At 43.1% G+C, this 115,343-nt stretch carries 107 protein-coding genes and 1 pseudogene (1 of these 108 running past the window's edge); 54 read left to right on the forward strand and 54 right to left on the reverse strand.

The features are described 5' to 3' along the window. Positions 1 to 57: 57 nt before the first annotated feature. On the forward strand, positions 58 to 324 hold the full coding sequence (locus ABTQ23_RS02440) for a YfhL family 4Fe-4S dicluster ferredoxin (RefSeq protein ID WP_408614051.1): 267 nt from the start codon (positions 58 to 60) through the stop codon (positions 322 to 324). Between the two features lie 25 nt (positions 325 to 349). Beyond that, positions 350 to 1,495, forward strand: a complete 1,146-nt coding sequence (locus ABTQ23_RS02445; RefSeq protein WP_408614052.1) for a DUF945 family protein — start codon at positions 350 to 352, stop codon at positions 1,493 to 1,495. Here the strand turns inward: ABTQ23_RS02445 and ubiT are convergent. Next, positions 1,492 to 2,004: a ubiquinone anaerobic biosynthesis accessory factor UbiT gene (gene ubiT / locus ABTQ23_RS02450; protein ID WP_408614053.1), complete on the reverse strand. Its 513-nt coding sequence runs from the start codon at positions 2,002 to 2,004 to the stop codon at positions 1,492 to 1,494. The genes ABTQ23_RS02445 and ubiT overlap by 4 nt on opposite strands. Before the next feature lie 130 nt (positions 2,005 to 2,134). On the opposite strand from ubiT, the gene ubiU reads away from it, so the two are divergent. After that, a complete protein-coding gene (gene ubiU, locus ABTQ23_RS02455) occupies positions 2,135 to 3,127 on the forward strand; it encodes a ubiquinone anaerobic biosynthesis protein UbiU (RefSeq protein ID WP_408614054.1) in 993 nt (330 codons plus the stop codon). 9 nt (positions 3,128 to 3,136) lie between these two features. Continuing rightward, on the forward strand, positions 3,137 to 4,003 hold the full coding sequence (locus tag ABTQ23_RS02460) for a U32 family peptidase (RefSeq protein WP_408614055.1): 867 nt from the start codon (positions 3,137 to 3,139) through the stop codon (positions 4,001 to 4,003). A 52-nt stretch (positions 4,004 to 4,055) separates the two neighbouring features. On the opposite strand, the gene nlpI is transcribed toward ABTQ23_RS02460, so the two are convergent. The 7 genes from nlpI to hemA are packed head-to-tail and all read right to left on the reverse strand — an operon-like array spanning position 4,056 to position 10,278. After that, positions 4,056 to 4,943 (reverse strand): lipoprotein NlpI, encoded by an 888-nt coding sequence (gene nlpI / locus ABTQ23_RS02465; protein ID WP_408614056.1) that lies wholly within the window; start codon positions 4,941 to 4,943, stop codon positions 4,056 to 4,058. 51 nt (positions 4,944 to 4,994) lie between these two features. Next, the gene (gene kdsA / locus ABTQ23_RS02470) at positions 4,995 to 5,852 is read right to left on the reverse strand and encodes a 3-deoxy-8-phosphooctulonate synthase (RefSeq protein ID WP_408614057.1); all 858 of its coding nucleotides are present in this window, start codon (positions 5,850 to 5,852) and stop codon (positions 4,995 to 4,997) included. A gap of 55 nt (positions 5,853 to 5,907) precedes the next feature. Continuing rightward, the gene (locus tag ABTQ23_RS02475) at positions 5,908 to 6,669 is read right to left on the reverse strand and encodes a SirB1 family protein (RefSeq protein ID WP_408614058.1); all 762 of its coding nucleotides are present in this window, start codon (positions 6,667 to 6,669) and stop codon (positions 5,908 to 5,910) included. A 16-nt stretch (positions 6,670 to 6,685) separates the two neighbouring features. Next, positions 6,686 to 7,051, reverse strand: a complete 366-nt coding sequence (locus tag ABTQ23_RS02480) for a hypothetical protein (RefSeq protein WP_408614059.1) — start codon at positions 7,049 to 7,051, stop codon at positions 6,686 to 6,688. Beyond that, complete coding sequence (gene prmC, locus ABTQ23_RS02485; RefSeq protein WP_408614060.1) at positions 7,039 to 7,893, reverse strand: peptide chain release factor N(5)-glutamine methyltransferase; 855 nt, start codon at positions 7,891 to 7,893, stop codon at positions 7,039 to 7,041. Before prmC ends, ABTQ23_RS02480 begins: the two co-directional genes overlap by 13 nt. Beyond that, complete coding sequence (prfA, locus tag ABTQ23_RS02490; RefSeq protein ID WP_408614061.1) at positions 7,886 to 8,974, reverse strand: peptide chain release factor 1; 1,089 nt, start codon at positions 8,972 to 8,974, stop codon at positions 7,886 to 7,888. The genes prmC and prfA overlap by 8 nt, the downstream gene beginning before the upstream one ends. 41 nt (positions 8,975 to 9,015) lie before the next feature. Next, positions 9,016 to 10,278: a glutamyl-tRNA reductase gene (hemA, locus tag ABTQ23_RS02495; protein WP_408614062.1), complete on the reverse strand. Its 1,263-nt coding sequence runs from the start codon at positions 10,276 to 10,278 to the stop codon at positions 9,016 to 9,018. A 131-nt stretch (positions 10,279 to 10,409) separates the two neighbouring features. Between hemA and lolB the strand changes: the two genes are divergently transcribed. The 7 genes from lolB to ABTQ23_RS02530 all read left to right on the forward strand — a co-directional run bounded on the left by lolB (position 10,410) and on the right by ABTQ23_RS02530 (position 16,108). Beyond that, complete coding sequence (gene lolB, locus ABTQ23_RS02500) at positions 10,410 to 11,000, forward strand: lipoprotein insertase outer membrane protein LolB (RefSeq protein ID WP_408614063.1); 591 nt, start codon at positions 10,410 to 10,412, stop codon at positions 10,998 to 11,000. Next, a complete protein-coding gene (ispE, locus tag ABTQ23_RS02505; protein ID WP_408614491.1) occupies positions 10,987 to 11,844 on the forward strand; it encodes a 4-(cytidine 5'-diphospho)-2-C-methyl-D-erythritol kinase in 858 nt (285 codons plus the stop codon). Before lolB ends, ispE begins: the two co-directional genes overlap by 14 nt. A 70-nt stretch (positions 11,845 to 11,914) precedes the next feature. Further along, the gene (locus ABTQ23_RS02510; protein WP_408614064.1) at positions 11,915 to 12,856 is read left to right on the forward strand and encodes a ribose-phosphate pyrophosphokinase; all 942 of its coding nucleotides are present in this window, start codon (positions 11,915 to 11,917) and stop codon (positions 12,854 to 12,856) included. A 161-nt stretch (positions 12,857 to 13,017) separates the two neighbouring features. Next, the gene (locus ABTQ23_RS02515) at positions 13,018 to 13,668 is read left to right on the forward strand and encodes a 50S ribosomal protein L25/general stress protein Ctc (protein WP_408614065.1); all 651 of its coding nucleotides are present in this window, start codon (positions 13,018 to 13,020) and stop codon (positions 13,666 to 13,668) included. A gap of 2 nt (positions 13,669 to 13,670) precedes the next feature. Beyond that, complete coding sequence (gene pth, locus ABTQ23_RS02520) at positions 13,671 to 14,261, forward strand: aminoacyl-tRNA hydrolase (protein ID WP_408614066.1); 591 nt, start codon at positions 13,671 to 13,673, stop codon at positions 14,259 to 14,261. 15 nt (positions 14,262 to 14,276) lie between these two features. Continuing rightward, entirely contained in the window at positions 14,277 to 15,368 is a 1,092-nt protein-coding gene (gene ychF / locus ABTQ23_RS02525) for a redox-regulated ATPase YchF (protein WP_408614067.1), read from the forward strand. A 326-nt stretch (positions 15,369 to 15,694) separates the two neighbouring features. Continuing rightward, positions 15,695 to 16,108, forward strand: a complete 414-nt coding sequence (locus ABTQ23_RS02530; RefSeq protein ID WP_408614068.1) for a hypothetical protein — start codon at positions 15,695 to 15,697, stop codon at positions 16,106 to 16,108. Between the two features lie 106 nt (positions 16,109 to 16,214). Here the strand turns inward: ABTQ23_RS02530 and ABTQ23_RS02535 are convergent, their stop codons facing one another. Then, positions 16,215 to 17,810, reverse strand: coding sequence for an ABC-F family ATPase (locus tag ABTQ23_RS02535; RefSeq protein ID WP_408614069.1), 1,596 nt, complete (start codon positions 17,808 to 17,810; stop codon positions 16,215 to 16,217). Between the two features lie 216 nt (positions 17,811 to 18,026). After that, positions 18,027 to 18,464, reverse strand: a complete 438-nt coding sequence (locus ABTQ23_RS02540) for a GNAT family N-acetyltransferase (protein ID WP_408614070.1) — start codon at positions 18,462 to 18,464, stop codon at positions 18,027 to 18,029. Positions 18,465 to 18,652: 188 nt separating this feature from the next. On the opposite strand from ABTQ23_RS02540, the gene ABTQ23_RS02545 reads away from it, so the two are divergent. Continuing rightward, entirely contained in the window at positions 18,653 to 21,991 is a 3,339-nt protein-coding gene (locus ABTQ23_RS02545; RefSeq protein WP_408614071.1) for a hybrid sensor histidine kinase/response regulator, read from the forward strand. Continuing rightward, positions 21,991 to 22,890 (forward strand): response regulator, encoded by a 900-nt coding sequence (locus ABTQ23_RS02550; RefSeq protein ID WP_408614492.1) that lies wholly within the window; start codon positions 21,991 to 21,993, stop codon positions 22,888 to 22,890. Before ABTQ23_RS02545 ends, ABTQ23_RS02550 begins: the two co-directional genes overlap by 1 nt. A gap of 107 nt (positions 22,891 to 22,997) precedes the next feature. Here the strand turns inward: ABTQ23_RS02550 and ABTQ23_RS02555 are convergent, their stop codons facing one another. Next, positions 22,998 to 23,213 (reverse strand): hypothetical protein, encoded by a 216-nt coding sequence (locus tag ABTQ23_RS02555; protein WP_408614072.1) that lies wholly within the window; start codon positions 23,211 to 23,213, stop codon positions 22,998 to 23,000. A 496-nt stretch (positions 23,214 to 23,709) separates the two neighbouring features. Here ABTQ23_RS02555 and urtA point away from each other — a divergent pair, with 496 nt between their 5' ends. The 5 genes from urtA (at position 23,710) to urtE (ending at position 29,274) form a co-directional block, all read left to right on the forward strand. Continuing rightward, a complete protein-coding gene (urtA, locus tag ABTQ23_RS02560; RefSeq protein ID WP_408614493.1) occupies positions 23,710 to 24,987 on the forward strand; it encodes an urea ABC transporter substrate-binding protein in 1,278 nt (425 codons plus the stop codon). A 69-nt stretch (positions 24,988 to 25,056) separates the two neighbouring features. Next, on the forward strand, positions 25,057 to 26,682 hold the full coding sequence (gene urtB / locus ABTQ23_RS02565; protein ID WP_408614073.1) for an urea ABC transporter permease subunit UrtB: 1,626 nt from the start codon (positions 25,057 to 25,059) through the stop codon (positions 26,680 to 26,682). Next, entirely contained in the window at positions 26,682 to 27,779 is a 1,098-nt protein-coding gene (gene urtC, locus ABTQ23_RS02570) for an urea ABC transporter permease subunit UrtC (RefSeq protein ID WP_408614074.1), read from the forward strand. The genes urtB and urtC overlap by 1 nt, the downstream gene beginning before the upstream one ends. Further along, the gene (gene urtD / locus ABTQ23_RS02575; protein WP_408614075.1) at positions 27,779 to 28,588 is read left to right on the forward strand and encodes an urea ABC transporter ATP-binding protein UrtD; all 810 of its coding nucleotides are present in this window, start codon (positions 27,779 to 27,781) and stop codon (positions 28,586 to 28,588) included. Before urtC ends, urtD begins: the two co-directional genes overlap by 1 nt. Next, entirely contained in the window at positions 28,585 to 29,274 is a 690-nt protein-coding gene (gene urtE, locus ABTQ23_RS02580; RefSeq protein WP_408614076.1) for an urea ABC transporter ATP-binding subunit UrtE, read from the forward strand. The genes urtD and urtE overlap by 4 nt, the downstream gene beginning before the upstream one ends. 39 nt (positions 29,275 to 29,313) lie before the next feature. Here the strand turns inward: urtE and ABTQ23_RS02585 are convergent, their stop codons facing one another. Next, the gene (locus tag ABTQ23_RS02585; RefSeq protein ID WP_408614077.1) at positions 29,314 to 30,195 is read right to left on the reverse strand and encodes a LysR family transcriptional regulator; all 882 of its coding nucleotides are present in this window, start codon (positions 30,193 to 30,195) and stop codon (positions 29,314 to 29,316) included. A gap of 103 nt (positions 30,196 to 30,298) precedes the next feature. Between ABTQ23_RS02585 and ABTQ23_RS02590 the strand changes: the two genes are divergently transcribed. From ABTQ23_RS02590 to ureG, 12 genes are all read left to right on the forward strand, one after another. Next, positions 30,299 to 31,267 carry an agmatinase gene (locus ABTQ23_RS02590; RefSeq protein ID WP_408614078.1) on the forward strand — a complete coding sequence of 323 codons (969 nt, stop codon included), beginning with the start codon at positions 30,299 to 30,301 and terminating at the stop codon, positions 31,265 to 31,267. Between the two features lie 34 nt (positions 31,268 to 31,301). After that, complete coding sequence (locus ABTQ23_RS02595) at positions 31,302 to 32,027, forward strand: transporter substrate-binding domain-containing protein (RefSeq protein ID WP_408614079.1); 726 nt, start codon at positions 31,302 to 31,304, stop codon at positions 32,025 to 32,027. An 11-nt stretch (positions 32,028 to 32,038) separates the two neighbouring features. Then, positions 32,039 to 32,710 carry an amino acid ABC transporter permease gene (locus tag ABTQ23_RS02600; protein ID WP_408614080.1) on the forward strand — a complete coding sequence of 224 codons (672 nt, stop codon included), beginning with the start codon at positions 32,039 to 32,041 and terminating at the stop codon, positions 32,708 to 32,710. Further along, positions 32,707 to 33,453 carry an amino acid ABC transporter ATP-binding protein gene (locus ABTQ23_RS02605; protein WP_408614081.1) on the forward strand — a complete coding sequence of 249 codons (747 nt, stop codon included), beginning with the start codon at positions 32,707 to 32,709 and terminating at the stop codon, positions 33,451 to 33,453. The genes ABTQ23_RS02600 and ABTQ23_RS02605 overlap by 4 nt, the downstream gene beginning before the upstream one ends. A gap of 17 nt (positions 33,454 to 33,470) precedes the next feature. Next, positions 33,471 to 34,424 carry an arginase family protein gene (locus ABTQ23_RS02610; RefSeq protein ID WP_408614082.1) on the forward strand — a complete coding sequence of 318 codons (954 nt, stop codon included), beginning with the start codon at positions 33,471 to 33,473 and terminating at the stop codon, positions 34,422 to 34,424. 327 nt (positions 34,425 to 34,751) lie between these two features. Then, positions 34,752 to 35,627 (forward strand): urease accessory protein UreD, encoded by an 876-nt coding sequence (locus tag ABTQ23_RS02615; protein WP_408614083.1) that lies wholly within the window; start codon positions 34,752 to 34,754, stop codon positions 35,625 to 35,627. 18 nt (positions 35,628 to 35,645) lie between these two features. Beyond that, positions 35,646 to 35,948: an urease subunit gamma gene (locus tag ABTQ23_RS02620; protein WP_408614084.1), complete on the forward strand. Its 303-nt coding sequence runs from the start codon at positions 35,646 to 35,648 to the stop codon at positions 35,946 to 35,948. 11 nt (positions 35,949 to 35,959) lie between these two features. After that, on the forward strand, positions 35,960 to 36,280 hold the full coding sequence (locus ABTQ23_RS02625) for an urease subunit beta (protein ID WP_408614085.1): 321 nt from the start codon (positions 35,960 to 35,962) through the stop codon (positions 36,278 to 36,280). Continuing rightward, a complete protein-coding gene (gene ureC, locus ABTQ23_RS02630) occupies positions 36,277 to 37,983 on the forward strand; it encodes an urease subunit alpha (protein ID WP_408614086.1) in 1,707 nt (568 codons plus the stop codon). Before ABTQ23_RS02625 ends, ureC begins: the two co-directional genes overlap by 4 nt. Before the next feature lie 11 nt (positions 37,984 to 37,994). After that, positions 37,995 to 38,441 carry an urease accessory protein UreE gene (gene ureE / locus ABTQ23_RS02635; protein WP_408614087.1) on the forward strand — a complete coding sequence of 149 codons (447 nt, stop codon included), beginning with the start codon at positions 37,995 to 37,997 and terminating at the stop codon, positions 38,439 to 38,441. Further along, entirely contained in the window at positions 38,422 to 39,099 is a 678-nt protein-coding gene (locus ABTQ23_RS02640; protein ID WP_408614088.1) for an urease accessory protein UreF, read from the forward strand. The genes ureE and ABTQ23_RS02640 overlap by 20 nt, the downstream gene beginning before the upstream one ends. Before the next feature lie 18 nt (positions 39,100 to 39,117). Then, positions 39,118 to 39,759 carry an urease accessory protein UreG gene (gene ureG / locus ABTQ23_RS02645; RefSeq protein WP_408614089.1) on the forward strand — a complete coding sequence of 214 codons (642 nt, stop codon included), beginning with the start codon at positions 39,118 to 39,120 and terminating at the stop codon, positions 39,757 to 39,759. A 20-nt stretch (positions 39,760 to 39,779) separates the two neighbouring features. Here ureG and ABTQ23_RS02650 read toward each other — a convergent pair whose 3' ends face one another. The 4 genes from ABTQ23_RS02650 to ABTQ23_RS02665 form a co-directional block, all read right to left on the reverse strand. Beyond that, positions 39,780 to 40,517 (reverse strand): copper homeostasis protein CutC, encoded by a 738-nt coding sequence (locus ABTQ23_RS02650; protein WP_408614090.1) that lies wholly within the window; start codon positions 40,515 to 40,517, stop codon positions 39,780 to 39,782. Positions 40,518 to 40,520: 3 nt separating this feature from the next. Beyond that, positions 40,521 to 41,447 carry an ROK family protein gene (locus ABTQ23_RS02655; protein WP_408614091.1) on the reverse strand — a complete coding sequence of 309 codons (927 nt, stop codon included), beginning with the start codon at positions 41,445 to 41,447 and terminating at the stop codon, positions 40,521 to 40,523. 148 nt (positions 41,448 to 41,595) lie between these two features. Then, positions 41,596 to 44,931, reverse strand: coding sequence for an ankyrin repeat domain-containing protein (locus tag ABTQ23_RS02660; protein WP_408614092.1), 3,336 nt, complete (start codon positions 44,929 to 44,931; stop codon positions 41,596 to 41,598). Positions 44,932 to 45,286: 355 nt separating this feature from the next. After that, positions 45,287 to 46,183 (reverse strand): LysR family transcriptional regulator, encoded by an 897-nt coding sequence (locus tag ABTQ23_RS02665; RefSeq protein WP_408614093.1) that lies wholly within the window; start codon positions 46,181 to 46,183, stop codon positions 45,287 to 45,289. Between the two features lie 136 nt (positions 46,184 to 46,319). Here ABTQ23_RS02665 and ABTQ23_RS02670 point away from each other — a divergent pair, with 136 nt between their 5' ends. Both ABTQ23_RS02670 and ABTQ23_RS02675 read left to right on the forward strand, forming a co-directional pair. Beyond that, positions 46,320 to 46,742 (forward strand): CidA/LrgA family protein, encoded by a 423-nt coding sequence (locus tag ABTQ23_RS02670; protein ID WP_408614094.1) that lies wholly within the window; start codon positions 46,320 to 46,322, stop codon positions 46,740 to 46,742. Continuing rightward, on the forward strand, positions 46,742 to 47,431 hold the full coding sequence (locus tag ABTQ23_RS02675; RefSeq protein ID WP_408614095.1) for an LrgB family protein: 690 nt from the start codon (positions 46,742 to 46,744) through the stop codon (positions 47,429 to 47,431). The genes ABTQ23_RS02670 and ABTQ23_RS02675 overlap by 1 nt, the downstream gene beginning before the upstream one ends. A gap of 98 nt (positions 47,432 to 47,529) precedes the next feature. On the opposite strand, the gene ABTQ23_RS02680 is transcribed toward ABTQ23_RS02675, so the two are convergent. The 8 genes from ABTQ23_RS02680 to ABTQ23_RS02715 all read right to left on the reverse strand — a co-directional run bounded on the left by ABTQ23_RS02680 (position 47,530) and on the right by ABTQ23_RS02715 (position 60,386). Further along, positions 47,530 to 48,624: a mechanosensitive ion channel family protein gene (locus ABTQ23_RS02680; protein WP_408614096.1), complete on the reverse strand. Its 1,095-nt coding sequence runs from the start codon at positions 48,622 to 48,624 to the stop codon at positions 47,530 to 47,532. 83 nt (positions 48,625 to 48,707) lie between these two features. Continuing rightward, positions 48,708 to 50,075 carry an exopolysaccharide Pel transporter PelG gene (gene pelG, locus ABTQ23_RS02685; RefSeq protein ID WP_408614097.1) on the reverse strand — a complete coding sequence of 456 codons (1,368 nt, stop codon included), beginning with the start codon at positions 50,073 to 50,075 and terminating at the stop codon, positions 48,708 to 48,710. Beyond that, positions 50,075 to 51,574 (reverse strand): GT4 family glycosyltransferase PelF, encoded by a 1,500-nt coding sequence (gene pelF / locus ABTQ23_RS02690; protein ID WP_408614098.1) that lies wholly within the window; start codon positions 51,572 to 51,574, stop codon positions 50,075 to 50,077. The genes pelG and pelF overlap by 1 nt, the downstream gene beginning before the upstream one ends. Further along, a complete protein-coding gene (locus tag ABTQ23_RS02695) occupies positions 51,555 to 52,547 on the reverse strand; it encodes a protein PelE (protein ID WP_408614099.1) in 993 nt (330 codons plus the stop codon). The genes pelF and ABTQ23_RS02695 overlap by 20 nt, the downstream gene beginning before the upstream one ends. Continuing rightward, positions 52,547 to 53,797: a PelD GGDEF domain-containing protein gene (locus ABTQ23_RS02700; protein ID WP_408614100.1), complete on the reverse strand. Its 1,251-nt coding sequence runs from the start codon at positions 53,795 to 53,797 to the stop codon at positions 52,547 to 52,549. Before ABTQ23_RS02700 ends, ABTQ23_RS02695 begins: the two co-directional genes overlap by 1 nt. A 77-nt stretch (positions 53,798 to 53,874) precedes the next feature. Beyond that, on the reverse strand, positions 53,875 to 54,384 hold the full coding sequence (locus tag ABTQ23_RS02705; RefSeq protein WP_408614101.1) for an LpoB-related protein: 510 nt from the start codon (positions 54,382 to 54,384) through the stop codon (positions 53,875 to 53,877). Positions 54,385 to 54,403: 19 nt separating this feature from the next. Beyond that, complete coding sequence (locus ABTQ23_RS02710) at positions 54,404 to 57,670, reverse strand: tetratricopeptide repeat protein (RefSeq protein WP_408614102.1); 3,267 nt, start codon at positions 57,668 to 57,670, stop codon at positions 54,404 to 54,406. Further along, on the reverse strand, positions 57,663 to 60,386 hold the full coding sequence (locus ABTQ23_RS02715; protein WP_408614494.1) for an endo alpha-1,4 polygalactosaminidase: 2,724 nt from the start codon (positions 60,384 to 60,386) through the stop codon (positions 57,663 to 57,665). The genes ABTQ23_RS02710 and ABTQ23_RS02715 overlap by 8 nt, the downstream gene beginning before the upstream one ends. 463 nt (positions 60,387 to 60,849) lie before the next feature. Here ABTQ23_RS02715 and ABTQ23_RS02720 point away from each other — a divergent pair, with 463 nt between their 5' ends. Then, positions 60,850 to 61,770, forward strand: a complete 921-nt coding sequence (locus ABTQ23_RS02720; protein ID WP_408614103.1) for an alpha/beta hydrolase fold domain-containing protein — start codon at positions 60,850 to 60,852, stop codon at positions 61,768 to 61,770. Between the two features lie 31 nt (positions 61,771 to 61,801). Here the strand turns inward: ABTQ23_RS02720 and ABTQ23_RS02725 are convergent, their stop codons facing one another. The 9 genes from ABTQ23_RS02725 to ABTQ23_RS02765 form a co-directional block, all read right to left on the reverse strand. Continuing rightward, positions 61,802 to 64,255, reverse strand: coding sequence for a putative bifunctional diguanylate cyclase/phosphodiesterase (locus tag ABTQ23_RS02725; protein ID WP_408614104.1), 2,454 nt, complete (start codon positions 64,253 to 64,255; stop codon positions 61,802 to 61,804). Positions 64,256 to 64,576: 321 nt separating this feature from the next. Then, entirely contained in the window at positions 64,577 to 65,449 is an 873-nt protein-coding gene (gene htpX / locus ABTQ23_RS02730; RefSeq protein ID WP_408614105.1) for a protease HtpX, read from the reverse strand. Between the two features lie 191 nt (positions 65,450 to 65,640). Beyond that, a complete protein-coding gene (bioB, locus tag ABTQ23_RS02735) occupies positions 65,641 to 66,690 on the reverse strand; it encodes a biotin synthase BioB (protein ID WP_408614106.1) in 1,050 nt (349 codons plus the stop codon). Positions 66,691 to 66,952: 262 nt separating this feature from the next. Beyond that, positions 66,953 to 67,621, reverse strand: coding sequence for a Yip1 family protein (locus tag ABTQ23_RS02740; protein WP_408614107.1), 669 nt, complete (start codon positions 67,619 to 67,621; stop codon positions 66,953 to 66,955). A gap of 312 nt (positions 67,622 to 67,933) precedes the next feature. Then, positions 67,934 to 68,581 carry a YIP1 family protein gene (locus ABTQ23_RS02745; protein WP_408614108.1) on the reverse strand — a complete coding sequence of 216 codons (648 nt, stop codon included), beginning with the start codon at positions 68,579 to 68,581 and terminating at the stop codon, positions 67,934 to 67,936. Between the two features lie 357 nt (positions 68,582 to 68,938). Beyond that, positions 68,939 to 69,682, reverse strand: a complete 744-nt coding sequence (locus ABTQ23_RS02750) for an SDR family NAD(P)-dependent oxidoreductase (protein WP_408614109.1) — start codon at positions 69,680 to 69,682, stop codon at positions 68,939 to 68,941. An 87-nt stretch (positions 69,683 to 69,769) separates the two neighbouring features. Then, positions 69,770 to 70,504, reverse strand: a complete 735-nt coding sequence (locus tag ABTQ23_RS02755; RefSeq protein ID WP_408614110.1) for a 3'-5' exonuclease — start codon at positions 70,502 to 70,504, stop codon at positions 69,770 to 69,772. Positions 70,505 to 70,531: 27 nt separating this feature from the next. Continuing rightward, a complete protein-coding gene (locus ABTQ23_RS02760) occupies positions 70,532 to 72,433 on the reverse strand; it encodes a DUF294 nucleotidyltransferase-like domain-containing protein (RefSeq protein ID WP_408614111.1) in 1,902 nt (633 codons plus the stop codon). 59 nt (positions 72,434 to 72,492) lie between these two features. Further along, complete coding sequence (locus ABTQ23_RS02765) at positions 72,493 to 74,151, reverse strand: BCCT family transporter (RefSeq protein ID WP_408614112.1); 1,659 nt, start codon at positions 74,149 to 74,151, stop codon at positions 72,493 to 72,495. A gap of 954 nt (positions 74,152 to 75,105) precedes the next feature. Between ABTQ23_RS02765 and ABTQ23_RS02770 the strand changes: the two genes are divergently transcribed. Continuing rightward, entirely contained in the window at positions 75,106 to 75,264 is a 159-nt protein-coding gene (locus ABTQ23_RS02770) for a hypothetical protein (protein ID WP_408614113.1), read from the forward strand. A gap of 224 nt (positions 75,265 to 75,488) precedes the next feature. Here the strand turns inward: ABTQ23_RS02770 and ABTQ23_RS02775 are convergent, their stop codons facing one another. Beyond that, entirely contained in the window at positions 75,489 to 75,854 is a 366-nt protein-coding gene (locus ABTQ23_RS02775) for a hypothetical protein (protein ID WP_408614114.1), read from the reverse strand. 195 nt (positions 75,855 to 76,049) lie between these two features. Between ABTQ23_RS02775 and asnS the strand changes: the two genes are divergently transcribed. Further along, positions 76,050 to 77,450, forward strand: a complete 1,401-nt coding sequence (gene asnS, locus ABTQ23_RS02780; protein WP_408614115.1) for an asparagine--tRNA ligase — start codon at positions 76,050 to 76,052, stop codon at positions 77,448 to 77,450. A gap of 30 nt (positions 77,451 to 77,480) precedes the next feature. On the opposite strand, the gene ABTQ23_RS02785 is transcribed toward asnS, so the two are convergent. Both ABTQ23_RS02785 and ABTQ23_RS02790 read right to left on the reverse strand, forming a co-directional pair. Then, complete coding sequence (locus tag ABTQ23_RS02785) at positions 77,481 to 77,951, reverse strand: hypothetical protein (protein ID WP_408614116.1); 471 nt, start codon at positions 77,949 to 77,951, stop codon at positions 77,481 to 77,483. A gap of 126 nt (positions 77,952 to 78,077) precedes the next feature. Further along, positions 78,078 to 78,620, reverse strand: coding sequence for an NAD(P)H nitroreductase (locus ABTQ23_RS02790; protein WP_408614117.1), 543 nt, complete (start codon positions 78,618 to 78,620; stop codon positions 78,078 to 78,080). Between the two features lie 102 nt (positions 78,621 to 78,722). Between ABTQ23_RS02790 and ABTQ23_RS02795 the strand changes: the two genes are divergently transcribed. The 4 genes from ABTQ23_RS02795 (at position 78,723) to ansA (ending at position 82,537) form a co-directional block, all read left to right on the forward strand. Continuing rightward, positions 78,723 to 78,869: a hypothetical protein gene (locus ABTQ23_RS02795; protein ID WP_408614118.1), complete on the forward strand. Its 147-nt coding sequence runs from the start codon at positions 78,723 to 78,725 to the stop codon at positions 78,867 to 78,869. Between the two features lie 35 nt (positions 78,870 to 78,904). Beyond that, positions 78,905 to 79,459 (forward strand): phosphodiesterase, encoded by a 555-nt coding sequence (gene yfcE / locus ABTQ23_RS02800; protein ID WP_408614119.1) that lies wholly within the window; start codon positions 78,905 to 78,907, stop codon positions 79,457 to 79,459. 104 nt (positions 79,460 to 79,563) lie between these two features. After that, positions 79,564 to 81,417, forward strand: coding sequence for a signal peptide peptidase SppA (sppA, locus tag ABTQ23_RS02805; RefSeq protein ID WP_408614120.1), 1,854 nt, complete (start codon positions 79,564 to 79,566; stop codon positions 81,415 to 81,417). A 106-nt stretch (positions 81,418 to 81,523) separates the two neighbouring features. Next, positions 81,524 to 82,537, forward strand: coding sequence for an asparaginase (ansA, locus tag ABTQ23_RS02810; RefSeq protein WP_408614121.1), 1,014 nt, complete (start codon positions 81,524 to 81,526; stop codon positions 82,535 to 82,537). Positions 82,538 to 82,582: 45 nt separating this feature from the next. On the opposite strand, the gene ABTQ23_RS02815 is transcribed toward ansA, so the two are convergent. Beyond that, on the reverse strand, positions 82,583 to 83,290 hold the full coding sequence (locus tag ABTQ23_RS02815) for a DUF3581 family protein (RefSeq protein ID WP_408614122.1): 708 nt from the start codon (positions 83,288 to 83,290) through the stop codon (positions 82,583 to 82,585). 51 nt (positions 83,291 to 83,341) lie between these two features. Beyond that, positions 83,342 to 83,638, reverse strand: a complete 297-nt coding sequence (locus ABTQ23_RS02820) for a YeaC family protein (protein ID WP_408614123.1) — start codon at positions 83,636 to 83,638, stop codon at positions 83,342 to 83,344. 211 nt (positions 83,639 to 83,849) lie between these two features. On the opposite strand from ABTQ23_RS02820, the gene ABTQ23_RS02825 reads away from it, so the two are divergent. Continuing rightward, positions 83,850 to 84,671 carry a DUF2989 domain-containing protein gene (locus ABTQ23_RS02825; protein WP_408614124.1) on the forward strand — a complete coding sequence of 274 codons (822 nt, stop codon included), beginning with the start codon at positions 83,850 to 83,852 and terminating at the stop codon, positions 84,669 to 84,671. 2 nt (positions 84,672 to 84,673) lie between these two features. Here the strand turns inward: ABTQ23_RS02825 and msrB are convergent, their stop codons facing one another. From msrB to malQ, 4 genes are all read right to left on the reverse strand, one after another. Continuing rightward, a complete protein-coding gene (msrB, locus tag ABTQ23_RS02830) occupies positions 84,674 to 85,075 on the reverse strand; it encodes a peptide-methionine (R)-S-oxide reductase MsrB (RefSeq protein ID WP_408614125.1) in 402 nt (133 codons plus the stop codon). A gap of 83 nt (positions 85,076 to 85,158) precedes the next feature. Beyond that, positions 85,159 to 87,291 carry a glycogen debranching protein GlgX gene (glgX, locus tag ABTQ23_RS02835; protein ID WP_408614126.1) on the reverse strand — a complete coding sequence of 711 codons (2,133 nt, stop codon included), beginning with the start codon at positions 87,289 to 87,291 and terminating at the stop codon, positions 85,159 to 85,161. A 4-nt stretch (positions 87,292 to 87,295) separates the two neighbouring features. Next, positions 87,296 to 89,503 carry a 1,4-alpha-glucan branching protein GlgB gene (gene glgB, locus ABTQ23_RS02840; RefSeq protein WP_408614127.1) on the reverse strand — a complete coding sequence of 736 codons (2,208 nt, stop codon included), beginning with the start codon at positions 89,501 to 89,503 and terminating at the stop codon, positions 87,296 to 87,298. A 56-nt stretch (positions 89,504 to 89,559) separates the two neighbouring features. Continuing rightward, complete coding sequence (gene malQ / locus ABTQ23_RS02845) at positions 89,560 to 91,758, reverse strand: 4-alpha-glucanotransferase (RefSeq protein WP_408614128.1); 2,199 nt, start codon at positions 91,756 to 91,758, stop codon at positions 89,560 to 89,562. Positions 91,759 to 92,104: 346 nt separating this feature from the next. On the opposite strand from malQ, the gene gapA reads away from it, so the two are divergent. The 3 genes from gapA to ABTQ23_RS02860 all read left to right on the forward strand — a co-directional run bounded on the left by gapA (position 92,105) and on the right by ABTQ23_RS02860 (position 94,752). After that, positions 92,105 to 93,100, forward strand: a complete 996-nt coding sequence (gene gapA, locus ABTQ23_RS02850; protein ID WP_408614129.1) for a glyceraldehyde-3-phosphate dehydrogenase — start codon at positions 92,105 to 92,107, stop codon at positions 93,098 to 93,100. Positions 93,101 to 93,167: 67 nt separating this feature from the next. After that, entirely contained in the window at positions 93,168 to 94,043 is an 876-nt protein-coding gene (locus ABTQ23_RS02855; protein WP_408614130.1) for a D-hexose-6-phosphate mutarotase, read from the forward strand. Between the two features lie 145 nt (positions 94,044 to 94,188). After that, complete coding sequence (locus tag ABTQ23_RS02860; protein ID WP_408614131.1) at positions 94,189 to 94,752, forward strand: LOG family protein; 564 nt, start codon at positions 94,189 to 94,191, stop codon at positions 94,750 to 94,752. A gap of 38 nt (positions 94,753 to 94,790) precedes the next feature. On the opposite strand, the gene ABTQ23_RS02865 is transcribed toward ABTQ23_RS02860, so the two are convergent. From ABTQ23_RS02865 to ABTQ23_RS02880, 4 genes are read right to left on the reverse strand one after another with little or no spacing between them, the layout of a single operon-like run. Further along, positions 94,791 to 95,645 (reverse strand): ABC transporter permease, encoded by an 855-nt coding sequence (locus tag ABTQ23_RS02865; RefSeq protein WP_408614495.1) that lies wholly within the window; start codon positions 95,643 to 95,645, stop codon positions 94,791 to 94,793. A 1-nt stretch (position 95,646) separates the two neighbouring features. Further along, the gene (locus ABTQ23_RS02870; RefSeq protein ID WP_408614497.1) at positions 95,647 to 96,483 is read right to left on the reverse strand and encodes an ABC transporter permease; all 837 of its coding nucleotides are present in this window, start codon (positions 96,481 to 96,483) and stop codon (positions 95,647 to 95,649) included. Between the two features lie 41 nt (positions 96,484 to 96,524). Next, positions 96,525 to 97,670: an ABC transporter substrate-binding protein gene (locus ABTQ23_RS02875; protein WP_408614132.1), complete on the reverse strand. Its 1,146-nt coding sequence runs from the start codon at positions 97,668 to 97,670 to the stop codon at positions 96,525 to 96,527. Between the two features lie 18 nt (positions 97,671 to 97,688). Next, complete coding sequence (locus ABTQ23_RS02880) at positions 97,689 to 98,732, reverse strand: ABC transporter ATP-binding protein (RefSeq protein WP_408614133.1); 1,044 nt, start codon at positions 98,730 to 98,732, stop codon at positions 97,689 to 97,691. 262 nt (positions 98,733 to 98,994) lie between these two features. On the opposite strand from ABTQ23_RS02880, the gene ABTQ23_RS02885 reads away from it, so the two are divergent. The 3 genes from ABTQ23_RS02885 (at position 98,995) to ABTQ23_RS02895 (ending at position 101,338) form a co-directional block, all read left to right on the forward strand. Next, positions 98,995 to 99,741 carry an MBL fold metallo-hydrolase gene (locus tag ABTQ23_RS02885; RefSeq protein WP_408614134.1) on the forward strand — a complete coding sequence of 249 codons (747 nt, stop codon included), beginning with the start codon at positions 98,995 to 98,997 and terminating at the stop codon, positions 99,739 to 99,741. Next, positions 99,734 to 100,711 carry a LacI family DNA-binding transcriptional regulator gene (locus ABTQ23_RS02890; protein WP_408614135.1) on the forward strand — a complete coding sequence of 326 codons (978 nt, stop codon included), beginning with the start codon at positions 99,734 to 99,736 and terminating at the stop codon, positions 100,709 to 100,711. The genes ABTQ23_RS02885 and ABTQ23_RS02890 overlap by 8 nt, the downstream gene beginning before the upstream one ends. A gap of 99 nt (positions 100,712 to 100,810) precedes the next feature. Continuing rightward, the gene (locus ABTQ23_RS02895; protein ID WP_408614136.1) at positions 100,811 to 101,338 is read left to right on the forward strand and encodes an SMI1/KNR4 family protein; all 528 of its coding nucleotides are present in this window, start codon (positions 100,811 to 100,813) and stop codon (positions 101,336 to 101,338) included. Between the two features lie 123 nt (positions 101,339 to 101,461). On the opposite strand, the gene ABTQ23_RS02900 is transcribed toward ABTQ23_RS02895, so the two are convergent. From ABTQ23_RS02900 to ABTQ23_RS02910, 3 genes are all read right to left on the reverse strand, one after another. Beyond that, positions 101,462 to 102,379 (reverse strand): DMT family transporter, encoded by a 918-nt coding sequence (locus tag ABTQ23_RS02900; protein WP_408614137.1) that lies wholly within the window; start codon positions 102,377 to 102,379, stop codon positions 101,462 to 101,464. Positions 102,380 to 102,499: 120 nt separating this feature from the next. Beyond that, positions 102,500 to 103,213, reverse strand: coding sequence for an AraC family transcriptional regulator (locus ABTQ23_RS02905; RefSeq protein ID WP_408614138.1), 714 nt, complete (start codon positions 103,211 to 103,213; stop codon positions 102,500 to 102,502). A gap of 138 nt (positions 103,214 to 103,351) precedes the next feature. After that, entirely contained in the window at positions 103,352 to 104,131 is a 780-nt protein-coding gene (locus tag ABTQ23_RS02910) for an acetoin reductase (protein ID WP_408614498.1), read from the reverse strand. A gap of 65 nt (positions 104,132 to 104,196) precedes the next feature. Between ABTQ23_RS02910 and ABTQ23_RS02915 the strand changes: the two genes are divergently transcribed. Beyond that, entirely contained in the window at positions 104,197 to 104,373 is a 177-nt protein-coding gene (locus tag ABTQ23_RS02915) for a hypothetical protein (RefSeq protein ID WP_408614139.1), read from the forward strand. Between the two features lie 233 nt (positions 104,374 to 104,606). On the opposite strand, the gene map is transcribed toward ABTQ23_RS02915, so the two are convergent. Both map and ABTQ23_RS02925 read right to left on the reverse strand, forming a co-directional pair. Further along, positions 104,607 to 105,380 carry a type I methionyl aminopeptidase gene (gene map / locus ABTQ23_RS02920; RefSeq protein WP_408614140.1) on the reverse strand — a complete coding sequence of 258 codons (774 nt, stop codon included), beginning with the start codon at positions 105,378 to 105,380 and terminating at the stop codon, positions 104,607 to 104,609. 333 nt (positions 105,381 to 105,713) lie between these two features. After that, positions 105,714 to 106,145: a VOC family protein gene (locus ABTQ23_RS02925; RefSeq protein ID WP_408614141.1), complete on the reverse strand. Its 432-nt coding sequence runs from the start codon at positions 106,143 to 106,145 to the stop codon at positions 105,714 to 105,716. 116 nt (positions 106,146 to 106,261) lie between these two features. On the opposite strand from ABTQ23_RS02925, the gene ABTQ23_RS02930 reads away from it, so the two are divergent. Further along, entirely contained in the window at positions 106,262 to 107,140 is an 879-nt protein-coding gene (locus ABTQ23_RS02930; protein ID WP_408614142.1) for a LysR family transcriptional regulator, read from the forward strand. A gap of 49 nt (positions 107,141 to 107,189) precedes the next feature. Here ABTQ23_RS02930 and ykgO read toward each other — a convergent pair. From ykgO to ABTQ23_RS02945, 3 genes and pseudogenes are all read right to left on the reverse strand, one after another. After that, a pseudogene (ykgO, locus tag ABTQ23_RS02935) lies at positions 107,190 to 107,327 on the reverse strand (type B 50S ribosomal protein L36). 7 nt (positions 107,328 to 107,334) lie between these two features. Then, complete coding sequence (locus ABTQ23_RS02940) at positions 107,335 to 107,598, reverse strand: type B 50S ribosomal protein L31 (RefSeq protein WP_408614143.1); 264 nt, start codon at positions 107,596 to 107,598, stop codon at positions 107,335 to 107,337. Between the two features lie 300 nt (positions 107,599 to 107,898). Further along, complete coding sequence (locus ABTQ23_RS02945; protein WP_408614144.1) at positions 107,899 to 108,924, reverse strand: Gfo/Idh/MocA family oxidoreductase; 1,026 nt, start codon at positions 108,922 to 108,924, stop codon at positions 107,899 to 107,901. Positions 108,925 to 109,546: 622 nt separating this feature from the next. Here ABTQ23_RS02945 and ABTQ23_RS02950 point away from each other — a divergent pair. The 6 genes from ABTQ23_RS02950 to ABTQ23_RS02975 all read left to right on the forward strand — a co-directional run. Further along, on the forward strand, positions 109,547 to 111,043 hold the full coding sequence (locus ABTQ23_RS02950) for a sugar porter family MFS transporter (protein ID WP_408614145.1): 1,497 nt from the start codon (positions 109,547 to 109,549) through the stop codon (positions 111,041 to 111,043). Next, positions 111,040 to 111,252 carry a hypothetical protein gene (locus ABTQ23_RS02955; protein ID WP_408614146.1) on the forward strand — a complete coding sequence of 71 codons (213 nt, stop codon included), beginning with the start codon at positions 111,040 to 111,042 and terminating at the stop codon, positions 111,250 to 111,252. The genes ABTQ23_RS02950 and ABTQ23_RS02955 overlap by 4 nt, the downstream gene beginning before the upstream one ends. A 162-nt stretch (positions 111,253 to 111,414) precedes the next feature. Continuing rightward, positions 111,415 to 112,512 (forward strand): hypothetical protein, encoded by a 1,098-nt coding sequence (locus tag ABTQ23_RS02960; protein WP_408614147.1) that lies wholly within the window; start codon positions 111,415 to 111,417, stop codon positions 112,510 to 112,512. A 225-nt stretch (positions 112,513 to 112,737) separates the two neighbouring features. After that, the gene (locus ABTQ23_RS02965; RefSeq protein WP_408614148.1) at positions 112,738 to 113,100 is read left to right on the forward strand and encodes a diacylglycerol kinase; all 363 of its coding nucleotides are present in this window, start codon (positions 112,738 to 112,740) and stop codon (positions 113,098 to 113,100) included. Further along, positions 113,097 to 114,740, forward strand: a complete 1,644-nt coding sequence (locus ABTQ23_RS02970; RefSeq protein WP_408614149.1) for a phosphoethanolamine transferase — start codon at positions 113,097 to 113,099, stop codon at positions 114,738 to 114,740. Before ABTQ23_RS02965 ends, ABTQ23_RS02970 begins: the two co-directional genes overlap by 4 nt. Before the next feature lie 122 nt (positions 114,741 to 114,862). Next, positions 114,863 to 115,343 carry the 5' portion of an epoxyqueuosine reductase QueH gene (locus ABTQ23_RS02975; protein WP_408614150.1) on the forward strand. Its footprint extends 161 nt past the window's final position, so 481 of the gene's 642 nt are visible here — the first part of the coding sequence; it begins with the start codon at positions 114,863 to 114,865; the stop codon falls past the right edge of the window.

A 115,343-nucleotide genomic window follows, 5' to 3' on the forward strand; every position in this document is an offset into this window, starting at 1 on the left:
CAAAAGAAATTTGATAATTTATTGAATTTTATAGATTATTTGAGCTAAGTAATTGATATGGCACTACTTATTAAAAACAACTGCATTGACTGCGACATGTGTGAACCCGAATGTCCGAATCAAGCAATTTCATATGACGGGGATAAAACGAAAATTGATCCTAATCGTTGTACTGAATGCCAAGGACATTATCCTGAACCAACATGTATGAAAGTCTGCCCTATCGATTGTATTATCGTCGATCCTGAGCATCAGGAAACACAAGAACAGCTGCTTGATAAATTTGTTCAGCTACACGCTGAGACTCTTCTAAACAAAGAGTAAACGACCACGTAGGGAAACAAGGTCTATGTCACGACGTATTATTTTGCCATTGGTGATACTCATTTTGCTTATCGCAGGTGTTCCGCTGGTCAATGGTTGGGCTGCACATAAAATTTCCAACACATTGATGCAAAATTCAGGATTAAAAATCAACAAGCATCAGTACAATTGGGGATACTTCTCAGGACAGGAAGTATTCTGGATTGCAGCACAAGATAAACCAGCTAAAGTCACCATTGATAGCCATTATTTTGGTTTAGGTCCAACGGCAAAAATTTTCTTCAATGGCAAACCAACTTTGGCAAGTCGCTGGTCTTGGCATCCATTTAGCATATCAATGAGTGGCGAACATCATTATATCGGTGACACATCGCTATTTCGTCATCTCCAGTTGACGACGATAGTGTCAAGTCATCATCTGATCAACACGGCCAAACTGAGTTCATTTCAACAAAAAACAGCCAACTCCAGCATCTTGATTAAAGGCTTTGAACTGGTTTCCAAAGCACACTATTCGAGAGCCAAATCCAGTAATGAAGAACAGGCTAAATGGCAATTTAAATTGCACATTGACCAACTTAATCTGCAAAATCCTCACTACCAGTGGGCATTAAAGGCTCTAAATTGGCATACGGATATCACACCAAAGCAGCCGCTGAGTGATTATCAGACAGATTTTGAACTTGGCAAATTGCATTATCGCGGCAAAGCGTTAGCCACAAATTTAGACAGCATTAAGGCCCACATCAGCATGCAGGCCTCACGCCAAGCTATCCATCTATTAAGCTCAACGCCATCAGGGCATTGGAATAACTGGCAACAACAATTAACGCCATTAATTGCCAATGGCTTGCATATTCAAGTGCATCCGTTGCAAATGCATGATGGCAAACAACAATTGAGTCTTCACTCATCGCTAAGTATTACTCCAACCAGTTTGAGTGATTCATCACTTGATACCATGCTGTTGCTACAAAATACCAGCATGGAGTTACATGCAAGTGCCGATAGCCAGCTTCTTGATAAGCTGTTACCCGACCCGGTATTAGCTTGGATTGAACATGCAATCCACTCCGGGCTTATCATACAACAAGGAAAGATGCTCAAAACTGATCTTATTTACCAGCGGGGCGAACTTAAACCTGATACTAGCGATTCAGATAACGATTAAGCCGGATTGGACGACATCTGGGCATTTTGCTCAACTACCCAGCCAGAAAGCATTGCTAATAATTGATGCACTGGCTGTGGCAGTTCGTCGTAATCGATATTATCAAGCAAGTTTTTAACCTCTAGTCCTAGTTGCGTATCGCCTTCAATCATGAGACGGCGTTGGAAAAATAGCGTATCAGGATCTTCGCGACGCCCCATCATGATTAGAAAGTCGTTTAAATTACCGCTAAAGCTCACATCAGATTGAAGCGCACTAGGAAAAACTTTTAACTTGCCATCCGCAAAGGTTAGCATCCAGCAACCATTGATATCACGAACCTTCAGTGCCACCCACCGATTGGTCAGAAAATCCAACTCCCCTTCGCTCACCGACTCTTTAAGCAGCTGATTTAACGCAAGCTCCATAACTGAACGCTGAACAGGAAATGGAACCCATTTAACGGGTACACTCGCCAATTTTGGGCCTTTTTGGACAAGCTGATGCTTTAGGCTTTGAAAAAGTGACACAAATCTCTCCAATAGAATGTAATAGTCGAAAGTCTAGCTATAAACACCCAATAAAAAGCTGCGTAAGGTCAAAACTGGCAACATTATCCTTAAGTAAACTTTAGCTATTGGTTTGATAAACACATATATTATGGAATTACTTTGCCCAGCCGGTAGCTTGCCAGCTGTTAAAGCGGCCGTAAATGAAGGAGCTGATGCAGTTTATATTGGCTTTAAGGATGCAACGAATGCCCGACATTTTGCGGGCCTAAACTTTGCCGGGAAACGCCTCGATCAAGCAGTTCAATACATTAAGGATCACGGTAGAAAGTTAAACATTGCCATAAATACATTTGCCCATCCCGGGCAACAAAAGGTTTGGCAGCAATCGGTCGATAGAGCAGCAAGTCTCGGTGTCGATGCGCTGATCATGGCTGATATTGGTCTTTTGGAATATACCGCCAAAAAATATCCTGATATTGCCATACATCTATCTGTTCAGGCCTCGGCAACCAATACTGCAGCCATTCACTTTTATCGCAATTTATTTAACATTAAACGCGTCGTACTGCCTCGGGTTCTGTCTATCCACCAAGTCCGCCAATTAGCGCAGCTATGTCCTGAAGTTGAATTTGAAGTCTTTGCCTTTGGCAGTTTATGCATTATGGCTGAAGGTCGCTGCTATTTATCCTCTTATTTGACCGGGGAATCACCCAATACAGTTGGGGCCTGTTCTCCGGCAAATTATGTACGTTGGCAAGAAACAGCCAACGGGCTTGAATCTCGCCTCAATAACGTACTGATTGACCGTTACCAGAGCGATGAGTCAGCTGGCTATCCAACTTTATGTAAAGGGCGATTCAATGTCGATGGTAAATGCTTTCACGTGCTTGAAGAGCCTACCAGCCTCAACACATTGGATGTGCTTCCCCAGCTATTTGCCGCCAATGTTGCCTCGGTTAAAATTGAAGGTCGCCAGCGCAGCCCTGCATATGTTGAGAAAGTTACTCGCGTGTGGCGCCAAGCTATCGATAGTTATCTGGCAGATCCAGAGCACTACCAACCACAAGGCAGCGATGTTCTTGGGCAATTAAGCGAAGGGCGACAAACCACTTTGGGCGCTTATCACCGAGCTTGGCAATAAGGGGAAATTATGCAATACGCAATTGGACCGGTTTTATATTTTTGGCCCAAAGAGGAACTCGCCGATTTTTATGACACGATAAAACAAAGTGATGTGAATATCGTTTATATGGGTGAAACGGTCTGCAATAAACGCCGTGAAATGAAGGTCAATGATTGGCTGACACTCGCCAAGGAGTTGGCCAATGTGGGCAAACAGGTCATTCTCTCAACGCAAGCCTTACTGCAAGCTCCCTCCGAAATTAAAGAGCTGGAAAGATACTGTGATAACGGCGAGTTCATGGTAGAGGCTAACGACTTTGGCGCAGTCAGTCTATTGCATCAACACAATCTGCCATTCGTCTGCGGGAGCGCCATTAATATCTATAATAAAGATGCGCTGGCAATTATGCTTTCGCAAGGGATGAAGCGCTGGGTTATGCCCGTTGAACTCTCTCGCCAATGGCTAAGTGATTTGCTCTTTGAGCTGCCAGAGCAGATGCGAGCTCAGTTTGAAGTGGAAGTTTTTGCATATGGCCATCTGCCGCTTGCGTATTCAGCACGCTGCTTTACCGCTCGCTCGCTTAATCGCAGTAAAGATGATTGCCAACTGTGCTGCAAAGATTATCCCAACGGCCGCCAAGTGCTCAGTCAAGAAGGTCAGAGCGTGTTTGTGCTCAATGGGATCCAGACGCAGTCAGGCCAGTGCTACAACTTATGTAATGATCAATCAGGCATGGAAGGGCTGGTCGATATTCTGCGGATTAGCCCTGAATATCAGCGCACCGAGCAAGTACTCAGCCAATTTAAACAAGCCGCTTTAGGGCAAAAACAGCCTCTTCATCATGAAGTGAACGGCTATTGGCATCAGGTACCAGGGCTTGAATACGTTGAATAGTTCAACTGCCACCGCCTAAAGCTGTGATTAGGATGGCAATAAAAACGGGAGCTTATAGCTCCCGAGTAATCTGTGTATGCGCCTCTTCGTAGCGTTTTAGCTCTAACAACGCTAACGAATGCTCAATGTACTCATAAATATTACTGGATAAAGCTAACTTAAACTCTTGATGAGCTAAGAAGGCATCGCCATGTTGCTGAGTATACTTAGCCATATAAAAATAGGCTTCACATAACTGCTGAGCTCGCTGCGCCGGATCTTTGGTGAGCTTTGCTTCTTCCAACAGTTGCGTTGGCGTAATCTTATTGGCAAATAGTGCAATTAACTGCCAGCCCCAGTCGCGACTATCCTGATGCGCTTTATAAGCGGCACCTACACGAGCAGTAGCTGAAAGCTCATCAATTTTACTATCAATTAAATAACGCCAAAGTACTCGATATGGGTCGTTTGGGGTTTGCGCTTCATAGCGGCGAATATCTTGCTCGGCTAACTTATATTTTTGTCCATAATAAAGCGCAACCGAACGAGCAAAATAAGCGTAGCTAAAACGTGGATCGAGCTCGATAGATGAATCAAAAGCTTCATAGGCATTATCAAGTTCATCATCTTGCAGATAATAAAGCCCCAAGAAGTTATAAGGCTGAGCAAAATCTGGTGTGATATGAATCGCTCGGCTGAAATCAAGTCGAGCCATTGCTCCTAAGCCCATTTTACTCAATACCATGCCGCGCTGATAATAAAGGTGCGATAATTTATCGTCTTGAAAACGCCCAGACTGAATCAGTTGTCCCAGCCGAATAAAGCTCGCTTGGGACTCATAGTCCGTTTGTTGCGGGGTTGCCAGCACTAGCTGCTTAGGCGAGTAGTCAACTGGCTTATGCGTTGCACAGCCAGTTAACAAAAAGGCTACAGCAGTCACTGCCCACAATGTTTTAATCATACAAATCCTTTAAAAGTCTGCTTTAGCCATCAAATAAGCTAGCTATGGCCGTTAAGGATGAACAGTATCAACTGGCGCAAATGATTTAATTAAGTCATCAAGCGCTTTAATCTGGGCCAAGAATGGTTCAAGTTTAGACAAAGGCAAGGCACTTGGTCCATCACAACGGGCATTATCTGGATCAGGATGCGCTTCTAAAAATAATCCAGCAAGTCCAGTTGCCATACCAGCGCGAGCTAATTGCAGCACCTGTTCACGGCGACCACCAGATGCTTCGCCCAAAGCACTACGACATTGCAGCGAATGAGTCACATCAAAAATAACCGGGCGATCATCGCAACTTTGTTTCATCACGCCAAAGCCAAGCATATCAACCACTAAATTGTCATAGCCAAAATTAGTGCCTCGATCACAAAGAATCAACCTTTCATTGCCGCATTCAACAAATTTATCGACCACATTCTTCATTTGTGAAGGGCTTAAAAATTGTGGTTTTTTAATATTAATGGCAGCACCCGTCTCAGCCATAGCTTGAACCAAGTCAGTTTGGCGCGCTAAAAATGCTGGAAGCTGAATAATATCAACAACTTCAGAAACAGGTTTGGCTTGAGCAGGCTCATGCACATCGGTAATCAGCGGGATAGAGAAAGTCGTTTTAATTTCTTCAAATATTTTTAGCCCCTCATCTAAGCCAGGGCCGCGATATGAGTGAATCGATGAGCGGTTAGCTTTGTCAAAAGAGGCTTTAAAAACAAAAGGGATGCCTAATTTATCCGTCACTTTGACGTAATGTTCAGCGGTTTTAAGAGCCATATCCCGCGACTCTAATACGTTCATACCTGCCAACAAGGTAAACGGTCTGTCATTGGCAATCTCAATATTGGCAACGGTTACTTTAGGTGCTGTCATCTTTCTCTCTTTTTATAAATTAACGGCAAATCACCACTCTTAAACGATCACTAACTTAGTGAATTGTCGCTGAGTCTTGTTCTAGACTGCGGATCTGAATTTTCAAAAGATCTGCAACCGGGTCCTTGGGACATTTTTCAATAAAAAATTCGTAGTCATGAATCGCTACATTGGCGCAATCAAGCTGCTGGAATAAAAATCCACGGTCACGCATTTCATGAGGGTCATCAGGATTAAAACGCAACAAAGCTTCTGAAACGCGCAGAGCTGGCTCAAATTTATCTTCCCGGATCAAGGCACTTTTAAGTGCCGATAACCAGCGAATCATCACTTCGTTATTATCAAGCGCTCGCAAATGTTCTCCGGTTAAACGCGCTAAATCGCCTTTATAACCGCGCAGTTTTAACTCTACTTCATGCAATGAGAGGAGCTCGGCACTAAACGGGTCAAAATAGACATCCCGTTCTAAAATAAACCGAAGAACGAAACAGCCAGGCAAATTGATAAACTCATAATTGAGCTCAAACTTATCAGCAAAATAGCTCACCAGCAACGCAAGGGATGCCGATGTACCTAAGCGACGTTCAATAACTGTATCAAGGAAAACATTCTGGCTATTAAAAAAGTTTTTCCAGTTGCCAGAAAATCCCAGATCGCGATAAACCAGCTCGACTAGCTGTTCTAAACGCGCTTGTTCGCTAACAGCTAACGTATGGTTCTCAGTCCACTCGTTCCACCAACTAAATAATTGATGACGGCTACTCTGAGACTCACGACCCGATAACTCTTCATTTAACGCAAGGGCTTCAATTAACAACGTGATACTCTCCTAACTAAAACCAGATAGGTTGATGGTGAATACCGGCTTTGGCAGCCATCACTAACCAACCGCAGATTCCCAACCCAATAATGACTCGCATCAGCATCTTGCGGTAATAACGCAGGCAAATCCGCATTAAAAACGCGCCGATCATGACTGAAGCAATTTGCTCAGCATACCAGATTTCTAGCCAAGGGGATTGCTGTTTTAGCAATGCGCCCCAGGCGCTAAATACAATAATGCCGAGTAAAGCACCCGCTTCAAGCTTTTGCCAATTAGCAAAAGGCGCCTCCAGCGAAGGCTTAAATATTCGCCCCCACCACATGAGCATCAATATGCCCAAAAACAGAACTTGCAGGATATTGCTTAACGCAAACACGCAGCCCCCAGCAGCCATTGGCCTTTGGTCACTCGCGGCTGTCCAGCATAATCTCGAACTGTCTCAATTTGAGTAAACCCAGCATCAGCAAAAATCTGCTGCACACTCGGCAACTGATCGTAACCGTGCTCTATCAACAACCAACCTTGCTCAACAAGATGCTTCGTAGCACCAGCTACAATGAGCTCAATATCAGCCAAGCCATGGTGCTCTGCAACCAGCGCCGAACGGGGTTCAAAGCGCACATCACCTTGGGTCAGATGTGGGTCATCCGGGTCAATATAAGGCGGATTACTCACAATTAATGAGTATTGCTGCTCGCCTAAGTTGTCAAACCAGCTCGATTGTAACCAGTGAACGCGAACTTGATTGCGCTCACCGTTGCTTTTGGCCAATTCAACAGCTTCCTCAAGCAGGTCAACACCCGTTACATTAATATCTGGGCGCTCGTGAGCAATTGCAATAGCTATAGCGCCCGTACCAGTACCTAAATCCAGCACACTATCGCCTGATTTCAGATACATTAATGCTTGTTCGACTAACACTTCAGTATCAGGTCTGGGGATCAAGGTATGTTCACTTACCTTAAAAGGCAGCGACCAAAACTCTCGCTCACCGACTAGATATGCAACTGGCTCACCCAGTGCTCGGCGCTCAATCAGCGCGTCATAGGACTGCCACTGATTCTGTGTTAGCTCCCGCTCAGGCCAAGTCATCAAATAAGTTCGCGATTGACCTAACACGAAACTGAGTAACACTCTCGCATCCAACTTTGGCGATTCTGTGCCGTTTAGTCGTTGTTGAGCATGGTTAAGCGCAGTTGCTATCGATACGTTAGTCATTCTCAGCCAAAGCAGCCAACAGATCGGCTTGATATTCTTGCATGATAGGTTGCAGCAATGAGTCTAAATCGCCTTCCATCACATCATTTAATTTGTACAAAGTAAGATTGATACGATGGTCGCTAACACGCCCTTGCGGGTAGTTATAGGTGCGAATACGTTCACTGCGATCGCCACTGGCAACCAAATTACGACGCATACTGGTTTCTTCAGCGCGGCGTTTTTCATCTTCAGCCGCTTGCAAACGAGACGCCAAAACTGCCATCGCTTTAGCACGGTTTTTATGCTGTGAGCGTTCATCCTGACATTCGACCACTAAACCCGATGGAATATGGGTAATACGAACCGCCGAATCGGTTTTGTTAATGTGCTGACCACCAGCACCAGAGGCTCTGAATGTATCAACACGAAGGTCAGCAGGATTAATCTCTACAGCTTCAGCTTCTGGCACTTCTGGCATAATCACAACAGTGACCGCAGAGGTGTGAATACGTCCTTGCGATTCAGTTTCTGGAACACGCTGAACGCGATGCCCGCCTGATTCGAACTTCATCACGCCATACACGTGGTCGCCGCTGATTTTCGCAATGAGCTCTTTATAGCCACCATGTTCGCCATCATTGCTCGATACAATTTCAATTTTCCAACCCCGGTGTTCAGCGTAACGGCTGTACATACGAAACATATCGCCGGCAAAAATAGCAGCTTCATCACCACCTGCTCCGGCACGGATTTCCAAGAAGACGTTGCGTTCATCGTTAGGATCTTTGGGCAATAACAAAATCTGCAGTTGATCTTCTAACTGCTCTAGCATCTGTTTGGCATTACTGATTTCTTCGCCTGCCATCTCACGCATCATTGGGTCGTCATCTTCTTGCATTTCCTGAGCAACCTGCAGATCTTCTTCTGCGCTCTGGTATTGCTCAAAGCAATTAACCACGCCTTCTAACTGCGAATACTCTTTAGTCAGGGCACGAAAACGCTCTTGATCACTGATAATTTCTGGCTCAGCTAACAGTGCCTGAACCTCTTCATAACGCTCTTTAAGGGTTTCTAATTTCGATAATATCGATGCTTTCATGTTGTTCTCTGTGAATTGGTCAATCGATGGTTGTCGTATCGCTACATGCGACTTTTCGCCGGACACCCAAGTGCCTGACGGATGACTTCCAGATGATCAAAACGCCCTTCTCTACCGGCTTTGTTAAGCGCCTGTGTCGGGGCATGGATTAATTTATTGGTCAGTTTAAATGCCAGCTCCTGAATCACTTCTTCAGGTGGATGGCCATTCGAGAGGGACTCCAGCGCTTTATGCACTTGCTCATCACGCATTTCAAAACAATGCGCGCGAAAGTGGCGGATACTATCGACGGTTTCTAGCGAACGAAGCCACGCCATAAATTCATCGACTTGCTGGCTAATCAAAGCTTCAGCTTGGTCGGCTTCTTCACGTCGATGCGCTAAATTTTGTTCGATAATGCCTTTGAGGTCATCGACGGTATATAAATAAACGTCACGCAGATCGCCCACTTGTGATTCGATATCACGCGGCACCGCAATATCAACCATAAACACAGGTTGATGGCGCCGGGTCTTCATCACCTGCTCCATCATCCCTTTACCGATAATCGGCAGCGGACTTGCTGTTGAGCCAATTACAATATCGGCTTGCGGAAGATAATCGGGCAGCTCATTTAAGGCGATAGCTCGCCCATCAAACTGTTTGGCAAGCTCTTGGGCCCGAGCCACTGTGCGGTTAGCCACCGTAATCTGCTTAACGCCCTGCTCTAGCAGATGTTTTGCCACTAATTCGATGGTTTCTCCGGCCCCAATCAACATGACCTTAGCCTGACTGATATCGGCAAAAATCTGTTTTGCCAAACTCACGGCTGCATAAGCGACCGAAACGGCGCTTTCCCCGATTCCTGTCTGCGTTCTAACTTCTTTAGCCGCAGCAAAGCCTCGCTGAAAACAACGCTCTAAGATCGGCCCAATAACACCGACTTCACGGGCCTCCGCATAAGCCTGTTTAACCTGACCAAGTATTTGCGGCTCACCTAAGATCATCGAGTCCAGACCTGCCGCTACCCGAATCAAATGTCGGATAACTTCAGGGCCTCGATAGACATAGAGAGACTCGCGCAATTGCTCTTCATCCAGATGCTGGAAATTAGCCAACCAGTGGATGATTGGCTCAGGATCTTCCTCGTCGCAATGAATATATAATTCAGTGCGATTACATGTCGAGACGATCACAGATTGACTATGGCAACTGTCTTGTAACTCGTTCAGGGCTTGGCTTATCTGCTCGGCACCAATGGCAGCTTTCTCGCGAAATTCCACGGAAGCTGACTCATGATTCATTCCTAATGCCAACAAGCTCATTAACTATGGTTTCTAGCTTTAACACACGATATGATATAAACCGTTAATTGTACGGGAAACCCCAACTAAAAGAAAGGAAGTTACTTGATTGGTTCCTGTGAATAATTGAATACGAAATCGTTGAGGTTCTCTTGCTTAGATATATTTTTATCATCGCCTTTTTAGCATTACTAAGTGGCTGCGCAACCCGCCCAACGCCCCCTTCTCAAGGATCTTGGCAAAAGGTAAATCAACAACTTGCAAATATTAAATCGTGGCAGATGAATGGCCAGATAGCATTTATCACCCCCAAAGTACGCCGCCGGGCTGATCTTTTTTGGCAGCATCGTCAAAGCTCTGATCAGCTCATTCTTACCGGCCCATTTGGCCAACAGTTACTCACCGCGACAATTACCGCACAAGGCGCGACGATTGTTGCTGATGACAAAACCTATCGCGGTCCAGACTCAAGCCAACTCATTTACCAGCTAACCGGTTGGCAGTTACCCATTAACCGATTACCCACCTGGCTCATAGGCCAGGTAAATGGCTCAAAATATCAATTAAATGCCCAAAATCGTCTTGCTAAGATAACTAGCGATGATGGTTGGATTTTAAGTTACCAAGCTTATATGCAGGTGGGCCATTATGTGTTGCCCCAAAAATTAAACGCAACCTCTGCCGATACCCGTTTAAAACTCATTATCGACAACTGGAAAGTTAACCCCGATACCCATGACTAGCTCTATATTTTTCCCCGCACCAGCTAAGTTAAATCTGTTTTTACACATCAATGGCCGTCGCGCTGACGGCTATCATGAACTGCAGACTTTGTTTCAATTTATCGATATCCACGATGAACTCAGTTTTGATATCACAGACAATGGCCAGCTAACGCTTGAACCCTCTTTAGCGGGCGTCAAAGATGATGATAATTTAATTATCCGTGCAGCACAGCTGCTTAAACCTTTCACCACTGATAACCAAGGAGTGCAGATTACGCTTCACAAAAATCTGCCGATGGGTGGTGGAATTGGCGGTGGCTCATCAGATGCGGCCACAACACTGGTGGTATTAAATCGCTTGTGGCAATGCGGATTAGATAATCAACAACTTGCCCAATTAGGGCGACAGTTAGGTGCCGATGTTCCCATTTTCATTCACGGGCATGCAGCATTTGCGCAAGGCATTGGCGAAGAATTAACCCCAGCCTTTCCGTTGGAGCAATTTTATCTGCTGCTCACACCCAAAGTGATGGTCTCTACAGCAAAAATTTTTAATCATCCAAATTTGCCCCGATGCACGCCTAAGTTCGCTTCAGAGCAATATTCGTATGAAAAAACGACCAATGATTGCCAGAGTATTGTTGCGGATCATTATCCCGAGGTTGCGCAGGCTCTCAAGTGGTTGGTAGAATACGCGCCAGCAAGAATGACAGGAACGGGATGCTGTATCTTTGCCCCATTTGCAACTTTACAAGCTGCTAAGGCAGTCGCAGAGCGTTGTCCGGTCCAATTTCAGGCTCGCATTTGTCAAGGGATGAATCGCTCGTCTTTATACAAAAAGCTTGAGGAACTGGGGTTGTGACCTATCATTCAATTGCAGGATTACCCCATCAACCAATCAACGGCAACACACAAACCGAGGTATTTTTACCGTGCCCGATATGAAGATTTTTGCAGGTAACGCCATACCTGAACTCGCCCATAGTATCGCTGATCGTCTCTATACTCGAACAGGCAACGTCTCTGTTGGTCGCTTTAGTGACGGCGAAATTAGCGTCGAGATTAAAGAGAACGTTCGCGGCGGGGATATTTTCATCATTCAATCTACCTGTGCTCCAACCAACGACAACTTAATGGAGTTGATCGTGATGGTTGATGCAATGCGCCGAGCATCGGCTGGACGTATCACGGCTGTTATGCCTTATTTTGGCTATGCCCGTCAGGATCGCCGACCACGTAGTGCACGTGTGCCAATTACTGCTAAAGTCGTTGCAGATTTTCTCTCCAGTGTCGGTGTTGACCGCGTACTGACTGTTGACCTGCACGCAGAACAAATTCAGGGCTTTTTCGATGTTCCTGTTGATAACGTTTTCGGTAGCCCTGTGCTAATGAGTGATATTCAGCACAAAAAACTTGACCAACCGATTGTCGTTTCACCAGATATCGGTGGTGTGGTTCGCGCTCGCGCCGTTGCTAAATTACTCAATGACACAGACCTTGCAATCATCGATAAACGTCGTCCTCGTGCTAACGTTGCACAGGTGATGAACATTATCGGTGACGTTAATGGTCGTGACTGTATTTTGGTTGATGACATGATTGATACTGGCGGAACTTTGTGCCAAGGCGCTAAAGCGCTTAAAGAAAAAGGTGCTAAACGCGTCTTTGCTTACGCCACTCACGCCGTATTCTCTGGTAACGCACCAGAAAACATTAAAAACTCAGTGATTGATGAAGTGGTTATTACCGACTCTATTCCACTGCGCCCAGAAATGCAGAAGCTGGCCAAAGTTCGTCAGTTATCATTAGCTCCTCTTCTAGCTGAAGCGATTCGCCGCGTTAGCAACGAAGAATCAATCTCTGCAATGTTCTAATCGAACTTATCAAATCAAGCTTTTAAAGCGCTCCTGTGATGGGGCGCTTTTTATTGGCAAACTTTTCACACAAGTGTTAAAATAGCGCGCCCTATTTTAAGGGGTACGGGCAGTTATTTGGTCGCGAATAGCTGTCATGATTTATTTTTGGAGAAAAATCAATGGCTAAAATTGTACTCAATGCAGAACTTCGCAGTGATCTGGGGAAAGGTGCGAGCCGCCGCCTGCGCCGTGAAGACAAAGTACCAGCAATCGTTTATGGTGCCGGTAAAGACGCGATTTCTATTGCTCTGGCCCATGACAAGCTGCTGCAAGCACAAGAAGTTGAAAGCTTCTACTCTCAGGTTCTGACCCTGAAAATTGGTAACGAAGATGTAGACGTTCTGGTTAAAGACATGCAACGTCACGCTTTCAAACCAAAAGTTCACCACGTAGACTTTTTGCGTATTAGCGCAACTGAAGCGGTTACTACTACTGTTCCTGTTCACTTTATCAATCATGAGACCAGTATCGCAGTTAGTGAAGGTGCTATTATTCACCACCACGCGACAGAAATTGAAATCAGCTGTCTGCCTAAAGACCTGCCTGAACACATTGAAGTTGATGTTGCTGAACTGGCAAATGGTGGTTCTATTCACCTGTCAGAAATTACTATGCCTGCAGGCGTAACAGCTACTGCATTAAGCAAAGGTGCTGACCACGATGTCGTTCTGGCTTCTGCCGCTATGGAACGTGGTAACTTGATTGCTGATGAAGATGAAGCTCCAGCTGCTGATGCTGATGACAGCGCTGAAGCTCCAGAAGCTGAGTAATTATGGCGAATACTATTCGCTTAATCGTGGGCCTGGGAAATCCAGGCCCCGAATACACCCAGACAAGGCATAATGCGGGCGTCTGGTTTATCGACGAAATTGCAAGCCGTTACCAAGCCACTCTCCAACCTGCTCCCAAATTTTTCGGTTATACAGGTCGCATCAGCCTCAATGGCGAAGATGTCCGATTATTAGTGCCAACAACATTTATGAATTTAAGCGGTAAAGCGATTGCAGCTTTAGCGAATTTTTATCGTATTGCGCCTGAAGAAATTCTAGTCGCTCACGATGAAATGGATATTTCACCAGGAGTTGCCAAATTAAAACAAGGCGGCGGCCATGGTGGGCATAATGGCCTTAAAGATACGATTGCCAAACTTGGTAATAACAAAAACTTTTATCGACTACGCGTTGGTATTGGCCATCCTGGGGACAAATCAAAAGTCACCGGATATGTATTAGGTAAACCACCACAAACTGAGCAACAGCTGATTGATGAAGCAATTGATGAATCGGCGCGTTGTCTTGATATATTATTTAAAGATGGTTTAGTCAAAGCACAAAATCGTCTGCATAGTTTTAAAGCAAATTAATAAGGGAATCGTGTCATGGGATTCAAATGTGGGATTGTTGGTTTACCAAACGTTGGTAAATCGACCCTATTCAATGCATTAACACAAGCAGGAATTGAAGCGGCAAACTTTCCGTTTTGTACCATTGAACCCAACACTGGGATTGTTCCTGTTCCCGATCCGCGTATGGATAAACTGGCTGAGATCGTTAATCCACAACGAATTGTTCCAACAACTATGGAATTTGTGGATATCGCAGGTCTGGTTGCGGGCGCTTCAAAAGGCGAAGGTCTGGGCAATAAATTCTTAGCCAACATCCGCGAAACGGATGCAATCGGACATGTCGTACGCTGTTTTGAAAATGAAAATATCGTACATGTCTCAGGCAAAGTTGACCCTGCTGCCGATATCGAAACAATCAATACTGAACTGGCATTGGCCGATTTAGAAAGCTGTGAAAAAGCGATTATTCGAGTCACCAAAAAAGCCAAGGGTGGCGATAAAGACGCCAAAATTGAGCTACCTGTTCTGGAAAAAATCGTTGGCCATCTAGGCGAAGGCGAAATGATCCGCAGTTTAGGCTTGGATGAGGATGAAATAAAAGCTATTAGCTACATGAACTTTCTCACCTTAAAACCGACCATGTATATTGCCAACGTCAATGATGATGGGTTTGAAAACAACCCTTATTTGGATGTTGTCAGTGAGATTGCAGCCAAAGAAAATGCCGTAGTCGTTGCGGTTTGTGCTGAAATTGAAGGTGAGATTGCTGAGCTAGAACCTGAAGAAAAAGCCGAGTTTATGGCTGAAATGGGTCTTGAAGAACCTGGCTTAAACCGAGTCATTCGCGCCGGTTATACACTGCTCAACCTGCAAACTTATTTCACTGCTGGTGTTAAAGAAGTTCGCGCATGGACAGTACGTATTGGTGCAACAGCACCACAGGCAGCGGCTGTGATCCATACCGACTTTGAACGTGGTTTTATCCGTGCTGAAGTGATTGCCTATGAAGATTTCATCACCTATGGTGGTGAAGCAGGAGCCAAAGAAGCAGGTAAATGGCGCCAAGAAGGGAAAACTTACAAAGTCGCTGATGGCGATGTTATTCACTTCTTATTTAACGTCTAATTAGACCTAATAGAATCTGTCAGTTCAACTTAGAGCTGACAGATTATCTTTGCTCAAACCTTTTTCTTCTTGCTTTTCTTTGTTCCCTGCTCCAAACGATATTCTTCGTAATCACTTTTAATTTCTGTGCTCGTAAATTAGCTTAAAATTGGTCAAAAATAGAGCAACAGCGCATGCTACTACATGTTTTCTAATGCCGAATATACGTAACATAGCCGAATACTTTAATAATGAATTTATTTATAATAGCATTATTATATTAACTAAAATATTATTAGCGCATTAAATCAAGCTGGTGATGAGAGCATTAGATTTAAGGAAATGTCATGAGTAGCCGTCTTTCAGCATTAGTTGGTTTTATAACAGCTTTATCTCTAGGCGTCTCTTTTTACTGTCAGAGTAAACAGCTCAAATCAAAAACCAACGATAGTGAATATGCCAAACTCAAACAACATGCCAAGAAACTTTGTTTTAAAAGTGCCCGAATTAATGCTCAACAATATAGTTGCTGTATGGAATTTATTATCACCGATGAGTCGCTCGGTATGCGTTGTTACTGGCCTTCGTTTGCAATCGTCACAAAATATGAAGATTTAACATTATCTAAAAGCAGAGCCTTTATTAGATCGAAGGTGCGATTACACATATCTAATCGAAAAGAAAAAATAGAAATAAGCCACTCATTAGCGAAGAAACTAGCAAAGCTCTCTGGTGGAAAGTTTCGATATGGTGATATTTAGCATTTTAAATAAGCTAAACCTGTAGTCTAAATTATTTATTCTTCTTATGAGATTGTGCATAAAAAAAGGCGCTTAATTCAGCGCCTTTTTCAATGCGTGACGAATATTAACCTTGCAGGCCTTGCTTAGCTAAGTACTCATCATAGCTGCCGTGGAAGTCATGTACACCATCGGCGGTAATTTCGATAATGCGAGTCGCGATTGAAGAAACGAACTGCCGGTCATGAGAGATAAACATCAACGTTCCTGGGTAGTTTTCAAGCGCTAGGTTCAATGCTTCAATTGATTCCATATCCATATGGTTAGTCGGTTCATCCATCAACAGAATATTTGGTTGCTGTAAAATCAGTTTACCAAACAACATACGCCCCTGCTCTCCACCTGAAATAACCTTCACTGACTTGGTAATTTCATTTTGGGAGAACAACATCCGGCCGAGAATACCGCGTACCGTTTGCTCGTCATCCCCTTCTTTTTTCCACTGTCCCATCCAATCTAGCAGATTCATATCTTCGCTAAATTCGTGGGCATGGTCTTGAGCATAGAAGCCGATGTTGTTGTTTTCTGACCATTTGATCTCACCAGCCATTGGCGCCATGGCTCCTGCTAAAGTGTTAAGCAAGGTTGATTTACCAATCCCGTTTTGACCAATAATGGCAATCCGCTCACCTACTTCGACCATTAAATTCACGTCATTAAAGAGAATATTTTCGCCATAGCCCTGTTTTAAGCCAGTCACTTCTAGCGCATTACGAAACAGTTCTTTGCTTTGTTCAAAACGGATAAATGGCGATTGACGGCTTGAAGGTTTAACCTCTTCAAGCTGAATTTTATCGAGTAATTTTTGCCGAGAAGTAGCCTGTTTAGCTTTTGATGCATTCGCTGAGAAACGGCTCACGAATGTTTTAAGCTCAGCAATCTGTGCTTTTTTCTTAGCATTATCAGCTTGCAAACGATCACGCGCCTGTTCTGCGGCAATCATGTATTCATCATAGTTACCATGGAACATACGCAGCTCACCGTAATCTAAATCAGCCATATGCGTACAAACGGTGTTCAAGAAGTGACGGTCATGGGAAATGATAATCATGGTGCAGTTACGCGCCGTTAAGACCTGCTCTAACCATGCGATAGTATGCATATCAAGGTTGTTGGTCGGTTCATCGAGCAGCATCACGTCAGGCTCAGCAAACAACACTTGGGCTAACAATACTCGCAGTTTTAAACCAGGAGCAATTTCACTCATCAAACCAAAATGCTGCGCTTCATCAATCCCAAGTCCTAACAATAGTTCACCGGCACGAGCTTCGGCAGAATAGCCATCCATCTCAGCAAATTGAGTTTCCAGATCGCCAACTCGCATCCCGTCTTCATCTGACATTTCTGGTAATGAATAGATGCGATCGCGTTCTTCTTTCACCGCCCAGAGCTCTTTATGGCCCATAATCACGGTATCAATGACGCTGTATTGCTCAAAAGCAAATTGGTCCTGACCCAGTTTGGCAATGCGCTCGTTAGGGTCATAAACCACGTTTCCTGATGAAGGCTCTAATTCGCCGCTTAAAATTTTCATGAACGTCGATTTGCCGCAACCATTGGCGCCAATCAGGCCATAACGATTGCCATGACCAAACTTGATCGAAATGTCTTCAAATAGTGGCTTAGCGCCAAATTGCATGGTGATATTTGCGGTTGATAGCACAAGAACTTCCCAGACTGGATAAACAACAAAATAAAGTGAAAGTCTCTCTCACTTTTCGAGCGGGTGATTCTATCAGGTTTTTAAGTTCGTATCAGTCCTTGATTGATTATTTTTTATCCTTTTTAGTGAATTTAATCACGCTAAAACCGCTGCTGGGGGAAATAATTATGGGAGCTATCACAAATCAATTTATTTTTTCTTTTCTTAAAGCCTGTCTTAAGCCTCGGCGTTCAATGAGCTGTTAAATGAATACATTCGAACTTCTTCTCGAATTTGCCAACCGAGGCGCTGATAGAACTTTTTAGCACTCTCATTGGCAATATTTACAAATAGATGCATTTTTGCGATGCCAGAACCGCTCAGCGCATTCACAGCTTGTCCAACAAGAGCACGACCAATACCCTGCGAGCGATACTCAAGCGACACCGAGAGATGTTGAATATAGCCGCGACGTCCATCGGTTCCAGCTAAAATTGTCCCCACAATTTCGTTATTTTCATTTTCTGCTACAAAACTTAAGTTTTGATTGCGCGCTAAATAACCGCCAATATTGGTTTGACTATCCGCTTCTCTTAACAACATTTCGTCAGTTTGTAGCCACAATGCCATCACCGCATCATAGTCATCAATTTTCATAGGGCGATACTGAATCATTTTTATTCCTTTTCAAGCTTACGAAGAATGACCAAATTCCAACAAATTATTATAAATTAATCAGTTATATATTTTTGATAAATAACATTTTAAAATTATCGCTTTAGCCTAGCCAAGTAAAGATGTTATTAATATTCCTCGGCATCACCTAGATGGTGCTTGATTACGTTACTCAAGGATGTTGTAGCATGCCAGCCTATCAGAAGATTTTTAAAGTCCGTCGTCAATATAATCAGTGGGTAGCCAACCAAACACTTGAAGACTATGCGCTGCGTTTTACCGCTAAACGTACCTCCAGAATGTCCATTGCCAAAGTGGGCCAAACCGCATTGGGGGCAACCGCATTTCTGGCCCTTGAAGGGTTAGCAGCGACTGTGACCTTAATGTGTGGATTTACCAACACCATCAGTGCGATGTTGGCTGTGTGCACCATTTTTTTTATCACAGGGCTGCCGATTAGTTATTACAGCGCCAAGTTCGGCTTAGACATTGACCTTCTCACTCGAGGGGCAGGCTTTGGGTATTTAGGCTCAACGCTGACGTCATTAATTTACGCATCATTCACATTTATCTTTTTTGCCATCGAATCGGCCATTTTAGCCTCAGCCTTACATGCCCTTCTACATATTCCATTGGCTATCGCCTATCTCATTTGTGCGCTAGCTGTCATTCCAATTGTGACCCATGGGATCACGGCAATCAGTCGTTTTCAGGCGTTGAGTCAATGGTTATGGCTGACGCTGCAAGTGATTGCATTAGTAGTTGTAATTGGCTACGAACATGACAGTTTATTTGCCTGGAGCCAATATCCAGCGCCTGGACAAGCAACGGATCACTTTGACCTGATTCGTTTTGGTCTGGCGGCTTCGGTCTTTTTTGCGATGGTGGCACAAATTGGTGAGCAGGTGGATTATCTGCGCTTTTTACCCTCTAAAACGAAGAAAAATCGCGCTCATTGGTGGTTCTGGCTTATTTTAACGGGGCCAGGCTGGGTGATTGTGGGCGCGATTAAAATGTTATTGGGCTCATTTTTAGGCTATCTGGCCATAAGCAGTGGTATCAGTTTAGAGCGAGCCAGTGACCCAACCTATATGTATCAAAGCGTATTTACCACGCTTAGCCAATCGCCTCAATGGGGGCTCATTCTGGCGGCATTAATGGTGATTGTTTGCCAGATGAAGATTAATGTCACCAATGCCTATGCAGGCTCCATCGCTTGGTCTAACTTTTTCTCTCGCGTCACCCATAATCACCCGGGGCGAGTGGTCTGGCTCATCTTTAATGTCTCTTTAGCACTGCTATTGATGGAGTTTGGCATCTATCACGCGCTCGAGGCAATTTTGGGGGTTTTTGCCATCGTGGCACTAAGCTGGCTTGGCTGTGTTGCGGCAGATTTAATGATCAATAAACCGCTTGGTCTGAGCCCCAAAATGGTGGAATTTAAACGCGCCCATCTTTACGATGTCAACCCGGTGGGCTGCGGGGCGATGGCCATTGCCACGTTAGTTGGGATGATCTGTTACTTAGGGTTTTTCGGCTCACTCGCTCGCAGTTTGTGTGATTTTATTAGTTTGGGATGCTGCTTTATCTGCGTGCCTTTATTTGCCTGGATTACCAAAGGCCGATATTACCTCGCACGAGAACCAGATGCTGAACTCAGCCATCGCCATGGGACTGTCAAATGTGGCATTTGCGAAAACCATTTCGAAGCGCAAGATATGAGTTATTGTCCGGCCTACGGCGTTTATATCTGTTCGCTGTGCTGCTCGCTTGATGCTCGCTGTCTCGATAGCTGTAAACCGCATGCACGAATTAGCCGCCAAACGCTGGATGTGCTGCGCCATCTGTTGCCGCGCAAATACATCAAGCGATTACGCTCACGCTTAGCCCGCTTTATTGGTTATCTGATTATCGTAAACTTAGTGAACGCGGCAATTTTAGCTTTAGTCTATCAACAATTTGTAACGCTCGATCCAGAGCAGAGTCACGTTCTTGGACAGGCGTTGTGGTCGCTCTTTTTCATTATTCTTATCTGTTCGGGAGTCATTACCTGGGTGTTACTGCTGGCGCATGAAAGCCGACTCGTTGCACAGATGGAATCAAACCGACAAACCCGCAAACTGCTGCGCGAAGTTGATGCCCACCAGCAAACTGATTTAAAACTCCAAGAAGCAAAAGATCAGGCCGAAAAAGCCAACGCGGCGAAAAGCCGCTACTTAAGTGGGATTAGCCATGAATTGCGTACACCTTTGCAATCAATATTAGGTTATGCCCATCTGCTGGCCACTAATAATGATATCTCAGCGAAAACCCAACAGGGGCTGACGATCATTAGTCGCAGTAGCCGCTATTTAACCGATCTGATTGATGGCCTATTGGATATTTCTCGAATTGAAGCAGGCAAATTAGAACTTGCTCGCAATGAGTTAAATATTTCAGCGCTGATTGATGAGCTCTCCGAGATGTTTAAAATGCAAGCGCAGGCTAAAGGACTCGCCTTTCAATGTAATATTGTCAGCCGTTTACCAGAAACTGTGGTCACCGATACTAAACGTCTGCGCCAGATTCTCATTAACCTGCTTTCTAATGCCATTAAATATACCGAATCAGGCAAAGTGAGCTTTGAAATCGCTTATCGTAATCAGGTGGCAGAGTTTGTTATTCGCGACACGGGCCCTGGCATCCCAGAAAAAGAACAAAATCGATTGTTCTTACCTTTTGAGCGCAATAATGTCCACCCGGGAACCCCAGGCACGGGTTTAGGGCTAACCATTGTCAAACTGTTATGCGAAATTATGGGCGGGAACTTAAACCTAAAAAGTTCATCCGCCGGCAGCACCTTTACCGTCAGTTTAATGTTACCATGGGTACTGCATAGTCAAAGTGCCCAAAGCCTCATGCGAAAAGTCACTGGTTTTCATGGCAATAGTAAACGCTTATTGGTGGTTGATGATGACCAGCAATTTACCGAGCTGTTACATGATTACTTAACGCCGTTGGGGTTTTCGCTAACCATTGCCAACCGTTTTGCGAAAGCTCAGCAGATCTGTGAACAATCAAACTTTGATTTATACCTGCTAGATATTAATTTACCCGATGGCAGTGGCCTAGAGCTAACCGCATGGCTGCGCGAGCATCAGGTAAATTCAGTGATTTACATGCTCTCAGCCAACGCTGCCGAGCAGTTCAAAAGCAGTGAAGCACATCAGTATGACCGTTTCTTTGCCAAACCAATTGCCCTAGAGCAGCTGCGCCAAAGTATTGGGGATGCACTAAATTTGCACTGGCGCTTTGCAGATGAACACGCTGAGCTCGAGACGGTATTACCAAAACCAGAGCAAGATGGTGCACAGTTGAGCCGGCTTTTGAATTATGCACAAATTGGATATAAGAAAGGAGTCACTCAAATTCTCGAGCAACTGGCCCACTCAACCCAATTAAACCATAGTCAGCTACAACAACTCTATGATTTAAACGAGCACTGCCAATTCGCCCAAATGGTGACTTATCTGGAGCAATACAAGTGATAAATTTTAACCACGAAACCATTCTGGTGGTCGATGACTCAGCTGAAACCTTAAGCTTTATCAACGATGTCTTAGAACAAGCAGGAATGGATGTGCTCGTTGCGCTAGAGGGTAAACAGGCACTGACGATTGCCTCGCAAATTCGCCCCGATATGATTTTACTTGATGCGATGATGCCAGCAATGGATGGCTTTAGCACTTGTGAACAGCTTAAATCCTCTGCCCTGCTTGCCGATATTCCGGTTATCTTTATGACCGGATTGTCACAGACTCAAGATATTATCCGCGGCTTAGAAGCAGGCGGTGTTGATTATCTGACCAAACCTATCGAACCTGATGAGTTACTGGCTCGAATGCGAGTTCACCTCAATAATGCTAAACGAGCAGCCAGTGCTCAAACAGCTCTTGATACCACCGGCCAACATCTTTTAACGGTTAACCGCTTAGGTCGCCTAACCTGGGCGACCCCGCTGGCCCAGCAAAAACTCGCACCGTTATTAGAAGACCCAATCATGTTAAGTTCGCTTAGCGCCAAATTAATCCAATGGCAGAGCACTGAGCCAAATGTTGGCGCCACACTTGAACAAAAGTTTGCAGATGTCACTATCGGTTTTGATTATCAGGGGCAAACGCCACAAAATGAGATGTTACTGCGACTGATTGATTTAAGCGAAGATCAGGGGCCTAAAAAACTTAAAGATCGTCTTGAGCTTATAACCGAGCGTGAGTCAGAGGTGCTCTATTGGCTAGCAAATGGCAAAACCAACCGCGAAATTGCCCTGATTCTTTCGGTAAGTCCAAGAACAGTGAATAAGCATTTAGAATTATTATTTCCCAAACTTGGTGTAGAAAATCGAACCGCAGCGGCAGCGATTGCATTAAAAATATTATCGATATAAATCAAATAAATTGAATGAGTTGAAAAAGCCACCTTTTTGTAGGTGGCTTTTTATTATTTAATAAAAAACGTAATAGTTTAAATATTACGACGCATTGAATACCAAACTTAGAAGTCAGGATCCATTGAGCCTTGATAGGTGTCTAAAAAGTCTAAGCGTGTTTCATCCTGACTCTTTTGAATTTCAGCTGCAGTGGTAGACTGATGATTCTGTGCAGTACTTGCAGTCGTACTTGGCTGACTTGCACAGCTACTGAGAGAAAATACCAATGCCAGAACGCCAACCAATGATAAACCTAGCGTTTTTATTTTATTAATGACCATGCTAAACCTCCATTAATGAATATTCTTTATACGCTATAAATAATACTATAAAATAAAAAATCAACTGTAAATTTTTGCAAATAAAAGCAATAAATTGCCATGTTAATAATGAAATATAATTTCAATGTGAATTATTTTATATAAAATCAAATAACTATAAAAATCTTCTCAAAATAAAATATTTGTAACTAAATTTAATAAAACATCCTTTTAATTTTATAAAAAGATATTTTTATTATTAAGGGTTTTTCTTCTTTTTATTTATTCAATATAAAACAGATAGATAACCCGCTATTATTAGTTATCTCAACAACTCCATTAACCATATAATTTAAGTGGGTATTTGTTGCACCCTTCGTCATCTTCCGTGTTTATTAACTACGTCATTTGACGTAATTGAATGGCTAATATTGCGCATATCCTTAAGAGGGCTGTCTCACTACGATGGATAAAGCTGTGATCCATCTCGTCAGACAAGGAAATCGTAGAAATGAAGATGAAGTTAACCACACTAGGTGTGGCACTGGCGCTAACCGCCGGCTCCATTACCTTCAATGCCCAAGCGGCCGACAACACGATTAAGGTCGGTATTTTGCACTCACTCTCAGGTACGATGGCAATCAGTGAAAGCACACTGAAAGACACTGTGCTGATGATGATTAAAAAACAAAACGCGAAAGGCGGTTTGTTAGGCAAAAAATTAGTACCAGTTGTTGTCGATCCAGCCTCCGACTGGCCAATGTTTGCTGAAAAAGCACGTCAATTAATCACCAAAGATCATGTATCTGTTATTTTTGGCTGCTGGACATCTGTCTCACGTAAATCAGTTCTGCCCGTTGTTGAAGAACTTAACAGCCTGCTCTTTTATCCAGTCCAATTCGAAGGTGAAGAATCCTCTAAAAACATCTTCTACACTGGCGCAGCTCCAAACACTCAGGCCATTCCTGCCGTTGATTACTTGATGAAAGAAGTCGGTGTTAAACGCTGGGTTTTAGAAGGAACCGATTACGTTTATCCACGGACAACCAACAAGATTTTGGAAACATATCTGAAAGCTAAAGGGGTTAAATCATCAGATATTATGATTAACTACACCCCATTTGGTTATTCCGATTGGCAGTCAATCATCTCCAAAATTAAACAGTTTGGTAGCCAAGGCAAAAAAACTGCTGTTATCTCAACCATCAACGGGGATGCCAACGTTCCATTTTATAAAGAGCTGGCGAACCAAGGCATTACTGCTGAAAAAATTCCAGTGGTTGCCTTCTCAGTGGGCGAACAAGAACTTTCTGGGATTGATACCAAACCATTGGTCGGTCATTTAGCCGCTTGGAACTATTTCCAGAGTATTGATACACCTGAAAACGACGCGTTTATCAAAGATTGGCATAAATTTACCGGTAAACCTAAAGCGGTTACCAATGACCCAATGGAAGCAACTTACATCGGCTTCAAAATGTGGACTCAGGCTGTTAAGAAAGCAGGAACCACTAAAACAGATGCTGTAGAAAAAGCCATGATTGGCCAGAAAGTGAAAAACTTAACTGGCAGTGTCGATGTAATGAACAAAAACCACTACTTAAGCAAACCCGTTTATATTGGCGAAATTCAAAGCAATGGCCAGATTGATCCGGTTTGGGGAACTGATGGCGTCATCCCAGGTGATGCATGGTCAAATTACCTACCTGCGGACAAAAACATCATTGCTGATTGGACTTCTCCTATCAACTGCGGTCACTACAACACAAAAACTAAAGTGTGCAGCGGCCAGTAATCATAATGCGATAGGCCGGGAAACCGGCCTTTTATCGATATCGATTAGATTTGCTGCAAAGGAATTTTCATGAGCACTAATGCCACCCGCCCAACGTTATACTGGCTATGGATGTGGGTTATTCTGCTGATTGCCCTACCCGCCAGTGCAACAACCAGTCAACCCGATAAGGCCCAACTTGAGTCACTAACCCATATCGGTTTTCATTTTAAAAAAGCCATCCCTATTTTAACGAGCTTAGAAGATCAAAATGGCGATTTGATGCTGCCGATGTTTCAGGCGATGTTAAATGGCAAACTCTATTACAATAAAGCGGATCGCGCCTTACTCATTGCCACCAAAAAAGAGGGAAAACAGGTTTATTTAAACCCATTTAATCAGCAGCAGGTTGGCGATTCCAATTCAATTCAGGCCCATAAAATTGGGATTAATAATGCATTACGCGCTCATCTTGGCAACGCCATTGCCCGCTTAGAACTCGATAGTAAAGACCCCAAACAAAGAAGCGCCGCCGCACAGGAACTATTTGGCGATACCAGTGCACTCACGATTAAACGAATAGAACAGGTTCTACCCAATATTTCCAAAGGCGATACTCGCCATAAACTCTCGTTAACACTGCACATGGCACAACTAAAAAATGCCAAAGACAGCGATGCTAAAATCAAAGCCCTTAAAGCAATTGGAACACCACTAGAGCCTCAAGTTCGTAACCTATTGCGCCAAAGCGTTGAGCAATCACAAGATGCGAAAGTCAAAGCGATGGCTCAAAAAGCGCTGGATAAAATTGCCTCACAAACCAGCTTTTACCACTGGCTAGATAAAGTATTCTTTGGCTTAAGTTTAGGCTCGGTACTGCTACTGGCAGCTATTGGCTTGGCAATTACCTTTGGCGTGATGGGTGTCATTAACATGGCGCATGGCGAAATGATGATGCTCGGCGCTTATACCACCTATGTTATCCAACAGGTCTGGCCAAATGAAATTAATCAATCGTTGTGGCTGGCATTGCCGTGTGCATTTATTGTCTCAGGCGGAGTTGGCATTCTCATCGAACGCTTTGTCATTCGCTACCTGCGAGGCCGACCACTAGAAACCTTACTGGCAACATTTGGGATTAGTTTGCTCTTGCAGCAGCTCGTTCGCACCGTATTTAGCCCGCTGAACCGCGAAGTTGCCTCACCCGATTGGATGAGCGGTTCTTTAGCCATTAATCCGGTTTTTTCACTGACTTATAACCGTTTATATATTCTGATCTTCGCACTAATTGTCTTTGCAGCTCTAATGTTATTACTGAAAAAGACCTCGCTAGGATTACATGTTCGAGCCGTTTCACAAAACCGCCAGATGGCGCGAGCTCTGGGCATTCGCTCAGACCGTGTTGATGCTCTGACCTTTGGCTTAGGTTCAGGGATTGCTGGCATTGCTGGCGTGGCATTAAGTCAGCTTACCAACGTCGGTCCAAACCTTGGCCAGTCTTATATCATCGACTCATTTATGGTGGTGGTATTTGGCGGCGTTGGCAATTTATTTGGCACTGTCGTCGCAGCCTTTATTTTGGGCTTAGTGAACAAGTTCTTAGAACCTGTTGCTGGCGCTGTATTGGCCAAAATTGTGATTTTAGTTTTCATTATTCTGTTTATTCAGAAACGACCTAAAGGACTCTTTCCGCAAAAAGGGAGAGCTGCAGACTAATGGTTAAATCAAGCTCAAATCGTGCATTGCACTACTTTATCATTGTCCTGCTGGCCGCATCGGTGATTACGGCGCTAAGCCATCTGCTGTTACCTGCCGGATCACCGTTTGCCGCGAGCACTTACACCATCACATTATTAGGCAAATATCTATGCTATGCACTGTTGGCATTAGCGGTTGATATTATTTGGGGTTACTGCGGCATTTTAAGTCTTGGCCATGGCGCGTTCTTTGCCCTTGGCGGTTATGGCATGGGCATGTACTTAATGCGCCAAATTGGTGACCGCGGTGCTTACGGTAACGCACAACTACCAGATTTTATGGTATTTCTAAACTGGCACCACCTGCCATGGTACTGGACAGGCTCAGAACATTTTTGGGTGATGATTTTAATCGTCTTATTGGTGCCAGGTATTTTGGCATTCGTATTTGCCAGCCTTGCATTTCGCTCTCGCGTCACTGGCGTTTATCTGTCAATCATGACTCAAGCGCTCACCTACGCGTTGATGCTGGCGTTCTTTCGTAACGAAATGGGCTTTGGCGGCAACAATGGGATGACCGATTTTAAAGGTATTCTAGGCTTTGACCTACATGCCGATAGCACGCGAGTCTGCCTTTTCTTAATCACCGCCATTGTATTAGCTGCCGCTCTTTGGGTCAGTTACAAACTGATGCAATCACGCTTTGGCAAAATTATTATCGCCATTCGTGATGGTGAATCTCGCGCCCGCTTCTTAGGGTATCGAACTGAACATTTTAAAGTGGCATTGTTTGTCTTTTCATCACTGCTTGCAGCGATTGCTGGGGCTCTTTATGTACCGCAAGTTGGCATTATTAACCCTAGTGAGTTTTCACCGATTAACTCCATTGAGATGGTTATTTGGGTGGCCGTCGGTGGTCGCGGAAGCTTGTTTGGTGCCATCATCGGAGCAATCTTAGTGAACTATGCAAAAACAAACCTCACCGCGATTTTGCCGGATGCTTGGTTGTTCATCTTGGGCGGATTATTCGTACTGGTCACTATCTTCTTACCCAAAGGATTAATGGGGCTCTGGCATGCTCGTCGTCGTAAATCAGCAATGCAGGTGCAAGCATAATGAAATCTATTAGTTGGCCCCATTTCCACGGGGATAAAAATCCAGTTCGCAACGTTGATGTCTCGCATCAAGTGTTGCTCTATGTTGAAGATTTAACGGTGAGCTTCGATGGTTTTAAGGCGTTAAATCATCTCAATCTCTATATTAATGATGGTGAACTACGCTGCCTTATCGGTGCTAACGGTGCCGGTAAAACAACATTGATGGATGTGATTACTGGTAAAACTCGCTGCGATCAAGGGCAGGTATTCTTCGGCCAGAATCACAACTTATTGCGTTATCAAGAAGCAGAAATTGCCGCATTGGGAATTGGCCGAAAATTTCAAAAGCCAACCGTTTTTGAAGCGCACGATGTGCAAACCAACCTAGAGTTGGCCATTGGTCAACAAAAAGGGATCTGGCGCAGCCTACGCTACAAAATTTCAGCAGAGCAGCGCCAATGGCTTGATTATGTCTTAGAAACCATTGGCCTTAGCGAGCATCGAACCAAACAAGCAGGTTCTCTCTCCCACGGACAAAAACAATGGTTGGAAATCGGCATGCTACTGGCATCTCAGCCACGGTTAATGCTAGTGGATGAACCCGTTGCGGGGATGACACCGCAAGAAACAGAGCGCACCGCAGAGCTACTTACTAATTTGGCTGGTGAGCGCACGGTTGTGGTTGTTGAACACGATATGGAATTTGTCCGCAGTATCGCCCGAACAGTCACTGTGTTGCATCAAGGTAGCGTATTAGCAGAAGGCACCATGGAACAAATTCAGAATGACCCGAAAGTCATCGAAGTTTATTTAGGAGAGCAGGCATGATCGAGATTAAAAATCTTAATCAGCGCTATGGCGGCACACAAATCTTGTGGGACTTAAACCTGTCGATTCCTAAAGGTGAATGTACCTGTATTATGGGCCGCAACGGCGTGGGTAAAACCACTCTGCTCAAATGCCTAATGGGTCTACTCCCTATCAGCTCTGGCACCATCGAGCTCAATGGCCAACCCATCGAGCGCCAGAGCGCAGAGCAGCGAGCACGCCTAAAAGTTGGTTATGTACCACAAGGGCGCGATATTTTCCCGCTCTTAAGCGTTGAAGAAAATCTTAAAGTCTCACTGGCAGCGGCTGGCAAGCGCACGATTCCCGAGCGCGTTTATGAGCTGTTTCCGGTTTTAAAAGAGATGCATGCGCGCCGCGGAGGGGATCTCTCTGGTGGTCAACAACAGCAATTAGCGATTGGCCGAGCGTTAGTGCTCTCGCCTACCGTATTAATTTTGGATGAACCCAATGAAGGGATCCAACCAAACATTGTGAATCAGATTGGTGAAGTTATCACCCACCTCAACCAGCAAGATGGTTTAACCGTGGTACTGGTTGAACAAAAGTTGGGATTTGCTCGAAAAGTGGGACATCAGTTCCGGCTGATGGAAAAGGGCCACATCGTTGCGTCTGATAAAATGGAAAATCTCTCAGATGAGCTAATTAAACAGCATCTAGCCGTGTAACAGACCAAGCGTTAGGGTGAAAAACTCTAACGCTTGCAATCATGCGGCATGGTGAACTTTTAGCAGTTCTAAGAAGGTGTGCGCCGCTGGTGAGAGGTTACGTTTTTGATGAGTAATCGCATACAACTTCATCTGATAGATAGGTAATTCCTGACAATGGGTAAACGGGATCATCCGTTGCATCTGGTGCATGTATGCCAAAGGCAAAATCCCAATATAAAGCCCTGTTGAAAGCAGTGTTGCAACCGATTCTAACCCGACCGCTTCAGGACCGCGTTTAAAACCGTAATCACGCATGGCTCTCGCGACGAGGCGCTGATTACGCCGGTAAATTAGCGGCCGAGTGGACCAGTGCGGCATTCCTGGAAAATCGCAGTAGCAAAACGCATGCTCTTCTTGAAAGAGCGGTAAATAATTAAGCGATGAGGAGTAATCGTCATTTAAGGTGCCTTTAATCACAATATCTAACTGATGAGAATACAAACTCTGCATCAGCTCATTCGAGCTCATCGTTTTAAGATTCAAATCAGCTTCTGGAGCAATTCGCAGCAGTCCCGATAAAGCTTTAGATATCTGCGAGTGAGGATCGCCTAAAATATTATCGATCATGCCAACTTCAACTTTCCCTGAAATCACCCCGCTCAGTGCTGCCACTTCTGAGTCGATTCGCTCAAGAGCTTGCAAAGCGGGCCGAGTATACTCAATGGCTTTTTCACCAGCAGCGGTTAAGGAAAACCCTTGTGGACCCCGAAAACATAATCGTGTTCCCAAATTTTCTTCAATCTCTTTGATATGACGGCTAATGGTTGCCTTGGTCATATTGAGCTGCGACTCAGCAGCAGAAATACCTTCTGCTTGAGCCACTTCCATTAAAATTCGTAGACTACGTAAGTCTTTTTCACTAAGCTGTCGTCGCGCCATGGTTGCGTTTTCTGTAACCTTTGTTGCAAATAATATCTATTGTTTAAAACTTTTGGAGTAAATACAATCCAAATTCCTCGAAAAGCCAATGATTGAGAGATATATGACCAGCAAAACGCCATTAACTGTAGCGCCAAAAACAAACCACAAATCAATGCTCTTTTCTGAACTTGAGCTGGATTTAGATAACCTTAAAGCGGATATCGCAGTTTTAGGTATCCCATTTGGCGCACCTTATTCACCGAAAGATTTCAACAACGATCAGACCAACGCGCCAACGGCAATTCGCCAAGCATCTGATCGCGTTATTCGTAGCCCTGAACGTTATGACTACGACATCGACGGACCACTGTTACAACATCGGGATGATATTCGTTTTGTTGACTGTGGCGATGTTCCAGCCGATCTATATGATCCGCAAATTCATTACAAACGTAGCGTAGCTGCTGTAAAAAAAATCCTTAAAGCAGGCGCATTACCTATTATTTTAGGTGGCGACCATGGGATTACCAACCCGGTCATTGAAGCCTATGAAGATGAAGAACCATTTTATTTGGTCCATGTAGACGCACACTTAGACTGGCGTGATGAAGTAAATGGCGTGAAAAACGGCTTATCTAGCCCAATTCGCCGCGCATCAGAAAAACCATACGTCAAAGGAATCTATCAGGTTGGCATGCGCTCATCAGGCAGTGCGCGCCAAGAAGAAGTCGATGATGCTAAAGCATATGGCTCAAACGTAATGACAGCCTATGAACTGCACGCTAAAGGGATGCAAAGCTTTTTAGACCAGATCCCAGATGGTGCTCGTTATTACCTAACCATTGATGCTGATGGCCTCGACCCAACCATTATGCCTGCAGTATTAGGTCCAGCTCCTGGTGGTGTGGACTATATTCAGATCCGAGAGCTCATCCACGGATTAATTAACAAAGGTCGTTTGATTGGAATGGATATCGTTGAGATTACGCCATCAAAAGACATTAACCAGATGTCATGCTTAGTTGCTGGCCGTTTAGCTTTAAATGTTATCGGTGCCACAATTCGAGCTGGCTATTACGACGCTAAGTAATTTTACTTACTCACACTATAAATGAGGGAACACTATGAGTTTTTATCGTAATCTTGCGCTGTCTGTTGGCGCCCTTTTAGCCTTTAACGCATTCGCACAGTCACCTGTACGCGTTGCTATCGACCCAACTTATCCGCCAATGGAATTCATGCAAGATGGTCATCGCGTTGGTTTTGATATTGATTTAGCCAAAGCTCTTGAAGCAAAAATGCAGCGTAAATTTGAATACACTGACATGGACTTCAAAGCATTGGTTCCATCTATCCTAGCTAACCGTCAGGATATCGTTCTCTCTGCGATTTACATCACTCCAGCTCGTAAAAAAGTAGTCGATTTCACGACTCCTTATTTCTCAGCAGGTCTAGTTGCACTGGTTAATAACGACGGCAATGTTCACTCATTAAGTGATTTAGATGGCAAAACTGTTGCCGTTCAGGTAGGAACTAAATCAGTTGTTTATATGAAAACTCACTTTCCAAAAGTGAAACTGATGGAAGTTGAAACCAACGAAAGCATGTTTAACGCACTGCAGAGCAAGCGTGCTCAAGCGGTTGTTACAGGCCGTCCAGCAGCGCTAACTTATGCTCGTAAAACTGGCAAAAGCCATGTTTTAAACGAAATGATTACTCATGAAAACTACGGTATTGCAGTGAGTAAAAACAAACCTGAGCTTAAAGCTGCTTTAGATAAAGCAATCAAAGAAGTTAAAGCTGATGGTACATATAACAAACTGATGAAGAAATGGTTTGCTTCTAAGTAATAGGTCTTTTTATGCCGGAATTTGATTTTTCACCCGTCTTTGCCGGTTGGGAAGATCTACTCCATGGCACAGGCGTTACCATTGAGGTAACGCTCTGCTCTTTAGTCCTCAGCTGTGTGCTGGGGATTATCTTGGGGTTAGCTCGCACCAATCCAGAAAAACGGATTCGTTACACCATCGCCAATACCTATGTGGTCTTTGTCCGTGGTACACCGCTACTAGTGCAACTGTTCATTCTATTTTTCGGTTTGCCCTATTTTAACATTACACTGCCTGCGTTCTTCTGTGGGGTCATTGGGATGGGCTGTTACTCAGCATCCTACGTTTCAGAGATTGTTCGTGGTGCCATTTTGTCAGTCGATAAAGGCCAGATGGAAGCGGCTCGCTCCATGGGGATGCCAGCATCGCAAGCAATGCGAGTGGTTGTTTTACCACAAGCACTGGTACGCATGGTGCCACCACTGGCAAACGAATTTATCGCATTAACGAAAAACTCGGCGCTGGTCTCTTTGGTCACCATTCACGATGTGATGCATGAAGGGCAGAAAATTATCAGTGTCTCTTATCGTTCGCTTGAAGTGTATGTGGCAATTGCCTTTATCTACCTCATCTTAACGACAAGTATCATGTTTGCACTGCGCAAGCTGGAAAACAAACTTAGAGCTGGAGGCATGGTTCAATGAGTGCACCTTTAATTTCCATCAGTGATCTGCATAAATCCTATGGCGATATCAACGTGCTCAAAGGCATTGACCTTGATATTGCTCGCGGTGAAGTTGTGGTCATCATTGGCCCAAGTGGTTCAGGTAAAAGTACCTTTTTACGCTGCTGTAATGGCCTAGAAAAAGCCCAACAGGGCAATATTCGCATCTGTGGTCAATGGCTGTTAAAAGATGGGACAGAGCTTGCCGACTCATCCTTAAACGAGCTGCGTCGTCAGGTTGGCATGGTATTTCAGTCGTTTAACCTGTTCCCACATATGTCGATTTTAGGCAATGTGGCGGTTGGCCCTCGTAAAATTTTGAATGCGCCAAAAGATGAATCAGAGAAACAAGCTGTTGAACTACTTGAAAAAGTAGGTCTATCGGAAAAAGCTGATGTCTATCCGGCTAGTCTTTCTGGCGGGCAAAAACAGCGCGTAGCCATTGCCCGAGCATTATCAATGCAGCCAGAAGTGATGCTGTTTGATGAACCCACTTCGGCTCTCGACCCTGAGCTTGTTGGCGAAGTATTGCAAGTGATGAAAACGCTCGCCAAAGAAGGGATGACCATGATGGTGGTCACTCATGAAATGTCATTTGCCAGAGATGTTGCTGACACCTTGGTGGTCATGGAAGATGGCAAAATCGTTGAAGCAGGCCCAGCCCAAACTATCTTCTCTAATCCGCAACATTCTCGGACCAAAGTACTGTTACAAAATCTCTAATTGCAAGGTAAGCTGAAATGGCAAACATGATAGGTAATGGACGTATCAATCGTGCGTTTAGTGGGATACCAACTTTTTTACGAGCCAATTATGCCGAAGACTTACAAGCGCTTCAGGCCAAAATGGCAGTGTTTGGTGTTCCTTTTGATGAAGGAGCGCCATATTTACCCGGCATGCGCTTTGCACCGCGTAGTATTCGCGAACATTCAATGCGCTTTAGCCCGAGCGGCTTTTACGATATCGACCGCGGCCAACATTATTTAGCCACTGAGATTCTAGATGGCTCCATCGTCGATGTTGGCGATGTGGATATTGCTCCAACCAATATCGAACGGACACTGGATAATATCACCGGCCTTGTTCGTACCTTGCGCTCGCAAAACCTGATTACAGTAGGTATCGGTGGCGATCACTCAGTGAGCTATCCAATCATTCGTGGTTTTGACGAGCCGATTCATGTCATTCAGTTTGACGCTCACCTTGATTTTGCCCCGGTTACCGAGCAAATCCAATACAGTAACGGCCAGCCATTTCGCCATGTTTCGACTTTAGAGCATGTAAAAAGTATCACGCAGGTTGGTATTCGTAGCCTTCGCGTTCGCCCAAGCGAAGTCGCTGATACATCGGCCAATGGCAATCATGTTTATAGCATGAAAGCTTTTCGAAAAAGCTCTCTGGAGCAAGTATTTGCTCACTTACCCAAAGGTGAAAAATGCTATATCAGTATCGATATTGATGCTTTCGATATGTCACTCACACCGGGATGTGTCTCAGCTGAGCCCGAAGGGTTTTTCTATCAAGAACTGATGGATGCATTAATTGCACTGAACGAAAAAATGACGATTGTCGGTTTCGATTTAGTCGAAGTTTGCCCATCATTGGATGTTGGAACAGGTGTCACTTCTTATTTGGCAGCACATACCATGGTTGAATTGATGGGCCATATTTTTGCCAAACAAAACAATGACTAAATAAGTCATAGAACCCCTAGTTTTTAAATAGCTTGATTTAACATCAAATGCAGATAGAAGTTAATTTTTTTGTTAAATTAGGCTAATCTGGCATTCACTAGCCATGCATTTGGAACCAATGCTTAACAGCGGACTCGTTGAGCACTATTTACAAATTTATCACAATTGTGCAAATGCATCGGCTGATATCACTGCAAGTGTAACCGACTCAAACTTAATCTTATGGAGGAACATAGTGACTGAGATGGTACCCATTTTTTTTCATCAACCATCCGCGTTTTGTTGCTCTGAATCTAAGCGCTTCTTGCTAATATCAGGCTTATTCGTATGACCTCTTCTGCTCTTGCATCCCCAACTTTAAATTGGCCTGCCAGCCTTGAATTAAAACTTGCACTTACGCAGCGAGGAAATCGGCTCATCCATAATCGCCATCAAGGGCCTCTCTACGTACAAAAGCCGTTTTATCCTGAAGGACCTGATTGCGCTCATTTGTATCTGTTACATCCGCCTGGCGGAATTGTCTCAGGTGATGAACTCAATATTGATATTGCCCAGCAATCATCAGGACATGCACTTGTCACAACGCCTGGAGCGGCTCGCGTTTACAAAGGCCGAGCCGACCAAAGTACCCAAGCACAACACGTTAATCTGCACCTTGAGCCAAATGCGAGCATCGAATGGCTGCCGATGGAAACGCTTATCTATCCCGGTTCCAATAGCTCGCTCAGCCAATCGGTATATTTAAGCGAAAATAGTCAGTATTTAGGGTGGGAAATTGCCTGTTTGGGGCTTGTGGATTGTCAGCAGCCATTTACCAAAGGTCATTATTGTCAGGCACTTAAAATTTATCGCAACAATCGCCTTAAACTCCATGACCGACTGGTTGTTGCAGGCTCTGATGAACCACAAAGCCTAATGCACAGCCCGCTTGCGTTAAATGGCTATCCGATTCATGGTTTGCTCGTCGCCACTGCCGATAATTTCACGACTAACGAGCTTAAAGTGCTGCGAGAAATTAGCGAACCGTTTGAACAAAGCGCTGAGAATCAAGTTGGGATCACGCAAATTAACGATATTTTAATCGTTCGATTTTTAGGCCAGCATAGTGAAACATGCCGGCAATTATTTACTCAGATCTGGCAGCATCTGCGACCATTGATGATTAACAAAGTTGCATGTGCACCGCGCATCTGGCGCACCTAAATTCACAAGGAGACAACTGTGGAACTGTTGCCCAAAGAGAAAGACAAACTACTCATATTTACAGCGGCCCTATTAGCGGAGCGCCGCCTCAATCGTGGCCTGAAACTAAACTATCCGGAAGCTGTCGCTTATATCACTATGGCAATTGCTGAAGGTGCCCGTGATGGCAAAAGCGTTGCCGAATTAATGAGTTATGGCAAAACGGTTTTGCGCATTGATCAAGTGATGGATGGCGTTGCTGACATGGTCGAGGAAGTCCAAGTTGAAGCAACTTTCCCAGACGGTACCAAGCTTGTGACCGTTCATCATCCTATCTGCTAAGGAGCTTGACGATGATACCAGGAGAATTACAACTCAAATCAGATCCCATCGAAATTAATGCAGGCCGCGAAACGCTGACGCTAAGCGTCACCAACACTGGCGATCGCCCCGTCCAAATTGGCTCGCATTATCACTTTTTTGAGGTCAATCCAGCGTTAGATTTTGAGCGTGAGAAAGCAAGCGGTTTTCATCTTAATATTGCCGCAGGTACAGCGGTGCGCTTTGAACCAGGTCAACGCCGAGAAATTGAATTAGTTCGCTACGCCGGTAAACAAGAGATTTACGGTTTTCGTGGCGAAGTTATGGGGCCTTTAGAGGAGCCAAAACAATGAGTCAGATGGACAGAGAAACTTATAGCCAAATGTTTGGCCCAACTACCGGCGACCGTGTTCGTCTGGCCAACACTGAGCTATGGATTGAAGTCGAAAAAGACTTCACCCACTATGGTGATGAAGTAAAATTTGGTGGCGGCAAAGTTATTCGTGATGGCATGGGACAAAGCCAATGCGACTCAACGGTTGCAATGGATACAGTCATAACCAATGCTCTGATTTTAGATCATTGGGGGATTGTTAAAGCCGACATTGGCTTAAAAGAAGGCAAAATTGCGGCCATTGGTAAAGCGGGCAACCCTGATACCCAGAGCGATGTAGATATCATCATTGGCCCAGGAACCGAAATTATCGCCGGTGAAGGCCATATTGTCACAGCAGGTGGTATTGACTCACATATTCACTTTATCTGCCCACAGCAAGTTGAAGAAGCGTTAATGTCTGGCGTGACCACCATGATTGGTGGCGGAACGGGGCCTGCCACCGGAACCAATGCCACGACCTGCACACCGGGTCCTTGGCACATGGGCAAAATGCTGCAAGCCTGCGATGCGATGCCGATGAATTTTGGCTTTTTAGGAAAAGGCAACGCCAGCCAACCCCAAGCATTGGTTGAGCAAATTAAAGCCGGGGCTTGCGGTTTAAAACTGCACGAAGATTGGGGAACAACACCGGCCAGCATTGATGCTTGTTTAACCGTTGCTGACCAATACGATGTGCAGGTTGCCATTCATACCGACACGCTTAACGAATCAGGCTTTGTTGATTCAACTCTTGGCGCATTTAAAGATAGAGTCATCCACACCTATCATACTGAAGGCGCTGGCGGTGGGCATGCACCAGATATTATTAAAGCTTGTAGCTTAGCCAATGTATTGCCCTCTTCAACAAACCCAACGCGTCCCTACACCATCAATACCATTGATGAACATCTGGATATGCTGATGGTTTGCCACCATCTAGATAGCAATATTCCAGAAGATGTGGCATTTGCTGATTCACGAATTCGCCGAGAAACCATCGCAGCTGAAGATATTTTGCATGATCGCGGTGCATTCTCGATGATAGCTTCAGACTCACAGGCAATGGGCCGCGTGGGTGAAGTCATTACCCGCACTTGGCAAACTGCGCATAAAATGAAAGTGCAGCGCGGCCTGTTAGATGAAGATAAAACCATCGGTTGTGATAACTTTCGCGCCAAACGATATATCGCTAAATATACTATTAACCCAGCAATTACCCATGGCATCAGCGACTATGTTGGTTCACTAGAAGTTGGCAAACTTGCCGATATCGTGCTGTGGAAACCTGCCTTTTTCGGGATTAAACCGGCGATGATCATCAAAGGTGGCATGATTGCAGCAGCGCCAATGGGCGACCCAAATGCTTCAATTCCAACCCCGCAACCGGTGCATTATCGCCCAATGTTTGGCAGCTTTGGCATTGCCGCAGCTAAAACCAGCTATAACTTTGTCAGCCAGGCAGCACTTGATAACCACATTAGCGAAACTCTTGGTCTGCAACGCCCATTAAAAGCCTGCCACAACACGCGCAACCTATCAAAAGCGGACATGATTCATAATAGCTGGTTGCCAGATATCAGTGTGGATCCACAAACCTATGAAGTTCGAGCCAACGGTGAGCTCCTGTATTGTGAGCCTGCCACTGAATTACCGCTGACGCAGCTGTATTGTTTGTTTTAAAAGGAAAAAATATGTTAGAAATTCAAACGCGTTGCCATGCTGACGATACTGCTGAGGTCTATACCGAGGTGGCTTTGGATGCTGAGCAACGTGATAAAGGCCGGCAAAAGCTAGTCGCGGCGAATGGCGAAGAGTTGCGTCTGTTTTTAGAGCGCGGTAAAGCGCTACAAATCGGTGAATTACTTAAAGCAGACGATGGCAAGCTGGTGCGAGTCATTGGTGCCGATGAAGCAGTTTGTGAAGCATCCTGTGACGATTGGCAGCAGTTTGCTAAGGCTTGCTACCACTTAGGCAACCGCCACGTTCGCATGCAGATTGGGGCAAAGTGGTTACGTATAAAACCAGACCACGTGCTAGAAGAGCTCATTGAGCTGCTCGGACTTAAACTTCGCCATTTAAAGTGCATTTTCGAACCAGAATCAGGAGCGTACAGCAGCCATGGACACCACCATCACTGATCTGGCGCTATTGCGATTAATGCATTTAAGCAGTGCCGCCTTACCGATTGGCGGCTACTCATTCTCTCAGGGATTGGAATTTAGCATCGATAACGGCACGCTAAAAACCCCTGAGCAGATTGCTCATTGGTTAAGCGAGCAGCTCCAGCAGTCACTTGTGTATGTCGATTTGCCGCTCTTAAAGCGAGTCTATCATGCGCTCTTAACTGACGATTTAACCAAAGCGCGAGACTACAATGACTGGTTACTGGCCTGTCGAGAAAGCTTTGAGCTGCATCAGGCCGATACTGCGATGGGGGCAGCTCTAGCGAAGCTACTACCCAACTTTGGCATTAATGTGCCAGATTTTGCGAACGACCAACTCAGTTATGTCAGTCTCTATGCATTAGCGGCCGTAAACTGGCATATCCCCTATCAACAAACCGCTTGCGGTTTTTTATCGGCATGGCTGGAAAACCAAGTTGCAGCAGCGACTAAATTGGTCCCGCTTGGACAAACTCAAGCACAAAAACTCATCCACCAGCTGCAACCTGCCCTGATAACCGCCATTAGCCAAGCTGATGCGTTAGATGAAGATCAAATCGGCATGGGGCTGCCCATGTTTGGCATCTTAAGCGCGCATCATGAAACCCAATATTCACGACTATTTCGCTCATAAAGCGATTAAGGAATTGCGATGACTAAACAAACTTTACGCGTCGGTGTCGGTGGCCCTGTGGGCTCTGGCAAAACCGCATTATTGCGCTCATTATGCACAGCGCTGCGCGATTATTATCAAATAGCCGTGGTCACTAACGACATTTACACTCAAGAAGACGCCGAGTTTTTAACTCGCCATCAGGCTCTTGAAGCCGAGCGAATTATCGGCGTTGAAACAGGCGGCTGCCCTCACACGGCTATCCGTGAAGATGCATCGATGAACCTTGCCGCAATTGACACACTGCAAAAACGGCTCGGCTCTTTGGATATCATTTTCGTTGAAAGTGGTGGCGATAACTTAAGCGCGACCTTTAGCCCAGAGCTGTCGGATTTAACGCTCTATGTGATTGACGTATCTGCTGGCGATAAAATCCCACGTAAAGGTGGCCCTGGGATCACTAAGTCAGATCTGTTGATCATCAATAAAACTGACTTAGCACCAATCGTTGGCGCATCACTAGATGTGATGGATAGAGATGCTAAAAAAATGCGTGGCTCTCGCCCGTTTGTTTTTTCTAATCTGAAAAAAGCTGAAGGATTAGACGAAATCATTCACTTCATTATTGACCAGGGCATGCTTGAAACAAAAGAGATCCCCTCTGCCAAAGCGGTTGTTTAAGCATACTCCAAACAGAAAGCCTATCGGCTTTCTGTTGTCGCTTTATCCAAAATCGCGCGCATTTTAACGACTTCATCCTCAGCAATCTCATAGCGCTGATATTCATCTTGGCCCGCGGCTCCCATAAAAACCTGACGATTCATAAAACGCATCACCGATGGCTTTATGACGCTCGCCGATGAGTGAAACTCTCGAACACCAGCCTCGAGTAACCTTGCAATCGTCGCCGCTCTCACGCCGCCGCCAGCCATAACGACTGGTCCATCAAGTGCAACTAGCTGTTTTATCAACTCAACACCTGCGCCAGCTGTGCTTTGTTGGCCCGAGGTTAAAACCCGTGAAACACCAAGCTTAGCTAATTGCTGATAGCAAGCGATGGGATCTTGAGTCATATCAAATGCCCGATGAAAGCACACTTCAAGCCTTTGGGCGGCTTCTAACAATTGCCCCATTGCAGCGACATCAATTTGCCCATCTGTGGTTAAAGCGCCAATCACTACACCACTTAAATGAAGTGCTTTAACTTGAGCAATATCTTCACACATTTGAAAAAGATCCCCGGAGCTATAGCAAAAATCACCACCACGAGGGCGAATCATCACCATTACGGGTATATTCAAGCGCGTTGCTAATTGCATCAATCCAAACGAGGGCGTTAAGCCGCCCTCTTGGCGAGCAAAGCATAGCTCGATACGCTGCGCACCAAAGCGCTGTGCTCTGTTAAGGTCGTCATCACCATAACAGCAAATCTCCAGCATGATTTATGCTCGCTCCACCAACAAAGAAGCGCCAATTAGCCCACCATCTTGGTGAAACATACCGGGGACAATCAACGGTGAATCTATCGGGTTTAAAATCATCGCTTTGACTTTATCATCAAGGCGAGCGATAAGCTCTGGCTCACTGGCTAGCCCACCGCCGACCACCACAATCGAGGGGCCAAGGATATTAAGGGTCAACGCCAACGGCTCACTCATAACAGCTAACCAGACTTTAATAGTGAGCTCAGCTTGAACATCAGCTTGTTTATACAAGGTAATAATTTGCTGACTAGTTAGCGATTGCTGATGAAGATGCAGGTGCAGTCGCTCAATTCCCCGAGCGCCGCCCAATGTATCAAGACAACCAATCTGACCACAGCCACAGCGAACTCTTGGCAAATGAATGGTTCGGCCGTTGATAGCAACTTCCGTGCGCGTAATCGGCCCATGACCCCACTCGGCCGTAATGCCACCACGACCTTCTATGATTTGGCCATGAATCACTAACCCGCCACCAACTCCTGTACCAATAATGGCACCTAACACAATAGGGTGATTTTTTCCCGCGCCTAAATGGGTTTCCGCAAGGGTAAAGCAATCGGCATCATTGGCGATATAGACAGGTCGTTTTAATAGCTGCGAGAGCTCTTGCTTAATCTGATGGCCGCGAAAAGCTGCGATATTACCAGCGAAGACGGTGTCTTTGACATTATCGACCACCCCGGTGGTTGAAATAGCCAATGCTGAATCACTCTTGTAATGCGATTGCCATTTATTAACGAGGCTTAAAAGAGCTTGACTAAACGCTTGCCAGTTATCCGCAGGGTTAGCAATTTTATCTAAAAACTGGATCTGACCGGGCTTTTCTGAGACTGCAAATTTAATAAAAGAACCACCAATATCAGCACAGATTATGGGTTTAACCATGGTTTGCGTATCTTTGAAGATAAGTGATGGGTTATCTTAGCCAGAGTCGGTGGATAACCGCAATGGCTATTCACACAAAACGCTCGATAGCAATAAAAAAGCCACTGCGATAAGGACAAGCAGTGGCTTTTAAATCGTTTAAGAAAGTTTAGTTAAGTGTCGTACTCACAGGCATTTTGCTCATCAATTCAACACTTTGGCTGACGCCTCGAGCACTGGCTAATTTGAGTGGCGTTTCACCTTCGCTATTTTCCTGATGTGGGTTTGCGCCATTGGTTAGCAACGTCGTTACAACCATCTCAACTTCACTCAAATCTGTGACATCTGGGTCAAAAAATAGCGCAACATGCAGCGGTGTATTTCCATCAGCATCCCTTTGATTGACATCCGCGCCATTTTGACACATTAAGTTAATCAGCTCTGAGTTACCAGCAAAGGCCGCATAATGCAGCGGGGTAGTGCTTGAGTGACTAAGCCGATAGCTCAGATTAAGCCGTGACGTAAACAATTGGTACTGTTTACAAGCTTCTTTGTCATTGCCTCGCATCGCAATGTAATGCATCAAGTTACGGCCTTCTTCATCCACATGTTCGATGTTTTCGCGCACATGTTTACGAGCACACAGTTTATTAATAAACGCATTGTCAGCACCGCTTAAAGCGAGCATCAAAAGAGTACGGCCAGATGCATCAGGTTGATTTAAATCGGCTCCAAGTGAGCATAATTTATCGAAAATCTCATCATGACCCACAAACATCGCTAACATAATTGCTGTATAACCGCGCTCGTTAGTGGCTGCATTAATATCAGCACCATGGTCCAACAGACGTTGAATAATCTCAATTTTTAGCATCTGGTCAACGCTGTTTTCCTGACAGTGTCTTTGAATATAGGTGTCATAACCATATTCACCAACTGCCGCCATATGTAATGGCGTAAAGCCATCGCTGTTACCAAAACAAGCATCAGCGCCATGCTCTAGTAAAACATCCACAGCCGTTAACGCGCCATAACGAGCAGCGCTCATCAACGCAGTGTCACCATCAGGGTCAATCAGCTCAACATCGGCCCCGCCTTTAATTAAAGCTTCAACGGTTGCTCGGCGCTGCTCTTTGTCAATCCAGTTCCAGTTGCTAATCGCGCGATGCAAAGAGGAGGAATTATCAAAACCACCACACACATCAGGATTGGCACCATGCTCCAGCAGATAACGCACTATCTCATCACGACATTTTGAAGCCGCCGATAAAAGTGGTGTGGCATTGATCGTCGTCTCAACATTGACATCTAATAAACCCAGCTTATCAATCTCATCTAAATAACGAATAACGTCGCCCTGCTCGAGTCGGTCACAACGTGACACCGCATAATGAACAAACTCTTCCTTGGTCAGCCCCATCTTCGCTCGTGGATCTGCGCCATTTTCCAAGGCAAGTTTAAATACCTCAAAATTGTTAGAATCAACGGCCCATTCCAAGAGACTTTCTTCATTACGATATTGCCCCCAGCCTCGGCCATCATCACGACATGCTGGCTGCAGGTGAATATCTACCGGGTCATTTAAATCACAACCTGCCTCAATTAATAATCGACAAACTTCAAAACATAACTCTTTGTGATGCGGTTCATTTAACAGATCAATAGCGGCATAGATCACCCCATAGTGATAAGTTTCAACCGTTTTACCATCAACAGTCACAATCCGTTTACGATTAATATTATCTTTGTTACTGAGCTTGATGAGAGTTCGAATTGTTTTAATATCAGTCCCTTGAACAATCGCCCAACGTAGAGGGTCACCAATTTGTGGATTGTTGATATCCAATCCATCGGCGATAGCTTCAATAAGTTCGCTGATATCATCGCCCTGCTTGGCATAAGTTCTAAGCCAAGTACTTACAGGATGTTCTTTTTTATCAGGCTCATCATCAAATGCCGAATCTGATATCAGTTGATGGATATTCCAACCCAATTTTATGAGCCCCAAGGCTAACTGACTAAACCCTTGTGCATTATGGCTAATCACAACACCTGATAGACAGCTTGCACGACGAGTCAGATCATGTGGCGAGTTGAAACTAAACCAAAAAGGTTCATCCCACGGCACACTGAGCTGGCGTAGTTTATAGCAATCAATAATTAGCGAGATAACCTCAACAGTTTCATCTATCGAATAAAACTGCCCGCGCGGATTAATTGTAAATACCCACGTAAATACCGATGTGTGATGCTCGCCTTGGAAATAAAGGTCACAGCCACACTCAGATAATTTTTTAGCCAATTCCAAATTATGTAACCAAATGGCCATATGCCAAGCTGAACGGCCATGGCATTCCAATGCAGCACCATTTTTAATCAGAAAATTAAAGACAGCTTCATTATGCTGAACATTCTCATACCAACCACATAAATACTGGAGCGGGCTTAAAGTCATACCTGCCACTTTTTTCGGGGCATTAATATCAACGCCTTTAGCCTGAAGTTGGGAAAGCAGCTCTATTTTCTCATCAACCGCTAAATTATCTGCTTTAAAAATATCCCAAAACATTGCTTGGGCATCTTCACTAGCACCATCGAGTTGCGCAATTTTTACACTCGTCTCATTATCTGTAGGAAGTAGTGAATTAATTGGTAAATGCAGTTGCCGCTTACTATCAATTGCAATTAAACGCTCAGTTAAAGTCCGGCCAAAATTTTGCGCTTTAATATACTGACCAATTTGTTCTTTATCTTCCTCGTTAATCTCAAGGCCCAACTCTAATAATTTAACAAACCCCGCATAACGGCGATGTTGTAATAATCGAACAGCGAGCGATATTGAAGGCAGTTTAAGATGAATATCCAATGCTTGCGTATTTAACGCATCAATCACATCATCAAATGTAGTTTTATCCGCCTGAGGTAAATCAGACAACTTAGAATTACACAATGCGCAATAAAGTGGGCAGACACCAGCGCTGCTAGCAAGGTTAACATCAGCACCTAACGCAACCATCTTACGAATCATCGCCGGGTCTACATTTAAGTGCTCACAAGAGATGTAGTACGCCAGAACCGACATTTGTGTATAACTAAGATCAACGACATTGATGTCGCCACCAGTTATTTTTAATATGTATTCAAGATATTCTTCATTTAATTGCTCTTGTTCAACAACGGCATGTAATATTGGTAACTGATTGACTGTTTTAGGTAATTTTTCACCAAAATCTAAAAATACTTGTAACAGTTGAGCATCGCATTGAGTCAGTACAAACTCCATCACATACTGCTGGTCATTCTCTGCACCACTTTGAGCTGAAACCCCATTATCAAGAAGGTATCGAGCAATTTCAGCATTCTTATAATAAATGGCATAGTAAAGCGGAAAACGTCCATTTTCATCAGCGTTAGATAATGTATCTGGCGAATATTGTTTCTTTAATTTATTTAAATTCCCTTTTTGAATAATTTTTTCTATCGATTCTTTGCGATTAAAAAACATGAGGCCCTCATAATCCAGATGACATTAATAATTGATTGATAGTTGTTTTAACAAATTTTTTAAATATAAATAACGCCAAATTAATTGCGTTATACAATTAGTTTAATGATGTAATAGTGATCGATGTAATACCGGTGAAATAAAATCCTTTTCATTGATGGGCTAACACATTGAAGATTATTTATATCACATTAATAATTATTTTATTAACTATAAATGAGTTAAATATTGGTAATTCGATATGATCATGACTAAATATAAATAATAGTTATATCATTTTGGTCATTATTTATACTTGAGAAGGAAGCAATAGCTAAACCCTCTGCTTAACTGCGCATCAAACAAAGGGATAAACTTATTGTGGCTGTTTATTCAGCGATTCTTTGTAACGATAGCACAGCTCAATCCAAGCCTGAGCGGCTTTAGAGAGATACCGCTGGGCATGCCAGACCACGCCAAGATCCCAATTAATAGTCGGCTCGATGGGTCGAATTAATAACCCCTTACTATCCATTCGTCCACATAATGGCTCTGGCACAAACGCAACGCCTCCTGTTTTTACCAGAGCGACTAAAAAATCCCACTGGCTACTACGGGCTGCAATCTGCGGCGTAAATCCAGCCTTTTGACAGGCCTGATGAATCGATTCACTTAAAGTGAATTCATCGGTATAAACGAAAAATGACTCGTCAGAGAGTTCATCCCAATGAACGACGCTTTTTTCTCGCCATTCTGGCGTATCACACAACACTGCATAAACGGGATAGCAATTAAATTCCAAAGTATTCAAGTCATCTTCTATATATTCTGAAAGCATTGTAATGGCCACATCGAGCTCACCATCCAGTACCGCGTGCTCCAGCTTACGTCCACCATACTCAAGAATAACGAGCTCAACATCTGGGTATAACTGGCGATATTGGCGAATAATACCGGCATACAGATGGCCTATCATCGGCGGTATTCCAACCTTTAAACGACCTTTACGCAATTCGTTTAAATCATCCAGCTCAGTAACCAGTTCATCCATCTGCGATAAAATACCTTGGGCATTTTGAAACACCACTTCACCTGCATCAGTTAGCCAAAAGCGCCGACCTTCTCGATGGAGCAAGGGAAGATCCAATTCTGTCTCTAAATTCTTAATCATTTTGCTAATTGTAGGCTGTGTAACAAAGAGCTTTTCTGAGGCTTTGGTGAAGCTTTTTTGTTTAACTAATTCAACAAAATAACGTAATGCTTTGATATCCATAATCAGCAGCCTATCGGAGATGTTTTAAAATTCAGATAAGGAATAGTTTAAATAAAAATAATTCATTTTTGGACTAGTTTGGAACTCCTTATACTGTGAGGCACTTCACAAATATTAACAAGAGTTATTAACGCAAATGCTGCGGATCAGAGTTCTTTTACTCACATGTACACAAGTTTTTATCCTCTCTCTTATTTGGATGGCAGCCAACGTTTTCGTCCAGCGCTGGCATATTCCAGTACCATCTAATTTAGTGGGATTATGTCTGTTGCTCATTTTAGTCTTCGCTCGAGTCATTCGTCCGGATTGGCTGCGCTTAGGGGCCAGCTGGCTATTGGCTGAAATGCTATTGTTTTTCGTACCCGCTGCTATTTCAGTGGTTAAATATCCGCAACTCGTTCGTCAATTTGGCTTACAAATCATCTCAGTTATTTTCTTAAGCACCGTCTGTGTAATTGTTTCAACCGCTTGGACTGTCGATAAAATGCATCGTCTTGAAGTTCGCCTGGCTCGTCGGCGGGATAATAAACTTGCTTTATTACATCGGAGTAACCGTTAATGAGTAGTTCACTGTTGGCCTTTGGATGTTTTGTGCTGACGGTCATTTTGTACCTCATCAGCAAATGGCTGTATCGAAAAAAAAGAATCGTCTTATTTATGCCATTGTTATTGGCACCGATTTTAATTTTAATTGTGGTGTTAGCGCTTAAAATTCCTTACCAAGACTATATCCAAGATTCACACTGGCTGTTGTGGATGTTAGGCCCTGCGACAGTTGCCTTTGCCATACCTATTTATGATCAGCGCAAACTTATCGCTAAACATTGGTTATCGCTGAGCGTTGGCGTCTGCGTGGCTGTCTTTGTAGCCGTGTTCAGCTCGGTTATGTTAGCCCGAGTATTTCACCTCTCGGTTGAGCTACAGCGCAGCTTGGCAATGCGCTCAATTACAACACCATTTGCCATTCAAGCCACCAAAATTATTGGGGGACAGACGGACTTAAACGCCGTGTTCGTTGTGATCACAGGTGTATTAGGAATGGCAATTGGTGAATTTACATTAACCTTAACCGCCATTCGCTCACGTCTTGGCAAGGGCGCAAGTTTAGGGGCTTGTGCGCATGGCGCCGGAACAGCCAAAGCTTATCAGCTTGGCCACACCGAAGGCGTTACCTCAAGCGTGATTATGATGCTCGCTGGGGTCATTACCGTCTGTGCAGCTCCGCTGATTGGCCATGTCTTTTGGTAAGATATCTATAAGCTTATGCGAGATTGTGTGGCGTTAGCTTAACTTTAGACATTAAGCATCTGGATAAAACCAGATGCTTTTTTGTTGCATCATGAAAATTAAGCTTCCGGCTCTGGCTGCGGCAGCGATTCGATATGCAACGTTTGTGTTGGGAACGCACAATCAGCACCATTTTGATGAATGATAGCTAATGTTTTGAGCAACACATCTTGCTTAATCTGATGATATTCCTTCCAGTCCACGGTTTTTGTAAAGGTATAGATAAAGAAATCCAAACTGGAGGCGCCAAAACCATTAAAATTCACCATCAAGGTTTTATTAGTATCAATCGCCTCATGACTTTGCAGCATCGCTTTGACTTGCTCAACAATCGTACTAACTTGCTCCGCATCCTGATAGCGAACACCGATGGTCTCGTAAATTCGCCGATTCAGCATCCGAGATGGGTTTTCAACTGATACTTGAGTAAACACTGAATTGGGCACATAAAGTGGGCGTTGATCAAAAGTGCGAATTTTAGTGACTCGAAATCCAATCCGCTCAACCGTGCCTTCAATCGCGCGATCAGGGCTTCTAATCCAGTCACCAACCCGAAACGGTTTATCCAAGTAGATGACAAACGCCCCGAAAAAATTGGCTAATAAGTCTTTGGCAGCCATACCAATGACCAACCCACCGACACCACCAAAGGCCAATAATCCTGAGATGCTAACGCCTAGGCTCTGAAAAACAGTCAGTAATACAATAATGATGATGGAAGCTTTAAGAAGCTTCGCTACGGCCTGAACAGTTGTGGCATCGCGCCCCTTGGCGATAAATTCATCTTCGCCACTGTTGGTAACCCGCCAAGCTGCCAGCGCAAACAAGACTTCAAGACAGACCTTGCGAATGACTGGCAAATATTGCGCTAGATTAGAATCAATCCTATCGGCAACACTATCGGCAACCAGACTGAGCCCTAATAATAAAATAAACCAACTCACAGGCCCATTGAGCGATTCCCATAAAATATTGTCCCAGTGGGTCTGCGAACGTTCCGCAAGCTTAACAATACGTTTGCCAATAATACGCCATACCAGCGTTGCCAGTAGAGTCACCGCAATAATGCAACCAACCTCAATTGCCCAGCCTTGGCCTAATTCATGAGTTAGCTGAGCAAATTGCGTATGAAACCAACTCTCAATGGTTCCCATAGATAAAATGTCTCATTGATAAATTTCCTTATAAATCTTAGAGAAGAGTCCATTGAAGCTCAATGAGAAAATAAGGTTAGTCACTACTTTTGAAACATAAATGTTCTGTATTCTAGTTTATCAAATTGCCGAGAGAGCAAAATGAGTGCAATAGCGGTGGTTAATAAAACAGCTATTGAAAATCCATACCCATAGTAATATGGACCTAACCAAAGACTTAGATAAGTCAATAAACCATTCGTAACCATAAATATGGCACTGATAGCCAATACGCTGAACCGCTTATCCAAATAATACATCACATTGATAATTCCCAATAAAACAACCTGTAACCCAACCCCAAGGACATCAATATTCAATAACTCTGAATAGCTGCTATCAATATGAAAAAATTTCAGAAGTGCCGACCCTGATACCCAAATCAATGCAACTGTAATACCTTGCACTTTCGCAATATCATAGATTCCAGCTTTAACCGAAGAAACCATTGCTTGTTTAACTGTTTGAATTTGCTCTAGAGAAGCGCCCTGAATAACCGCACTATAAAAGTTACGATGCTGCTCTACAAAATCAGTTTCAATCCGAACGAGGAAAACGGCCATTCCAGGAATAACCGAAAGGTAGGCTAAAAATATTGGTAGGTCATAAATTGGATTTGCCCGTAAAGGCCCAAGCACGGACACTGATGTTACAGGGTCATACCAAAAGATGATTTTATCAATCCATGCAGATAGGTTATAAAAGAGGCCACACAATAATAAGCTTAAATGAACATTTCGGCGTTTTAAAAAGTCAAAACATACCAGCTGGGCACTTGGATAACGACGAACAATAAGCCACAGAAAAGTAAATAACAGAACCGCTTCACCGATTAAAAAGGCCAAAAATAACCCGTTCAGACTATACGAATTTAGAGCGATTGCCGCTAATACCATACAACTATAACCAATCAGCATGGTCAGTATAATTTGGTTATATTCTTTCATGCCAGAAAGAAAAATAGTCGTAAGCCACTGATTACATAAACAGACAAATCCCCCCATAATCAGAAACTTGGTTATATTATCGAGTGGGATAAATGGCCAAACAATCAGACATAGCCCCAAAGAGACCAACGTCACGAAAAATATTGCACCTAAGAGATTGCTAACAATTCGGTCATACGCCTTTTTATAGATAAGATCCGAGATGTAGCGAGTTAACATCAGCTGCAGTCCTCCGGTCACAACCAGAGAAGCACACATCATATATGTCACTGTTATCAAAAATTGGACAATTAAACTTTGGGGAGCGATGCGACCTAGGCTTAACAAACCAATCACTAACAGCGCAACAATCGATAATAACCATGGGCCAGAGCCGATGACACCAGCATAACCGTATGCCTGAATCACCGACAACAGCGTGTTCTGTTTTAAGATCTTACGAATTTCAAACCCTATTCCAGCCATTACATAAGATCCTTATACTGTTGACGATATAGAGAGAACATAAGTTGCTCACCATAAAACTGATTCACTCGTTTCAAACCACTTTGTCGATAGCATTGCCAACGCTCGGGATCGGCTAACATTTTGGCAATGGTTTGTCCGGTCGTTACTGCTGAAGCGATTGGAACTAACTCTCCTGATGGACCTAACGCTTTATCTTGCTCTGTATAGCCATTAATTAGCTCATTGCATGAGCCAACCTGAGTCGCTAATACAGGAACTCCAGATGCCATCGATTCTAATAAAACTAATGGCTGAGCTTCTGAGATAGAAGTCAACGCGGTTAATCCAAGCTGCGGAAATATCTCAACCACATTCTGCATACCTAAAAATTTGATATGAGACTCAAGATCTAAGCTTTTTACCAGTAGCCGACATTCCGCTACATAAGCTTCATCTTCATCTAACGGGCCGACTATCCACCCTTCAATACTAGAGTTATATGCAATAGCTTCTTTAATTGAGCGGATGAACGTTTTAATATCTTTAATAGGAACAACGCGACCAATGAGCCCAACGACATTCGAAATGCTTGGCCGGTCCTGCTGAGCTATTTGGCTAAACCTTTCCAGAGCAATCCCATTTGCAATCACATCTGTTCGCTCACTCGGTGCCCCATCACGAATTTGGCGCTGTTGATTTCCGGGATAAAGAGAAGTTATTCGCTGAGCTTGCTGATAAGCACTACGCCCAAGTTGTTCAAAGAATTTAATCCACATTTGGCGCATATCACCCATTGTGGCATTCAAATTGGCATATAACTTCGCTTCCGATTCTTGGATCCATTCAGCTTGAATCAGATCAATCGTACGTTCTTTGGTATAGATACCATGCTCTGTCAATAGAAATGGGGTCTGATGCAACGCATGAATGCCAGCCCCTAAAAATCCAGCGTATCCAGTTGATATCGAGTGAACGACTCGCGTTTTAGGCGCCTGACGAGCTAATTCAGCGATTTTAAACAATGGCGCAAACATACTGCGATAAGTCCAAAAGAAATTGATAAAAGAGGGATCATCACAATAACGCTCAAAATACTGACAAATCACATCCCAAGAGGCCTCAGAATATAAAAAATCTGTCATTTCAAAGCCATTTAGTACCCCTAAAGAACTAAACAATTCCTTGATATTTTCTTCAGGGATAGGCCTATCTGTTTGCCGGAAGTAATATTGCAAAGCTAGCCAATGATTAAACGCGTTTTTATTACCACTTCGCCTATTAGGCGTATGTGGCGCTTTTATATCCATTAAATAATGGGTATGTAACGCAGTCACATTTTTAGGTAACTGGTATTGCATAGGACCATATGCGGCTTTGCTCCCACCTAAAAACATCAGCTCAAAAGTAAGCTCTGGTAAACCTTGAATAAGCTGATGAACCCAACTAGAAACACCACCACGAATATATGGATATGTTCCTTCAAGTAACAATAAAATATCAGCAACTGGCTTGGTCACACCAATACTCCCGAATTTGTTGTAACTGAGCAGGCATGCCTTCCACTGGTAATTGTTTTAGATAGTTTTGGCACAACGCGTAATCTTGTTGAGCAAATGCTACCTCCGCCATATAAGGATTAATCCGGCGTGCATCCAGCCCCTGTTCACGGGCTTTTAAGAATTGTTTCTTCGCTAAATCCAACTTTTCATGTGCTAAATAAATTCGTCCAAGAAATAGCTCTTTGATATTCGATGGCTCTAATTCTATGCTTTGAAGAACGTAATCGGTGGCTTTGGTTAATACATAATCTTTAACCGCCCCTTGAGCCAAACCTAGATAACTCAGTTCCCAATAACTCTCTGCTATCTTTTGCTGATAATATGCTTTTAATGTATCGCTCGAAGTCTGCGTTAAAAGTTCTTCATTTGTTGCTATTTTCTTATTCAGGCGATTCTCTTTGCCATCTAAAAATGAATAGGCCAGCAGACGAACATCATCGCTTAGATCGCTCAATGCCAAACGCAACAGAGGAACTGAATGTTCATCATCCATATTGCGAGTCGTCATTACCGCTGCAAGTCGTTTTTTAGACTCGCCAGCATGTTTAATCACCGCCTGAATTCCAGCGTTTGAGTAATAGTTATGTTCTTCACTAACGGATATCGGTATATATGGTAGATCAGGAATCTGATAGCTACGAAACAACTCATCTTGGTCCTTCTTGGGGCGATGATAAGCGATAATAAGCGTTATCAAACCAATGGTTGCAACTACCGGAGCGACAATTAATAACGACCATAAAAATAGCACGCTCTTTGTTTTAGGCTCCCGATAACGCGCAGGAAGTGCACGCCACAAAACGAGACTCAAGAACAAAGCCACAAGCAGATCAGCAATGCCTGCAAGTAGCAATGAATGATGAATAAGTAAAAATACGGCCCCAATCTGCCCTATAAAACCTAGCAATAAGGCAACGATATAAAACAACATTATGAATATGCCTCAACAAACTGCGGCTCATTTACTCGTGGTTTTAATATTTGCTCTAATTGCTCAGGCATAGCAGGCAGTGATAATTGAGTTGTCAACTCAATTCCAAGCTGCTCAAATGACTGACCAATAGATTGCATACACCATTGTTCTATACGATTTATAAAACCTTGGCGGTCCATTTCATTGGCAAGTGGCATCAAAATAGTCAATGAATGATTAACTGCGTCATCAAAATAGACATCCAGTCCACGACGGGTTGCTCGCAGATAATCGAGCAATCGATTTACCTGTAAATTTGCCGCTTTTGAGTGAATCTTAATAAGTTGAGCCGATGTATCGTAACGTTTAGCCTGTGACTGAATATGCCAAACCTGTGCATAGAACTGTTCGAACTCTTGGCTATCCATCACCGGATTAGTCACCGAATGACGCAATAGATCACCAATGTGACCCGCCATGACAGTTAAAAGTCGTAAGGTTTCTTCACGCAAAGAAAAAAATTGAACTTTCTCAACTAAAATCATCGCATAAATCTTATCAACGTGATCCAGCAGTGGAATCGCAATCTGATAATGACTCACTGAACTTGCCGAGTTCATCGCAATACTGGCTACCTGCTGACGTTCAAATAGCCGATGGATGAGCGGATCATCAAATTTAACAGCGCCAACTTCACCCACAGTAGCTATTGCATCTGGATTAATTTGCTTACCATCAACACAATAAAAACCTGCGACCTGAAAGCCACCATACTCACTGAACAGTTGTAAAATTGGCCGTGCCGCACCTGCAATATTTCTATCAGGTAAGCTATTAATTAGTTTGCCAACTGACTGTAAAGATTCACGTAAACTTAATTGATGCCCAGCCAACATAATCTCGAGACGGTCATGGGACACCCGCAAAAGATGATAATGACGCGTAAAAGTTTGCAGCCTATCTTCAGCATATTCTAAATTTAATCGCATTTTTTGGTTATTCTTAAACCAGGCATCGGCAAATTCCCCTGCGATCATTACCGCAACCAATTCCCCGACCCAAACAGAATAACCCGAAATATCCATCAGCTGTTCATGGTTGTACTCAGCAATCAAAAACTGGAAAAGCCCAATCAGAACAATGCTACAGACGCCTTTAAAAAATCCATAGCGCAGCGCTACAACCAACGGAACAAGCAATGGCCATGGAAATGTTGCCAACTGCCAGAATGGGTCATGTCTATGAGTTAGCCAAGTTATAACTATCACTACTAGACTAAAAAAAACGACCTCGGACCAGATTCTGTGTGAAGATGGCTGATTCTCAGTGTTTACAAGCTTTTTCACTAGATGCCTTCAATATGTGAAATCAGTTGCGCTATAACTTTTTGCCCAACCGATGAAACGCTTTCACGGCCCCATCCTGTTTTTGCTACAGTGCCGCTCCAAATGACTTTATCTGTATGCTTATCAACTAGCTGCAAAGTAACAGAGACGGTCGGTTCTCCATCGAGTCCGGCTTTATAACGCCATTCATCAATGCTGCCACTAAGCACATAGTCCGCCGATTGGTGACTTAGCCAAGCGTGGGCTGCATCTAAACGTTGTTGATCATCGATAGATGGCAAATTGCCCTGCGCCTTACGAGGGTACCGTAGCAAAGTTGGTAACTTTTGTTGGAACCATAAACTTGCCAGCATATCTTCTGCTCTCTGACCTGCCAGCGGAGTTTGGGTATAATTGACAAGTGGCATCAAGGCTACTTTTTGTTGAGCAGGTAATGCCACTGAGCTAACCCGGGTCGCAGAACATGCACTCAATAGCAAAAGGATGCTCATCCAAAGTACACGATACATAGTTTCTCCTTCACACATTCTAAAAATGAACGTAATAATTTAGTTGCAGTTGTAAATCGCTTTTACCCGAGCGACTACGGGTTTGATAACGTGTTTGCACGCTTAGCAAATCATCACTGATAATCGACCAACCAATACCGGCTACAGCTGCGAAATCTAGCTGTTTGACATTAGGTTGATAACCACCACTGAGGTCGATTTGCCAAGTTGGGGACAATCCTAAATATGGGGGATTAAATTCAAGCCCTGGTCCTAGAGTGGTACCTAGCGCAATTCGGCGAAAAGCACTCATATTAGCTTCTTGGCCATTAATTGAACGTATATGAGAAGAGCTCAACTGTTGCCAATTGACAGCTGAATACACACCCCAGAGAGGATCTTGATTTAAAATCTGATAGCTATAGCGCGTTTGATATTGTTGACCGCTCGCTACTGGTTTATTTGAACTATCAAGAGTAATCTGCCACTGCGATGCGCTGAAATTCAATTGTTGTCTAGGCGAGAGCAAATACTCAGCTGATAGTTCAAGTTGATTTTGCTGTGCAAATGCTAACAATAAATCACTCTGATCCGTTCGCGTATGCCAACCAAGAGATGCTCCCAAACGTAACCGCTGAGTTGATTGATAGTTAAGCTTCGCTGTTAATCCATTGCGGCTTTGTAAAGCCCCATGGAAATAATCAACCTGCCCTTCAAGATCCCAGCGACCAGATAAATAGTGCCCGTCAACAAGAAAATACTGGCCATCATTACCCAAGTTATTCACTTTAGCTAAACCGATTTTCCATTGGACTTGTGCAGCTGGGAAGTAAACATTGAACTGCTGAGCAGACGAACTCAATCCTGCATTAGGCTGCAAACTTAGCTCGACAGCATGGAAGAAACTCGATCGAACACTACGAGCTAAGTCGTAATTGACAGATTCACGACTGTCTTGGTCAGCAACAAGCCAATTTTGCATAGCTCGATAAGGCTGACGTAAATAGATAAGCGCATTCACTTTATCGATAGGAGCTAACTGTTTTTTCGCAACCAACTGCCGAATATTGGTAAATTGACCATCCTGCATTGCCTGTTGCAGCTGTTGCCATGAAGGTAATAACTTGACAGCCCGACGGTGTAACCACCATTGAGCTTGAGGCTGCTCAGATAAGGTTATTGCAAGATTATCTACTGACTCGTAATGGCGAAGATATGAATACGCTTTTGCTCCTCCCCATTGTGCAAGAAGTTGTTGGTAATCAGCCTGAGTATGAGGTAAATGCCCGATTAGATAGCGGTTTACCTTCCATGCCTCGGCTTTCATATGCATGTGAGTCAGCACATCTGACAAATTAACCCAATATGACAATTCGCTAGGCTGATTAGCAATACACCAGCGCAAATATCGATAAGCTAGCCGATAATCGCCTAACTCTAACGCCAAACTACTCAGTAAAGGAGCCCACTGCAGACTCATTGGCTCCGACTGGTGGGCACTTAAAATAGCCTGTGCATCTGCTTTATTATTGCTATCTACCGCTAACCACCCTAGGGATAACGCTGTCTCAGGCAAATTAGGGGCTAAGTTCTGCGCAGTTAGCAGCATCTGTTTAGCTAAACTATATTGTTGTTGAGACTGATACCATTGTCCTAGGGTTGACCAAGCAGAAGCCAACGCTGGTGAAGGCTTTTGCTGGGCTAACAATGGGGCCAACTTAGCCATTGAAGCACGGTCTTGTAGCTGCATACTGACTTGTGCAATAGCAACAAGATTAGAGTCACTCACTGGCTGATGCCATAAATAGTGCAGCAATGCTTTATTATGATTGCCAAAGCGTAATTGGCGATAACGAAGTTCAATCCCCAAGGATACGGGCCCCAATTGTTTCAAGTGGCTGTATCCCAAAAGTTCTAACTTGTCATTGCCGACCATTTCGGCGACCTGAGCTAAACTATCCCAATATACTGGCGTTGGGTCCTTAGAAACTGAAGCAAGAATTTTTAAAGCTTTTTCATTCTGGTTGTTCAGCCAAAATGCCCGAGCAAACCATAGATGTGTTTGAGCTGTATCAGGACCTTGATAATGTGCCCACAAATGGCGAACCTTGCTTAAATGTCCTTGTTCATATAACGCTTTTAATAGCCAATATTGGCTGAATAACGATTTACCATTCAATCGTTCGTAACTGTGGATGTCTTGCACCATTTGGTTCGAATCACCTAGGTAGTAGTGATCGCTCATCCAATGGTTGAAATCTTGCTTAGTCAACTTATGTTGTTCGCTAAGAAAGCGATAAATAACTATTTTGTCCTGATAGAGAAATAACCCATCAACCGTGTGTAGTGTTTGTTTCGCTGACTTTAAGCTATGAAGAGGATCATTTGCTATCAACCATTGTAGTTGGTGCATGGCTAAAGTGATGTCGTCAGACCACATAGCAATTTGCCATAACTGATGATGAAGGGCTTTATCTTTAGGTAATAAAAACAATAATTTCTTACTTGTTACACGGGCTTTAGACAAGTCATGATTGCCAATCTGAGCTTGCACTGCTTCACGTAAAACAGACTCATTATTTGGAAACTGATGAACTAAAGTATTGGCAGCTTGTTCTGTAATAGCGCGATCATCTGCAAATTTAGCTAGCTTCAGCGTGTGTTTAACATCTGACACATCGCCAAACTTTTGCCACCAAAGCAAAGCTTGTTTGGGGTGCTGGTCAGCTAATGCTGCTTGAATAGCCTGTTTATAATTGGTAGATGAGATACTCTTTTTATAGTTTTCAACAGCTAAATGTGCGTTATCATCTTGCATCCAAAATTGCGCAGCTTTACCGTACTTATTGTGACGCTGATAATATTCAGCGACAGCCCCTTGTAATCCAGCCGCAGTGGCATAGCGAACAGATTGCTTTGACCATTGGCTCACAGGACGAAAACTGGCAATCAAGGCATCTAAATCACGGTCATGATGGGCACCATGAGCCGTCCAGCGATGATAGATCACCTGCTGATATAGCTGATGATGAATATCGGAGTTAGTCAGTTTAGAAAGCTCAGAAATTGCTTCAGGCCATTTCTGAGCCCTGATAAACGCTTTAATTAGCCGCTGTTCAAGCTCTTGATCGTCAGGCTTATTCACTAATGCCGCCCGCAGATAAGGAATCAGCAGCACAGGATCTTGCTCACTATCAGCAGTCACGAAAAACTGATGTTTTGGGAAGAGCGCATAAAACATGGCGCAAATAATGACAATAATTACAGCAAATGCAGGCCATGAAATAAGACGAGAATACTTAGTCATGTTGCATCACCGAATGTTTATTACAAAGAAGCTGACCGCGAAAAGTCCCTTTAGGTAATTCAAACTGGCTGATCCCATGACTAAGATGAGGTCTATAAATAATCCCTGAATGGCTCACTAAACGACAATGACGAGCATTAGCCATATTAATTTGGGCTTTTACCCAAGAAAATAACTGAACGGGACCATCCACTTGCCAGCGTTTTAATACCCCATTAGCCGAAAGCAAATAGGGTTGAGTGTTTAATGATTTTGTTGAGAGCTTTATCGCTGCCTTGGCTCGAATCAACGATACATATCGACCACTTTGTGTAACGCCTGCTATACCTGAACTCTTTTTAAGATCCACATTTGCAAGCACTGAAGGTATTCGAATAGTACGAATAGACTTACTACTGGTAAGCCAACGACCCTGACTATCTTTAGCTAAAGCAGAGAAATAAAAGTCTTTTGCCATAATGGCGTAGCGGCTTAGATGAATCGGTGTATTAGGTTTGGACTGAATATAACGGATAGCATCGTTAACCCCTTTTAGGCCTGCCGGGTTAGCCGCCACATAAGTATGTAAATAAATATCAAACGGCTTTAAACGATAGGGTTTATCTGTCACTTTATATGTCGTTATAACTCGTTTAAAGCCATCAAATGGACCTTTCCACTCATTGGTAAACACATCATCATTCATAATAGGTGCATAAATCTGCCATAAAAATTCCCCCTCAGGACGAGCTATTGGAGAAATATTAGTAAGGCTTGGATTATCACTCGTAATGTTCGTATTACCGCCATTAACATTTAAAACGTGCATAGCATTGGCAAGAGCTATTGGTTTAGGTCCTGGAAGTGCATCTCCAGACCACAGGACCATTACTACTTTTTTACCTTTGGGCGCTAAACGGCTATTAATATAATTAATAGAACCATTAATCTCGCGTTTAAGGACAACATGGGGATAATTTGGAACAGCCAAATTAAAACCGTATTCCTCGTCCTTGGCCGTTACCACTCGGCGCCCCGCTAATGCAGCCCAGAAGAATGGATGACTAAAGGTGTGAGTAGCGATCTCGACATAGGGAAGCTTAAAAATTGCTCTAGCAATGGCTTCAAGTTTTGGACTTATTGCTGGGTATAATCCTTTAGGCCCCACTTCCCCTTCGATAACAGAGAATGTAAACGGTAATTTATAACGTTTTAGAATCTTATCTTTAAACTCTTCTCCGGCATATGGCTGCCCAGGGAACCGAGACAAGCTAGGAAAGCCATCACCATCCATATGCAATAAAAAAGCTCTACGACCACTAACAGTGGTTACATCAAATGCAGGAATAGGCGGAAGTTTTAGTACTTTGGTTAACAGATTCATTGGATTCACAATCCATCTGTTATCCCCCATAGGAATATTTTTAATCATCCATGGTGCTAAAACAATCCCACCGTTAGAAGTCATGCTCGCCTGAACAATAGGACCCGATGCCGTTTTTAGTGAAATTAATGCGTGCGCACCTTTAACTAAATGCATGCCGACGGGGTCTAACCCATGCATTGAGGGTAATGCTTCACTTTTGAGAATTGGACTCATAAATGTTAGGTGGTATGGCCCCTTAGGCGATTGAGAGAGTAGTTGCCCCCCAAGCCCTTTTAACAATTGCGAATTATTAGGAACCAATCCTAATAGCAGCTCAGGAATCTCTCCTTGAGCTTTAATCAACCATTTAACTAAAGAATCTTGATAAAAATTAGGTTGATCATTCCAAACGATAATACCCGCATATAAAGATGGATCGATATCAGGTAGTGGATGCTTACTAATATCCCAATAATCAGGAATATATCCAAGATATTCTATAAATATCGCTAGCTGATTATGCAGAGGATTATAAATAAGCGGTTGGATTTTTCCGTTATAGGGTATGATTATTCGCCTTGCCACAGGCTTAATGGTTGAAGTTCCCCATTGCTGCAAAAATCCATCACTTACCCATGGCTGATAACCTCGATGAAAAATTCTTTTTGCCAGAGCATAACGTTCATGAGGTTTGGCATAATCAATTACCTCAACTTTAAATCCAAGCGATTTTGCGTAATTGAGCCGAGCTTCTATCCATTTTTGATCTTTAATAGAAGTTTTATGATAGGAGTTATTAATTGGGTTAAATTGTGTAAATAACCCTTCAGCAACGATATATTCAGCTTTACCTTTTAATTGTGAAAGGACATCAAATCCACGATTTAGAATTAAATGTCCTGAAAACATCTTAGACAAATGTAAGATAACTTCAACCAAAGCTTGCTGTTGTATGGATTGCTGCTTTTTATCTAATAGCTGATAACTATTGAGAGTATCGAGAAATAATCCATGAAACCCCCGAACTTGTAACTTTTTAGCTCTGTTATAAAGCTGCGCTCGCCATTGAGGCGAACTTAAGTCCATGATTTGAGTTGACCATTGACTATTTTGACCTAATACAGCACCAGTCTGCCCAGCTGATTCACCTATACTTAAATAAGCATAACTTTTTATGTTTCGGCGGTTAAGCCAAGTCAACTCTTGATTATTAATATGATCAGGCTGCACTACGACATTTGAATAAAATGTCATTTCCGCTAATGGCATTGGTTGACCATAATAAAAAGCTATAGATTGATTACTTCCCTTTGCTAAGCAAATAGGCGTAAAGAAAATAAATAGCCAAAAAATCCAGTTACATCTATTCATAATATACAACGACAGGAAATGATTAATCTCACCAAAAAGGCAACATCTCTTCAAATGACAATAGACTGAAATTTAAATTTCTATAGATGCTCTATCATGTAGCAATTCATCCGCCAAATTTAATTAAGATAGGAAATTAAACAGACTTATCCACTTACCATATTAATAATTGCCAGTAATTCTATCACCAAAATAATTTTTATAAAACAAATAAATAACAATAAAACATATTAATTTTCACCTAGTTTTAGCTAATTAATTAGTATTAATTATTCATTAATAACCATTTTATTATTAATAGCTAATTAATACTAATAATGAGTAGGGATGAATTTTTATTTAAAATTTATCTTTATAAATCATTAAATAATATATATAGAACTATCAATAAAATCGTTGGCTTTTATCACAGAGCAGAACGCTGATACAATCATATTCATCCTATTCTCTTAAGAGAGTACAAATGTCTAAGCAATATTCTCAGCTTTTTGGCTACACCGATGGTGCCCAGGTTTTGCAAATCCCTGTTCAAGAGACGCCAATTGATGTGATTAATCAGGTTTGCTATTCGCAGGTTCGTGAGCAACGCTCAATGACACAACTGTGTATGACCATATTGGTTCCGCGAACAAGTGTTCCCAAACCAGCTATTGTCTACTACCCCGGTGGTGGATTTACTAAAAGTGAGCGAGATAAATTTATCGAAATGCGCTTTGCGCTGGCCAAAGCAGGATATGTCGTTGCAGCAGCTGAATATCGCGTTGTACCCAATCAATTCCCTGCCCCAATCATTGATGGTAAAGCTGCAATCCGTTATCTGCGTCAGCATGCTGAGGAATTTACCATTAATCCGCAGCAAATAGGTGTGCTGGGCGACTCAGCTGGCGGTTATATGGCCCAAATGATGACTCTGGCGCAAGATAAAGAATTTGAACAAGGAGATCATCTTAACCAGTCGTCAACTGTTCAGGCAGGCGTTAGCATTTACGGGATATCAAACTTATTAAATATTGGTGCAGGTTTGAATGAGAAACTCCAACAAGTGCACCAATCACCAGCGGTTACAGAAGCCTTGTTAGTCAACGGAGCGGCTTTTAATACTTTTGCTGGCGCATCAATTCAAAGTGACCAAACCAAAGCACTACATGCCAGTCCAATGGGTCATCTTCAAGGGGAAAAACCACCCTTATTACTCATGCATGGCAGCGCTGACCAACTAGTAAGTCCGATACAAAGCCAACAGCTTTATGAGCAATTAAAAGCCCATCAGGCACCAGTTGAATATATTGTTGTAGAAAAAGCCGCCCACGGAGATGATATCTGGTACCAAAAACCGATTATCGACACCGTTTGTCAGTGGTTTAGACAACATTTAGCTATCTAATGCTGAGCAAACTGAGTGCTTTTGTGCTTAATTAAAGCGGCTTTTTACCGTTAAACAGTAACTTCTCAAAAATATCCGGTTCAAGTGCTTCACTAAACAAGAAGCCCTGATAAGTATGACATCCTCGATATTTAAGAAATTGCATTTGAAAATCAGTCTCGACGCCTTCGGCGACCACTTCAATGCCGAGGTTTTCACTCATTGCAATAATGGTTGCGATAATGGCGCTGCTGCCTGCTCGAGTGCCGTTAGCAACCACTTCATCAACAAATGATTTATCAATTTTAAGGCAATTAATAGGTAGCCGATTAAGATAAGCGAGGGATGAATAACCTGTACCAAAATCATCAATGGAAAAACGCACACCAAACTCGCGTAATTTCGAGAGTTTGGTAATGGTTTCATCCACATTCGTCACCAAAACACCTTCAGTTATTTCAAGCTCAAGTAGCGCAGGATCGCAGCCTTGCTCTTTAATAATGTCGATGACCTCCTGCACAAATCCACTGCGGTGAAATTGTTTTGGACTCACATTCACTGAAAGCGTCGTAAACTGAGGCGGGATCCCTTGATCTTGCCATTGTTTGAGTTTGCGACATGCCCCTCGCATAACCCACTCCCCAAGTTCAACAATAAAACCAGACTCTTCAGCCATGGGGATAAACATTCCCGGTGAGATCCATCCATAGCGTTCATCAAACCAACGCAGTAGTGTTTCGGCGCCAGTCATTTGATAATTATCATTAAAGCGCGGCTGAAAATAGATAACCATGTCATCATTGTGCATAGCTTTCGGCATGAGCATCTGAATTTCATGGCGCTGATGCGCTTTACTGGCCATCTCTTCGATAAAGAAATGCACTTTTGAACGACCAGATTCTTTACCGTGATAAAGAGCAATATCGGCTTGGCGAAATACTTCGTATGCAGTGTTCTTCTGATTTGGAAAAAGAGCAATGCCAATGGTGACATTTAAGTTAACTTCACTATTTTGAATCTCAATAGTTTCACGAACATCGCTACTTAGCTGATGGGCAATTGAAAGCAATTTGCGTACTGCATTTTGTCTAACTTGCCCCAAGTGAGTGAGCAAAATAGCAAACTCATCCCCACTAATACGTGCAACGGTGTGCACATGACTACGCTGGATTTGCAGTCTTGCAGCTACTTTTTTCAAAATAAAATCACCAATGTGGTGACCAAAGAGATCATTGATATTTTTAAAATTATCAATATCGATATAAAATAATCCGCCAAACTCCTGATATTCAACATGTGAAGTAATCGCTTTTTCTAATTCTTCTAAGAGTCGGCTACGATTAGCCAACTCTGTGGTGGAATCGTAATTACTCTGATAAACCAATTTCTCCTGCGCCCGATGTAACTCGGAAATGTCTTTAAATAATCCGACCATACGCAGCGGCTTATCACCATCTTTTTCAACCACCATCACTCTCGGGGAAACCCAAATTATTTCGCCATGAGAATTGACTAACCGATGAACATGTACAAACGTGTCTCGCACACCTTGCAGGTATAGTCGAAATTGTTTGAGTGTTTCATCTTTATCATCACTGTGAATATAATTTTGCCAGCCGCGAATATCTGCGACTAGTTGCGCCTTCTGCAAGCCTAGCATTAACGCCCATTGCTGATTATAGTGAACTTCATCAGTGACTAAGTTCCACTCCCAAATCCCATTCACATCATTATCAAGTGCAAACTGCCAACGTTGCTCAGCAGCCTTTGTCTGTGACAAACTAGAGCTTAATGAAGAGCGTAAATCATTTAAAAAATGCCCAACTTGAGCGACTTCTCCTCGACCAAATGATTCTGTCTGAGCTCGCTGAAAATTAACATCATTAAGCGAAATTTGCTGCAATGGTTTCACAAGCCAGCGACGCATCAACATGTTCAGAACCAAAGTTCCTAACACAATCAGCCCCCACTGCCAAAATGCCTGAGAAAGCAATCGATTAAATAGCTTGGACCACTCATAGCCAAGGTCATACTCAACCAATAAAATCCGTTTCGAAAAACCAGCTGTGTGATGAATAATCATCGGTTCATAAAAAGAGCCAATCAAACCATCGTCTGAAACAGCCCACTGCGAATGGCCAGAGCTAAGAGCTTGCTGGAAAATCTTTGAGTTGAAGTGTTCACTCACATGACTAATCAAATCGCCTTGATACTGATGATTACTATCGATCAAGATATGCATGTTCGAGCCAACAATCATGATTGAATGAAATGGCTGCAGATAAGTTAATAGGTGTAAAAATTTCTCATTCTGCTGCTGCAATGATTGTTCTAAGCGAAAAGAACCATTCATTCGTTTGGAAAAATGTTCAACTCGCTGCTGAGTCTGGATGATTAAATTTTGTTGGTGAGAATCTATCGACTGCCAAAACAATAGCCCTTGAGCAATCGAGGCAATCACCAGAAATATGATCGGAATAAGAATACTAAGCGACAATCGGCGCATCGAACCACCTGATTGAATCGCACGAAGGCAAACTTATCCCTAAAAATCTATTTATTGGCTGATTAAACGATCTAAACTGCGGCAATTTATATTCATGGCAGGCCACTGAACGACTTTCCTTAGCTTGAGGCGTACTTGCGTATGAAACGCCTTAACTACATCACTTGAACGAAAATTGTGACAAGATACAACGGAAAATGGAAGAGAATTTGAAATAAATTATATAAAAAATCTATATTGCCCTAATTTTTCAGGAAGTTATCGCTAAAATTTGGCAATTTTAAAGAAGAACCACCGAGCAAGTTCGGTGGTTCAAAAGTATTATAAGTTGCGAAGCGCTTCGATACGTTTAGCAATCGGAGGATGAGACATAAATAGTTCACTAAAAGAACTTCGGCCATTAATTCCAAATGCCGCGATAGAACCTTCTAATTCGCTTTCACTCCCTCGGTCCAATCGTTGCAACGCAGCAATCATTTTTTGACGCCCCACTAACTGAGCGCTTCCCGCATCAGCACGGTATTCTCTTTGTCGCGAGAACCACATAACAACAACCGAGGCAAGCATACCGAAGACCAGTTCAAGTACAAACACAGTCGCCATATACGCCAACCCGCCCATGGCTGGACGTTCGTCATCGCTATTATTACCGACATTGGCAATAATCCCCGCAACAACACGGGCCAAAAAGATAACAAACGTATTCACAACCCCTTGAATCAGCGTCAAAGTAACCATGTCACCATTGGCAATATGGCTAACTTCATGAGCTAACACAGCCTCTGCTTCTTCGCGAGTCATTGAGTTAAGGAGGCCGCTACTTACAGCAACCAACGAATTGTTTTTGCTCGCGCCAGTGGCAAATGCGTTCACCTCAGCAGAATGATAAATAGCCACTTCAGGCATGCCGATTCCAGCCGCTGAAGCCTGAGCCTGAACTGTGCTTAAAAGCCAGTGTTCTTCACTGTTACGAGGCTGAGTGATAACCTGCGCGCCCACTGAACGTTTAGCCATCCATTTAGACATCAGCAGCGAGATAAATGCCCCGCCAAAGCCGAAAACACTCGCCAAAATTAATAAACCGGCATAACTTCTAGAGTGTATTCCTGTCAGTGCAAAAACAATATTTAAAATAATTCCAAGAACCAGTACCACAGCTAAGTTCGTTAGAATAAACAACAACACACGTTTCATTTTGGATGCCTATCGTAAACAATCAGTTAAGACAAAAGTATAGTTTGCTAAGCTAAAAATCGTTTAGCTTTCTCGATGGATATTAGCGGTATTGCACGTAGAGTCAATATTCTATTTATCGGAATATTAATAGGGTTTTCATCGGGATTTGTAGGGGCTTTTATCTTTTGCCTATATCATAACCGACTCTATTATGACGCATCGTAAAAAAGTTTCGGCCCACTATTTTGCTGCTCGATGATTTGCTGATAGAGCTTTTCGGTCTCGGTTTTATTTCCTGCTGTCGTTGCAACAGCTTCTCTTTCAATTCCTAACTTTTTAAGCAACTTCATATCGCTACTTTCTTCAGGGTTTGGCGTCGTTAATAATTTACAACCGTAAAAAATAGAATTGGCGCCAGCCATAAAGCATAGAGCCTGGGTTTGCTCATTCATCGCTTCTCGCCCAGCCGATAGGCGCACATGTGACTTCGGCATCATCACCCGGGCTACCGCAATACAACGGATAAAATCAAATTGATCAATATCTTCAGCATCTTGCAATGGCGTTCCTGCCACTTTCACCAGCATATTAATCGGCACACTTTGAGGATGTTCGGGCAAATTTGCCAACTGACAAAGCAGAGAAATACGATCATCGACAGTTTCCCCTAACCCCATAATGCCGCCAGAGCAGACATTCATCCCGGCTTGGCGCACATATTCAAGGGTTTGCAGCCGCTCATCATAACTACGAGTCGTGATGATCTGCTGATAATATTCCCGAGAGGTGTCCAAGTTGTGATTGTAATAATCAAGCCCTGCGGATGAGAGCTCATCGGCTTGCTCGCGACTGAGCGTTCCAAGGGTCATGCAGGTTTGCATTCCTAATGCCTTCACTCCTTTAATCATCATTAGCAGATAAGGCATGTCGCGCGCTTTTGGATTTTTCCACGCAGCTCCCATACAAAAACGAGTGGACCCATTATCCCGTGCTTTTTTGGCTTCACGAATGACCTGCTCTACTTGCATCAATCGTTCAGCTTTAACCGAAGTGTTGTAGTGTGCACTCTGCGGACAATATTTACAGTCTTCAGGGCACGCACCCGTTTTAATCGATAGTAATGTCGAAATTTGAACTTGATTAGGGTTAAAAAATTGTCGATGAATGGATTGAGCTTTAAAAAGAAGGTCATTAAATGGCAGGTCAAATAATGAAAGAACCTGTTCATATTGCCAGTCGTGACGGATAGCGCAAGACATTGTCTCTCTCTATTTATTAATTTAATCATTTAACTTCAGTCTAATCCCAGCAGATAATCTGTCAACTTATTTTATTTTTAAAGATTACTAATGTATTTATTTTAACCAATTCGTATAAAAAATAATGCAAGAGGCTCAAGCACAGGTTACGTAGACAATCGATATGGATAGATAAGCGAAAAGGACGATAAAAAAACTTGCCAGCGCAGCCATATAAAAGATGCGCTAGCTAAACAGGGGAAAATTATTTACTCGCCAGTGATTACATCCCAGAGACAGGTGAAGACATTGACGCAAGAGAAGGGACAAACATTGACACAATAGAAAACAAGACAGTGACGCAGAGCATTAAAATAATCAGCGATAATACGATGTTCAAAAACCCTTTCATGGCAGAAAAATGCTGGACTCGGCCCACACATTTACTAAAAATAATCAGCGCCCAAATGCCGATAACCAACTGAATCATCTGCAGCACCCATAGCGTTCCCACTAGATTAGGCGTCTGTTTAACGACGATGGCCGCTGGTAAAAAAGCATCATGCCCGAGTAACGCTATCCGAGGGATCCATAACAATAAAGCCCAGATAGTAGGAACATTCGCCCAGCTCACCGCCGCACGCAGATGCTCAGGACTTGCATTTCCTCCTAGCCATTTACCACTCCAGCGTAATAACCCGGCCAGAATATACAACATGACAGCGCCAAGGATAGAGCCAGCGATCAATGAAAAAATGGCAATTTGCGCACCATTATAATGCCCACCAACATTTAACTCACTTAGCTGGTATAAAAATTCAGAAAACCCACTCACTGCAGCCAAAACAATGACCGAGTTTTTTGGATTAGTCTTTACAATCTGCTCAATGGTGTCTCCTGGACGAGTCCAGATCGATGTCCAAGGATTGCGGATTGGTTGATTAGGTTCCATGTGCAACTACATATTTATTTGAATGGGTTGATGGGTCATTATACGGATGTTTATGGGGATCAATCTAGTTTTGACATTTAAAAATACCGTTTGCCTATGACGTGAACAAAGAGCATCGGCCTAAAGTTATCAGTAAAATATTTTAGATAACATGAGTTCAACAACTATAACGGTCGATTAATAACCAATCTAAAAATTCAAGAACACGACATCTAGGTACTGAAAAGCCTGATCCGGCTTCCCAATACCTAGAAATTATTGACCCTTTGGGTTCATTTAAACGAATTCTGAACTTTGTTATGCCCTGTTTGCTTAAAGTCTAAATAGCAACGAAATAGCAAAAATAACCAGCGCAAAAATAATAAAGGATAATAAGATACAGCCGAAAGCTTTCCAGGCTGAAAACCCTGTTACCTCACCAACAGACTTACATAGCAATACTGTGCCCCAGATCCCTATAATAAATTTAATGATATTAAGCAAAGTTAAAAAGCCCATATAGGAACCAAGATGAGAACCATCGCCATTACCAAAATCTACAAATCCTGAAGCGAGGATATAAATTTGGATCAAAAGTAATGGAATAGTCCACAAATTAGGAATAGTGGACCAAGCGATAGCCGCTCGCATCTCTGTTTGCGTTGCTCGACTATCAAACCATGAACAAACGGTTGCCAGTAACCATCCACTAAAATAAAGCCCTAAAATGCCACAAATTGCTCCAACAATAGCCCCCGCTAACAGCACCCCTGTCAGATTAAAGTGGATTTGTGGAAAAAATGCGAAAAATACGGTACTTGAAACCAATATCATAATAATTACTGGAAATATTGCCGCAAGACTAACGATGGTTAAGACCGAGCGTTTAGGATCTGTTGCAACAACTTGTGCAATCGTTGCTCTGGGTTTTGTCCACATTGAGGTCCAAGGATTTAAAACCTGCTGTTCATTTATATCCATATTAATACCATTACTCATTCAAAATTTGCCAACCGACTAATTCATATAAATAGAATCTTATATTTTGTATTATACAAATAAATAGCGATATTTAATTTTTATCTAATAACCGCATCTTATGTATACACGAAAAAGGATAATACATTATAATAATAAATATATCATCAATAAATATATTACTTGATAAGAAATGAAATTATCTGATTGCTGAGGCAAGTTAGGATTAACAAACCAAGAAGATAAAACGCTGAAGATCTCTATATTAATATAAAGAATAGTTATTTATTCAAATTAAGTTATGGTTTCATTCTAAATAAAAAGGTGCTCAAGGCACCTTTCATAAGGATAAGTAAGTATCTACTTCTGGCGATGAACAGCTAATGGCGCACTTGCTTGAGAAACCGGCATCATTTCGATACGGTTGTAGTTCACATGAGCAGGCTGGCTCACTAAGAAGGCAACCGTACTAGCAATATCTTCTGGCATAATATATTTTGTATTTTCATATACTTTAGCAGCTTTACCATCATCGCCTTTAAAGCGTACATTAGAAAATTCAGTTTCACCACACAACCCCGGTTCAATATTCGTCACGCGAACCTGAGTGCCCAATAGATCCGTTCTAAGGTTCAAACTAAACTGTTTCACAAACGCTTTTGTTGCACCATAGATATTGCCACCTGGATATGGATAAGTCCCGGCAATCGAACCCATGTTAATAATTAGGCCGCTATTTTGCGCGATCATCGTTGGCAGTACTTTCTGGGTAAAATAGACAAGACCATTAATATTCGTGTTAATCATCGTAGTCCAATCAGAAACGGCTAAATCTTGCATTCCTTCAAGGCCCAGAGCAAGGCCAGCATTGTTTACCAGAACATCGATACTGCCCTCAGGTAATTCGCTAAATGCTTTATCAACACTTGAAAAATCAGTAACATCACAAGAAATCGGGGTGAATTGTTCCCCAAGCTGTTCTTTTAAAACAGCCAATTTTTCAGCCCGACGGGCAAAGCCAACAACATGATGTCCATCGCTGACTAATCGCTGACAAATGCTCTTACCAAACCCTGATGACGCCCCTGTCACTAAAATATTCATAATTGCCCTCTTCTCTGAAAAGAAATAACACGTTACTGAATCTATTATTCATGCATGTTACTGGGCATCAGATAGGGGTGCAACCGCTTACTGCCAGAGTTTATTAACACTCAGTTGCGAATTAAAGTGGTACTGAACTTGAGCTTGAAAAAGTTCAGCGGTTGATAACGCATCACTTTGGGCATGATGAGCTCGATAGATAGGCAAGCCATATCTCGAACGGCTATTGGCTAGGCGAATCGACAAACGAGGACGTCCGGTTAAGCGCAACCAAAAATCACGCCAGCCCTGGCGACAGATTTTATTCTCAATCGCCATCGTGTCGATCATTGGAAATAACAGCTCTTCGTGAACGCGGCGTTTAATCGCCTGATTTAAAAAATTGCGCTCAATCGCTAAATGGTGAGCAACGACCACTCGGCCAGCCATAAGTTCTAAAAGCATGGGCAATACACTTAAAATATCAGGTTGATTCGCAACCCGAGACTGAGTGATACCATGAACCACAACTGTTTCTTCGGGTAACTTCTGGTGAGGATTCACTAACCAGTGACGAGCCGCAGGCAAAGTAATTCGCGATAATGTAAAAGGTACAACGCCAATACTTAAAATCGAATCTCGCGCCGGATTTAACCCCGTTGTCTCAAAATCGAGCGCAACAAAAGGGACTGACTCAAGCGGCGTATCGGCATTTACAATTCCCTGTTGATAGAAACGTTTAATTGCAGGATGACGGGCGCGCCGCGCTTGTTGGCGATAATAATCAGGCCAATTAACGGGTTCTGGTTCAACACGCATTTGTGATTTAGGAAGATAGAGCATAACGGACCACCGCGTGAAAAAAGAGCATTAACCGTGAACTTTAGTTGTCTGATATCTGAATTTCAGATATTTCTGAGCATTGCTGACAATTTGAAACGCGTCTTTTAAATGACGTTGTTCAAATGCCGATAATGCTTCTGGTTCAATATTATTATCAGGCTCTTGCGCAAATTCGATATCACTCGCTTGATGGCGAATTCGCACCATAGAGATAAACTCCAAGGCATCGCGCAAATCAGAAGCACGACCTTTAGGCAGAATATTGGCCTCATCGATTGCGTTTAATCGGTCAAATGAGTTTTGTTCGGTTATCCCAAGCGACAAAGCATGGACGCGAATCAAGTCCACTAATGGTGCACTTCCCCGACGTTTTAAATTAATCGAGTTATTATGTTGGCCATCTGTTTCCATCACAAAATCTTTGAAAAACCCTAAAGGTGGCGTGCGATTTAAGGCATTGCGAGCCATACAAGCTAAAAAGCTAGGGCTGCGCCGTGCTTGACGCTGAATTTGCAAGCGCAGTTGATCCGCCCACTCGGTTTTTCCCCACACCCCATCTAAGTCAAAAAAGATATTGCTATCAAGCAACGAGCGAGGGGTTGGATGTGCTATCCATTCACTAAAACATTGTTGCCAACGATTCAAACTCATCCGCCATTGAGGATTACTCGCCATAATATTGCCTTTACACAACGGATAGCCGCAACGTGCTAAACCTTGGCAGACAAAATCGGCTAATTTTGCAAAGTAATCGCCATGCACATGCTCATCAAAGCGATTATCCAGCACCAAAGCATTATCCTGATCGGTCACAATTAACTGCTCATCTCGAGCCATTGAGCCAAGTGCTAAAAAGCAATAAGGAATTGGCGGTGGCCCAAGCTCTTTTTCGGCAAGCTCTAGCAACCGCTGCTTAAAACTGCGGCCAATCACGGCCATGGCGCTACCAATCATTCGTGAGTTGGCATCTTCGTTAACCATTCGCACAAAGCAATCTTTTACGTCATCACTTAAAGCGGCGAGTTCATCGATGCTATTTTTCGCAAAAATGCCACTGACAATAAACAAACTACTTTGTGACTCATAGCGAATAATGTCCATCATATCGATGATGCCAAGCGGTTTTCGTTTAGATAATACCGGCAGATGTTGCAAGTTATAACGAAGCATAGTCATCAACGCTTCAAAGACAAACTGTTGGGAATCTATCGTCACAAGCTCTTGGGACATAACCGAGCCAATCGGTGAATCAAGGTCTCTCCCTTGTGCTAGCACGCGCATTCGCAGGTCACTATCAGTGACAATCCCAACGATATTATGCTCAATCTGAGGTTGATAGTCATAAACCTTATCGGCGCCATCAACATGCTCCACTAACATTGAACTACAGACCGCCTCGGTCATTTTCTGCGCAGCTTCGCGAATAGTCGCATGCACGTCAATCGTCACGAGAGGTCGATTGAGCAATACACTCACCCGGGAGCTCATCAAATCATTACCGTTATTCTGATTAGATACGACTTGGCGCAAACGTCGTCGGTCTTCAAGTTCAACAAAATCGGCAAACTGATCGGATTGTTCACATAAATCATAAAAAAGCTGATCGGGAATCAGATACACCAATGTATCTTCAATCGCCCGGGCTGGCAGACGAACCTTTTTATTCATCAACAGGCCCATCTGACCGAACAGTTCGCCCTCGCCTAAGCGATTATAGAGCTCACCATTTCGACGGAAAATCTCAACAGATCCCGAGCGCACCATATACAGATCTGAAATCGGGTCACCATAACGAAAAATATCACTATCGGCTCGGTAATAGCTGATTGAGATTTGTGAAGCAACCTCCTCTAGTTGCTCTTCACTGAGCTTTTCAAATGGCTCAAACTGGCGAATAAATGCTTGAACCTCAAGTTGCTCTATTTCCATCGAACGCTCCAAAGTGCTAAAAGCAAACCGGGGCTTGTAGCCCCGGTCAAAATCGTACGTTATTTCTTAACTTTTTTCGGCCTTGGCTCATCCATTAGCCCTTTAATTAGGGCAACGCACGCAGCCAAAAGGACAATGGTGAATGGAAAACCAGTCGATACGGCCATGGCTTGCAAGGCAACTAATCCGCCACCTAAAACCAGAGAAACCGCAACTAAGCCTTCAAAAGTACACCAAAATACCCGTTGAGGTTTCGGCGCTTCAACTTTACCACCAGCTGAAATAGTATCGATCACCAACGAACCAGAATCTGACGATGTCACAAAGAACACAATCACCAGAATAATCCCAATAAATGAGGTAATTTCTGATAGTGGTAGATGTTTGAGCATCACGAATAATTTCAGAGGCAATTCAGCATTTGCAACGGCTTTATAGCCATCGTTCACATACTGATGAATCGCTGTGTCACCAAACGCTGTCATCCAAACCACACAAGCCAAAGATGGGATCAGTAACACACAGGTAATAAATTCTCGAACTGTACGCCCACGCGAAACGCGCGCGATAAACATTCCCACAAATGGCGACCAGGAAATCCACCATGCCCAGTAGAATGCAGTCCAACCTTGTTCAAAGTTACTGTCTTCTCGACCAAATGGATTGGCTAATGCTGGAAAATGCTGAACATAACCAACAATATTGTCAAAAAATCCAGTTACAATCATCAATGTTGGGCCCACAAAGACCACAAATAATAGTAACAATAATGCCAGAATCATGTTGATCTCAGAGAGCCGACGCACCCCAGCATCTAAGCCAGCTAACACAGAAGTGGTAGCGGCGGCCGTAATCAAAAAGATCAAAATGATCTGCGTGGTATCGCCAAGCGGGATCCCAAACAAAAAGTGTAAACCAGCAGCGGCCTGTGACGAGCCAAGTCCTAAGGAAGTTGCAAGCCCAAACAACGTTGCCACAATCGCCAATATATCCACAATATGGCCTGGCCATCCCCAAACACGCTCACCCAATAATGGATAAAAAATTGAGCGCATTGTCAGCGGTAAGCCTTTATTGAAGGCAAAAATAGCCAATCCCAAAGCTAACACCGCATAAATAGCCCATGGATGTAGCGCCCAGTGGAAGATGGTCGCAGCCATTCCCAACTGCTCAGCTAAGGCCGTATTTCCAGCGGCTCCTCCCAATGGTGCCCAGTCGGTTCGCATCCCGCTAGCATCAAGCTTAATGCCACCAAGCGATGATGAAAAATGGCTCAATGGTTCAGACACACCATAGAACATCAGGCCAATCCCCATCCCGGCGGCAAACAGCATCGAGAACCAACTCAGATAACTAAAATCTGGTTTAGCCTCGGTGCCGCCAATACGAACGCGCCCCAAAGGAGAAACAACAATGACAATACAAACCAGCACGAAAATATTGCCGGACAGCAAAAAGAACCAATCTAAATTTGAAGTTAGCCAGTTACGCAAATCGCTGAACATTGGCGCGACCTGGTTTTGAAATGCCAGAGTTAGCACCACGAACGCAACAATTGCTAATCCAGCAATCATGAAAACGCGGTTATGGATATCAAATCCAAAAGGCCCAATTTGCAGGGCAACGTTATCCTGACCGACTTGATAATCGGTATCGATCGGATTCACCTCACCATCAGGTAAAATGACATCCGTTTCTTCATTTTTCTTTTCGCTCACTCACTTTCTCCTATTCCAATGAAAGTTTTTGTTTCGCTAAAGGCTTATGTTCAATAAACTCAGCAAAAACCTTACAAATGACCTAACTTTTAAGGTTCTAACGCCCTCTAGAAAGAGAGATAATCCATAAAGGCGCCGCATTTTAAGGATTTATATAGATATTTCAACATGAGAAAACACCTCCTTTACTGAATAAATGAAGCTAAGGTGTTATTATATCGCCATATTGCTTACTACAAACCCTAAAACACATAAAGAAGTATAGGCAACCATACATATCTTGCTGATTTTTTAATAAGAGACTCACTGAATATGGATTTTAGAGCTTGGCGTATTTATAGAGGATATACGCGCCGACAATTAGCCCGTTTATGTAAGGTTTCAACTCGATGTATCCGTCAAATTGAAAAAGAACAAAAAGCAAACGATAGCTTAACGAAAAAGCTCTATTCAATTCTATCCATTTCACCCGACAGCCCTTACCCGCCAGAGTTTCGAAATCCCCTACAACGGCAAAACGATGTCATAAAAATCAGCCGAATCAGTCATTGGTTTAAGACAATTGCCTACCTTGTTATCGCAATATTGTTAGCATTTTTATTTAAAAATTGGCTTATTGATTTCGTTCATTTATTTAAATAAAAATCCACTCGCTTCATTTTAAGATTACTGTCATCACTTCTTCATCTCATAAACAGAATGATATCTAACCGCCTTATTATATTGATGGTTGTTATTATTAAAATAATTAATAAATGATTAAACCACGTATTTCAGTTACTCTTATATGCCGTTAGATATAGTCTTTTTTGGGAAAATAAAGTGTCGTTAGTGCAGCCATTTAGAAAAGCACTCTTGCTAAGTATCATCATAGGCCTTCTAGTTGGATGCCAAAACCAACCTTGATATCAAGATATCCATAGCAAGACACTCCCTGAGCAAAAAATACAAGCAATGGCTCAGCGTATAAATCATCTATACCCCAAAGCCAACAACGATGAAAAACAGCAAATATTAAGTGTCGCGGTGCGGGCAATGGATAATATGCTTCGCGTTAAAGGGGGCAGTTTTGAAATGGGCGACTTTGGCATGAAATGTCGGGTAACCGAATAGGTAAATGATTGGTATGCCAAAGATTATTATCAAGTATCGCCGGTAAAAAACCCCACAGGCCCAAGCCATGGCCAATATAAAGTTACTCGTGGTGGCGGAGATATGCCGACCTTTGGGCGGATGCCTGAGAAATTAACACTTTCTTTTTATTCCGAGCTTAATAGTTTTCGCTGCGCTATTGAAACGCCACACCTATGACTTAAAAGATTGCAGCCTATTAAAGCCTATTCAAATAGCCCAACGTAGTAGCTGCCTAATGCGCCAATGATCATCAACATTAAAATAAATAGATTATAAAAATGGTAATCACTTTTACGCCGATTGCGTTTTAATCGTAGTAACACATCAATGAGCGTAACCCCAAAACAGAGCCACAGCGATCGCAAATACCAAGGCAGATAGGTTTTATCCCAATTCTGACGGGTATCAATCCCTTTAAATTCAAGATATCCGTAATTAATTTGCGGACGAGCATAGTGAAAGACAATCAACGCGACGAGAAATAATAACCAGCAAAGAATCGTTAATGCACCTAACCAACGCTGCAAGTGATCAGGCCCTTTACGACGATCAACGAAGGGTTTGTTCATTAGAGCTCCTTTTAAGAAGTTAAAGCATTGAAAACAATTCACCCATCTGTCTTTACTACTTAGTTTAGGTGTTCATTACATATCAGAGCAGCTCAATCGTCTATATAGACCAATTTTTTCTTGAGTCTTATATCCTGACGAGTAACATAGCAGGTTCGAATTATTTGACCATTTTTAACGGAGTATTTTGCTGCTATGACGCACACTTCAGTGGCCGACCTCCTCGCAGGCAAACACCAAACTGGCGAGCAGGTAACTGTCAAAGGCTGGATTCGCACACGGCGCGATTCCAAAGCGGGAATTTCATTTTTAGCTGTTCACGATGGCTCATGCTTTAATCCCATCCAGGCTGTTGTGCCTAATAAGCTTGATAATTACGACAATGAAATACTGCGTTTGACTGCAGGCTGCTCCGTTGCAATCACTGGTAATTTGGTTGAATCACAAGGCCAAGGGCAATCATTTGAAATTCAAGCTGACAACGTTGAAGTCATTGGCTGGGTAGAAAATCCAGATAGTTATCCAATGGCGGCTAAGCGTCATAGCATTGAATATCTGCGTGAATATGCGCATTTGCGCCCTCGCACAAACATCATCGGTGCGATTACACGTGTTCGTAACTGCCTGTCTCAAGCATTGCATCGCTTTTTCCATGAACAAGGTTTTTACTGGATTAGCACGCCTATCATTACAGCAAGCGATTGTGAAGGTGCTGGAGAAATGTTCCGAGTCAGCACTCTGGACTTGGCAAACTTGCCGCGCACTGAAGATGGTGCAGTTGACTTTAGTGAAGATTTCTTTGGAAAAGAAGCATTTCTAACCGTTTCTGGCCAGTTAAACGTTGAAACTTACGCTTGTGCGCTAAGTAAAGTTTATACTTTCGGTCCTACATTTCGTGCAGAAAACTCAAACACCAGCCGCCACTTGGCAGAATTCTGGATGGTAGAGCCTGAAATTGCTTTCGCTGACTTGGACAATGCAGCCGAGCTTGCTGAAAAAATGCTGAAATACGTATTTAAAGCGGTGCTGGATGAACGCCGGGATGATATGGAATTCTTTGCTCAGCGCATCCAAAAAGATGCGATTACTCGCTTAGAAAGCTTTATTAGTCAAGATTTTGCTCAGGTTGACTACACCGATGCTATCGACATCTTGATTAAATCAGGACGCAAATTTGAATACCCTGTTGAATGGGGTATCGATATGTCGTCTGAACATGAGCGGTATCTGGCAGAAGAGCACTTTAAATCGCCTGTTGTTGTGAAAAACTATCCAAAAGATATTAAAGCGTTCTATATGCGGATGAATGAAGACGGCAAAACCGTTGCGGCAATGGATGTTTTAGCCCCTGGTATCGGTGAAATCATTGGTGGTAGTCAGCGTGAAGAGCGCTTAGACGTACTCGATGCTCGTCTTAAAGAGATGAACCTTAATCAGGAAGATTACAGCTGGTACCGCGATTTGCGCCGTTATGGCACAGTGCCTCATTCAGGCTTTGGCTTGGGATTTGACCGTTTAGTCACTTACGTTACTGGTATGCAAAATATTCGTGATGTAATCCCATTCCCTCGTGCACCTCGTTTAGCTGATTACTAATGAAAATTAATTGTTTCGCGGGCTTGCCTGCTAAACAATTGAGCGATAAACGAGCTGCATGACATCAATGGGTGCACCTTTGCTCGAATAGTTATCTTCAATAAACTGCGCCGTTTGTTCCATCGGCGCATTTTTATAACCAAACATCTGTAACTGCTTCACAAACTCACTGATATACCACTGCCCCATAATTTCCCACTGCAGACAATGCACCAATTGATGCAAATGCACCTCCGGGACATTCACATATTGTGGGCGGATAAAATAATGGCGGCCAAACGCCACAGCTCGATGCGATTGCATGTCTTGATAATCTTTCACCGGCAATAATTCATGAGGAAAAGGCAGTTCATCGACGACGAAATAAACACATTTGGCTAAAAAGTCAGTGCTGATATATCCGCCCAGCAACATCTTTAATGTCATACAAGAGTTCGGTTTCACCGGACTTTCGTCAATAGCTGATGTAATCCATGACTGTAATCGCTGCTCAATCTTCAAACTACCCTCCAATCATTCATCCTTTAATTGATTATAATGAGTATTTTGTCATTGTCAGTTGACTTTAAGCTCAATAATGCCGATATAGATGTCCACTCGTTAACTTAACGGATAAAACTGAGTTTGTTACGCTAAGCTTGTGACAAAATCGCTAATTGCATAAGGTTTTTTCTGAATCGGCGACGCAGCTGGGGTACCAAGATATAAAAAGCCAACAATCTGCTCTTTTTCTGCTAAACCCAATTTTTCTTTAACTAATGGGTCATAGCTTAACGCCCCACTTCGCCAAATACCGTTAAAGCCTTGGGCAAGCGCTGCCATTTGCATGGCTTGGACTGCACATCCGGCTGACAATAGCTGTTCAATTTCAGGCACTTTGGGGTGATCGACACAACTTGCAATCGCAGCAATAATCAATGGTGCGCGATAAGCCATCTGCTGGGCTTTAGCAACATTACCGCCCGTTGCTTGAGTCGCTTCAACAAATATTTCGGTAAGTTTATCTAGCCCTTTGCCTTGGATTTCGATAAATCGCCATGGGCGTAAGTCACCATGATCAGGGGTTTTAAGGCCCGCCAGATAGATATTTTCAAGCGCTTTACCAGTCGGTGCAGGTTCTGAGAGTTTCGCACATGAATGCCGATTTAATAACAGCTCTAAACTATCCATTTTCGCTCCTTTAGATATGATTAACCTTTCTATTTTGCTTGACTGTCAGCAGAAAAAAAACCACACTTTTGCTCCGGACTACAAAATAGGCAAGCTGACGCTATGGCTAAATCCAAATCATTGCCTTCATCGAAGCCTGCGCTACCAACCCAAAAATCTATTGTAGAGCTGGTTGAACGTTATCCAGTTCAGACTACTCGAGTCCTTAAAGCTTGGCTAAAGCTAACCAATGATAAACCGCGTCGTTAAGTCCTATCGCCCATTCTGTCACAAGGAGATGGAACATGAAGTTACTCATCGGTTCAGACATTCATGGTGATTATCAGGCAGCCGAACGCTTGATTAACGCCTACCGTCATCATCAATGCGATTATCTTATCTGCTTAGGGGATCTATTAAATCATGGACCTCGCAATGCAATTCCTAAGCATTATGACCCACAAGCTGTCGCCGAATTGCTGAACAATTATCGCTATGAACTGCTGGTCGTACGTGGCAACTGTGACAGCGAAGTTGACCAAATGCTCTGCAAATTTCCGATGCTGAGTGATTACCAACAGCTGCTCACTGACCAGCGGCGAATATTTTTAACCCATGGTCATATTTATCGGCCAGATAACTTGCCACCATTAAAACCGGGGGCGCTATTTGTCAGCGGCCATACTCATCTGCCCGTTGCAAGCTGTGCTGAAGATGGCATTTATCGACTCAACCCCGGTTCAGTTGCGATCCCTCGGGGCGATTGGCCGCCAAGCTATGCGCTTGTTGATGACAGCGGTATGCAGGTGTGTCATCTGGTTGAGCATAGCGTATTAATTGATTGTAAATTCGACAATTAAGCCATACAACATTAAAAAACTGTAAAAGTTCAAGCAGCTAATTGAGCATTATCTTTGTCGTAGGTATGTTAAGCTTATATTTTTATTAACTTATAGCGATCCCTATGAAAATCCTGTTTAGACTCATTGGCAAGCTTTTAAGATATACATGGCGAACGATTAATTTTGTTCGCCAATTTATTGTAAATATTTTTGTTTTCGCTATCGTCATCGCCGTGATTGTGGCCTTAAATCAAGGGCACAAAAAGCCGACACCAGAATTAACTGGCCGTAATGCTCTAACGATTAACTTAGATGGCAAATTAGTTGAGCAACCTCGAGAAGTCAGTGATATCACCCGCTTTGCGCAAAAATATGTCGGTGCGCAGCTTCCCGAAGAAATTGGCATTCATCAGCTGGCCCACACCATTGAACAGGCTAAAAGCGATCCTAATATTAACGGGATTGTTCTGAACTTAAACGATCTCCAACACTCAGGATTCAGTAAACTACAGACTGTTGGTCAAGCTCTGACTGATTTTAAATCATCGGGTAAACCTGTCGTTGCCATCGCTGACAATTACGACCAAGGACAATATTTCTTAGCAAGTTTTGCAACTCAAGTCATCATGAATCCCGCAGGTTCAGTGATGATTAAAGGCTTAAGTGCCAACGAGCTGTTCTACAAAGACGCTCTGGATAAACTTGGCATTCATACACATGTCTTTAGAGTCGGCATCTATAAATCATTTGTCGAGCCATATATTCGTAACAATCTGTCAGAACCGGCTCGAGACGATCTGACCCGTTGGGTTGGCAAAATCTGGCACGATTACACCGTGCAGGTGGCTAAAAATCGTAAGATAACCACGGATGATGTGGCGCCAAGTGGCGCAGAGCTGTTAGAGAAACTTAAAGCAGTCGATGGTAATGCAGCCCAATATGCACTTAAAAATAAATTAGTCGATCATCTGTTAACTCGTGATGAAACGCAGCAATATCTAATTCATCTGTTTGGTGGTGATAATCACGGCGATTATAACTACATCACCTTCAATCGTTATCAAACACTTAAAACACCGCTCTATCACAGTCTGCATACAGCACAGCCACAAATTGCAGTATTAAATGCATCCGGACCGATTGTGAGCGGAAGCGGCGCTGATGGTGTCATTGCCTCTGATGACATGCTTGATGCGCTCGATAAAGTGCAACACGACTCTCATATAAAAGCATTGGTCTTACGAGTTGATAGCCCTGGCGGCAGCGCCTTTGCAGCTGAACTCATCCGCTCAAAATTAGCATCAGTGCAAAAAGCGGGAATCCCCGTTATTGTTTCGATGGGCTCAACCGCTGCATCTGGAGGTTACTGGATCTCCTCAACCAGCGATCATATCTTCGCCCAAAGTTCAACGATAACCGGCTCCATCGGGATCTTTGGGATGTTTGCTACAGCCGAAGATACCTTGGGTAAATTAGGTATTCATACCGATGGCGTTGCAACCACCGATTACGCAACTGTTACGCCTTTAGCACCACTTCCTGACGATGTTAGTAAAATTCTCCAGCTGAACGTGGAAAATGGTTATCATCAGTTTGTGTCATTGGTTGAGAAAGGTCGTCATTTCAAAAGCTTTGATGCCGTTGATAAGATTGCTCAAGGACGAATTTGGACAGGTCGTGAAGCAAAATCAATCGGTCTGGTGGATTCTATTGGCGGGTTAAATAGCGCAATTAAATATGCAGCTAAAAAAGTACACCTTAAAAATTATGCACTGGTTCATATTGATAGCACAGGCCATACTCCAGAACACATCGTGGCACGGATCTTAGACTCACAAGCGGGGCAATGGCTGTCATCAACGCTGCCGTGGTTGCCGTCTTTGGCATCGATAAAAACACAGACCCCATTGGTTCTATTAAAACAAGATCCAAAACATCTGTTTAGTTACTGCAGCATCTGCCGCAAACCGTTATAAAACCACTGAAAGCCCGGCGCAATGCCGGGCTTTGTTGTGACAATCACTTTGCTTGTTTTCCCAGCCTAGATATAATGCCCGCCATCAATACCTGATGAGCATATTTATGGCGAACAAATCAATCTATATTGCCTATACTGGCGGCACAATTGGCATGCAGCGAAGCACTTATGGATATGTGCCTATAGCAGGTTACATGAGTGAGCAGTTAGCTCAGTCTCCAGAGTTCCATCGCCAAGAAATGCCAAGCTTCACGGTACATGAATATTCACCATTAATTGACTCATCTGAAATGACGCCTGAACACTGGCAAGCCATTGCCGATGATATCAAAGCCAATTACGATAAATACGATGGTTTTGTGGTATTACATGGTACAGATACCATGGCTTATACAGCCTCAGCGCTGTCATTTATGCTTGAAGACCTGTCAAAGCCAGTCATTATTACCGGCTCGCAGATTCCTCTGTGTGAACTGCGATCAGATGGTCATACAAATCTGCTCAACGCCTTATATTTAGCAGCTTATTACCCAATTGCTGAAGTGTGCCTGTTTTTTAACAACACGTTATTTCGAGGAAATCGCTCAACCAAAGCTCACGCCGATGGGTTTGACGCATTTAGCTCGCCTAATTTTCCGCCATTACTTAGAGCTGGCATTCAGATTGAGCTCATTAAAGGCCAGATCAATGCGTGTTCTAAAAACACGCTCAGTGTGACACCCATTACGCCGCAACCAGTTGGCGTGGTGACACTCTATCCTGGGATCTCTAATGATGTGCTACAAAATATTCTGCGCCAACCCGTTAAGGCATTGATTATTTTAAGTTATGGGGTTGGCAATGCGCCGCAAAATGAACAGTTTCTAGCCCTATTAAAAGATGCCTGTGAGCGAGGAGTGATTGTCATCAATCTCACTCAATGTCTAAGTGGAACGGTGAATATGGGCGGCTATGCAACAGGAAATGCACTTGCCCGAGTAGGTGTCATTAGTGGTGGTGATATGACAACGGAAGCTTGTCTAACCAAGTTACATTATCTGCTAAGCCAATCACTGAGCGTTGAAAAAATTCGCCAGCTCATGCAGCAAGATATCCGCGGCGAACGCACTTCTCATTAAGTTTATAAAGAGCGGGAATCATCTCCCGCTCACTTAAAGACAAACTTACGCGGACTGCGCTTTGCGACGCTGTTCGTAATTGTCAGCAAACGCTTCAATGGCAGTTTTTTCATAAGGACGAAGTCCCCCTAAAATTGCCTTTTTAATCCCTTTACCAATCACTTTGTCAGCATCAGTAAAGTCAAAATGTAGATGTTCATCGGCTCGTTTGCCCTGCACATCAAGCGTTGTTTCGCGTAGGTTGATTCCCAGATTATCGGCATCAAGTGTTTGTAACTCAAAGCTCATACTGTCGTACATAACCAATGGACGCGCAGGATTAAACATCACCTGATGTTCAAGCATCAAAGGCATTAGCAATGTTGGGAAGTTCTGCCCAGAAAATGCACCGTAATGTCGGATCAACGCTTCGATCATGGTTTCGTTATACGTTTTTTCACCAGCAAAAGATACTTCCAACAGGCTTTTACCCTGTTGGTCGGTGATGATTAATTGCTCTGCAGTGGCTTTAGGAAGCTGCAAACGCGTTTGTTCATTGACCATTCCGGTAAAACGAAATTGCATTTTCTGGCTAAGACCATAATGCTGCAACACCATTGAAAAGAGCAGATCACCAGGGACGCAAAAACGTTTCGCATCCGGATCATGGATGGGGTTAAAATCTTGACAAATCCCTTTGGCAAACTGACTGGCCTGATCCGGACTAATAACAACGCCATCCGGATGATGTTGGTAATATCGATCTAAAAACATGGGTATTCACAATTAAAATTTGCACACAAACCGATCAGAATCAGCAACTAGTTATGATTCTGGTTTTAACCGAGCAATGGTGAATGAGTCGTCGCGATATTGCGCTTTGAGCTCGGCTTTAGACTTTTGTTCTATTTCGCCAGATGTGTTAACAGTCATATGTTGCGCCTCAATATTATGGCTAGACTGATACAATAAAGTGGCTTGCAGTGCGTATTCACGCTGCTTGTCTAAGACTTTTCGGCCATCGGGCCAACGCCCTGTCTCAACAGCACAACACAACTGCTGATAAAGCTCAGGAGTCATCATTGCCAATAGTTGATCAATGCTATCAATATGAGATTTCATTATCACCTACCAATGCTCACAAGGGAGCTACTATACCTGATTTGAGTAGAAATTACGCCCAAAATAAGTTAGCCCCAATAATTCATCCATGAAAGGTAATTAACTTATTCTGTTACAAGCAATTTTTAGCTGGTAAAGAATCTTTGTATTTAATAAATTAGCCATCTATGATTTATGACGTACTGTATGTGAGCAATCACAAGGATCTTTTGTGGCTAAATATTATCGCTGTTTCTTTTATTTTATTTTTATTCTGGTACTTAGCAGCTGTAAGACCGAACTAACAGCGGATACCCCTGCATCAACCTACTGTAGCCGAGACGAGCAGATTTGTCAGGATGTTCCCGATGAAGGTTGGTGCACGCTCAAACGCGATGACTTAATTCGCTCGCGCTGGTATGCCAAACATGAACCTTCTGATAAATATAACTATTTGCTGCTGAACTCCATGCAAAATTATCAGCAATGCATGACCATTGCCGCACAGATTCAACCGAAAAAGAATAAAGCGCGAAAAACTATCCGCACAGAAGCTTTACTTAACATTACTAACGAAATTCATGAGCGTCAGCAGGATATTCTAAAAAAACGTGATCTGTTCTCTTTGTATTATCGCTGGAGTCAGCTCGGTGATAACGACGCTAAAGAAATGTTTTTAAGCCGCGAAACGCAACCACAAATGAACGACCCAATTTTAAAATATGCGTTGGCTTCGCTGTATAATCAGTCAAACCCGAAAAAAAGCCTGCATTTATTGCAACAGTCACTCGCCAGCTATACCAAACAGTGGCCCATTCCAAATTATCTGCTCGAAGCGATAACCACTGAGTACATGCGTCTAAATCAGTATGAACAGGCTTATATCTGGTCATTAGTGCTCGAAAGCGTCGGAGATGTAAACACCAATGTTGAACAGCTCAAACGCTATCGACATTTTAGTGAAGATCAGATTGATGATTTTAAAGACCAAGCGAAAAAATTAGCCAAAGAAATTAAAAACCGCCAGTATCAAGCACCAACTAGCGGCGAATAACTTTATTTCTCGGTTTTATCTGATTCAAACGACATTGATACCGAATTAATGCAATAGCGCTGACCAGTATCCGTTGGCCCATCGTCAAACACATGACCTAGATGAGCGCCACAATGGCTGCAGCGCACCTCGATTCGATGCATGCCATGGCTGAAATCCTCGATGTATTGAACACTGTCTTGGCTAATCGGTTTATCAAAACTTGGCCAACCACAGCCAGAGTCAAATTTCGCATCGGAATAAAAAAGAGGTTCGTGGCAACACGCACAGTGATAATGGCCATTTTCACGGTTATGCAATAAAGAGCCGCTAAATGGCGCTTCCGTTCCACCTTGGCGACAAACCCGGAAGGTTTCAGGGTCAAGTTCAGCTTGCCACTGTTGCTCTGTTTTCTCATCACTCATAACACTGCCCCTTATTAATAACATCTTTTATTCTGATATCTGCATAACCCAACTATTGTGCCGATTCATACCAAAGGATGCAATTAACGAGGGCGGATATATCCAAGTGATTGATTTTCAAATAGCTGCAATGAATGTTCAATGAGGATGGTGTTTTTACCCGTAAGCATTTTTTCGCTATCACTAACCTGCTCATACTGCGTATCTACCCATCTATACCAACCTCTTTGGCCGCCTGGATCGGGCAGATAAAAACGTAAGGGTTTGTTACTTGCGTTAAACAAAACTAATAGATGTTCATCGCAGCCACAACAACAGTAATATTCCACCATAATGGCTTTGGCTAAACCGTTGTTCCAATCTCTGGGAGTCATGAGCTGACCATCAGGGCGATACCAACGTACCCCATGATCGCCCATTCCCGTTTTATCGCCAGGGAAACTATCATCGCCCAAACGTAAATGACTAAACAGCTCAAAACGCTGACGAAAGTGAATCATAGTCTGAGTAAAGCGCACTTGTTCACGGTTGCGTTCGCAATAGTTCCAATCAACCCAACTGATATCATTATCCTGACAATAGGCGTTATTATTGCCTTTTTGGGTGCGCCCAAATTCATCCCCCGCTAAGAAATGGGGAATTCCCTGAGAAAGGAAGAGTGTTGCAATAAAATTACGTTTTTGCCGATTTCTCAGCGCATTAATCTCGTGGTTTTGCGTCAACCCTTCAAAACCATAATTAGCAGATAAATTATGCCCATGACCATCGCGATTATGCTCTTTATTCGCCTCATTATGGCGCTGGTCAAAGCTCACCAAATCTTGCAGCGTAAAGCCATCGTGATAACAGATAAAATTGACGCTTGAGTGAATACTGCGAAACGCTGCAATAAAAAGATCTCTTGAGCCCATGAGTCGGGTAGCGAACTCCCCAAGCTGGCCTTCATCGCCACGCCAATACGCTCGAATGTTATCCCGATAATGGTCATTACACTCATGCCAATCATAGGGAAAACCGCCAACCTGATAGCCATTGGGGCCAATATCCCAAGGTTCAGCAATCAATTTAACTCGGCTCAAAATAGGATCTTGTTCAAGTGCCTTAAAAAACGCATTCAACGGACTAAAATGAGCCCGTTCTCGCCCGACACTGACGGCTAAATCAAACCGAAAGCCATCAACCTGCATCACCTCAGCCCAATAACGCAAACAATCGGTCACTAAGTGTAAAACGATCGGTTGGCTGACATCTACGCTATTCCCACAGCCACTGTAGTTGGCATAAAGCTCGTAATCTGGCTGCAAGCCATTGTGCTCAAACAGGTAATAGCAATAATTACCTAACCCGCGAAAACTAATAATTGGGCCGCCTTTGCCCCCTTCCGCCGTATGGTTAAAAACCACATCGAGAATGACTTCCAAACCATTGCGATGCATCTCTCTAACCATCGTTTTAAACTCTTCAACCGCATTATCAACGCTGTAACGAGGCTCTGGTGCAAAAAAGGCGATTGGATTATATCCCCAATAGTTAGTTAACCCTTTATTACGCAGATGTGATTCGTTCATAAATGCAGCAATTGGCATAATTTGGATTGTTGTCACACCGAGCGATTTTAAATAGCTAATGACACTGGGATCACATAACCCTAAATAGGTACCTTGCAGCGCTTCAGGGACTGACGGGTGGCGCTTCGTAAAACCTTTAAGATGCAACTCGTAAAGAATCGTCTGCCGCGCTGGAATATCAGGTTTGCTCACCCCTTGCCAGTCAAATTTTTCATCAACAACCATTGATTTGGCAACCATCGAGCCATCTTCTAGCTCATACAACTGAGGATTCCACACCTGTGGACGATTCAGCGCTTTGGTATAAGGGTCTATTAGCAATTTTTTCGGTAAAACAACCTGTCCAAATTCGGGGTGAAAGTCACCATACACGCGATAACCATACAGCTGTCCGGCTTTTATTCCACGAATATAACCGTAATGAAAAGCCCCATATTGGCTTGGCAGAACAAATCGAGCCAATTCGTGTTCTTGTTCATCGAATAAACACAATTCAACATTTTTAGCCGATCCGGCAAAAATCGCAAAGTTACATCCTTGTCCATCCAATGTTGCACCTAATGGGAAACGGCTCCCATAAAAAAGTGCCAAAGAACCTATCTGATGAATAGGCTCTTGATTAAACATTGGCTGCGACAATTGATTCATGAGATTAAGCCTCAACCGGTTTTAGATAGAGGCAAGCCAACGGCGGTAGCTGCAATGAGATTGAATGTTCCCGCCCCTGCCATGGCTCATCTTGCGATTCGATGCGCAATTGGGATAAAAATCCGCTTCCCCAATATTGTTTATCATCGGTGTTTAAAATCACCTGATAAACCCCAGCATGCGGCACACCTAGTCGATAAGTTTGATATGAGTTGGGGGTAAAATTACAAACACACAGCACGATATTGGAGCCATCTAAACTCAGGCGTTCGAAAGCGATAATGCTGCGCTCCCAGTCGCCATAATCAATCCAGCGAAATCCTTGATGCTCATAATCCCCCTCATAGAGCGCCGATTGCTCTTGATATAGATGATTCAAAGTCTGGGTGAGCTGATATTGTCCATGGTGACGATCGTACTGCAAAACATCCCATTCAACACTGCCATCGTGGTTCCATTCACTGACTTGAGCAATTTCATTGCCCATAAAATTAAGTTTTTTGCCCGGATGAGCATACATAAACGCACTATAAGCGCGAAGATTCGCCGCCTGTTGCCATTCATCGCCAGGCATTTTACCAAGCAACGCCCCTTTGCCATGCACCACTTCATCATGAGATAAAGGTAAAACGAAGTTCTCGTCATAGTTGTACACCATGGCGAACGTTATCTCGTTGTGGTGATATTTGCGAAACAATGGATCTTGAGACATGTACTCCAAGGAATCATGCATCCAGCCCATGTTCCATTTAAAGCCAAATCCAAGCCCGCCGAGATAAGTTGGCCGCGATACACCGGCAAATGCCGTCGATTCTTCAGCGACGGTAATGGCTTTGGGAAATTCACGATACACTTCTTCGTTGAGCCATTTAAGCAAACTAATGGCTTCATAATTTTCATTGCCGCCATTAATATTTGGGATCCACTCCCCTTCTTCACGCGAATAATCCCAATACAGCATTGAGGCAACCGCATCCACGCGGATCCCATCAATATGGTAATAATCAAACCAGATTAAAGCGCTGGAGATTAAAAACCGCCGCACTGTATCTCGACCAAAATCGTAGATATAACTGTTCCAGTCTTTATGCCAACCTCGGCGCGGATCTTCATATTCATATAAAGGCGTTCCATCAAAGCGCGCTAAACCATGCGAATCAGCCGGAAAATGGGCAATCACCCAATCGATGATGACGGCTATCCCTGCTTTATGCGCACAATCGATAAAATATTTAAAATCATCTGGCGTGCCATAACGGCTAGTGGGTGCAAATAACCCCACCGGTTGATAGCCCCATGAACCATCGAATGGATATTCAGAAATCGGCATCAATTCAATATGGGTGTATCCCATTTTTTTCACATAGCTAATGAGCTCATCAGCCAACTCGCGATAGCTCAACGAAGCCCAACCAAAGCTATTGTGTTTACGCTTCCATGAACCGATGTGAACTTCATAAATACTCATTGGCTGATGAGGTGGGTCAACCTCGCGCTGTTGCCAATCTTGGTCGTGCCATTGATAAAGGCTATGATCCCAAACCACTGAGGCAAACGAAGGATATTGTTCGGCATAAAACCCAACAGGATCTGCTTTATGCGCCAATTGCGCGCCAAAGCGATCTTTAAGCTCATATTTGTAACGGGTACCTGCGCCAAGATCTGGCACGAACAACACCCAGTGACCATCCAAGCAGCGCTCCATGGGATGACGCCGCCCATCCCAAAAGTTAAAATCCCCCACGACACTAACGCTTGAAGCATTCGGTGCATAAACAATAAAGCGCACCCCATTGATTGTTTGCCCCGCCAAAGAAAAGCCCATTAGTTGAGCTCCAAGCACCTGATACCAGCTTTTTGGCGATTGATCTAAAAGCTCAAGTCCCTGATAGACACTTTGTTTAAATGCATATGGGTCAATACCTTGCCAGTTATCTTTGGCATACTCGACCTTAAGCTGATAACCATCGGCAAAATCCTGAGCCGATGGCAACTCAAATAGACCTCGATAATCAATACATTGCATCGGCAGGCTGGTTTGACCATCGAGGCTTAACACGCAAACCGATAACGCATGAGGATACCAAGCACGAATCACTACGCCTTGGTTTGTTTCGATATATCCCAATTCAGAAAAAGGATGATCAACTCGAACAGCTTCGAGTTGGGCAACCAGTGGATGAGTTTGTAAAGTTGCAATTGTTTTTGTCACGTTTAACTATCCCTGAATGAAACATTCAAGCCATGCTTGAATAAAAAACTATGAAATTAACGTGGAGTCGCTTGTTGGCGAGCCTCAGTCAACTGCTGCATTAGCTTTATGATATGCGGCTGAGCAAAAAGATTTTCTAATGTCATCGACAGTTTACGGCGCCAGTTCGGATATTCATCGCTGGTGCCGGGAACATTTACCGGCTGAGTCATCTCCAACCAATCTTCCAGTTGCAGTGACAACAGAGCACTATTGCCGCGCGCCATATGCAGCTGCAGACAATGATTAAGCGTTCGGCTCATCGAAACCCATGATGCGTCGGTACCGATGTCGTCGGGAATACTATGATGACCATGAAGGCTATTTAAAATCTGTTGCTTACAAAACAAGCGATCGTCAAATAGCTTTTTCAATCTTTGCTCATCTGGATAAAGACCAAGTTTGGCCCCTAATTTGAGGTCATAACAATGCCAAAACCCGGTCAGCGTTGCCATGTCATGCGTGGTCAACGCTGCAAGTGCCTGTTCAGGGTAATGATGCGGGGAGATAAACCCGCCATCACTGGCCTGAGAAAAGAAAAATACTCGATATGAATGAATTCCGTTTTCTTGTAACTGCGCATAAATTTGATCGGGAACGGTTCCCAAATCTTCACCGACCACAAGGCACTGATTGCGGTGGCTCTCTAACACCAAAATCGCTAACAAATCTTTAAGCGGATAATTAACATAGGCGCCATTTTTAGCGCCGCGCCCCGAAGGCACCCACCATAACCGCATCAGCCCCATTACGTGATCAATACGCAATGCGCCACAAAATCGCATATTACGGCGAAAAACATCAATAATAGGCTGATAATGCTGCTCTTGAAGTCGCAATGGATCAGGTGGTGGCAATCCCCAATCCTGCCCCAGAGGGCCTAAAACATCGGGCGGTGCACCAATATGGCTGAGCAAATTATACTGTTGCCGATTGTGCCAAGTCTCTTGTGAACCGGCACTCACCCCAACCGCTACATCAAAATAAAGCCCTAAAGCCATATGTTCGTGTTGAGCCTGTAGGCCTGCCTTTGCCAGTTGCTCGGCCGCTATCCACTGTAGCCAGGAAAAAAAATTCACCTCATCAAGATGTTCGCTAATCCACTGCTGAGTTTGAGTGCTCTCGTAATTTTGAAACGACTGAGGCCAGCTGTTCCAATGCGGACCTATTTTACTGTCGTCTTTAAATGCGTGTTGCAACGCATCAAACGAAGCTTGGGCTTTAAGTGATTTGCCTTCGCGCTGGCAAAACTCAGTAAAAGCTAATTGGCGTGAGTGGTAACTCTCAAGCTGACAGAACTGCTGATACACCAAGCGCAAACACTTAAGTTTTAGTTCACTGACTTGGGTATATTGCACATAATCGCTGGCGCGTAATGTTCGTATTTTTTCAACAAATTCAGGACTAGAGACTAAAGGCGCGGCCGCGCTGGAGGAAAATTCCGTAATCGCCTCTACATCAATATAGATAATGTTGATCCAACGCCGGGATGAAGGGCTATATGGGCTAGCCAGTTCAGGCCACGCGGGGTACAAAGCATGCAGCGGATTTAGACCGACAAATCCGCCCCCACCGCGCGCGATGTGTGTAACCAAATAACATAAATCAGTAAAATCCCCCACGCCCCAGTTGCGCTCACTGCGCAAGCTATAGAGCTGGACAGTGACTCCCCAGACTCGCAAACCATGGGCAATAGCGGGCGGCTTGTATGCGCGCGTTTGGGCGACAACATAGCGTGAACGAGCAATGGGTTCGGGTTCATCAATAAACGACAGAGCCAATTTATGATAGCCACACGGCAATTGAATTTTAAGCGGAACCCTTAAAGCCAAATACTGCCGATCATCTAATTCTTCACTTTTTTCAACTGGATAATCAATGGCATGAAACGAACCACTTAAGCGCTCGCCTTGTTCAGTATCGATATACCAGTGAAACCATTGTTGACGTTGTGTCTGAGCAATACGTAATTCAATATAGATGGGCTCGCCAAGGCGAGATGTGTAAACAGGGCTTAAATAACTGCCCCAATGAGCCATCAAGTCTTGCTGAATTTGGGCGTGCACACGCACATCATCATCAATGGCATAGCCCATCGTTTTTAATAAGGCATCGAGATTTTCTTCACTAATCGTCGCCGCCTGTCCCCAAGCGTCGATATATTCGCGGGTAATCCCATGTAAGGTGAGTAACTCTTGACGGTCATGAGCATTCATAGCGCAGCCATTGGGCAAATTCCCCCTGTCTAATCATCCCCTATGTATTACAGTGTAAGACACCTGATGATTATTTACCCAAAAAATTAATAAAAATCAGTCGCCAAGATTAATATCAACAATCCGTTGCACCGAGTCTGCCTCCCGTCATAAAATATGGTAAGATTTTTAGGCGAATCAGATTGGCTGAAGGCTTAATCTTATCAAATGTAATTTTTTTTCATCATTCAGTTTGATTTTGCGCAAAAATTTGAAAGTCTGCCCTTGACCTTACACTCCAATGTTGTAAGTTTACAGACAGATTTTTTTTCGCTAACACTTCAGATAAAAATACTGGGTAGAAACTATGACTATTAAAGTAGGTATTAACGGCTTTGGCCGCATCGGTCGTTTCGTTTTCCGTGCTGCTCAAGAACGTGATGACATCGAAATCGTTGGTATCAACGACCTGCTGGACGTCGATTACATGGCTTACATGTTGAAATTCGACTCCACTCACGGCCGCTTCAAAGGTGACGTTAAAGTTGAAGGTGGAAACCTTATTGTTAACGGTAAAACCGTTCGCGTAACAGCTGAACGTGATCCAGCGAACCTGAAATGGGACGAAATCGGTGCTGACGTTGTTGCTGAAGCAACTGGTTTGTTCCTGACTGACGAAACAGCTCGTAAACACATTGTAGCTGGCGCTAAAAAAGTCGTCATGACTGGTCCTTCTAAAGACGCTACCCCAATGTTCGTAATGGGCGTTAACCAGGACAAATACGAAGGCCAAGATATCGTTTCTAACGCTTCTTGTACTACTAACTGTCTGGCTCCTATCGCTAAAGTTCTTAACGATAGCTTCGGCATTAAAGACGGTCTGATGACAACTGTTCACGCAACTACTGCAACTCAGAAAACTGTTGACGGTCCTTCTCACAAAGACTGGCGTGGTGGTCGTGGTGCTGCTCAAAACATCATCCCATCTTCAACTGGTGCTGCTAAAGCTGTAGGTAAAGTACTGCCAGAACTGAACGGCAAACTGACTGGTATGTCAATGCGCGTTCCAACTCCAGACGTTTCTGTAGTTGACCTGACAGTTAACCTGGAAAAACCAGCTAAATACGAAGAAATCTGTGCAGCAATGAAAGCTGCTTCAGAAGGCGAACTCAAAGGTGTTCTGGGTTATACCGAAGACGCAGTTGTTTCAACTGACTTCTTAGGTGAAATCTGCACTTCAGTATTCGATGCTAAAGCTGGTATCGCACTGACTGATACTTTCGTTAAAGTTATCTCTTGGTACGACAACGAAATCGGTTATTCAAACAAAGTTCTGGATCTTATCGCTCATATCTCTAAATAAGCGCTATCATTGCCAGAATGACATAGGGGTAGCTTCGGCTACCCTTTTTTATTATGGAGACTTTTTAATGACTGAACGACTCAAGGAACTTGGCTTATCAATTGACAAACAACTCGACAATGCTGTTTTTAGCGCAACTAACAGCGATGGCGTGCTTTTTTACTGGGTGGATCACCCACAAGGTAAAGCCTTAATTAGTGCCTATGGTGCTCATATCATCAGCTACCATCCCACCAATCAGAGTGAACAGTTTTGGTTGAGTAAAACCAGTGCCCTTGATGGCAGTGCTCCAATTCGTGGTGGTGTTCCTATCTGCTGGCCATGGTTTGGCAATACCCGTCAACCTAACCACGGCTATGCTCGTACTCAAATCTGGAAATTGGGTAGCATAAAAACAACAGAAGAAAACACCGAGCTGACACTGACGCTCAGTGACGATATGTTAGATGAACCTGAGTTTAAATTTGCTCTGGAATGTAAATTCACAGTCGGCAAAGAACTGCATATCGATCTAACTACAACGAATCTGGACGATCATACAATCGAACTTGGTGCTGCGCTACACAGCTATTTTGCAGCAGATAGAGATAGCGCCAAAGTTACAGGTATGGGTGATACATTCTTAGATAAAACAGATAACTTTGCTAAAAAAACGCAAAGTGAATTTGCCCTTGCCGAAGAAAATGATCGTCTCTACATCGAACCAAGCCACAATGTCACATTAATTCATGGCGATGGCCGTCAGCTTAAACTGACGCATCAAGGTGAAGATACCGTTGTCATCTGGAACCCAGGTGATACTAAAGCTGAAGGAATTGCCGATATCCATGCTGGTGGTGCCAAAGAGTATCTCTGCGTTGAATCTGTTCGCACCCAAAACCCTGTAAAACTGGGAGTGAAAGAAACTTACACTTTATCACAACACCTCGCTCCTAAAGCTTAAAGCTTGACTAAACGCAGCTGACTCTCATTACAAAAAGTCAGCCGCGTTTACATTTACTCATCAGTGCAACTATTTTAAAACATTCCCCTTTTCGTTCTTGATGTGCATAATAAAGAAGCCATGCATCCCAGTTAAGGAGCAAAGATTGAAAAGTGTTGCTGTATTTTGTGGATCCAATTTAGGTTCATCGCCAGTATTTAATGAAGCAGCCATTAAATTAGGCTATTACTTGGCAGAGCATCAGATCAAACTGATTTATGGTGGTGGCAAGATTGGGCTGATGGGAGCCATTGCCAATGCGGCATTAGCCAAAGGTGGTGAAGTCTATGGCGTTATTCCTGAAAAATTAAAAGATAGAGAGCTTGCTCACCCAGGCTTAACTGAATTAACCGTTGTTGCCGATATGCATGAACGTAAAGCCAAAATGGCCCAGTTAAGTGACGGATTTATTGCTATGCCGGGAGGCAGCGGCACATTAGAAGAGATATCCGAAGTATGGACTTGGGCACAGTTAGGCTATCATCATAAACCTTGTGGCTTTTATAATATTAATGGCTTTTATGATCCATTGTTATTGATGGTGGACCGAATGGTCAAACAAGGATTTTTGCGCCAAGCCTATTGCGATATGTTACAAATTTCCGACTCACCACATACTCTGCTGCATGCGATGCGCGACTATGTCCCGCCTGCTGATAAGTGGCAATAGTGTCGAACCCCAACAGCAATGTTGGGGTCATCCCATGCTTACTGGCCAATTTTAGCGACCATTTCAGGGCGCATAAACCGCTCAACCACTAGCATAAACAGCACCGATGGCACAAGTAGGATCAACGCGCTAATAGACGCAACCTGATAATTTCCTTCCATACTGGCGTTGTATAACAATAATGGCAATGTCGTCACATCTGGAGCGCCGACAAAGAAGCTTCCCGTAAATTCATCAAGTGATTCTAAAAAGACAAATATAGAGCTGGCAATAATACCGCCCATTGCTTGCGGCAACGTAATCGTGAAAAATACTCTCAAGCTCGATGCCCCCAAATTTAAGGCGGCTCTCTCAGTTAACGGGTCACATTGACTAAAAGCTGCAACAATAATCCACACCGAAAAAACTAAACCGTGAACGGTATGAACTAAAATCACGCCCAAATAGGTGCCATTTAAACCCAATTGATAAAAAATACGCGCAATATTGATGTAAATTGGTAGCTCCGGGAAAGCTTGTGGCAATAAAAACAAAAGCATAATCAACATACGACCAGGAATGTGGCGTCGGGCCAAAGCATAACCCACAGGAATTGCAACCAACGTAGTCAGTACCACCGCCGCGCAGGCAATGGCGATACTCGTAAAAAGTGCACTAAAAGCACCATTTACCGGATTAAAGACATAATGCCAATATTTAAATCCCCAACTCACCGGCAATGCATGCGGAAAATACCAACGCTCAGTCACAGTCCAAATTAGCAAATTGGTCACGGGGCCGAACATTACCAAGGCTAATAGGATTACAAAAAGAACCTGAGTCCACCAGCGCAGTCGCAGCCACTTAACAGCATGCTTCAACTTTAATGATGATGCGCTAGGCATGACAATCATCTCAACCATACGCCCTCTTTTGTTTTAAATTATGCTGCAAATAAAACCATGCGAGAGTAGATGTCACCAAGTAACTAAATACCCCCAAAGCATTGGCTGTTGCGTAATCTTCATATGAGTTAATGCGAAACGCCATATCGGTTGTCAGCATGCTGGGAGTTCCAGTTCCGAGCATTAATGGCACTGACAAAACCGACATCATCGATACGCAGCTCAGCACCAATGCCACACCCAAATTAGGCAAAACCTGAGGGAATAGAATACGGATAAAGACATTTACTCGACTAGCACCAAGGTTTTGCGCAGCTTTTATCTGCGAAGATTCAATAGCAGCCATCGCACCAGCCACTAATAAGGTACTAAATGCTAATTGCTTCCAGACAAAGGTAAAAATAATGCCCCGCCAGTCCAGAAACGAAACCGTTTCAAATGGCGTCAACAGATGCAATTGAACCAAGGTGTTATTCATCAAGCCATTTTTAGCCAGAAAGGTTCGCATCATCTGGCCAACAACAATAAATGGAATAAATAGTGGCCAGCGATACAAAAAAGCTAAACATTGATTGAGTCGTTTAAATGGCGAAAGAGTGAGGACTCCAGCAATCACTATGGTCAAAACCGCGATAAAACACAACGCGATAGCAACGACAATAAGACTATATGCTAAATCTCTATCGTATAGATGCCACGCCTTAATAAGCGAAAATAGAGTCCAATTTCCAGATGCATCACTAAACGCCATTCGCAACGAGCTCATCAGCGGATAGATAAAAAAAAGGCCAATTAATGAGCAAGCAGGGACAATCATCAAGATGCTATAAAATCGATTTTGTCTCATCATATTATGGGAGCTACGCTCCCTTTCCTTACCCAGTAACGTTAGTTATTCACCTGGCGTTCATAGCCTTCTTTAATGTCATCCATATAAGCGCCTAACGGAAAACTTTTCCCGTAGCTGGCAAGCTCTTTAGGAGTAATCTCTTTAAAGAGCTTATTCCAAACCGCACTATCAAGCTTAGGTTGAACATACTTAGCATCAATACCTGGATACCAGTTGAACTGTTTCACAATGCCATTGGCCTGAACTTGTGGACTGGTTGCCAAATTAATGAACTCTTCGGCCAGCTTTTTATGGCTCGCTTTAGCAGGAACCACGTAATACATCGGCTGACCAGGCATTCCCGGAGCGATGAGATCTAATTTTAACGAGGGTGGCAGTTTTCCAGCATCCTTCCAGCTGTAGAACATATCCACCCAAACTGGCCCCATAAATATCTCACCACGGTTGAGCATATCCAACGTACCGGCATTGCCAGGCGTGAAGGTGACATATTGATTAAACTCTTTGAGTTTATGGTAGGCATCTTTCCAGCTATTTTTTAATTGCGGATCATAAGGTTTCGTGGATAATTTTTGTGCAGTTGAACCATAGTTGTAGATCCAACCAGTTACAAAGCTCACCCCAGACATACCATGTTTAATACCGTTATAACCAAATGCTTTGGGATGCTGATGTACCCAGTCCACTAACTGATCATAACTTTTAGGCGGGTTTTTAATCATATCCGCGTTATAAGCAATTGCAGTTTGGCTCTGGAACATTGGCATAACATAGCCATCAACATTAACGCCAAGCGCATTTTTAGCACTTTGGTTAGAAACCAGTTTGCCGTTGGCAATATCGCCTCGGTAACGACTCAAAAGCCCTTTTTCAACCATCTCCCCGCCCATTTTTTGATGCACTACTGCCACATCAATATCCCAGTGAGCACTATGGCTTTGCTGCTGCGCGGCTAACTTTTCATAGATTTTCTGGGAGCCTGCATCACCGGGACCGGTTCCAACAACGCTAATTGAAACTCCCGGATGCGTCGCCTCGAATTTGGGGGCCAGATAAGTTCTAACATAATCGACCATATTTTGACTCCCTGCGCTGGCAACATGCAGTGTTGTTTGCGCACTAGCGCCAAAAGAGCTTGCGAATATGGCCATTGCAACCATTCGCTTGATGGTTATGACTTGCATAAAATCATCCTTGTATCATTAATGAACTGATAGCGCTTTATAAATATGCAGCGCAACCAATGGGACAAATAATTTGACGTTCAATCCGCTCTCAAGTGCTTGCTCATGAGAGCCCCAACATGGCCCGTAGATAGTTTCAAGACCATGACGATAACTTTGCCCTTGAAAAACACTCTGAGTCACTTTGGCATCAAGACAGATGCCCTCGACGGGGCAATGATTTTGTGAAAAGAAAATTTGTACATCTTCCGGTCTAAAATAGATGGAATAATGATGTTCGCCGCTGCGCTCAATACCATCGTTGAGCAATTGGGTTAACTTATTCGCGTTGACATTGAAATGGTTGTCCAACCCCATAAAATCGGCAACAAAGGCACTATTTGGGTGGTGATAGATAGTCTCAGGCTCGCAAAATTGTTCTATTTTGCCCTGATTCATCACGGCAATTCGATCGGCCATTACCAATGCTTCTTCGCGATCATGGGTCACTAAAACCGAGGTAAAACCTAATTGTTGTTGAAGCTGTTTGATCTCATGACGAACACTTAGCCGTACCTTTGCATCCAAATTGGAAAGTGGCTCATCAAGTAATAATACGGATGGTTTTACGATAAGCGCTCGTGCCAGTGCAACGCGTTGACGTTGTCCGCCAGAGAGAGCTGTGACAGAGTTTTTCAAAAGCTCCAAAGGTAACTTGACTAACTTGAGCATTTGTATCACTCGCTGCTCAATCTCTTTTGCGCCACACCCTCGAATCTTTAAACCATAAGCGATGTTGCCAAAGACACTCATATGCGGCCAAAGAGCATAGCTTTGAAATACTTGCACCATCTGTCGGCTTTGTGCATTGGCTTGCGTGACATTTTCATTATCGAGCCAAATTTGGCCATGGTCAGCTTGGATAAAACCGCACAATGCATTGAGCAATGTCGTTTTGCCGCACCCAGATGGCCCGAGTAACGCGACCATTTCACCGCGTTGAATCGCCATCGAAAGATCACATAAAACTTGTTTGCCAGCGTAACTCACACTGAGCTGTTCAATACGAAGTGTTTTTGACATGCAAAAATTCCAGATAATCAGGCAGTTGATCTTGTTCGATTAAAATTTATTTAAATCGAATACTTTTTGAGTTAAGCAACAAAGTTCAACAGCCTCTGCACATTGAACACGTGTTCATATGCACCAACTTGTTTACATGGCGATCATTATTTCGGTCTTTTTTGACAACTTTATGAAGTTTTATCGAGTTGGACACGTGTTCACAAAAGATTCAAAAAACTTCGCTAAGTTGATGAGGTGAAAACGTTGAATTGGAATCATTGTGAAAATCGAAATGCTTGGCATCGGCAGTGCTTATAGTCGAAATTGGACAACTTCTGCACTTTGGATTGAATCTTTAGAACATAACTGGCTGATTGATTGCGGACCTACGGTTCCCCAAAAACTATGGTTAAAACAGATTAATCTTCATAAGTTGGATATTATTTACTTTACTCATATTCACCCAGATCACTGCCTGGGGCTTGCAACCCTCGTTAATTATCTGCATAACCAACAACGCCATGAACCGTTGCTTATTCTCGCCCAAACAAAACAGCAGCCCTATCTTAAATCCTTATTAGAACTAGCTTGCTTAGATGAACCGCTCGGTTTTGAAATTATCTGGCAAGATATTAGTGACCGAGCCACCATAGGGGGCCAACACTATGAGAGCGCACTAAGCGACCATCCAGTTGCAAACCGATCGCTGTTATTAAATGTCGATAATATCCGTTTGTTTTACAGTGGTGATGGCAGCCCAACCAGACAAACCATCAAACTAATGCAGCAAGCAGACTTAATTGTGCATGAGTGTGGCAATGGCAATACCTCAGCACAAACATCGAACGGCCACAGCAATTTTCAAGAGCTAAAAGCGCTGTGTTCACAGACCAATAATACACCATGGCGACTTTATCACTGCCCTGATGAGCATCAAGCGACTCTTAGCAATGCGTTACAAACACAAACCAATATGACACTAGCAAAAGAACAGCTGTTAGCCGCCGATGGGGTTATTTATGGCTAAACGCAGCATTACAGCTCAAGATGTGGCACTACATGCAGGCGTATCACGCGCAGTCGTATCTAGAACACTGTCAAACAATGGCTGCGTTGCTAAAGCAACCCGGCAAAAAGTCTTAGATGCCGCTCATGAGCTGGGATATCAGGTCAATATGCTTGCTCAAAGTCTCAATCGCCAACGCAGTATGTTAATTGGCGTTATCACCTCGGGACAAACTGACCCATATCGCAGTCAACTACTTGAAGATCTAGTTCGCTCAATTCAGGCACAGAACTACCAAGCGCTATTATGCGATATACAAACCCATCAGGATTTAGCAACCACACTAACTAAACTCACCCAATTTCGCGTCTCCGGCGTCATTGTCACATCGGGTCATCCATCGGCTGAATTAGTCAGTGAGTGCGTAAAACTGAACATCCCTGTTGTAGTCATTAACCGCAGCACACAATTGCCACAAGTTGATGAAATCAGCTCTGATAACACCCAAGGAGCACAGCTTGCTATCAACTATTTAAAAAAGATGGGATGCCAGAGACTCCAATTTTTGGGGATTAACAATGGCACTTATTCGGCGCAAATCAGACAAACAGCCTGGCAAAGGCTTGAGCCAACCCCGCCTTTATTAGCGCCTGAAAGCAGCTATGAAGGTGGTATTGCAGCTGCAAGAGTTGCATTACAGGGCGGATTAAATTTTGATGGCCTGTGGTGTGCCAACGACTTACTTGCATGTGGCTTTGCTGATTGTGCTCGTTTTGAGTTCAAGCTTAAGCTTGCCCAAGATTTTTACTTAGTTGGCTTTGATGACATTCCCAGTACCCATTTTGTCAGTTACCAGCTCACTACGCTGCGCCAAAATACTCGCCAAATTGCAGCACTAGCGCTCTCTCGGCTAAGCGAGAGAGCATCCGCAATGACGGTTGAAAAACGCATTGATAAGGTAGATGTAAAGCTTATTATCCGCAACAGTTAGTTGTGCTTTAAAAGCTTATATAATGACTAATCACTATATAAGGTAAACCAGATGGTTGCTAAGATAGGTCAATCTTAACAACACCTTAATGAACAGACGATGCAAGATTACTCCGATTGGTTTGAATGGTTATCTCCTGAGGCACCCGCTAGTGATGCTGATATTAGCTATTTGCAAAATAACACACTCATGGCGCTTACCCGCTCTGAAATAAACCAGTTAAATCAAGTACACTGGGACTTAATCAAAGATAGCCAACAAAGTTTTGATGCCAGCAACTACCGTCTTCCAATCGGGAAATTTCCGCCGAGTTATATCTGCTTTTTAAAATGGTCAAATGGCGGCAGTTTTCAAAATGGTGCGATGCAATTTGAGCCATTTTTTACCCCGCAAGAAATCAGAGAATATTTGCTCAGCTACGAATTTCCAGCATATTTACCCGATGCCGTGCCCATTGGTTTGGATGGCGGTGGCATATTCTATGTTTTAGATATGAGAAAGCCGCCCATCCAAGCAGAATATCCAATATTTATGGTTGGCGCCGGCGCTCTATTTTGGGAAGAAGCACTATGGGTTGCGGACTCATTTGAAATACTGCTCAAACGCCAAGATAATCCGCTTGATTAACGCTATATATTCAACGCGTTAACAGCTTTCTCAAGTGAATATCAACGCCAAATATTTTAGCCATTGGCAACTTTCGAGGTTGCCATTGTCGTTTATGAGCGCTTTGAGAAGGTGCTAAGCACTTTAGAGTTTATGAGCGCGCGGCACACTCTCATTAATGATTCGATACATCCTATCGAATTTACAGACTTGTAAAATTAAACACAACACAATCAATCCAATGCCAATACCGCCAATCAGTGAAAAGTGCTCACCGACAATTGTTATGGCAAATATCGTTGCAATTGCAGGCTCAAGTAATGTAATCAATGTGGCTTTACTGGCTTCAATCTGTTGCAAAGCATAACCAAAACATAAATACCCGACAAACATGGGCACGAGTGCCATGTACGAAGCAATTGCAATGTGCTTAACGTCCATAAAAAGATTCTGACCGGTAAAGTACAGCGATGGCAGCAAAACAAGGGCAGCTAATCCAAACATTCCAGCCATAGCAGATCTGGAGTGAATGCCTTTTTCAATCATATGCCGAGCAGACCACGAGTATAGAGCGTAAGACAACCCAGCCAGCAGCCCTAAGCCAATCCCCACTAATTGCAAATGGGGAGAACTTGCCTGAGCATTTTGCTTGCCTAACGTTATAAAGATGGTTCCTAGAACACCAATAATAAACGACACAATCCATTGCTTTGAAATTGCTTTATGACTGATAATACGCTCTAGCAACACACTAAAAAGAGGCGCACTCGCAATTGATATCAGAGTGCCGATTGCGACTCCTGAGAACTTCATCGATGTATAAAATGCCAGCGGATAAACGCCAACAGCCGCAGCACCGATGAGCAGCAAAGGCCAATGAGTTAAAAATAAACGACTATTTTTTCGCAAATGAGCGCGCGCATGACACGCCAATAACAGCCCGCCACCACCCATTGCAAAGGCACCAATAGCAAAAGGGCTAACATCTGATAGATAACTTGCAGCAGTTCCAGTTGTACCCCATAACACGCTAGCAAACACCACGACCAAAATGCCATTCATGCGTATTCTTTTACCTAACATCATTACATCTCAAACCATCTGCTCATAGCTGCTAGTTTATGCTTAAAAATATCCTTACATTATGCCAATTGGACACTCTTATAGGTTTAATAGACACTCTTAGCGAGCAAATTGTGAAGGCGTTAGCCCCGTATATTTAAGAAATCGGCGACCAAACGCACCATGATCCTGATAACCAACTGCTTGGGCAACAATCTGAATCGGGTAATCGGTGTGTAATAACAATGCTTGGGCTTTGTTCATGCGAGCCTTAGTAAGGTATTGCGTCACCGTTAACATCGTTTGTTCTTTAAATAATTTTTTAAACTGGGTCTGACTTAAACACGCAACATGAGCTAGCTGCTCATTACTAAGCGGCTCGGCCAAGTGTGTTTGAATATATTCCAGAACATTGAGAATGCGGCGATCCAAACGTTTCATGACAGATTGTTCGGATAACAGACAAACAAAGGTCTCAACCATTAATGTTTCGATGCTTTGATTAACCTGGTATTTCAACTGCTCATCAATAAAGTGCAAATAATGCAGTAATGGCTGAGAAACACTAAAAACGCTTACCTGTGTCTGGGCGATATTATCTGGCAGATGATTAAGGTCGGCCACCACAAACCGCGCCTTAGGCTCAGAGGTAAAATAGTGTGTTTGTTCGGCCTTGACGACCACACACTCCCCTGGCAAAACCTTGCCTGAAAAATCAGCCACCTCGATATTAATACCGCCCATCACCGGTAAAACCAGTTGATGGTAAGGATGGCTATGGCCCTTTTTGGTTAAATTATACGAGCGAATCGACAGAGAATTTTGGATAGGCACAACACAAGAAAAACCAAAGGGATGATGAAAAATTATACATAAGAGCACACCAGATTAAACCTCAAAGTGGCTCAAAAATTTACAAGTTGCCATAAAAAGGGGCCTAAAAGCCCCTTGATGCCACATAAAGCGCTCTAATTAACGATAAACCATACCGCCATCAATCAATGGCGCCTGACCTGTCATATAATCCGAATCAGGGCCTGCTAAATAGCTCACGAATGCCGCCACATCATCTGGGGTTTCAGCGCGCCCCAAGGCAATACCTTGAACAAATTTATCATACGTTTCGCCTTTAGCAGCGCCTGTTAAATCAGCAAAACGCTGGTCAATTTCTTCCCACATATCAGTGCCAACAATACCCGGGCAATAAGCGTTAATGGTAATGCCTTTGCTCGCATATTCAAGCGCCGCAGCCTGGGTGAGGCCACGCACGGCAAATTTAGTGGCAGAATAAATCCCTAACATTGCAAAGCCATTGTGTCCGGCAATAGATGAGGCGTTAATAATTTTGCCTTTATGACCAAGAGCAATAAATTTGGCGGCGGCTGATTGAATTCCCCACAAAGTGCCTTGGACATTAATTTTAAAGATTTTTTCAACTTCAGCAGGAGTTACATCACTAAGAGCATTAACTTGGCAAATCCCAGCGTTGTTGACCATGATATCAAATCCGCCCAACTCTTTTTCAGCATGATCAATAGCGGCAACGATCTGTTCTTTATCGCTAATATCAGCTTTGAACGTAGTTACCTTACGACCTAATCCTTTCACCTCTTCAGCGACCTGTTTAATTTTCTCTTCATTAAGGTCAACCAAAGCGATATCCGCTCCGTCTTTTGCTAACCGCAGTGCAATTCCACGCCCGATACCTTGACCGGAACCTGTAACTAACGCAACTTTTCCAGAAATAGCCATCATATCTCCTTAAGATAATTGTGGATTGTTCGAGTAAGCTTCGACTTATCAGTATGAAAAAACGTATGACCAATAAGCAAAGTGAGTCATCGCTACAAACTGATAACAGCCCGCTTGCGAAAATAGGAGAACTTGAAAGTCGTTATCAGTTTTTGCCATTCAGTAAGTTGGTCATGAAAAGCCATTTATATGGTGGCTCAACTAAACTGTTTGACTTAACCATTGTGACAAGATTGCTATAAATTAAAACTCACTAGCGCGTGATAAATAGCCAATAAATACGGGGCAATATATAAAGTTGTGAACCAGTAGACAGAATAAGAAAATATTTAAACAGTATTAAGGATATTAAAATATCGTTTTAAATAAGCGCATTTTATTTAGCAGAAAATAATCTTAGATAAATGCTAATTTAAAAGATAAAAAACCAGCAAAGATATAACTAGTTTCTTATCATGTATAAATAACAGCGCAATTAAATTTGTTCTTCAGGGCGCAATGTTAGCGCTTCATAACCATCATTGGTGACTAAAATTGTATGCTCCCACTGAGCTGACAATTTTTTATCGCGAGTGACAACTGTCCAACCATCCTTTTTGGTTTTAAGTTTAGGGCCGCCTTGGTTAATCATTGGCTCGATAGTAAAAATCATCCCGGGCTGCAACTTAAGCCCTGTGCCTTTCGTACCGTAATGTAGGACCTGCGGTGATTCATGCATTTCTCGGCCCACACCATGGCCGCAATATTCACGCACCACACTATATCCAGCATTTTCCGCATGCTGCTGAATTGCATGGCCGATATCCCCTAAAGTTGCGCCTGGCTTGACCTGCTCAATTCCCTTCCACATGGCTTCGTAAGTTTTGCTCACCAACCGTTTTGCCAGCGGCGATGCCTCTGGCATCACATACATTTTACTGGAATCGGCAATTAAACCATTTTTTTCCAGAGTGATATCTAAATTCACGATATCGCGACCCTTAAGCCGATATTCACTAGGCATTCCATGACAGATCACTTCGTTTACCGACGCATTTAAAACATAGGGATAATCGTACTGGCCTTTACTGGCGGGGCGAGACTTAAGCTCATTAACGATATAATCTTCCACGCGATCATTAATCGCCATCGTGGTCACGCCAGGGCGTACGAAATCGTCCAACATCGTGAAAACACTCGCCAACAAGCGGCAAGACTCTTTCATTAATTCTATTTCTTCAGCTGTTTTAATGACAACTTGTTGATCCATGGCTACATCATACCTTTTTTGTACAATAAACAGACTCACAGCAAAACCGCTTAAGCGGGCCGTTATGATCATTGAAAATGAGTTTACTATGAGCTGTATTATACATTTACTTAATAATTTTTTATACCGCTTCTAGTTAATTACTTAAGCGCCAAGCATCCCCATTTAACCCTATATTTAATAGTGTTATTAGCAGATATGAATGGTTTTATTAAATAAACGCAATGATAAAAAGAGAATAAAAAAGTCTGAATAATCCGAGCAAACAGACTATTCAGACAAAAGGGATAGAATATGAAAAAACTATCAGTAGACAGGGAATGTCAAAATTAATTACTTAGCAAATAACTGATCCATATCTTGGAACGATTTAAATTCAAGGGCATTGCCACATGGGTCAAACAGAAACATGGTGCCTTGCTCCCCCACTAATCCTTTAAAACGAACATACGGTTCAATTTCAAATTTCACGTTAAATGAGCGCAAGCGTTCGGCTAATGCTTCCCACTCATTCCATGGCAGAGCCACCCCAAAATGAGGAACAGGAACATTGTGACCATCAACTGAACTGGTATGGGCATGGGCGTCTTCTTGAGCCTGAGTTTTTGGGTGCTCATGGATCACCAACTGATGACCAAAAAAGTTAAAATCAACCCAATGTTCGCTAGAGCGCCCTTCTTCACATCCGAATACTTCGCCGTAAAACTTACGAGCAAGCGGTAAATCATAAACAGGCACTGCTAAATGAAAGGGAGAAATCGACATCTTTTAGGCTCCTAATGGCACAACGATTTATTAACTAAATGTTGAACTATCGTATAAAAGATGTATCAAAAATAAAAACGATATATATTTGAGCTAAACTCAAATTTTATTTGTATATGATTAAAGAACTCAAAACATTGGTTGCCGTTGCTCGCGAAGGTAGTTTTGCCGCCGCTGGTGCACAATTAGGGCTCACCCAAGCGGCTGTCAGTGCCCAAATGCAGCGTCTTGAAAGTAACTTAGGTGTCACTCTTTTCGAACGTAGTGGCCGCAGTGCCCGAATCAATGTGAAGGGACAACAGTTACTCCAGCAAGCACAGCAACTGTTAGCGATTTATCAAACTTTAGGCCATGAGCTTAAAGATCAGGATAATCCTCGCCAGCTCAAGATTGGCTCCATTGCATCCATTCAGCATGCCCTGCTTACGCCAGTGCTGGCTGATTTTTACCAAAAATTTACCCAGTGTAATTTGCAGATAACCCCAGGTGTTTCGGCAAATCTTCTCAACGAAGTCGATAGTGGCGCAATTGAGTTGGCGGCCATGATCCGCCCACCGTTTGCTCTTGATACCAATTTAAACTGGATTGAACTGGCCAAAGAGCCATTTGAGCTCATCACGGCTCGAACTCATGATAGTAATGATTGGCTACGCTGGCTCAGTGAAGAGCCATTTATTCGCTACCATCGAGCGTCTTATGGCGGACGTCAAATCGAGCAGTTTCTTATCCAGATGCGAATCAAGGTGCACGATATTTGCGAAACAGATGAGCTAGAATCAATTACCGATTTAGTGGCTCAAGGATTAGGCATCGCTTTAGTGCCGAAAACTAGGCCAAATCAAAAATGGCCCAAAGGAATCCGCGCAATCCAATTGGGCCATCATCAATTTTATCGGGAAATCGGCATATTACATCGCTTCAATCCACTATTAAGTGCACCAGCTAAATATCTAATTGAGCTGTTAAGCGCTAATTCATTCGATAAGCGGGAGTAACTTATCGGGTTACCTATCAAAAGCGCTTAGCAATTAAAAATTGCCTCAGTTATTTTTTACGTTTGCCTTGAACCGCTTTAAAGCGTGGATTGCTTTTACAGATAACAAATACCCGCCCGCGACGTTTCACAACTTAACAATCAGGGCTGCGATTTTTAGCGCTCTTAAGGGAAGTTAACACTTTCATAGTGCTGTTAATCCTTAGCTTTAGCTGCAGTTAAATGCGCAAAACGACGGTTAAAGTTAGCAACTCGACCCTCTTTACTCACCTGACGCTGTTTACCTGTGTAAAAAGGATGGGATGAAGAAGAGACATCAACTGTAAAATACGGGTACGTTTTCCCTTTGTATTCGATACGTTGATTAGTTTGCAAAGTTGAGCCAACTAAAAAATACTCATCAACACTGGTGTCATGAAAGACAACCGTTTGATATTCAGGATGGATGTTCGGTTTCATGCAGGCCTCGGACGCGTTAAAATATGTTATAAGGTAACAATCAATAATTAAATGATAATACTTCTCATTTACAAAATCAACAGAAAATAATCATGGACAAATATTTCACTCACCCGATTGGCTCAGCCCTACACTCATACGGACCAATCAAGATAATCTAGAAATTTTTTCGCAATAAAAAAGCGGGAACAATAGAAAAAACGATGGGAAAATAGGACAAGAAATTCGCCCCGCAATGCGATGCGGGACGAATGAATATACGAAGGTTATACAGAAAAGCGTTTAAACCATGTTGAATTATTAAATCTTAACCACTTGATTCAAGCGTGCACTTTCAATAGCCGCATCTAAAATTTTCAAAATCTCAATAGCCTGCTCCGCACTCACCGGTAAATCACCCTCACCAGTCACTGCTTTAGCAAATTGTGAGTAATAATCGTGATAGCGACCAGGTACAGATGCAACCGTTTGTTCCCCCTCTTGCGTTCGCAAAACAGGTAGGTGAGAAGGCTGCTCGTATCCCCAACCTTGCGGATCGTCAATAGGCCGTTTGCCAGCAAATAACGCTTCAGCCTGAACATCGGTTGCGGATGAATAATAACTGCCCTTTTCGCCATACACGATAAACTCTTTGGCCGCGATCCGGTTGATTTTACTCGCACTAACATAAGAGGTCGCACCACTGGCATGGGTTAGCGTCAACACAAAACTGGCGTTGGTCGGCCCCTGAGTCATTTCAATTTCATCTAAATGTGCATAAACAGCACTGACCGGCCCAAGCAAATAATAGGCTTGATCAACAACGTGACTTCCCAAATCACGCAATAAACCACCGTTAGGCCCGGCTTCTAACGATAACGGATCGTCGCAATCTAAACGCGAATGCATTCGCCAAATCTTGCCCAATTTATTTTGAGCTAAAACCTGACGCAATGTTTGAACGTCACTATCCCAACGACGATTGTGAAACGCGCCCAGCAAAACCCCTTTTTCTTTGGCCGCGTTAGCCATTTCACGACCCACTTCGGCATTAGGAGCAAAAGGTTTATCCGCAACGACATGCAAGCCTGCGCCAATCGCTTCTAGCACGAGTTCTCGGCGAGTATGAGGAGGAGTTGAAATCGTCACCGCATCAAGTGATTCAGATGCGGTCATTTCTGCTAAAGAGCTATAAACAGGAACATTAGGATAATCACTGTGAATTGCTTTTATTTTACTTTCAGAACGAGCCACAATTGCTGCAAGTTCTACATTCTCAGCAGCACAAATAAATGGAGCATGAAAATACCGCCCTCCATCTCCATAGCCAACTAAACCAATGCGCATATAATTCCTCTATTTAATTGATTTCCAATCCACGATTTATATCAGTACATTCGAATATTTAGTAAATCCTAATACATCGGCCAAACTAATATCAACGCTAAGAAACTGATGATTATTTTGAGCCAATTTTTAGAGTTCCAGAACTATTATCAGCATACCTTTTCAAACAAATTTGATAAGTATTTTTCCTAGATTTTTTTACTATTTCATTTGCAATAACCACTATTTAGACGTTTTTAACGATAAATTTAACCCTTCATTAAAATATTATTTTTACATTTAAAATCAATATGTTACAAACACAATTCGACACCTTAACTGTGATTATTTTTTATCCAGATTAGAAATTAATTTTTCAGTGTGTTAGGGTAAATATGTACTAGTCACAGAGGAAGAAAGTTTTGATTTGTCGAAAGAATAATATTTTTATCTTATCCACATCAAAATCAGAGTTGCGCCTGCATAATCTCATTACACATTTTATTATCCCCTTTATTCTTCCCTGACTGCCTCATTATTTAGCCCGTTAGTCCTTTAGATATTATCAATATTAATCACGGAACAAGGACTTTTAGGTTAAGCGTAATTTCAATTTTGTTTTTTGAAATGATGAGGATCATCAATGAGTATTAGAACTAATTATAATCTGCGCTATATATTAATGATCTGCGGTGTTGCCGCTTTAGGTGGTTTGCTATTGGGCTATGACACAGCGGTTATTTCCGGTGCGATCATGCCGATTAAACAATTTTTTCATCTCTCTTCTGTTGGCGTTGGTTGGGCTGTTTCTAACGTTGCAATTGGTTGTATCGCTGGGGCCTTTATCTCTGGGCACTTAGCACAAAAACTCGGCCGTAAAAAAGCACTATTACTTGCGGCTCTACTCTTTACCATTTCTGCAATTGGCGCGGCCTTAGTCGGCAGTTTTGTTTGGTTCATTATTTATCGGATGATTGGCGGCTTTGCTGTTGGTATCGCCTCCACTGTATCACCCATGTATATGAGTGAAGTTTCACCTAAAGAGATCAGAGGTCGAGCTTTAGGTATGCAGAACTTTGCAATTGTCGGTGGCCAGGTCGTTATTTTCATTGTGAACTTTCTCATTGCTAAAGGGGCAACCGATCAATGGCTTTCAGATGTCGGGTGGCGAATCATGATCGGTTCTGAAGCTATCCCCTGTTTAGCGTTTTGTCTGTTTGCACTATTTATTCCTGAGTCTCCACGTTGGTTACTCAGCACCGGCAAAAGCCATCGAGCCGCGAAAACATTGAAAAAAATTGGTGGTGAAAATTACGCCGAAAAAATGCTTAAAGATATCGAGGTTTCACTAAAAGAAAATACCTCGAAAGCTCAGCAAGATTCAGCCAATACCCTGATTAAGCAAGGAAGATTTTGGTTCTTTGCGTTTATCGCCTGCACGGTTGCCATGATTCAGCAAGCCAGTGGCGTAAATGTCATGATGTACTTTGCCCCAGTTGTTTTAAACAAAGTCACAGGTAACAATGAAACGGCTCTGTTCTTAACTATCTGGATTGGTGTTTTCCAACTTATCGGAACCTATATTGGCTCAATGCTAATGGATAAAGTTGGCCGAATCCCAATGCTAAAAATGGGCTCGGTAGGCGCTGTTATTGGCCTTCTAATCACCTCTTACTTTATGTACAACTCAGCAGGTCTAACAGGTCAGGCAGCTATTACGAGTGGGTATTTCACCCTCTCAGGGATGCTTATATTTATGCTGTGTTTCTCCTTTTCATGGGGACTTGGCGCATGGATTGTCATCTCGGAACTATTCCCCAACCGAATGCGCTCGTTAGGCATGTCACTGGCAGTAACATCGCTGTGGCTAAGTAACTTTGTGATTGGCTTAGTCTTTCCAATCCTTAACGATAACCCTTGGTTAAACGCACATTTTCATGGCGCATTTTCAATGTGGTTATTTGCAGCAATCATGGCTGCATCCATTCCATTCATCTATCGATTCCTGCCTGAAACCAATGGCGTTCAGTTAGAAAAAATGGAATCGCATGTACTCAACTATGCCAAACGTGACCGCTCTAAATCGCTGTCACTGCGTAAAGGCTTTGAGTTCATCAAATTATGGGAGACCAATAAATGAGTACTTCACTAATGAAAAATTTATTACAGTTAATGAAGCAATCGATATCCAAAGCAATCCTCCTGCATGGGGCATCCATTCAGCCTCAAGTGGGATACCAGCAGTTAGCAGCTGAACCCAAAGGACCAAATGCGCCGAAATCGGGAACAACTAAAGCCCCTGCGCTTAAAGCAAAATCCATGACTCAGCAAAAACCATCATTTAGCTAATGTTCCTGGCTTGTAATCCATTGTTTGTGAGTTTTTAAGGTTCTAATCTAAGAGCTTTTCTCGCTAACAATTGATTACAAGTACCCTTGGTTATCCCCAATAGTGACAAACCAGTAAATATGGTAAATTGACGCCTTTGCTTTTTTACCAATAGGATTGTCAATGCAGGAAAGGAAGTCTAATACGTATCGCCAGTTCACTTTTTGTGGATTCATCGCTTTTGTTTTATTGCTCCTGCAAGGATGCCAAGAGCACAAGGTAGACCCTGCTAAATACCTTGATACGGTCATAAATGAAGGTAATGTCGCCCAGATTATTGCCATTGTTGGCCAAAAAAAACCTCAGCTTAGCAAGCCGCAAGCATTGTTTTTACTAGAACTAAAAACAATCACTCAAGGCAAAGACAGCTATCGAAAAAATTTCATCAACGCGCATCAGCCTCGCGACCAAGATGACCTTGTGGATTCAGCAGATTTTAATCGAATTCGCAAAGCTATCTTTGAAGACTTTGAAGCTAAACACGTAACTTTGCGTAAAATTTTCTCTGAACTGGACAAGCGCCAGCAACTGACAGAATCCTATCGATTAAAGTATTTATCTTTATATAAAAAAGTAGACAGCTACAACCTAGCGCAACAGAAGAAGATTGAATTTTTAGCACTTAATCGGCGAAAAATTCAAAATGAAGTGAAGAAAAAAGTAAGCATTGAAGTGGCCCGAATCATTCCCAGACAAGGTGTTTATTTGATGCTATTTAAGTTTACTAACCACATGAAAACGCCCATCAATGAGCTTGATTTTGAGTTGACCTTAAAAGATAAACACGGCCAAAAGATAACGACCTTCAAAAGTGGCATTTCTAACTTTAGTATCACTGATACTCAGACACTAACAATGCCCTACAGCTATCAATCAAAATGGCAGGCAGATCAGTTTTGGGATTTAGAAAAAGCCGATTTAAGCGGCCATTTAAGCAGTGATTATGTCATCACAAAATTGAAATCACTTGGCAAGACCTGGCCCGACTATGGCAAGTATACGGATATAGAACACTTAAAAAACCAGCACTATCACTCGCCAGAAAAACTCACAGGCAAAGGCCCTTATACATCCGATGTGCTCAAAGCTCGGGTCAATAAAGTCGAAAAAGAAGTGCAGCAGAAAATCCAAGCGCAGACCCCAATCATCACCCACTATCGCAAGTTTACCTACCGCTTTATCGATATGGATAAGTTAGTTCAGCGCCTTCGGCATTATTAGCTAACTAAAAAAATACATACATATCAATCATATACAAAGCCTGTTTTGCCCAAATCATGACTAAGTAAGCGTGCATTGCTGCAAGCTTACTTAGCTCTTAGCTTCGCCATATCTATTAGCTATCAAATTTTTCTTTCCTTAAGTCATTCTTAAGCTTGGCTAAATACACTAGCGCTCATGATAAGGAATCGTGCGTAGATACGCGGCAATATCGGTACTTCTAAGATGAGTGACACTTATACACATAAAGGAATTAAACGAATCGTTTATGCCACAGGTTATTCGATTCAAGGGCTTAAATATGCCTGGAGAGAAGCAGCTTTTCGTCAAGAAATTTGCTGTTGCCTGCCGCTGATGATCCTAACGGGGTTTCTTCCTATTTCAGCGGTAGAACAAGTGCTACTGGTCATGAGTTTAACCGGAATTTTAATTACAGAAGTCATTAATTCTGCGATTGAAGCTGTCGTTGACCGTATCGGTACCGATTGGAATGAATACAGCAAAATGGCCAAAGACCTCGGTTCCATGGCCGTTTTACTCGCTATCTTTTTGGCCATCTTTACTTGGGTAACTATTTTAATCGTATGAAAAACTTCTTTTCTAACTTAAAGCTATCTAACGCAAATTACACGCTTTTGTTGTCAGTGTTTATTACTCTGATCCCCAACATTGCTATCTACACAGATATCTTTCACATCCTTGCAAAGCTGGATGATTTTAGTGTTGGCTTTGTTATCTCGATTCCATTCTTCTTCATCTTTGCCTACAACATTATTTTTAATGCAATCACGTGGCCGTTTATCACTAAGCCTATTGCGGTCATCTTGATTTTGTTGTCATGTGCGTTGTTCTTTGCCGAATATAACTACGGCATCTTCTTTGACCGCAATATGATCCAAAACATTTTCGAAACCGACTCTAGCGAAGCGCTATCGTATTCAAGTTGGTTTGCTCTGCTATGGTTTGCAGTCATTGGTATTTTGCCATCGATTATTTTTTCATGTATTCGCATTAAAAAAGAATCAGTCATTAAGTTTGTGCTCAAAAAAGTTCTGTATATTGTTGCCAGTGCCGCCGGCATTGTGCTGATTGCCTCGATGTTTTATCAAGATTACGCATCGGTTGTGCGCAACAACAAATACCTAGGCGATCGAATGGTGCCAGCAAGCTTTATCCATAGCACCATTCAATATCTAAACCGAACCTATTTCACCAAACCAATCCCTTATACCAAACTTGCTTTAGATGCCCACCAAACAGCAAATGCCCTTGCTCAAGCGAAAAGCAAGCCAACGTTGCTCATCATGGTATTAGGTGAAACAGCTCGCGCCCAAAACTATCAGGTAAATGGCTATCAACGTGACACGACACCCTATACCAATAATCTGCCAAATATGATCCGTTTTAAAGATGCAGCCAGTTGTGGCACTGCCACGGCTATCTCTGTGCCATGTATGTTCTCTCGCATGAACAGAAAAGACCTCAATCTGGCTAAAGCGCCTCGTCAGGATAACGTTTTAGATATATTTGAGCGCGCAGGGATTGATGTTTTATGGAAAGAAAACGATGGCGGCGATAAAAAAGTCGCGCAGCACATCAAAGAAATCACGCTCGATCCGAAACAGAAGTCACCACTATGTGATGGCTCGACCTGCTACGATATGGCACTCTTAAATAACCTTGATCAACAGATAAGCGATATGAAAGGTAACCGGGTTATCGTATTGCATTTAATCGGCAGCCACGGTCCGACCTACTATCGACGCTATCCCGCTGACATGGGCTATTTCAAACCAAACTGTAACCGAGCAGATATCGAAAACTGTTCCGTAGAGCAAATCAAAAATACCTACGATAATAGCTTGCGATACACTGACTTTGTGGTGAAATCATTAATCGACAAACTCAAAGGTAAAGCGAATCAATTTAACACCGCACTGATTTATATGTCCGATCACGGTGAATCACTCGGTGAAGATGGGATTTTCTTACACGGAGCCCCTTACAGCTTTGCCCCAATTTATCAACGCCGGGTCCCGCTAATGGTTTGGCTATCACCAGATATCCAAAAAGAACAAGGGATAAGCCTAACATGTATGAAATCTTACTCGAAAAAGACTGACCACTTTAGCCAAGATAACTTGTTCGACTCTCTCTTAGGGATCATGGATGTAAAAACTGCCATCTATCGAGCGCAGCAAGATATCTTTAAACCTTGTCGAAACTAACTTATCTTACAGAGGAGCTAAATGCTCCTCTTCTTTTACTCTATTTTATTGGTTTACATCATATCGTCACAAAGCTGTATCGTTCAAAATTGATTTGTTTTCAATAAATTGTATCTGTGAACATGTCCAAAACTGATTTTGCTTTAACGCTACCCAATCATGCCCAACGTCTTTTACTACATTCTTGCTGTGCACCATGTTCTGCAAGCATCCTTGAGCGACTGGTAGAAGCTGATATTGATGTCACGGTCTATTTTTATAACCCCAATATTCAACCGCAACAAGAGTATCTACTGCGTAAAGAGCAAAACATCCGTTTTGCCAAAAAACTCGGAGTGACCTTAATTGATGGTGACTATGATGCTAAAACATGGCTAAAACGCACCAAAGATTTAGCGCATGAACCAGAACGAGGCCAACGCTGTACACTTTGTTTTGATATTCGCTTAGAACAAACAGCTCGATTTGCCCATCAACATCATTTCGAATTGTTCAGCTCAACGCTTGGGATCTCCCGTTGGAAAAATCTAGAACAAGTTCACCAATGTGGAGAAAAAGCCGCAACCGCCTACCCTAATCTTCACTATTGGTCATTTAACTGGC

Origin of the sequence: Celerinatantimonas sediminis (assembly GCF_046054195.1) — a bacterium.
In the GTDB taxonomy this organism is placed as follows: domain Bacteria; phylum Pseudomonadota; class Gammaproteobacteria; order Enterobacterales; family Celerinatantimonadaceae; genus Celerinatantimonas.

Excerpts from the sequence above, each read along its gene's own strand:
- ABTQ23_RS02900 (WP_408614137.1), bottom strand. The coding sequence starts at position 102,379 with ATGAATGGCATTTTGGTCGTGGTGTTTGCTAGCGTGTTATGGGGTACA.
- ABTQ23_RS02940 (WP_408614143.1), bottom strand. The coding sequence starts at position 107,598 with ATGAAACCGAACATCCATCCTGAATATCAAACGGTTGTCTTTCATGAC.
- ABTQ23_RS02895 (WP_408614136.1), top strand. The coding sequence starts at position 100,811 with ATGCAAGATTACTCCGATTGGTTTGAATGGTTATCTCCTGAGGCACCC.
- urtA (WP_408614493.1), top strand. The coding sequence starts at position 23,710 with ATGAAGTTAACCACACTAGGTGTGGCACTGGCGCTAACCGCCGGCTCC.
- ansA (WP_408614121.1), top strand. The coding sequence starts at position 81,524 with ATGGCGAACAAATCAATCTATATTGCCTATACTGGCGGCACAATTGGC.
- ABTQ23_RS02890 (WP_408614135.1), top strand. The coding sequence starts at position 99,734 with ATGGCTAAACGCAGCATTACAGCTCAAGATGTGGCACTACATGCAGGC.
- pth (WP_408614066.1), top strand. The coding sequence starts at position 13,671 with ATGGCGAATACTATTCGCTTAATCGTGGGCCTGGGAAATCCAGGCCCC.
- ABTQ23_RS02600 (WP_408614080.1), top strand. The coding sequence starts at position 32,039 with ATGCCGGAATTTGATTTTTCACCCGTCTTTGCCGGTTGGGAAGATCTA.
- ABTQ23_RS02910 (WP_408614498.1), bottom strand. The coding sequence starts at position 104,131 with ATGGCTATTTCTGGAAAAGTTGCGTTAGTTACAGGTTCCGGTCAAGGT.
- ABTQ23_RS02695 (WP_408614099.1), bottom strand. The coding sequence starts at position 52,547 with ATGTTGTTTTATATCGTTGCCTTATTGCTAGGTTTTATAGGGCAGATT.
- ABTQ23_RS02795 (WP_408614118.1), top strand. The coding sequence starts at position 78,723 with ATGGCTAAATCCAAATCATTGCCTTCATCGAAGCCTGCGCTACCAACC.
- glgX (WP_408614126.1), bottom strand. The coding sequence starts at position 87,291 with ATGAATCAATTGTCGCAGCCAATGTTTAATCAAGAGCCTATTCATCAG.
- ABTQ23_RS02750 (WP_408614109.1), bottom strand. The coding sequence starts at position 69,682 with ATGAATATTTTAGTGACAGGGGCGTCATCAGGGTTTGGTAAGAGCATT.
- ABTQ23_RS02855 (WP_408614130.1), top strand. The coding sequence starts at position 93,168 with ATGACTGAACGACTCAAGGAACTTGGCTTATCAATTGACAAACAACTC.
- ABTQ23_RS02610 (WP_408614082.1), top strand. The coding sequence starts at position 33,471 with ATGGCAAACATGATAGGTAATGGACGTATCAATCGTGCGTTTAGTGGG.
- ABTQ23_RS02820 (WP_408614123.1), bottom strand. The coding sequence starts at position 83,638 with ATGAAATCTCATATTGATAGCATTGATCAACTATTGGCAATGATGACT.
- ABTQ23_RS02710 (WP_408614102.1), bottom strand. The coding sequence starts at position 57,670 with ATGACTAAGTATTCTCGTCTTATTTCATGGCCTGCATTTGCTGTAATT.
- ABTQ23_RS02555 (WP_408614072.1), bottom strand. The coding sequence starts at position 23,213 with ATGGTCATTAATAAAATAAAAACGCTAGGTTTATCATTGGTTGGCGTT.
- ABTQ23_RS02755 (WP_408614110.1), bottom strand. The coding sequence starts at position 70,504 with ATGCTCTATCTTCCTAAATCACAAATGCGTGTTGAACCAGAACCCGTT.
- ABTQ23_RS02960 (WP_408614147.1), top strand. The coding sequence starts at position 111,415 with ATGCAGGAAAGGAAGTCTAATACGTATCGCCAGTTCACTTTTTGTGGA.
- ABTQ23_RS02625 (WP_408614085.1), top strand. The coding sequence starts at position 35,960 with ATGATACCAGGAGAATTACAACTCAAATCAGATCCCATCGAAATTAAT.
- ABTQ23_RS02745 (WP_408614108.1), bottom strand. The coding sequence starts at position 68,581 with ATGGATATAAATGAACAGCAGGTTTTAAATCCTTGGACCTCAATGTGG.
- malQ (WP_408614128.1), bottom strand. The coding sequence starts at position 91,758 with ATGAATGCTCATGACCGTCAAGAGTTACTCACCTTACATGGGATTACC.
- ABTQ23_RS02770 (WP_408614113.1), top strand. The coding sequence starts at position 75,106 with ATGGCTCAGCGTATAAATCATCTATACCCCAAAGCCAACAACGATGAA.
- ABTQ23_RS02955 (WP_408614146.1), top strand. The coding sequence starts at position 111,040 with ATGAGTACTTCACTAATGAAAAATTTATTACAGTTAATGAAGCAATCG.
- ABTQ23_RS02540 (WP_408614070.1), bottom strand. The coding sequence starts at position 18,464 with ATGATTCAGTATCGCCCTATGAAAATTGATGACTATGATGCGGTGATG.
- ureC (WP_408614086.1), top strand. The coding sequence starts at position 36,277 with ATGAGTCAGATGGACAGAGAAACTTATAGCCAAATGTTTGGCCCAACT.
- ABTQ23_RS02605 (WP_408614081.1), top strand. The coding sequence starts at position 32,707 with ATGAGTGCACCTTTAATTTCCATCAGTGATCTGCATAAATCCTATGGC.
- ABTQ23_RS02720 (WP_408614103.1), top strand. The coding sequence starts at position 60,850 with ATGTCTAAGCAATATTCTCAGCTTTTTGGCTACACCGATGGTGCCCAG.
- ABTQ23_RS02775 (WP_408614114.1), bottom strand. The coding sequence starts at position 75,854 with ATGAACAAACCCTTCGTTGATCGTCGTAAAGGGCCTGATCACTTGCAG.
- asnS (WP_408614115.1), top strand. The coding sequence starts at position 76,050 with ATGACGCACACTTCAGTGGCCGACCTCCTCGCAGGCAAACACCAAACT.
- ABTQ23_RS02725 (WP_408614104.1), bottom strand. The coding sequence starts at position 64,255 with ATGCGCCGATTGTCGCTTAGTATTCTTATTCCGATCATATTTCTGGTG.
- bioB (WP_408614106.1), bottom strand. The coding sequence starts at position 66,690 with ATGTCTTGCGCTATCCGTCACGACTGGCAATATGAACAGGTTCTTTCA.
- prmC (WP_408614060.1), bottom strand. The coding sequence starts at position 7,893 with ATGACTAACGTATCGATAGCAACTGCGCTTAACCATGCTCAACAACGA.
- ABTQ23_RS02590 (WP_408614078.1), top strand. The coding sequence starts at position 30,299 with ATGACCAGCAAAACGCCATTAACTGTAGCGCCAAAAACAAACCACAAA.
- ABTQ23_RS02790 (WP_408614117.1), bottom strand. The coding sequence starts at position 78,620 with ATGGATAGTTTAGAGCTGTTATTAAATCGGCATTCATGTGCGAAACTC.
- ABTQ23_RS02950 (WP_408614145.1), top strand. The coding sequence starts at position 109,547 with ATGAGTATTAGAACTAATTATAATCTGCGCTATATATTAATGATCTGC.
- ABTQ23_RS02760 (WP_408614111.1), bottom strand. The coding sequence starts at position 72,433 with ATGGAAATAGAGCAACTTGAGGTTCAAGCATTTATTCGCCAGTTTGAG.
- ABTQ23_RS02460 (WP_408614055.1), top strand. The coding sequence starts at position 3,137 with ATGCAATACGCAATTGGACCGGTTTTATATTTTTGGCCCAAAGAGGAA.
- ABTQ23_RS02595 (WP_408614079.1), top strand. The coding sequence starts at position 31,302 with ATGAGTTTTTATCGTAATCTTGCGCTGTCTGTTGGCGCCCTTTTAGCC.
- ABTQ23_RS02670 (WP_408614094.1), top strand. The coding sequence starts at position 46,320 with ATGCTGCGGATCAGAGTTCTTTTACTCACATGTACACAAGTTTTTATC.
- ABTQ23_RS02970 (WP_408614149.1), top strand. The coding sequence starts at position 113,097 with ATGAAAAACTTCTTTTCTAACTTAAAGCTATCTAACGCAAATTACACG.
- urtB (WP_408614073.1), top strand. The coding sequence starts at position 25,057 with ATGAGCACTAATGCCACCCGCCCAACGTTATACTGGCTATGGATGTGG.
- hemA (WP_408614062.1), bottom strand. The coding sequence starts at position 10,278 with ATGAGCTTGTTGGCATTAGGAATGAATCATGAGTCAGCTTCCGTGGAA.
- ureE (WP_408614087.1), top strand. The coding sequence starts at position 37,995 with ATGTTAGAAATTCAAACGCGTTGCCATGCTGACGATACTGCTGAGGTC.
- ABTQ23_RS02530 (WP_408614068.1), top strand. The coding sequence starts at position 15,695 with ATGAGTAGCCGTCTTTCAGCATTAGTTGGTTTTATAACAGCTTTATCT.
- ureG (WP_408614089.1), top strand. The coding sequence starts at position 39,118 with ATGACTAAACAAACTTTACGCGTCGGTGTCGGTGGCCCTGTGGGCTCT.
- ychF (WP_408614067.1), top strand. The coding sequence starts at position 14,277 with ATGGGATTCAAATGTGGGATTGTTGGTTTACCAAACGTTGGTAAATCG.
- ABTQ23_RS02445 (WP_408614052.1), top strand. The coding sequence starts at position 350 with ATGTCACGACGTATTATTTTGCCATTGGTGATACTCATTTTGCTTATC.
- ABTQ23_RS02875 (WP_408614132.1), bottom strand. The coding sequence starts at position 97,670 with ATGCAAGTCATAACCATCAAGCGAATGGTTGCAATGGCCATATTCGCA.
- urtE (WP_408614076.1), top strand. The coding sequence starts at position 28,585 with ATGATCGAGATTAAAAATCTTAATCAGCGCTATGGCGGCACACAAATC.
- urtC (WP_408614074.1), top strand. The coding sequence starts at position 26,682 with ATGGTTAAATCAAGCTCAAATCGTGCATTGCACTACTTTATCATTGTC.
- ABTQ23_RS02965 (WP_408614148.1), top strand. The coding sequence starts at position 112,738 with ATGAGTGACACTTATACACATAAAGGAATTAAACGAATCGTTTATGCC.
- ABTQ23_RS02640 (WP_408614088.1), top strand. The coding sequence starts at position 38,422 with ATGGACACCACCATCACTGATCTGGCGCTATTGCGATTAATGCATTTA.
- ABTQ23_RS02715 (WP_408614494.1), bottom strand. The coding sequence starts at position 60,386 with ATGAATAGATGTAACTGGATTTTTTGGCTATTTATTTTCTTTACGCCT.
- ABTQ23_RS02870 (WP_408614497.1), bottom strand. The coding sequence starts at position 96,483 with ATGAGACAAAATCGATTTTATAGCATCTTGATGATTGTCCCTGCTTGC.
- ABTQ23_RS02650 (WP_408614090.1), bottom strand. The coding sequence starts at position 40,517 with ATGCTGGAGATTTGCTGTTATGGTGATGACGACCTTAACAGAGCACAG.
- urtD (WP_408614075.1), top strand. The coding sequence starts at position 27,779 with ATGAAATCTATTAGTTGGCCCCATTTCCACGGGGATAAAAATCCAGTT.
- prfA (WP_408614061.1), bottom strand. The coding sequence starts at position 8,974 with ATGAAAGCATCGATATTATCGAAATTAGAAACCCTTAAAGAGCGTTAT.
- kdsA (WP_408614057.1), bottom strand. The coding sequence starts at position 5,852 with ATGACAGCACCTAAAGTAACCGTTGCCAATATTGAGATTGCCAATGAC.
- ABTQ23_RS02615 (WP_408614083.1), top strand. The coding sequence starts at position 34,752 with ATGACCTCTTCTGCTCTTGCATCCCCAACTTTAAATTGGCCTGCCAGC.
- pelG (WP_408614097.1), bottom strand. The coding sequence starts at position 50,075 with ATGGCTGGAATAGGGTTTGAAATTCGTAAGATCTTAAAACAGAACACG.
- ABTQ23_RS02915 (WP_408614139.1), top strand. The coding sequence starts at position 104,197 with ATGACCAATAAGCAAAGTGAGTCATCGCTACAAACTGATAACAGCCCG.
- gapA (WP_408614129.1), top strand. The coding sequence starts at position 92,105 with ATGACTATTAAAGTAGGTATTAACGGCTTTGGCCGCATCGGTCGTTTC.
- ABTQ23_RS02655 (WP_408614091.1), bottom strand. The coding sequence starts at position 41,447 with ATGGTTAAACCCATAATCTGTGCTGATATTGGTGGTTCTTTTATTAAA.
- ABTQ23_RS02815 (WP_408614122.1), bottom strand. The coding sequence starts at position 83,290 with ATGTTTTTAGATCGATATTACCAACATCATCCGGATGGCGTTGTTATT.
- ABTQ23_RS02545 (WP_408614071.1), top strand. The coding sequence starts at position 18,653 with ATGCCAGCCTATCAGAAGATTTTTAAAGTCCGTCGTCAATATAATCAG.
- ubiU (WP_408614054.1), top strand. The coding sequence starts at position 2,135 with ATGGAATTACTTTGCCCAGCCGGTAGCTTGCCAGCTGTTAAAGCGGCC.
- ABTQ23_RS02585 (WP_408614077.1), bottom strand. The coding sequence starts at position 30,195 with ATGGCGCGACGACAGCTTAGTGAAAAAGACTTACGTAGTCTACGAATT.
- ABTQ23_RS02675 (WP_408614095.1), top strand. The coding sequence starts at position 46,742 with ATGAGTAGTTCACTGTTGGCCTTTGGATGTTTTGTGCTGACGGTCATT.
- ABTQ23_RS02880 (WP_408614133.1), bottom strand. The coding sequence starts at position 98,732 with ATGTCAAAAACACTTCGTATTGAACAGCTCAGTGTGAGTTACGCTGGC.
- ABTQ23_RS02665 (WP_408614093.1), bottom strand. The coding sequence starts at position 46,183 with ATGGATATCAAAGCATTACGTTATTTTGTTGAATTAGTTAAACAAAAA.
- ABTQ23_RS02680 (WP_408614096.1), bottom strand. The coding sequence starts at position 48,624 with ATGGGAACCATTGAGAGTTGGTTTCATACGCAATTTGCTCAGCTAACT.
- ABTQ23_RS02660 (WP_408614092.1), bottom strand. The coding sequence starts at position 44,931 with ATGTTTTTTAATCGCAAAGAATCGATAGAAAAAATTATTCAAAAAGGG.
- ABTQ23_RS02740 (WP_408614107.1), bottom strand. The coding sequence starts at position 67,621 with ATGGAACCTAATCAACCAATCCGCAATCCTTGGACATCGATCTGGACT.
- ABTQ23_RS02925 (WP_408614141.1), bottom strand. The coding sequence starts at position 106,145 with ATGTCGATTTCTCCCTTTCATTTAGCAGTGCCTGTTTATGATTTACCG.
- ABTQ23_RS02945 (WP_408614144.1), bottom strand. The coding sequence starts at position 108,924 with ATGCGCATTGGTTTAGTTGGCTATGGAGATGGAGGGCGGTATTTTCAT.
- nlpI (WP_408614056.1), bottom strand. The coding sequence starts at position 4,943 with ATGATTAAAACATTGTGGGCAGTGACTGCTGTAGCCTTTTTGTTAACT.
- ABTQ23_RS02515 (WP_408614065.1), top strand. The coding sequence starts at position 13,018 with ATGGCTAAAATTGTACTCAATGCAGAACTTCGCAGTGATCTGGGGAAA.
- ABTQ23_RS02705 (WP_408614101.1), bottom strand. The coding sequence starts at position 54,384 with ATGTATCGTGTACTTTGGATGAGCATCCTTTTGCTATTGAGTGCATGT.
- ABTQ23_RS02930 (WP_408614142.1), top strand. The coding sequence starts at position 106,262 with ATGATTAAAGAACTCAAAACATTGGTTGCCGTTGCTCGCGAAGGTAGT.
- htpX (WP_408614105.1), bottom strand. The coding sequence starts at position 65,449 with ATGAAACGTGTGTTGTTGTTTATTCTAACGAACTTAGCTGTGGTACTG.
- yfcE (WP_408614119.1), top strand. The coding sequence starts at position 78,905 with ATGAAGTTACTCATCGGTTCAGACATTCATGGTGATTATCAGGCAGCC.
- ABTQ23_RS02440 (WP_408614051.1), top strand. The coding sequence starts at position 58 with ATGGCACTACTTATTAAAAACAACTGCATTGACTGCGACATGTGTGAA.
- msrB (WP_408614125.1), bottom strand. The coding sequence starts at position 85,075 with ATGAGTGATGAGAAAACAGAGCAACAGTGGCAAGCTGAACTTGACCCT.
- ABTQ23_RS02865 (WP_408614495.1), bottom strand. The coding sequence starts at position 95,645 with ATGATTGTCATGCCTAGCGCATCATCATTAAAGTTGAAGCATGCTGTT.
- map (WP_408614140.1), bottom strand. The coding sequence starts at position 105,380 with ATGGATCAACAAGTTGTCATTAAAACAGCTGAAGAAATAGAATTAATG.
- sppA (WP_408614120.1), top strand. The coding sequence starts at position 79,564 with ATGAAAATCCTGTTTAGACTCATTGGCAAGCTTTTAAGATATACATGG.